Annotated in this window: 89 protein-coding genes, 3 tRNA genes and 1 pseudogene (2 of these 93 only partly in view); 33 read left to right on the top strand and 60 right to left on the bottom strand. The window is 65.3% G+C overall.

The annotated features are described in order from the left end of the window. From NFI08_RS00940 to dapA, 5 genes are all read right to left on the bottom strand, one after another. On the bottom strand, positions 1 to 2,387 hold the 5' portion of the coding sequence (locus NFI08_RS00940) for a beta strand repeat-containing protein (RefSeq protein ID WP_349586529.1). Its footprint begins 1,642 nt before the window's first position; 2,387 of the gene's 4,029 nt are visible here — the first part of the coding sequence; it begins with the start codon at positions 2,385 to 2,387; its stop codon lies off the left edge, out of view. A 758-nt stretch (positions 2,388 to 3,145) separates the two neighbouring features. Beyond that, on the bottom strand, positions 3,146 to 3,859 hold the full coding sequence (purC, locus tag NFI08_RS00945; RefSeq protein ID WP_045992003.1) for a phosphoribosylaminoimidazolesuccinocarboxamide synthase: 714 nt from the start codon (positions 3,857 to 3,859) through the stop codon (positions 3,146 to 3,148). A 56-nt stretch (positions 3,860 to 3,915) separates the two neighbouring features. Beyond that, the gene (locus NFI08_RS00950) at positions 3,916 to 4,713 is read right to left on the bottom strand and encodes an MBL fold metallo-hydrolase (protein ID WP_349586532.1); all 798 of its coding nucleotides are present in this window, start codon (positions 4,711 to 4,713) and stop codon (positions 3,916 to 3,918) included. Continuing rightward, positions 4,713 to 5,678 (bottom strand): lipoprotein-34, encoded by a 966-nt coding sequence (locus NFI08_RS00955; RefSeq protein WP_349586535.1) that lies wholly within the window; start codon positions 5,676 to 5,678, stop codon positions 4,713 to 4,715. The genes NFI08_RS00950 and NFI08_RS00955 overlap by 1 nt, the downstream gene beginning before the upstream one ends. A 60-nt stretch (positions 5,679 to 5,738) precedes the next feature. Then, positions 5,739 to 6,623, bottom strand: a complete 885-nt coding sequence (gene dapA, locus NFI08_RS00960; protein WP_045992000.1) for a 4-hydroxy-tetrahydrodipicolinate synthase — start codon at positions 6,621 to 6,623, stop codon at positions 5,739 to 5,741. A 213-nt stretch (positions 6,624 to 6,836) separates the two neighbouring features. Between dapA and NFI08_RS00965 the strand changes: the two genes are divergently transcribed. Beyond that, positions 6,837 to 7,313: a peroxiredoxin gene (locus tag NFI08_RS00965; protein WP_108449973.1), complete on the top strand. Its 477-nt coding sequence runs from the start codon at positions 6,837 to 6,839 to the stop codon at positions 7,311 to 7,313. A 94-nt stretch (positions 7,314 to 7,407) separates the two neighbouring features. Here NFI08_RS00965 and NFI08_RS00970 read toward each other — a convergent pair whose 3' ends face one another. Then, the gene (locus NFI08_RS00970; protein WP_349586540.1) at positions 7,408 to 8,529 is read right to left on the bottom strand and encodes an AI-2E family transporter; all 1,122 of its coding nucleotides are present in this window, start codon (positions 8,527 to 8,529) and stop codon (positions 7,408 to 7,410) included. Further along, positions 8,526 to 8,768 carry a sulfurtransferase TusA family protein gene (locus tag NFI08_RS00975; protein WP_045991997.1) on the bottom strand — a complete coding sequence of 81 codons (243 nt, stop codon included), beginning with the start codon at positions 8,766 to 8,768 and terminating at the stop codon, positions 8,526 to 8,528. Before NFI08_RS00975 ends, NFI08_RS00970 begins: the two co-directional genes overlap by 4 nt. Positions 8,769 to 8,915: 147 nt before the next feature. On the opposite strand from NFI08_RS00975, the gene NFI08_RS00980 reads away from it, so the two are divergent. After that, positions 8,916 to 10,478 (top strand): M48 family metalloprotease, encoded by a 1,563-nt coding sequence (locus NFI08_RS00980; RefSeq protein ID WP_349586544.1) that lies wholly within the window; start codon positions 8,916 to 8,918, stop codon positions 10,476 to 10,478. A 189-nt stretch (positions 10,479 to 10,667) separates the two neighbouring features. Here NFI08_RS00980 and nadA read toward each other — a convergent pair whose 3' ends face one another. From nadA to radD, 7 genes and pseudogenes are all read right to left on the bottom strand, one after another. Then, entirely contained in the window at positions 10,668 to 11,696 is a 1,029-nt protein-coding gene (nadA, locus tag NFI08_RS00985; RefSeq protein WP_349586547.1) for a quinolinate synthase NadA, read from the bottom strand. 473 nt (positions 11,697 to 12,169) lie between these two features. Continuing rightward, positions 12,170 to 12,245 (bottom strand) — tRNA-Lys (locus NFI08_RS00990). A 41-nt stretch (positions 12,246 to 12,286) separates the two neighbouring features. After that, a tRNA-Lys gene (locus NFI08_RS00995) sits at positions 12,287 to 12,362 on the bottom strand. A gap of 69 nt (positions 12,363 to 12,431) precedes the next feature. Beyond that, entirely contained in the window at positions 12,432 to 13,301 is an 870-nt protein-coding gene (gene rluB / locus NFI08_RS01000) for a 23S rRNA pseudouridine(2605) synthase RluB (protein ID WP_045991996.1), read from the bottom strand. Further along, the gene (gene scpB, locus NFI08_RS01005; protein ID WP_349586552.1) at positions 13,298 to 14,260 is read right to left on the bottom strand and encodes an SMC-Scp complex subunit ScpB; all 963 of its coding nucleotides are present in this window, start codon (positions 14,258 to 14,260) and stop codon (positions 13,298 to 13,300) included. Before scpB ends, rluB begins: the two co-directional genes overlap by 4 nt. A gap of 170 nt (positions 14,261 to 14,430) precedes the next feature. Continuing rightward, positions 14,431 to 15,351 (bottom strand): annotated as a pseudogene (locus NFI08_RS01010) (segregation and condensation protein A); the annotation flags it as partial. Between the two features lie 259 nt (positions 15,352 to 15,610). Then, positions 15,611 to 17,452 (bottom strand): DNA repair helicase RadD, encoded by a 1,842-nt coding sequence (radD, locus tag NFI08_RS01015; protein ID WP_349586554.1) that lies wholly within the window; start codon positions 17,450 to 17,452, stop codon positions 15,611 to 15,613. A 228-nt stretch (positions 17,453 to 17,680) separates the two neighbouring features. Between radD and NFI08_RS01020 the strand changes: the two genes are divergently transcribed. Both NFI08_RS01020 and NFI08_RS01025 read left to right on the top strand, forming a co-directional pair. After that, positions 17,681 to 18,802 carry an efflux RND transporter periplasmic adaptor subunit gene (locus tag NFI08_RS01020; protein WP_045991992.1) on the top strand — a complete coding sequence of 374 codons (1,122 nt, stop codon included), beginning with the start codon at positions 17,681 to 17,683 and terminating at the stop codon, positions 18,800 to 18,802. A 3-nt stretch (positions 18,803 to 18,805) separates the two neighbouring features. Continuing rightward, positions 18,806 to 21,877: an efflux RND transporter permease subunit gene (locus NFI08_RS01025; protein WP_349586558.1), complete on the top strand. Its 3,072-nt coding sequence runs from the start codon at positions 18,806 to 18,808 to the stop codon at positions 21,875 to 21,877. Positions 21,878 to 21,967: 90 nt separating this feature from the next. Here NFI08_RS01025 and NFI08_RS01030 read toward each other — a convergent pair whose 3' ends face one another. Together NFI08_RS01030 and purL are read right to left on the bottom strand one after the other, a co-directional pair. Then, positions 21,968 to 22,771 carry a crotonase/enoyl-CoA hydratase family protein gene (locus NFI08_RS01030; protein WP_349586561.1) on the bottom strand — a complete coding sequence of 268 codons (804 nt, stop codon included), beginning with the start codon at positions 22,769 to 22,771 and terminating at the stop codon, positions 21,968 to 21,970. A gap of 172 nt (positions 22,772 to 22,943) precedes the next feature. Continuing rightward, on the bottom strand, positions 22,944 to 26,861 hold the full coding sequence (purL, locus tag NFI08_RS01035; RefSeq protein WP_349586564.1) for a phosphoribosylformylglycinamidine synthase: 3,918 nt from the start codon (positions 26,859 to 26,861) through the stop codon (positions 22,944 to 22,946). Positions 26,862 to 27,001: 140 nt separating this feature from the next. Here purL and mltF point away from each other — a divergent pair, with 140 nt between their 5' ends. The 4 genes from mltF to NFI08_RS01055 all read left to right on the top strand — a co-directional run bounded on the left by mltF (position 27,002) and on the right by NFI08_RS01055 (position 34,897). Then, positions 27,002 to 28,477, top strand: coding sequence for a membrane-bound lytic murein transglycosylase MltF (mltF, locus tag NFI08_RS01040; protein WP_349586567.1), 1,476 nt, complete (start codon positions 27,002 to 27,004; stop codon positions 28,475 to 28,477). Positions 28,478 to 28,491: 14 nt separating this feature from the next. Further along, a complete protein-coding gene (locus NFI08_RS01045; RefSeq protein ID WP_349586569.1) occupies positions 28,492 to 30,462 on the top strand; it encodes a GGDEF domain-containing protein in 1,971 nt (656 codons plus the stop codon). Between the two features lie 235 nt (positions 30,463 to 30,697). Beyond that, entirely contained in the window at positions 30,698 to 32,722 is a 2,025-nt protein-coding gene (locus NFI08_RS01050) for a GGDEF domain-containing protein (RefSeq protein ID WP_349586572.1), read from the top strand. A 120-nt stretch (positions 32,723 to 32,842) separates the two neighbouring features. Continuing rightward, positions 32,843 to 34,897, top strand: a complete 2,055-nt coding sequence (locus NFI08_RS01055; RefSeq protein ID WP_349586575.1) for a sensor domain-containing diguanylate cyclase — start codon at positions 32,843 to 32,845, stop codon at positions 34,895 to 34,897. Between the two features lie 86 nt (positions 34,898 to 34,983). Here NFI08_RS01055 and tadA read toward each other — a convergent pair whose 3' ends face one another. Further along, positions 34,984 to 35,436, bottom strand: coding sequence for a tRNA adenosine(34) deaminase TadA (gene tadA / locus NFI08_RS01060; RefSeq protein ID WP_045991988.1), 453 nt, complete (start codon positions 35,434 to 35,436; stop codon positions 34,984 to 34,986). Positions 35,437 to 35,558: 122 nt separating this feature from the next. On the opposite strand from tadA, the gene NFI08_RS01065 reads away from it, so the two are divergent. Next, positions 35,559 to 36,374: an acyl-CoA thioesterase gene (locus NFI08_RS01065; RefSeq protein ID WP_349586579.1), complete on the top strand. Its 816-nt coding sequence runs from the start codon at positions 35,559 to 35,561 to the stop codon at positions 36,372 to 36,374. An 84-nt stretch (positions 36,375 to 36,458) separates the two neighbouring features. Beyond that, a tRNA-Thr gene (locus NFI08_RS01070) sits at positions 36,459 to 36,534 on the top strand. A 41-nt stretch (positions 36,535 to 36,575) separates the two neighbouring features. Here the strand turns inward: NFI08_RS01070 and NFI08_RS01075 are convergent. The 3 genes from NFI08_RS01075 to thpD all read right to left on the bottom strand — a co-directional run bounded on the left by NFI08_RS01075 (position 36,576) and on the right by thpD (position 38,306). Beyond that, a complete protein-coding gene (locus NFI08_RS01075) occupies positions 36,576 to 36,929 on the bottom strand; it encodes a DUF488 domain-containing protein (RefSeq protein ID WP_349586582.1) in 354 nt (117 codons plus the stop codon). A 154-nt stretch (positions 36,930 to 37,083) separates the two neighbouring features. Next, positions 37,084 to 37,293 carry a hypothetical protein gene (locus tag NFI08_RS01080; protein WP_108132360.1) on the bottom strand — a complete coding sequence of 70 codons (210 nt, stop codon included), beginning with the start codon at positions 37,291 to 37,293 and terminating at the stop codon, positions 37,084 to 37,086. An 89-nt stretch (positions 37,294 to 37,382) separates the two neighbouring features. Next, the gene (gene thpD / locus NFI08_RS01085; protein WP_349586586.1) at positions 37,383 to 38,306 is read right to left on the bottom strand and encodes an ectoine hydroxylase; all 924 of its coding nucleotides are present in this window, start codon (positions 38,304 to 38,306) and stop codon (positions 37,383 to 37,385) included. 178 nt (positions 38,307 to 38,484) lie between these two features. Between thpD and NFI08_RS01090 the strand changes: the two genes are divergently transcribed. The 8 genes from NFI08_RS01090 (at position 38,485) to NFI08_RS01125 (ending at position 46,699) form a co-directional block, all read left to right on the top strand. Next, entirely contained in the window at positions 38,485 to 39,231 is a 747-nt protein-coding gene (locus NFI08_RS01090; protein ID WP_045991981.1) for a Crp/Fnr family transcriptional regulator, read from the top strand. 262 nt (positions 39,232 to 39,493) lie between these two features. Beyond that, a complete protein-coding gene (locus NFI08_RS01095) occupies positions 39,494 to 40,195 on the top strand; it encodes a GntR family transcriptional regulator (RefSeq protein WP_349586589.1) in 702 nt (233 codons plus the stop codon). A 74-nt stretch (positions 40,196 to 40,269) separates the two neighbouring features. Beyond that, positions 40,270 to 41,478, top strand: a complete 1,209-nt coding sequence (locus tag NFI08_RS01100) for a CaiB/BaiF CoA transferase family protein (protein WP_349586592.1) — start codon at positions 40,270 to 40,272, stop codon at positions 41,476 to 41,478. 52 nt (positions 41,479 to 41,530) lie between these two features. After that, positions 41,531 to 42,823 (top strand): TRAP transporter large permease, encoded by a 1,293-nt coding sequence (locus NFI08_RS01105; RefSeq protein ID WP_045991076.1) that lies wholly within the window; start codon positions 41,531 to 41,533, stop codon positions 42,821 to 42,823. Between the two features lie 68 nt (positions 42,824 to 42,891). Continuing rightward, positions 42,892 to 43,938 carry a TRAP transporter substrate-binding protein gene (locus NFI08_RS01110; RefSeq protein ID WP_045991077.1) on the top strand — a complete coding sequence of 349 codons (1,047 nt, stop codon included), beginning with the start codon at positions 42,892 to 42,894 and terminating at the stop codon, positions 43,936 to 43,938. A gap of 7 nt (positions 43,939 to 43,945) precedes the next feature. Beyond that, the gene (locus NFI08_RS01115; RefSeq protein WP_349586597.1) at positions 43,946 to 44,494 is read left to right on the top strand and encodes a TRAP transporter small permease; all 549 of its coding nucleotides are present in this window, start codon (positions 43,946 to 43,948) and stop codon (positions 44,492 to 44,494) included. Positions 44,495 to 44,513: 19 nt separating this feature from the next. Further along, positions 44,514 to 45,461 (top strand): hydroxymethylglutaryl-CoA lyase, encoded by a 948-nt coding sequence (locus NFI08_RS01120; RefSeq protein ID WP_349586600.1) that lies wholly within the window; start codon positions 44,514 to 44,516, stop codon positions 45,459 to 45,461. Next, the gene (locus tag NFI08_RS01125) at positions 45,458 to 46,699 is read left to right on the top strand and encodes an MFS transporter (protein WP_349586603.1); all 1,242 of its coding nucleotides are present in this window, start codon (positions 45,458 to 45,460) and stop codon (positions 46,697 to 46,699) included. Before NFI08_RS01120 ends, NFI08_RS01125 begins: the two co-directional genes overlap by 4 nt. Before the next feature lie 99 nt (positions 46,700 to 46,798). On the opposite strand, the gene NFI08_RS01130 is transcribed toward NFI08_RS01125, so the two are convergent. From NFI08_RS01130 to NFI08_RS01145, 4 genes are all read right to left on the bottom strand, one after another. After that, positions 46,799 to 47,737 (bottom strand): CorA family divalent cation transporter, encoded by a 939-nt coding sequence (locus NFI08_RS01130; RefSeq protein WP_348827030.1) that lies wholly within the window; start codon positions 47,735 to 47,737, stop codon positions 46,799 to 46,801. 43 nt (positions 47,738 to 47,780) lie between these two features. Then, entirely contained in the window at positions 47,781 to 50,810 is a 3,030-nt protein-coding gene (locus NFI08_RS01135) for a bifunctional diguanylate cyclase/phosphodiesterase (protein WP_349586606.1), read from the bottom strand. A 181-nt stretch (positions 50,811 to 50,991) separates the two neighbouring features. After that, entirely contained in the window at positions 50,992 to 52,830 is a 1,839-nt protein-coding gene (locus tag NFI08_RS01140; RefSeq protein ID WP_349586609.1) for an ABC transporter ATP-binding protein, read from the bottom strand. A gap of 69 nt (positions 52,831 to 52,899) precedes the next feature. Next, entirely contained in the window at positions 52,900 to 54,087 is a 1,188-nt protein-coding gene (locus NFI08_RS01145) for a M24 family metallopeptidase (protein ID WP_108449952.1), read from the bottom strand. Between the two features lie 156 nt (positions 54,088 to 54,243). Here NFI08_RS01145 and NFI08_RS01150 point away from each other — a divergent pair, with 156 nt between their 5' ends. Further along, positions 54,244 to 54,963, top strand: a complete 720-nt coding sequence (locus NFI08_RS01150; protein ID WP_108132350.1) for a YebC/PmpR family DNA-binding transcriptional regulator — start codon at positions 54,244 to 54,246, stop codon at positions 54,961 to 54,963. A gap of 191 nt (positions 54,964 to 55,154) precedes the next feature. Then, entirely contained in the window at positions 55,155 to 56,255 is a 1,101-nt protein-coding gene (locus NFI08_RS01155; protein ID WP_253028769.1) for a GGDEF domain-containing protein, read from the top strand. A 93-nt stretch (positions 56,256 to 56,348) separates the two neighbouring features. On the opposite strand, the gene NFI08_RS01160 is transcribed toward NFI08_RS01155, so the two are convergent. After that, positions 56,349 to 57,140, bottom strand: a complete 792-nt coding sequence (locus tag NFI08_RS01160) for an META domain-containing protein (protein ID WP_349586612.1) — start codon at positions 57,138 to 57,140, stop codon at positions 56,349 to 56,351. A gap of 148 nt (positions 57,141 to 57,288) precedes the next feature. After that, complete coding sequence (locus NFI08_RS01165) at positions 57,289 to 59,010, bottom strand: diguanylate cyclase (protein WP_349586614.1); 1,722 nt, start codon at positions 59,008 to 59,010, stop codon at positions 57,289 to 57,291. Positions 59,011 to 59,278: 268 nt separating this feature from the next. On the opposite strand from NFI08_RS01165, the gene NFI08_RS01170 reads away from it, so the two are divergent. Further along, the gene (locus NFI08_RS01170) at positions 59,279 to 59,581 is read left to right on the top strand and encodes a hypothetical protein (RefSeq protein WP_045991267.1); all 303 of its coding nucleotides are present in this window, start codon (positions 59,279 to 59,281) and stop codon (positions 59,579 to 59,581) included. 153 nt (positions 59,582 to 59,734) lie between these two features. Next, complete coding sequence (locus tag NFI08_RS22845) at positions 59,735 to 59,902, top strand: hypothetical protein (protein WP_502881049.1); 168 nt, start codon at positions 59,735 to 59,737, stop codon at positions 59,900 to 59,902. A 113-nt stretch (positions 59,903 to 60,015) separates the two neighbouring features. On the opposite strand, the gene NFI08_RS01180 is transcribed toward NFI08_RS22845, so the two are convergent. From NFI08_RS01180 to NFI08_RS01205, 6 genes are all read right to left on the bottom strand, one after another. Then, positions 60,016 to 60,540 (bottom strand): helix-turn-helix transcriptional regulator, encoded by a 525-nt coding sequence (locus NFI08_RS01180; protein WP_349586617.1) that lies wholly within the window; start codon positions 60,538 to 60,540, stop codon positions 60,016 to 60,018. A gap of 532 nt (positions 60,541 to 61,072) precedes the next feature. Further along, positions 61,073 to 62,650, bottom strand: coding sequence for a glutamine-hydrolyzing GMP synthase (gene guaA / locus NFI08_RS01185; protein ID WP_045991086.1), 1,578 nt, complete (start codon positions 62,648 to 62,650; stop codon positions 61,073 to 61,075). A gap of 167 nt (positions 62,651 to 62,817) precedes the next feature. Continuing rightward, a complete protein-coding gene (gene guaB, locus NFI08_RS01190) occupies positions 62,818 to 64,287 on the bottom strand; it encodes an IMP dehydrogenase (protein ID WP_349586621.1) in 1,470 nt (489 codons plus the stop codon). Positions 64,288 to 64,413: 126 nt separating this feature from the next. Further along, complete coding sequence (locus NFI08_RS01195) at positions 64,414 to 65,631, bottom strand: ABC transporter substrate-binding protein (protein ID WP_349586624.1); 1,218 nt, start codon at positions 65,629 to 65,631, stop codon at positions 64,414 to 64,416. Continuing rightward, complete coding sequence (locus NFI08_RS01200) at positions 65,631 to 67,076, bottom strand: sensor histidine kinase (RefSeq protein WP_348827046.1); 1,446 nt, start codon at positions 67,074 to 67,076, stop codon at positions 65,631 to 65,633. The genes NFI08_RS01195 and NFI08_RS01200 overlap by 1 nt, the downstream gene beginning before the upstream one ends. Continuing rightward, a complete protein-coding gene (locus tag NFI08_RS01205; RefSeq protein ID WP_045991089.1) occupies positions 67,073 to 67,741 on the bottom strand; it encodes a response regulator in 669 nt (222 codons plus the stop codon). The genes NFI08_RS01200 and NFI08_RS01205 overlap by 4 nt, the downstream gene beginning before the upstream one ends. 124 nt (positions 67,742 to 67,865) lie before the next feature. Between NFI08_RS01205 and NFI08_RS01210 the strand changes: the two genes are divergently transcribed. From NFI08_RS01210 to NFI08_RS01225, 4 genes are all read left to right on the top strand, one after another. Further along, on the top strand, positions 67,866 to 68,840 hold the full coding sequence (locus tag NFI08_RS01210) for a Bug family tripartite tricarboxylate transporter substrate binding protein (protein ID WP_108449946.1): 975 nt from the start codon (positions 67,866 to 67,868) through the stop codon (positions 68,838 to 68,840). Next, positions 68,837 to 69,271 (top strand): tripartite tricarboxylate transporter TctB family protein, encoded by a 435-nt coding sequence (locus NFI08_RS01215; RefSeq protein ID WP_222516032.1) that lies wholly within the window; start codon positions 68,837 to 68,839, stop codon positions 69,269 to 69,271. Before NFI08_RS01210 ends, NFI08_RS01215 begins: the two co-directional genes overlap by 4 nt. A 95-nt stretch (positions 69,272 to 69,366) precedes the next feature. Then, entirely contained in the window at positions 69,367 to 70,872 is a 1,506-nt protein-coding gene (locus NFI08_RS01220) for a tripartite tricarboxylate transporter permease (protein ID WP_045991091.1), read from the top strand. Between the two features lie 215 nt (positions 70,873 to 71,087). Next, positions 71,088 to 72,158, top strand: a complete 1,071-nt coding sequence (locus NFI08_RS01225) for an AbrB family transcriptional regulator (protein ID WP_349586631.1) — start codon at positions 71,088 to 71,090, stop codon at positions 72,156 to 72,158. 31 nt (positions 72,159 to 72,189) lie between these two features. Here the strand turns inward: NFI08_RS01225 and NFI08_RS01230 are convergent, their stop codons facing one another. From NFI08_RS01230 to NFI08_RS01245, 4 genes are all read right to left on the bottom strand, one after another. Further along, positions 72,190 to 73,284, bottom strand: a complete 1,095-nt coding sequence (locus NFI08_RS01230) for an alpha/beta hydrolase family protein (RefSeq protein ID WP_045991093.1) — start codon at positions 73,282 to 73,284, stop codon at positions 72,190 to 72,192. A 35-nt stretch (positions 73,285 to 73,319) separates the two neighbouring features. Next, a complete protein-coding gene (locus NFI08_RS01235) occupies positions 73,320 to 74,891 on the bottom strand; it encodes a GMC oxidoreductase (RefSeq protein WP_349586635.1) in 1,572 nt (523 codons plus the stop codon). Further along, positions 74,888 to 75,508, bottom strand: coding sequence for a hypothetical protein (locus NFI08_RS01240; RefSeq protein ID WP_146164648.1), 621 nt, complete (start codon positions 75,506 to 75,508; stop codon positions 74,888 to 74,890). Before NFI08_RS01240 ends, NFI08_RS01235 begins: the two co-directional genes overlap by 4 nt. 170 nt (positions 75,509 to 75,678) lie before the next feature. Further along, the gene (locus tag NFI08_RS01245; RefSeq protein WP_349586638.1) at positions 75,679 to 77,412 is read right to left on the bottom strand and encodes an alkaline phosphatase D family protein; all 1,734 of its coding nucleotides are present in this window, start codon (positions 77,410 to 77,412) and stop codon (positions 75,679 to 75,681) included. A gap of 180 nt (positions 77,413 to 77,592) precedes the next feature. Between NFI08_RS01245 and xseA the strand changes: the two genes are divergently transcribed. Continuing rightward, entirely contained in the window at positions 77,593 to 78,987 is a 1,395-nt protein-coding gene (xseA, locus tag NFI08_RS01250; protein ID WP_349586641.1) for an exodeoxyribonuclease VII large subunit, read from the top strand. A 120-nt stretch (positions 78,988 to 79,107) separates the two neighbouring features. Here the strand turns inward: xseA and glrR are convergent, their stop codons facing one another. The 6 genes from glrR to NFI08_RS01280 form a co-directional block, all read right to left on the bottom strand. Further along, on the bottom strand, positions 79,108 to 80,493 hold the full coding sequence (gene glrR / locus NFI08_RS01255; RefSeq protein ID WP_045991097.1) for a two-component system response regulator GlrR: 1,386 nt from the start codon (positions 80,491 to 80,493) through the stop codon (positions 79,108 to 79,110). A 54-nt stretch (positions 80,494 to 80,547) separates the two neighbouring features. After that, entirely contained in the window at positions 80,548 to 81,135 is a 588-nt protein-coding gene (locus tag NFI08_RS01260; RefSeq protein WP_231498601.1) for a hypothetical protein, read from the bottom strand. Continuing rightward, positions 81,132 to 82,640, bottom strand: coding sequence for a sensor histidine kinase (locus tag NFI08_RS01265; protein WP_124803404.1), 1,509 nt, complete (start codon positions 82,638 to 82,640; stop codon positions 81,132 to 81,134). The genes NFI08_RS01260 and NFI08_RS01265 overlap by 4 nt, the downstream gene beginning before the upstream one ends. 810 nt (positions 82,641 to 83,450) lie before the next feature. Then, positions 83,451 to 84,761: an amino-acid N-acetyltransferase gene (gene argA / locus NFI08_RS01270; protein ID WP_045991098.1), complete on the bottom strand. Its 1,311-nt coding sequence runs from the start codon at positions 84,759 to 84,761 to the stop codon at positions 83,451 to 83,453. Between the two features lie 237 nt (positions 84,762 to 84,998). Beyond that, positions 84,999 to 86,264 carry an inorganic phosphate transporter gene (locus tag NFI08_RS01275; protein ID WP_045991099.1) on the bottom strand — a complete coding sequence of 422 codons (1,266 nt, stop codon included), beginning with the start codon at positions 86,262 to 86,264 and terminating at the stop codon, positions 84,999 to 85,001. Positions 86,265 to 86,347: 83 nt separating this feature from the next. Then, positions 86,348 to 87,028 carry a TIGR00153 family protein gene (locus tag NFI08_RS01280; RefSeq protein WP_045991100.1) on the bottom strand — a complete coding sequence of 227 codons (681 nt, stop codon included), beginning with the start codon at positions 87,026 to 87,028 and terminating at the stop codon, positions 86,348 to 86,350. A gap of 135 nt (positions 87,029 to 87,163) precedes the next feature. On the opposite strand from NFI08_RS01280, the gene NFI08_RS01285 reads away from it, so the two are divergent. Further along, a complete protein-coding gene (locus tag NFI08_RS01285) occupies positions 87,164 to 88,045 on the top strand; it encodes a CYTH domain-containing protein (RefSeq protein ID WP_349586649.1) in 882 nt (293 codons plus the stop codon). A 98-nt stretch (positions 88,046 to 88,143) separates the two neighbouring features. Continuing rightward, on the top strand, positions 88,144 to 89,121 hold the full coding sequence (locus NFI08_RS01290; RefSeq protein ID WP_253028785.1) for an ion transporter: 978 nt from the start codon (positions 88,144 to 88,146) through the stop codon (positions 89,119 to 89,121). Between the two features lie 174 nt (positions 89,122 to 89,295). Here NFI08_RS01290 and NFI08_RS01295 read toward each other — a convergent pair whose 3' ends face one another. Beyond that, complete coding sequence (locus NFI08_RS01295) at positions 89,296 to 89,919, bottom strand: L-threonylcarbamoyladenylate synthase (RefSeq protein ID WP_045991103.1); 624 nt, start codon at positions 89,917 to 89,919, stop codon at positions 89,296 to 89,298. A 79-nt stretch (positions 89,920 to 89,998) separates the two neighbouring features. Beyond that, the gene (locus tag NFI08_RS01300) at positions 89,999 to 91,051 is read right to left on the bottom strand and encodes a PHP domain-containing protein (protein WP_349586652.1); all 1,053 of its coding nucleotides are present in this window, start codon (positions 91,049 to 91,051) and stop codon (positions 89,999 to 90,001) included. Between the two features lie 220 nt (positions 91,052 to 91,271). Here NFI08_RS01300 and NFI08_RS01305 point away from each other — a divergent pair, with 220 nt between their 5' ends. Further along, positions 91,272 to 91,571: a YciI family protein gene (locus tag NFI08_RS01305; RefSeq protein WP_045991104.1), complete on the top strand. Its 300-nt coding sequence runs from the start codon at positions 91,272 to 91,274 to the stop codon at positions 91,569 to 91,571. A gap of 275 nt (positions 91,572 to 91,846) precedes the next feature. Then, entirely contained in the window at positions 91,847 to 93,892 is a 2,046-nt protein-coding gene (mnmC, locus tag NFI08_RS01310) for a bifunctional tRNA (5-methylaminomethyl-2-thiouridine)(34)-methyltransferase MnmC2/FAD-dependent 5-carboxymethylaminomethyl-2-thiouridine(34) oxidoreductase MnmC1 (protein ID WP_349586656.1), read from the top strand. Positions 93,893 to 94,031: 139 nt separating this feature from the next. Here mnmC and NFI08_RS01315 read toward each other — a convergent pair whose 3' ends face one another. From NFI08_RS01315 to ccmA, 13 genes are all read right to left on the bottom strand, one after another. After that, positions 94,032 to 94,304 (bottom strand): YheU family protein, encoded by a 273-nt coding sequence (locus NFI08_RS01315; RefSeq protein ID WP_349586659.1) that lies wholly within the window; start codon positions 94,302 to 94,304, stop codon positions 94,032 to 94,034. After that, complete coding sequence (ligA, locus tag NFI08_RS01320; protein WP_349586662.1) at positions 94,301 to 96,343, bottom strand: NAD-dependent DNA ligase LigA; 2,043 nt, start codon at positions 96,341 to 96,343, stop codon at positions 94,301 to 94,303. The genes NFI08_RS01315 and ligA overlap by 4 nt, the downstream gene beginning before the upstream one ends. A gap of 192 nt (positions 96,344 to 96,535) precedes the next feature. Continuing rightward, positions 96,536 to 98,533 (bottom strand): cell division protein ZipA, encoded by a 1,998-nt coding sequence (gene zipA, locus NFI08_RS01325; protein WP_349586665.1) that lies wholly within the window; start codon positions 98,531 to 98,533, stop codon positions 96,536 to 96,538. A gap of 225 nt (positions 98,534 to 98,758) precedes the next feature. Then, positions 98,759 to 102,256, bottom strand: a complete 3,498-nt coding sequence (smc, locus tag NFI08_RS01330) for a chromosome segregation protein SMC (protein ID WP_108449934.1) — start codon at positions 102,254 to 102,256, stop codon at positions 98,759 to 98,761. A 3-nt stretch (positions 102,257 to 102,259) separates the two neighbouring features. Beyond that, complete coding sequence (gene ccmI / locus NFI08_RS01335) at positions 102,260 to 103,480, bottom strand: c-type cytochrome biogenesis protein CcmI (protein ID WP_045991110.1); 1,221 nt, start codon at positions 103,478 to 103,480, stop codon at positions 102,260 to 102,262. Further along, positions 103,477 to 104,106, bottom strand: a complete 630-nt coding sequence (locus NFI08_RS01340; RefSeq protein WP_345840326.1) for a cytochrome c-type biogenesis protein — start codon at positions 104,104 to 104,106, stop codon at positions 103,477 to 103,479. Before NFI08_RS01340 ends, ccmI begins: the two co-directional genes overlap by 4 nt. Next, a complete protein-coding gene (locus NFI08_RS01345) occupies positions 104,097 to 104,645 on the bottom strand; it encodes a DsbE family thiol:disulfide interchange protein (RefSeq protein WP_045991111.1) in 549 nt (182 codons plus the stop codon). Before NFI08_RS01345 ends, NFI08_RS01340 begins: the two co-directional genes overlap by 10 nt. Positions 104,646 to 104,706: 61 nt before the next feature. Beyond that, entirely contained in the window at positions 104,707 to 106,707 is a 2,001-nt protein-coding gene (locus tag NFI08_RS01350; protein WP_108449933.1) for a heme lyase CcmF/NrfE family subunit, read from the bottom strand. A gap of 222 nt (positions 106,708 to 106,929) precedes the next feature. After that, entirely contained in the window at positions 106,930 to 107,400 is a 471-nt protein-coding gene (gene ccmE / locus NFI08_RS01355; RefSeq protein WP_045991113.1) for a cytochrome c maturation protein CcmE, read from the bottom strand. Between the two features lies 1 nt (position 107,401). Continuing rightward, positions 107,402 to 107,602, bottom strand: coding sequence for a heme exporter protein CcmD (gene ccmD, locus NFI08_RS01360; RefSeq protein WP_240184305.1), 201 nt, complete (start codon positions 107,600 to 107,602; stop codon positions 107,402 to 107,404). Then, positions 107,599 to 108,339 (bottom strand): heme ABC transporter permease, encoded by a 741-nt coding sequence (locus NFI08_RS01365; protein WP_045991114.1) that lies wholly within the window; start codon positions 108,337 to 108,339, stop codon positions 107,599 to 107,601. The genes ccmD and NFI08_RS01365 overlap by 4 nt, the downstream gene beginning before the upstream one ends. A gap of 51 nt (positions 108,340 to 108,390) precedes the next feature. Next, positions 108,391 to 109,125, bottom strand: a complete 735-nt coding sequence (ccmB, locus tag NFI08_RS01370) for a heme exporter protein CcmB (RefSeq protein WP_108449932.1) — start codon at positions 109,123 to 109,125, stop codon at positions 108,391 to 108,393. After that, entirely contained in the window at positions 109,122 to 109,763 is a 642-nt protein-coding gene (ccmA, locus tag NFI08_RS01375) for a cytochrome c biogenesis heme-transporting ATPase CcmA (protein WP_108449931.1), read from the bottom strand. Before ccmA ends, ccmB begins: the two co-directional genes overlap by 4 nt. A gap of 276 nt (positions 109,764 to 110,039) precedes the next feature. On the opposite strand from ccmA, the gene lexA reads away from it, so the two are divergent. Together lexA and NFI08_RS01385 are read left to right on the top strand one after the other, a co-directional pair. Further along, positions 110,040 to 110,516 carry a transcriptional repressor LexA gene (lexA, locus tag NFI08_RS01380; protein WP_045991117.1) on the top strand — a complete coding sequence of 159 codons (477 nt, stop codon included), beginning with the start codon at positions 110,040 to 110,042 and terminating at the stop codon, positions 110,514 to 110,516. Then, positions 110,516 to 111,142, top strand: coding sequence for an IMPACT family protein (locus NFI08_RS01385; RefSeq protein WP_108132325.1), 627 nt, complete (start codon positions 110,516 to 110,518; stop codon positions 111,140 to 111,142). The genes lexA and NFI08_RS01385 overlap by 1 nt, the downstream gene beginning before the upstream one ends. A gap of 77 nt (positions 111,143 to 111,219) precedes the next feature. Here NFI08_RS01385 and olsF read toward each other — a convergent pair whose 3' ends face one another. The 3 genes from olsF to oadA form a co-directional block, all read right to left on the bottom strand. Then, positions 111,220 to 112,998: a bifunctional ornithine lipid synthase OlsF gene (olsF, locus tag NFI08_RS01390; protein WP_108449930.1), complete on the bottom strand. Its 1,779-nt coding sequence runs from the start codon at positions 112,996 to 112,998 to the stop codon at positions 111,220 to 111,222. Positions 112,999 to 113,229: 231 nt separating this feature from the next. Then, positions 113,230 to 114,552: a sodium ion-translocating decarboxylase subunit beta gene (locus NFI08_RS01395; protein ID WP_108449929.1), complete on the bottom strand. Its 1,323-nt coding sequence runs from the start codon at positions 114,550 to 114,552 to the stop codon at positions 113,230 to 113,232. A gap of 9 nt (positions 114,553 to 114,561) precedes the next feature. Continuing rightward, on the bottom strand, positions 114,562 to 115,343 hold the 3' portion of the coding sequence (gene oadA, locus NFI08_RS01400) for a sodium-extruding oxaloacetate decarboxylase subunit alpha (protein WP_108449928.1). It continues 1,030 nt past the right edge of the window; only the last 782 of its 1,812 coding nucleotides appear in the window; its start codon lies off the right edge, out of view; the stop codon is at positions 114,562 to 114,564.

Below are 115,343 nucleotides of genomic sequence, written 5' to 3' on the forward strand. Positions count from 1 at the left end.
TTAGTGATCTGGCGGTAGGCGCCATCGTTGCCCACCGACACCGCCCCCAGCAGCGTCTTGTCGCTGGTGTTGTAGCTGATGGTGGTACTACCGGCGGCGATGGAGCCGCTGTCCGCCACCACCGTGCGCGAGACCTCCGACCCTGCCCCCAGCGCCACGCCACCGGCTACACTACTGTTGGCAGCGTTGCCGATGGCCACGCTGTTGGCCGCCGAGGCCGTACTCTGTGGCCCCATGGACAGGCTTTCCGCGCCGCTGGCCGTGGCCCCTGCCGCACTGGAGTTCGCCTGGTAGTAGGTGGAATCCTCGGCGAGCGCATCGAGACGAGTGGTATTGCTGCCGACCGAGGTGGTCAGGTTGGTGATGGCGGTACCGTTGTCCGTCACGCCTTGTGACAGATTGGTGATGGCGGTGGTGTTGTCGGCCACGTCACCTGACAGATTGGTCAGGGTGCTGGTGGTGTCCGCCATCACCGTGGTCAGGTCGCTGATGGCGGTGGTGTTACCGGTGACTTTCTGGTTGGTGGCGAACAGCTGGCCGCCATTGACCGCTTCCTGGCTGTCCTCGGCCAGGCTGCCGTCGGCCAGGTTGGCGATGGTGGTGCCCTCCTCGTCCAGCACGATCGTGCCGCTGTCGAAGGTGCCATCGCCGTTGTCCTTGAAGGTCACCGCCCCTTGCTGCAGGGAGCTGACGCCACCTTGCAGGCCGGCGATATCACTGGTGTTGGTGGCGATGGCGCTGGTATTGGTGCTGATGGCGGTGGTGTTGCCCGCGATGCTGGTGGTATTGGTGGTGACGTTGTCGCTGTTGCTGGTGACCCGGGTGTCCAATGCACCGATATCGGTCCTGGCCAGGTCCACCGCCTGGTTGGTGGCGTGCAACTGACTGCCGTTGACCGCATCGGTGCTGGTGGCGGAAAGCCGTCCCGCCGCCACATGGGTGATCGTGCGCTCGACGCTGGCCACGGCGTTGCCTTCGCTGTCCGTGGTGGCCGCCGCGCCGAGGCTCAGGGTACCGCTAGGGGTCGCGCCGGCGAAGCTGTAGTCCTTGCCTGCGATGCTAGCCTGGGTGGTGGCCACCACGGTCTCGGTGGCGGCATGGCTGCCCAGCGCCACGCTGTCGGCCACGCTGGCACTGGCGCCGCTACCGATGGCGATACCCTGGGCCGCGCTGACCGCGGCGTCATTGCCAAGCGCCAGGCCGCCGGCCGCGGTCACGCTGCTGGAGTTGCCCAGCACATAGCTGCCGTCGGCGCCGCTGTCGATACGGCTGCCGCTACCGAAGACGCCGCTGAGCTCCGCCTTGATGGTGTTGTCGTTGCCGACCGAGTAGGACTGATCGCCGGACACCTCGGAAGGATCGCCAAAGGCGCCACTGAAGTCCCCGCTGACGGTATTGCCGTAGCCCAGGCTGATGGACTGCGTGCCGCTGGCCTTGGCCGCCGAGCCGATGGCGATACTGTCGATCCCTTTACTCTGGCTTTCATGCCCCAGCGCCAGGGCACCATCCTGGGTGGCGGCGCTGCCTTCCCCCAAGGCCAGGGTATCCTTGGCGCTGGCGCTGGCAAGCGACCCCAGCGCTACGCTGTTCTCCCCGGAGGCGACAGTGTCCACGCCCAGGGCGGTGCCCAGCTTGCCACTGGCGTTGCTGCCTTCGCCCAGGGCGATGGCCTGCTCGCCGCTGGCACTGGATTCGCCCCCCAGAGCGATGGTGCCGATCCCGGTGGCCTGGGCACCCTTGACGGTATTGCTGCCGATAGCGATGGAGCCGGCACCGGAAGCGGTGGTGGAATTGGCCACGCTCAAGGTGCCGCCGGCAGCGCTGCCGGCGCCATCGGTGGTGCCGTCGCTGGCGCCGCCGATGGCCACCGCGTTGACCCCCTTGGCGTTGGAGCCAAAACCTAGGGCGGTGGCGCCCATGGCATCGGCCACGGTGTCGAGGCCCACCGCACTGGCATAGCGGGCGGTCGCCGAGGCCTTGAAGCCCAAGGCGAGGGCGCCATCACCGTTGACCTTGGAAAAGGCACCAAAGGCGGTCACCGCATAGTTCGCCGCTCCCCCCTGATTGGCATTGCAGCCCGACGCCAGGGTATAGTTACCGGTACCATCCGTTGCTTGCTGGGTAACGCGGTTGGTCGGCCCGCGCCCCACATAGGCGTCATTGGCCTGGCTCGCACCGACACACGACTCGTTGGTACTGATCGTACTGGCCTGCGCCGTGGTCGCGGCGCCCAGCCAGGCGATCAGCCCCAGGCTCGATACCAGAGCGCCGCCGGTCAGCATCCGGCCGGCCCCACCGACCGCCTGCGCCAGTGGGTGACGCCTCGCCATTGGCAGCACGCTGCGGCCCTCCCCGGTACTACGTTGGTTCCTGATATTCCCTGCCATGTCCCGCCTCCTTGGCTGAAACTATCGCCATTCGCGCCAACAGATGGCCGCCTCGGTGGCTATCAGGACCTTGCCGACAGTGAAGAGACAGCCGTGCGACGCGATGCGATCTATCGATTGGCTCCCTCAGAGCCAGCTATCGCTATCCACCGAGACAGTACTCCTGTGTAACTATTGGTAACAAGCAGGAGTGACAGATATAAAAGCACAGTTTGTATTTCAACTATTCTTTGCTGTTACGACGTTTTTAATCGATATAAGGCAACATGTAGATGCCAGTCACTATTAAATATTCCGGTTCCCCCGCTACAACACGGGAAACATATAAGGATTATAAACACCCAATACATATTCATCATGAGGACGGAGGTTATTCTCTATCCGGCATTGAAGGAGATATCTGGCCTATATACAGGACAGAAGGACAGGAGGGACGTAAAGTGAAGCGGGTTACGGCATAAAAAAATCAGAGCAACGACCAGATATGAACGTTATGTCACTTACCCTATTACCACGACATTCTGAAAAAATTCGCTTCCCTAAACGCCAGGTCGCGAAGAAAGAAAGGACGTTTTTCGTTACTCGGAATTCGATGACCTGCACCGAATTCGACACCTTTTCTCACCCCCCTTACGCAGATCGCCCGGGCCAGGCCCGGGCGATCCTCTACATGCTTTCGGTGTTATCACCACTTGCACCACCGTCGTTGCATCATGCCCTTGCGGCAGTCAGCGCAGACCAGTGACGGCAAGCGGCTGTCAGCTGAAATCGATGCCGATACGACGGCCGACTTCCTCATAGGACTCGATGACGCTGCCCAGCCCCTGGCGGAAGCGATCCTTGTCGAGCTTTTCGCGGGTCTTGGCGTCCCACAGACGGCAGCCGTCCGGTGAGAATTCGTCACCCAGCACGATCTTGCCGTGGAATACGCCGAACTCGAGCTTGTAGTCCACCAGCAGCATGCCGCCGTCGGCAAACAGCTGCTTGAGCACCTCGTTGACCTTGAAGGTCAGCGCCTTCATCTCGGCCAACTGCTCGGCGCTGGCCCAACCGAAGCTTTCGGCCAGGGACTCGTTGACCATGGGATCGTGGAGCTCGTCGTTTTTCAGAAACAGCTCAAAGGTCGGCGGTGTCAGCGGCTCGCCTTCCTTGACGCCGAGACGCTTGACCAGACTTCCGGCGGCGATGTTGCGCACCACGCACTCCACCGGGATCATGTCGAGCTTCTTGACCACACACTCGGTGGGCGACAGCAGCTCTTCCACGTGGGTGGGGATGCCGGCCTCTTCCAGCTTGGCCATGATGAAGGCATTGAAGCGGTTGTTGACCATGCCCTTGCGCTCGAGCGACTCCATGCGGCGTCCGTCGAAGGCGCTGGTGTCGTCACGGAAGTGCAGGATCAGACGATCCGGGTCATCGGTGGCATAGACCGACTTGGCCTTGCCGGCATAGAGTTCTTCGCGCTTTTCCATGGGTGCCTCCACAGGCAAATCAAAAAAAGGGGTTCAAGCAGGACCAGGGTCCTGAATCAGTGAATCGCTTGCCAATCCAGGCCGTCATCCTGGGCAGCCACGGTCAGGCGGGGCTCGTCGCCATCCAGCAGAGGCGTCAATGCCTCCAGAGCGAGTTCGGGGCGGTTATTATGCTCCGACAGGTGGGAGCAGACGATACGCTGCAGCCGATCCAGCCCCAGTTCGGTCAACAGCGCCGCAGCCTGGCCATTGGCCAGGTGCCCCCAACGTCCGCCGACACGGCGCTTGAGACTGGGCGGATAGGGGCCTTCAGCCAGCATGCGCACGTCATGATTGCACTCGAGCACGAGGGCATCGCAGCCACGGAAGGCCTGGCGCACGTGTTCACTGGGGTGGCCCAGGTCGGTCAGCAGCCCCAGCTTCCTGTCACCTGCGGCGATACGAAACTGCACCGGCTCTCGGGCGTCATGGGGCACCGTGATGGCGTCGACGTCGAGTCCCTTGATGGCAAAACGCGACTGAGGGGTGATCCAGTGGGTCCGGGGCAGCCGGCCGAGCTTGCCGGACAGCCAGGTGCCCGGGGTCAGATGTACCGGCAGGTCATAGCGACGGGCCAGGGGTCCGATGCCACGCACATGGTCGCCATGCTCGTGGGTGACCAGCAAGGCATCGAGCTGACGCGGATGGACACCCAGCCGCGCCAGCCGGCGTTCTGCTTCCTTGAGACCGAAACCGCAGTCCACCAGCAACATCGACTCGCCGTCGCTGACCAGGGTGGCGTTGCCCTTGCTTCCGCTACCCAGGGAGGCGAAACGCAAGCCTCCCCGGGAACCTTTGGCATGCCCGACGCTCATCAGCGCAGCAAGCCCTCCATGCGCTGCAGCAGCTCACGCTGATCATCGCCGGAAAGCGGCTCGTCGTCGGCGCTACGTGCCTCCATCAGGGTTTCCTGGCCCTGGGGCGACAACCTGAGTTCAATGCGCTGCATCGACTCAAGCAGGTCCATCGAGGTCAAGGAGTCGATAAAGCCGCGGGTACGCTCGCTCTCGGTGATGTAGTCGATCACGAAGCGCTTGCCGCTTTCATCCACGGAGACCAGCTCGCGGCGATCTTCCATCTCGAAGTTGTTCTCGAGCTGGAAGGCGAGCTCGGCGTAGGCCCGCTCGATGTCGAAGGGCATCACCATCACCCAGTCATCGCCGCGAGGCTCGAAGCGAACGCTGTCGGCTTCGGCCGTCTGCTGGGCCGACGCCGAGGCGATGCTGGCCGAGGCGCTACGCGCTTCAAAGTGACGCTGCAGGGAGTTCAGGCACAGCCGGTTGAGCTGGCCCGCGGTATCACAGCGCACCTCACTGGTGCCCGACCGTAGGCCCTGGCGCAGTACCAGGCTGGCGTCGGAGGTCTCGATGACACCGCTGGCGCTGTCGCTGCGGGTGATCTCCAGCCCGCGCTGTTCGACGAAGCGCTCGAGCTCCGGCCACACCACCGCGGGCGCGGCCCCTACCACCAGCCAGCGATCGGCGTCGGTCTCGCGCACCGCCACGTCACCGGCGGCCACCGCGGTGCTGGCAGACAGCGTCTGTGGCAAAGGCGCGGCGAAGTCCCCCTCGCGGGCGTAGAAGTCGCCGCGAGCCTGAGGCACCGGCATGATATCGCGATAGCGGCTCTGGTCGCGGCTGCCGGGGAGGGTCAGCGGAGCCGCCTGACGGGCGCCCGCGTAATCCTCGTTGCGATCGTGATAGTGACCGTCCTTGGCACAGCCGGCCAGGGTCAGGGCCGCGATCATCGCCAGCGGCAGTCCTTTAAGCGCAGAATTCATGCATCCACCTTGATTGAAAATTGGGTCCACGACATCACGACCGGAGGCACGGTTCAGGCGTCAGTCCTCGATCAGTCCTGCCAGCTGCAGGGCTTCGCTGATGGTGGAGTGATACTTCTCGCTCAGCCAGGTCAACGGCAGGCGGATGCCGGGCTCGATGATACCCATGCGGTTGAGCGCCCACTTGACGGGGATAGGATTGGCCTCGATGCCCAGGTTGGTATGCAGGGGCAGAAGCCGGGTGTTGATCTGGTGAGCCTTGTCGCTTTCGCCGGCCACGGCGGCGGCGCACAACTCGTGCATGGCCTTCGGCGCCACATTGGCGGTCACCGAGATATCGCCATGCCCCCCCATCAGCATGAAGTCGCAGGCGGTGGCGTCATCGCCGGAGTAGAGCATGAAGTCGCTGCCCTTGAGGCGTTCGATCAGGTCCTCGGCGCGCTCCAGGTTGCCGGTGGCATCCTTGAGGCCGATGATGTTGTCGACCTCGGCCAGACGCAGCACGGTCTCGTTGTAGATGTCCGAACAGGTGCGTCCCGGCACGTTGTACAGGATCACCGGCAGATCACTGGTCTCGGCGATCACCTTGAAATGCTGATACAAACCTTCCTGGGTCGGCTTGTTGTAGTAAGGCGCCACGGTCAGGCAGTAGTCGGCCCCCACTTCCTTGGCGTAGCGGGTCAGCTCCACCGCCTCGGTGGTGTTGTTGGAGCCGGTGCCGGCGATGACGGGAATGCGGCCATTGACCTCTTCGACCACGCTGCGAATCACGTCGAAGTGCTCGGCGAAGGTCATGGTGGTGGGCTCACCGGTGGTACCCGCCGCCACGATGGCGTCTGTGCCATTGTCGAGGTGGAAATTCACCAGTTTGCGCAACACTTCCCAGTCGATATCGCCGTTGGCCTTCATCGGTGTCGCCAAGGCGACAATACTGCCCGTGATCATCCTCGTTGTTCCTCTGTTGTCTGCCCTCCCGCGACCCTGACGATGGCGGTCGGGGTGAACGAATGTGGCCAAGGGGGTCGCGACCCGGGGAAGCGAGGTCGTGACCAGAGCACAAATGGTACTCAGGCGGCCATATCCTGTACAGCCGCGTCTTTACATGAAGAGCGTCATTGCGTGTAATCGGACGCCTATTTTTGCGATTCTGGAGCCACCATGACAGTGTCCATCGGCGAGCCGGTACCCGACTTCAGCGCCAGCGCCACCGGCGACAACACCATCACCCTGTCGCAACTGCGCGGTCGCCAGGTGGTGATCTACTTCTACCCCAAGGCCAGCACCCCCGGTTGTACCACCGAGGGCGGCGACTTTCGTGACCACAAGGCAGACTTCGACGATGCCAACACTGTGGTCATCGGCGTCTCCCGTGACGGCATCCGTGCCCAGGAAAACTTCAAGGCCAAGCAGGGCTTCAATTTCGAGCTGATATCAGACAAGGACGAAGCCGTGTGTGGCCTGTTCGACGTCATCAAGCTCAAGAAGCTCTACGGCAAGGAGCACCTGGGTATCGAGCGCAGCACCTTCCTGATCGACAGCGAAGGTCGCCTGGCCAGGGAATGGCGCAAGGTCAAGGTCAAGGGCCACGTGGAAGAAGTGCTGGAAGCCGCCCGCGAACTGCACGCCCAGTCCTGACACGCCGGCCTACGGATGCAAGCCTCGTCCTCCCCGGCAAAGGACGAATGCCCGGCCATTGGCCGGGCATTGTGTTTCGCCTCGAGAGCAGGGCTCAACCGTCGGTACCGGTCCCCGTACCTGCATCAGAGTGGGGCGGCAACCTTGCCATGCTGCGCTCCTTGATCCCGCGAGGCCAGGCATAGACCAGCGCCTTCAACAGGGTCGCCAGCGGGATCGCGAAGAACACCCCCCAGAAACCCCAGACGCCGCCGAAGAACAGCACCGCCAGGATGATCGACACCGGGTGCAGATTGACCGCCTCGGAGAACAGCACCGGCACCAGCACGTTGCCGTCCAGCGCCTGGATCACGCCGTAGGCGACGATCACATAGAGAAACTGGTCCCCCAGTCCAAAGTGAAAGCCCGCTACCGCCGCCACCGGCAGTGTCGCCACCGCGGCGCCGATGTAGGGCACCAGCACCGAAAAACCCACCAGTACCGCCAACAGCGCCGAATAGGGAAGGCCAAAGAAGGCGAAGATGAAGAAGGTCACGCTACCGACGATAACGATCTCGGTGGCCTTGCCGCGCACATAGTTGGCGATCTGGCAGTCCATCTCCTTCCACACCCGGGTCATCAGGTCGCGCTTGGCCGGCAGCAGGGACACGGTAAAGCCCACCAGACGGTCACGGTCCTTGAGCATGAACAGCACCAGGATCGGCACCAGCACCAGGTAGATGAGCAGTCCCAGCACATTGCCGAGCGACGCCAGCGACAGCGTCAGCGCACGCTGGCTCAATTGGGTCGCCTCGCGGCTGAGCACAGCGATCCAGTCCTGGACCAGGTCAGGAGTGATCAGCTGGGGGTAGCTCATCTGCAGGTCGTCCAGCATCTGCTGGCCGGCAGCAAACATCCGCGGCGCTTCCTGGATCAGGCTGGCGAGCTGGTTCCAGATCAACGGCAGCAGGATCAGCGCCAACGCCAGCAGCACCCCGACAAAGGCCAGAAAGACCGTCATGACCGCCACCAGGTGTGGCACCTTGCGTCGCGTCAGGGCGTTGACCGCGCCCTGCAGCAGAAAGGCCACCACCAGCGCGGTGAGAAAGGGCGCCAGCATCTGGCCGAGCCAGATCACCACCGCCAGCCCCACCACCAGCAACACCAGCAGCAGCACCGCCTCTTCATCGGAGAAGTAGTGATCGACCCAGCCGCGAAATACGCTACGCAGACTCATGCATCACCCGCCTTGCGCAACCAGTAGACATAGACCTTGTCGCGTTCTTCGCGCCCTTCCAGCACGTGGGCGCTGTGCTCGGCAAAGCTTTCAAAGTCTCGCCAGGAACCGGCGTCGGTGGCCCTGACCTCCAGCACCTGCCCAGGCGACAGGCGCGACAGCGCCTGCTTGGCCTTGAGCAGCGGCAGCGGACACGGAAGTCCGCACGCATCTAGCACATCGTCAGGTTGCACTGCCATGATCTCTCCCGAGAGAATGCGATATCGGATCGCTGCACATCGCAGCGCCGTTGCCCCGAGGGGCGAGCCCTTGCGATTTAAAGGCACTTTTCCGGCTGAATCAATGTCCCAAGGCAACCCCCTCCAACGCTATCGACGAGGATTTCGATGCCCAAGCGCACGCTGTTTGCCGTCACCGCTCGCCCCGCGCGGGCACGCCGTCAGGCATTGCCTTGGCATCGCGGCCGCTGGCGCCCGATGCCGGCCCTGGCCCTGGCGTCGACGCTTGCGTTGAGCCTGAACGCCACCACGGCACAGGCCCAGTATCTGGACCAGGGCACCCTGCTCGATCAGCCGAGGGAGCTGAACCTGCCATCGCTGATGTCCACCGGCAGCAACGCCATCAGCGGCGAGGAAACCCGCCTTGGACGTGCCTGGCTACGCCAGTTTCGCGCCCACGTGCCGGAATGGCGCGACCCCCTGGCCCAGCACTATGTGGAGACACTGGTCGGCCGTCTGGTGCCCTACAGCGACCTGGGAGGCATCAACACCACCATCACCCTGGTCGACAACAAGACCTTGAACGCCTTCGCCGTCCCCGGCGGCGTGGTCGGCGTCAACACCGGGCTGTTCGCCTTTGCCGACCAGGAAGCCGAGGTGGCCTCGGTGCTGGCCCACGAGCTCGGCCACCTGTCACAACGCCACTATGCCCGTAGCAAGGCCCGCGCCGAGCAGACTCAGGTGCCGGCCATGGCCACCATGCTGGCGGGCCTGATCCTGGCCGCCAGTGGCGCCGGTGACGCCGGCATCGCGGCCCTGGCCGGCAGCCAGGCGGCGATGATCCAGGACCAGCTGCGCTACTCGCGTCGCTACGAGGAAGAGGCCGACCGCATCGGCCTGCAGGCCATGGCCAGCGCCGGCTACGAACCCCAGGCGATGGTCGACATGTTTCGCTCCATGCAACGCCTGATGAGCCTCCAGGGCGGCACTCCGCCGGAATTCCTGCTGACCCACCCGATCACCGAATCACGCATCAGCGACACCCAGGCCAGGGTCAACCAGACCCGGGTGACGGGCTCGGCACCGGATGAACTGCAGTACCAGTTCATCCGTGCCCGGGCACTGCTGGCGATCCACGAGCGTGCGCCCAGCCAGGCGATGACGGTGATGCGCCAGGACCAGGCGCCGGCGGACGCCCAGCGCTATCTGCAGGCGCTGATCGACGCCCGGGCCGGCCAGACCGGCTCGGCACTGAATACGCTCGACGGCCTGGCACGGGCACACCCGGATACCGCCCTGCTGCCCGCCAGCGCCGTCCAGGTGGCACTGGAGGGCGGGCGCGTCGACGAGGCCATCGAGCGTGCCCGGCGTCAGTTGCGCCTGATGCCAGGCTACCCACCGACCAGCCAGCTGCTGGGCGAGGCGCTCTTGCAGCGCGACCCCGACGCGGCCTACCGGGAACTCCACGCACTGGCCCAGCGCCGTCCCGAGGACCCCACCGTGTTCGGGCTACTGGCGGAAGCCGCCGGGCGCAGTGGCCGCGAAGCCTGGGGCCATCTGGCCAGAGCCGAGCAGCTGCAGTTGACCGGTGAGATCGATCGCGCCATTCGCCAGCTGGAAGTCGCCGAGGCGATGGCCGAGCGCGAAGGCGACCTCAACGCCAGGTCAAGCATTCAGCGTCGTCGAGACGCCTTCCTCGACTACCGCCGGACCATGGAGAAATTCCGCTGAGCAGGAAGCTCCGCTGAACCCGACAGCGACGGACGCGGCGACGACACCGTGCTCAGGCGACGCAGCGCTCAGGCCCGCCAGCCCACAGACGACTCGGCCCATGAACAAAAGCGCCCACGAGACTCTCTCGTGGGCGTGGGCTCGTGGGCGTGGGCGCGGGGTGTCACCAGAAAAAAGTAACGGCTGGCCTCAGGCCTGAAACTCCAGCATACGCGTCAGCGGCTTCAGCGCCTGGGTCCGCAGGGCGTCGCTGACCTGGATTTCACCGCTGCCCTCTCGCAGCGCGGCGGCCAGATTGTCCAGGGCATTCATCGCCATCCACGGGCAGTGGGCGCAGCTTCGACAGGTCGCGCCATTGCCCGCCGTCGGGGCCTCGAACAGGGTCTTGTCGGGCACCGCCTGCTGCATCTTGAAGAAGATGCCGCGATCGGTGGCGACGATCAGCTGCTCGTTGGGCAGCTCCTTGGCCGCCTTGATCAACTGGGAGGTGGAACCCGCGACGTCGGCCAGACTGACCACCGCTTCGGGCGACTCCGGGTGCACCAGTACGGCAGCGTCCGGATAGACCGACTTGAGGTCCTCGACCCCCTTGGCCTTGAACTCCTCGTGGACGATGCAAGCGCCGTCCCACAGCAGCATGTCGGCGCCGGTCTGCTTCTGGATGTAGCCGCCCAGGTGCTTGTCCGGGGCCCACAGGATCTTCTCGCCCCTGGCCTTGAGGTGCTCGATGACGTCCACCGCGATGGAGGAGGTAACGACCCAGTCGGCACGCGCCTTGACCGCCGCCGAGGTGTTGGCATAGACCACCACGGTGCGATCCGGATGGGCGTCGCAGAAGGCCGCGAACTCGTCCTCCGGGCAACCCACGTCCAGCGAGCAGGTGGCCTCCAGAGTCGGCATCAGCACGCGCTTTTCCGGTGACAGGATCTTGGCGGTCTCGCCCATGAAGCGCACGCCGGCGACCACCAGCGTATCGGCCTCGTGGCGTGCACCGAAGCGCGCCATCTCCAGCGAATCGGCGACACAGCCGCCGGTCTCTTCGGCCAGCTGCTGGATAGCGTCATCGGTGTAGTAGTGCGCCACCAGTACGGCATTGTGAGCCTTGAGCAGGCGCTTGATCTCATCGACGCGCGCAGCGTCTTCCGAGGGAATACGGGTAGGGCAGTACGGGCGCGCGAGATGCTCTCTGATCTCGGCGCGAGAAGTCATGATCGTCATCGTGTCTACCACTGTGATCGACAGGGGATCCCCCTGTTGATGGGACAGTGCCGCGAACGCTCCGTTCGGCGACACGCCAGGAGAACCCTCGAGCGTGGAGCCCGGCGCCGGAAGCGCCAGCTGCGACTCCTGATGCGGCGCTGGAAAGGCGTCACTGCCGCTCCAGACCCGCTGCCGGTGGTTCTCTCCCTCGCCCATGCGTCTATCGCAGCGGCGAGTCACTTGACAGTTTAACGCAGGCGGACGGTTATGCCGAGTCTCCACGCATGGCATCGGCGCAAGATTGCGCCTGCGGCATACCTGTTCTCGATTCCCTGTCGACACGATGGCATCGGCTCGGCGCGGCGTACTCGCGTCGCTTGAGGAACGGCCTGTTCAGGCTGACAGCGCCGTCGTGGCTGCGGCGGCGACTCCAGCCACAGACTGCGCAAACGAAAAACGGCCCCCGCTGCAAGCAGCGAGGGCCGTGAATCTGGTGGGTCGTGTAGGATTCGAACCTACGACCAATTGGTTAAAAGCCAACTGCTCTACCAACTGAGCTAACGACCCGATCATGACAGGACATCGTCCTGACCATGCACAGGTTCGGATGGTGGGTCGTGTAGGATTCGAACCTACGACCAATTGGTTAAAAGCCAACTGCTCTACCAACTGAGCTAACGACCCTTCCGAACGGGTGCAGATATTACGGACATGCCCCTTTCGACGCAAGTGTTTTTTTCGATTACCGTATCTTTAGCGCTTCTTGTCGCCGCGATCCGGCTTGCCGCCACGCTTCATCGTGTGCACCGGGCGACGCTTGTTCTTGTCGCGGCTCCAGCGATTCTTCTCGTCCGGCGTCAACTCAGGCACCTTGCGCGATTCGAGTCCCGCCAGTCCGGCCAGGTCGTCGACCTCGTCCTGGGAAAGCTCGGTCCACTCGCCGGCCTTGGCCCGCTTGTCGAGGAAGATGTTGCCGTAGCGGACCCGCTTGAGGCGACTGACGGTCAGCCCCTGGGACTCCCACAGACGCCTGACCTCGCGGTTACGGCCTTCCATGATGACCACGTGGAACCAGGTGTTGATGCCCTCGCCACCGAACTCCTGGACGTCGCTGAAGCGTGCCGGGCCATCCTCGAGCATCACGCCTTCGACCATGGCCACCACGTGCTCGCGCTTGACCTCCCCCATCACTCGCACCGCGTATTCGCGCTCGATCTCGGTGGAAGGATGCATCAGCCGATTGGCCAGCTCGCCGTCGGTGGTGAACAGCAACAGCCCGCTGGTGTTGATGTCCAGGCGGCCAATCGCGATCCAGCGCTCGCCCTTGAGGCGCGGCAGGCGGTCGAATACCGTACGCCGCCCCTCTGGATCCTTGCGCGTGCACAGCTCGCCCTCGGGCTTGTTGTACATGATCACCCGCCTTGGCACCTCGTCGGCGGCGCGCAGGGTGATCGGTCGGTCATCGAAACTGACCCGGTCACGGGCCTCCACTCGGTCGCCCAGGGTCGCCACGCTGCCGTTGACCTTGACCCGGCCATCGGCGATGGCGGCCTCCATCTCCCGGCGGGATCCCAGGCCGGCACGCGCCAGCACCTTCTGCAGTTTTTCGCTGGTGGTCGTCATTCGTCGTTCTCACTCTCTGTGGGTTCCACCCCCGAGGCAGCGTCATCGTCGACGCGGCCCCGGGCGCGTTCGGACAGCCTGGCTTCCAGATCGGCAAAGCTCAGGCGAGCCCGTTCGGACGCCGTCCCGGCGTGCTCGTCGTCGGCCGTCCCGGCCGTCGGTTCATTGACGTCGGGCGCTTGGCCCGCCGTCGTCTCGGCTTCCTCGCGGGAAGCCGTCATTTCATCCTGATCGGGCGATGATGCCTCGCCTTCCTCGGTCTCGCCTCTTTCGGTTGCAGCTTCAGCGCTTCCATCTTCAGCGGGTTCACCCTCGGCAGTTTCACCCTCGGCGGTCTCATCATCATCGTCCAGCGGCTCGTCGGCCTGGGCCAGCAGCGCCGAGGGCGGAGGCGGTGGCTCGTCCTCGGTGTCGAACTGCTCGAACTGCTTGAGCTCGTGCATCGGTGGAAGTTCGTCGAGGGTCTTGAGCCCGAAATCGTCGAGAAAGCCACGGGTGGTGGCGAACACCGCCGGTCGTCCAGGCACGTCTCGGTGCCCGACCACGCGAATCCAGCCACGATCGAGCAGGGTGCGCATGATCGAGCCGCTCACCGTGACCCCGCGGACCTCCTCGATATCGCCTCGGGTCACCGGCTGACGATAGGCGATCAGCGCCAGCGTCTCCAGCAGCGCCCGGGAATAGCGCTGGGGGCGTTCATCCCACAACCGGGCGACCCAGTTGGCCAGCCGCGGGCGAATGCGCAGCTGGTACCCGGAGGCGGTCTCGATCAGCTCCATGGCGCCTCTGAGGTGACGCTCGGATAATCGCTCCAGCGCTTCCTTGAGCGCCCGTCGCGGCGGGCGCTCGTGTTCATCGAACAGCTGTTCGAGGCGGTCCAGCGCCAGCGGTTGGCCGGCGGCCAGCAGCGCCGCCTCGACGATGTCGTCCAACGCATCGGGCGTCTCCATCACGCTCATGCGGGCTCATCTCCCTGTGTCTTGTCAACCGACTGACCGATACGCCTATCCTGTTCACCGGCATCATCGAAGGCGCTGTCGTCGCCCGCCTCGTCGTCAACAGCGCTGTCCTCGGCGGCACTATCATCCAAGGCATCATCAAAGGCATCACCGAAGGTATCGCCGAAGGTTTCGTCGTCGAAGGTTTCGTCGTCGAAGGTTTCGTCGTCGAAGGCGCTCTCGCCCTCGTCCTCGAGCCCTTCGTACGGATCTTCGTCGCCGTCCTCGGCCAACCGCGCCCTGACGTGGATCGGTGACATCGGCGCATTCTGGACGATCTCGATCATCGCCTCCTTGGCCAGTTCCAGGATCGCCATGAAGGTCACCACCACCCCGGCCCTGCCCTCTTCAAGCGAGAACAGCGCCTCGAAGGGGGTGTAGTGCTCATGGGTCAGGCGCTTCATGATCGCCAGCATGCGCTCCCGGGTCGACAGTACTTCACTTTCGATCTGGTGGGCCTGGTTGAGTTCGGCCCGGCGCAGAATGCCGGCCAGTGCGCCAAGCAATTCATCGAGCTCGACGTCCGGGTGGATGACCCGGGCCTCCACCGGGGGCAGCGCCGCCCGGGCAGGAAACCAGTCACGTCCAACCCGGGGCAACTCCGCCAGGGCCTCGGCGGCGAGCTTGAGCCGCTCGTACTCCTGCAGGCGGCGAATCAGCTCGGCGCGGGGGTCTTCGTCCTCGTCACCGTCCTCGCTCCTGGGCGGGCGCGGCAGCAGGGTGCGCGACTTGATCTCGGCCAGCATCGCCGCCATCAGCAGGTACTCGCCGGCCAGTTCGATTTCCATGGCCTTCATCAGTTCCACGTACTCGATGTACTGGTGGGTGATGGCGGCCACATTGATCGACAGGATATCCAGATTCTGCCGGCGAATCAGATAGAGCAGCAGGTCAAGCGGTCCCTCGAAGGTCTCGAGAAAGACCCTGAGCGCCTCCGGGGGAATGTACAGATCCTCGGGCAGCTCGGTGATCGGCTCATCGAACAGGCGTCCCAGCACCTGGGCGTGGGCTTCGACCTCGGCGTGAGGGGCCGCACCGGCCTGGGCCTGCAAATCGCCCTCGGTGTCAGGCCGAGTCGCTGCACCTTCCTCGTCAGTCCCACCCTGGGGTTGTTGTGTCGTCGGCGAGTCGCTCACGCGTGGGGGACCTGGGTTGCCATGGTAGTGGTTACGATGAACAAGGGAGGATGCGGCCGCTTGGACCGAGGCGCCACCAATCCCCCAGTCTATCAAGCTCCGCGCGATCTGGCTAAATCAGCGAGGCCCGGTCGGTGCTTCAGTCGGCACTTCAGGCGGCACTTCAGGCGGCGCTTCAGTCGGCGCTGTCGGCGGTGCGATAGCGGCCGCGATAGTCGAACAGCTTTTCACGCACCTGCCAGTGACGCCCCACCTTGCGCCCGACCACGAAATCCGGGGCCCTGAGTCTTTGCTGCTCGCGACATACCTGATCGGGTGACGTCGGCGACCAGGGCACACCGGGCGCCCGGGCGTGATCACGCAGAAACACTGCCTCGAAGGCCCGCCGCTGGGCGGGCGTCTCCAGTGCGAACCACTCGGCCAGGGTGGCGCCGTCCTCATCATGGTAGGTGACCTTGAGCCGCGGCAGCCCCCGCCCATTGACGGTGGACTCGAGCAGCATGCCGCTGACCCGCAGCACCCTGGCGTCCTTGAGCTTCAAGGCCTCGCGCAGCTTGTCATCGGCGTCCACCAGCAGCGTCTGGCAACCCTGGCAGCGTCGGGCGGCGATATCGTTCTCGGCGCCACAGTCGCCGCAGGTCTTGAAGCGAAAACGAAAGTCGCACTGGCGCGCCCCTGGCTCGGCGGCGGCCAGCGCCCTGCCTTCGGCGTCGACCAGGCCCTGGCAGCGACGGCCGAAGTGTTCGATCACCAGCTCGCCGTCGCGCTTGCCCCAGAACAGGTTGGCGTGGCCACACAGCGGACAGGGCACCTGCACCGGCTCGCTGTCGCTGTCCGGCCGCGGACTGCCCACCTCCGGCGCATACAGGTCCCAGGGATTGCCGGCGTAGTCGAGGATCAGACAGTCGCGCTTGCCGGGCGAGAGCCTGAGCCCCCGCCCGACGATCTGCTGGTACAGGCCGACGGACTCGGTGGGCCTGAGGATCGCGATCAGGTCCACATGGGGCGCATCGAAACCGGTGGTCAGCACCGAGACGTTGACCAGGTACTTTAGCCGTTTCGCCTTGAAGTCCTCGATCAGCCGGGTGCGCTCGTCGCTGTCGGTATCGCCGGTGATCAGTGCCGAGGCCTGTGCCGGCAGATAGCCGAGGATCTCCTCGGCGTGGGCCACGCTTGCCGCAAACAGCATGACCCCCTCGCGCTGCCGCGCCCGCTCGATCACCTCGGCGATGATGCCCGGCGTGGCCCGGTGCCCGGCCACCACGCGATTGAGCTCTTCCTCGCGATATAGCCCGCCGGTTCCCGGCGCCAGTTGCGAGAAGTCGTAGCGGGCCACCGCCGCATCCACCTTGAGCGGGCTTGCCAGGTAGCCCTGGCGCACCATCAGCCGCAGCGGCTGCTCGAACACGCAGTCGCCAAAGAAGCTGTCCGCGTCACCGCGCACCATGCCGTGGTGGTGGCGGTGGTAGATGAAGCCCTGGCCCAGTCGATAGGGCGTCGCGGTCAATCCCAGCACCTTGAGTGAGGGATTGCGAGAACGCAGATGGTCGATGACCCGCCGATAGGAGGAGTCCGCGTCGAGCGATACCCGGTGGCACTCATCGATCACCAGCAGGGTGAAGGGGCCATGGGCGTTCTGCTCGTCACTTACCGCGTCCAGGTGGCGAACCACCGACTGCACCGAGCCGAACACCACCTGGCGGGCGCTCTCCTTGCGCCCGAGTCCGGCGCTGAAGATGTCCGCCTCGAGGCCATAGGCCAGGTACTTGGCATGATTCTGCTCGACCAGCTCACGCACGTGGGCCAGCACCAGCACCCGCCCCCGGGCCAGGCGGGCCAGTTCGGCGATGACCAGGGACTTGCCGCTGCCGGTGGGCAACACCACCACCGCGGGCTCATCGGACTGACGAAAGTGACCAATGACGCGTTTCACCGCCTCACGCTGATAGGGCCGCAGTTCTGGCCTGACGGAGGCGGGAGGCGACGATGGCGGGAGCCGGGACTCGGTCTGGGGCATGACGACGCCTTTACTCTGCAGGGTTCGGCAAATATTGATCCAGGGCACATCAGCGTGCACTCGGCGCCAGTAGCATAGGCGCCTGCGCGTCGAACCGACGCACTCTACGCCAAGCGCTCGATGCTCCACAACAGGGCCGGACCCTCCCCACCCTCCGGGTAGCCCTGGGGCACCGGCCTCGGCGAGTCACGCCGCACGTCAAGCGGCTCCGTCTTCAAGGACTCAGCCATGTCGCTTCGCCAACTCTGTCAGATGGCCTCCCTGCTCGTCTTTGCCGGTCTGCCCCTGCTGCAGGGCTGCTCCGAGGGAGATCCGCCCTTGGCCAAGCAGGTCACCCGCCCGGTCAAGCTGCTCACCCTGGACGAGATGGGCAATCGCTCCCTGACTCGCTACCCCGGCGTGGTCGAGGCCTCCGAACGCACCGACCTGGCCTTTCGCATCGGCGGGGAACTCAAGGAGCTGAACATCCAGGCCGGCCAGGCGGTCACCAGTGGCGAGCGTATCGCCCTGCTCGACGACCGCGACGCCCGCAACGCCTTGTCCAACGCCCAGTCAAGCTACGACCTGGCGCTGGCGACCTACCGCCGCATGCAGATATCGCTGGAAAAAGGTGCCATCAGCCGCGCCGCCTTCGATGAAGCCCGGGCGGCCTTCCTGTCGGCCCAGGCCCAGTTCGACCTGGCCAAGGACCAGCTCGGCTACACCGAGCTGAAGGCGCCCTTCGACGGCGTCATCGCCAGCGTGCCGGTGGACAATTTCCAGGTGGTGGCCCCCCAGCAGACCATCGCAGTGCTGCAGCAGCCCGGCAATATCGACGTGACCTTCGACCTGCCCGAACAGCAGATCCGCCAGCTCGATCTGGAACGCGTGCGTGCCGCCCTCGAGAAGGCCGACAGCGTCGCCTGGGTGCGCTTCGGCGATGACGAGCGTCGTTTCCCCGCGCGCTACAAGGAGCACGATACCCGCGCCTCCAGCGGCACCCTCAGCTACACCGTCACCCTGACCCTGCCGACGCCGGACGACGTCTACGTGCTGGCCGGCATGAGCGCCGTGGTATCGATGGACCTCAACGCCCTGACCGGCGAAAGCGACGGCCTGTGGCGGGTGCCGCTGGGCACCGTGGTCACGCTAGAGGACGACCCCGAGGCCACGGTGGTGTGGCGCTATATCGCCGACGACGAAGCCTCGGGCAAGGTGGAAGCGGTACCGGTACAGGTCCGCACCGCCAGCGACGACGGCATCTTCATCGCCGGCGATCTGGCGGCCGGCGACCGACTGGTCGGCGCCGGCGCCCATCTGATGCGCCAAGGTCTTCGCGTCACCGCCTGGACCCAGGAAGAGGGGCTCTAGGTCATGGTCGGCTATTTTCTGCGCAACAAGACCATCAGCTGGATGGTCACGATCCTGTTGTCGGTGGGCGGTATCGTCTCCTTTCTCGGCCTGGGGCAGCTGGAGTTTCCCGACTTCACCATCCGCATGGCGCTGGTCAGCACCGCCTACCCCGGCGCCAACCCGCAGCAGGTCGAGGAAGAGGTGACACTGCGCCTGGAAAAGGCGATCCAGGAGATTCCCAACCTCAAGCGGGTCAGCTCGGTGAACAGCGCCGGGCTCTCCCAGATCACCGTGGAGCTCGACACCGACGTCCAGGGCACTGCCCTGCCCCAGTACTGGGACCTGCTTCGGCGCAAGATCGGCGACGCCCAGGCGGGGCTGCCCCCCGGCACCTCGGAGTCGCTGGTGGTGGACGACTTCAGCGACGTCTACGGTCTGCTGTTCAATCTATCCGGCGATGACTACAGCCTCTACGACTTGAAGAATCAGGCCGACTTCCTGCAGCGCGAACTGCGCCTGATCGAGGGCGTCAAGAAGGTGGTGATCGCCGGTGATCGCCCGGAGCAGGTGACCATCTCGCTCAACCGCGAGCGCATGCAGGCTCTGAACATTCCCCCGGATGCACTGATCGGCCTGCTCAACGCCCAGAACGCGGTAGCCGACGCCGGCAGCGTGCGTCGACACGGCAAGATCATCTCGCTGCAGCCCAGCGGTGAATTCAGAAGCGTCGAGGCGCTGGAGGACCTGATCGTCGGTCGCCCCGGCGCCAACCCGGTGCACCTGGGCGACATCGCCACGGTGACGCGCGCGCTCACCGACCGTCCCGGCCAGCTCTACCATGCCGACGGCAAGCCGGCGATCTCGCTTGGCCTGTCGTTCGTGTCCGGGGTCAACGTGGTCAAGGTCGGCGAGGCGGTGGACGCCCGCCTGGCCGAACTGGAATCCCGCCTGCCGCTGGGCATGCAGCTGACCCCGGTCTACCACCAGCCCCAGGTGGTCAAGGAGGCGGTGTCCGGCTTCGTCATCAACCTGATGGAGTCGGTGGGCATCGTCATCGTGGTGCTGCTGGTGTTCATGGGCCTGCGCTCCGGCCTTCTGATGGGGCTGATCCTGTCGATCACCATCCTCGGCACCCTGATGCTGATGGCCGCCCACGGCCTGCAGTTGCAGAAGGTCTCGTTGGGGGCCCTGATCATTGCCCTGGGCATGCTGGTGGACAACGCCATCGTGGTCACCGAGGGCATGCTGATCGGCCTTGGCAAGGGCAAGAGCAAGCTCGAGGCGGCCAAGGAGGTGGCCGGCCAGAACTGGCTGCCGCTGCTCGGCGCCACCGCCATCGCCATCACCGCCTTCGCCCCCATCGGCCTGTCACCGGACGCCACCGGCGAACTGGTGGGCTCACTGTTCTGGGTGCTGTTCTATTCGCTGCTGCTGAGCTGGATCACCGCCCTGACGCTGACCCCCTTCTTCTTCGACATCTTCTTCAAGGATCGTGAGATCGGCGACGGCGACAGTCACGAGGATCCCTACAAGGGAGTGATCTTCCAGCTGTTCGGCTGGCTGGTCGACAAGGGCATTCGCTTTCGCTGGCTGACCATCGCGGTCTGCGTGGGCCTGCTGGTCGGCGCCTTCGCGCTGTCCTCCAACATCAAGAACGCCTTCTTCCCGGATTCCACCACACCGCTGTTCTTCGTCGACGTGTGGATGCCTGAGGGCACCGACATTCTCGAGAGCGAGCGGGTGGCCTCGCGCCTGGAGGCCCAGGTGGCGACGATGGACCAGGTCACCCACGTGACCAGCGTGATCGGCGGCGGCGCCCAGCGCTTCACCCTGACCTACTCGCCCGAGGACCGCTATCCGAGCTATAGCCAGTTGATCGTGGAGACCGAGGATCTCGATAGCAGGGCCAGGCGCATGGCCGAGATCATCACCCTGCTGCGCGATGACTACCCCGAGGCGCAGTACAAGGTCCAGGCGCTGCAGGTCGGCCCTTCGGCCAAGGCCAGCCTGGAAGCACGCCTCTACGGCCCGGACCCGGATACCCTGCGCAACCTCGCCACCGAGGTCAGCGAGGTGTTCCGCGCCGATCCCTTCGTCGACAGTATCCGCCTGTCCTGGGGCAATCGGGTCGAGGAACTGACGCCTGAGTTTCTCGAGCAGCAGGCGCGGCGCGTCGGCGTCACCCGCCAGGCGCTGCACCAGGCATTGCTGATCCACAACGACGGCCAGATGGCCGGCGTCTACCGCGAGGGCTCCGACCTGATCCCCATCGTGCTGCGCGATGAACGGCAAGAGCGCTACGGCCTCAACGACATCGCCAGCCTCAACGTCTGGAGCGCCGAGCAGCAGACCTACATCAGCGCCGGCAGTGTGCTGGGGCCGCTCGAGACCCAGCTGCATGATCCGCTGATCAAGCGTCGCGACCGTCAGCGCATGCTGGCGGTCTACGCCGAGCCGCTACCGCTGTCCGGCGAGACGGCGGCCAACATCCTTGCGCGGCTCAAGCCCCAGATCGAGGCCATCGATCTCCCCGAGGGCTACCACCTGGGCTGGGGCGGCGAGGACGAGACCTCGCGTGACGCCAAGAAGGCGCTGTTCAAGCTGTTGCCGCTGGGCATCCTCGGCATGTTCATCCTGACCATGCTGCTGTTCGGCAACCTGCGCCAGTCGCTGGCGATCTGGGCCATCGTGCCCTTGACCGTGATCGGTATCGTCGGCGGTCTTCTGACCTTCAACGCCCCCTTCACCTTCATGGCGCTGCTCGGCACCCTGAGCCTGGTCGGCATGGTGCTCAAGAACGCCATCGTGCTGGTCGAAGAGATCAAGATCCAGATGCCGCTGTACGAGGCGCCCTTCGATGCGGTGATGGCCGCCGCCATCAGCCGGGTACGGCCGGTATCCATGGCGGCGATCACCACCATGCTGGGCATGATCCCGCTGTTCGGCGACGCCTTCTTCGCCTCCATGGCGGTGGTCATCGTGTTCGGTCTGGGTGCGGCCACCTTGCTGACCCTGGTGATCCTGCCGGTGATCTACGCCACCCTGTTCCGCATCCATCCTCCGTCGCCAGTCGAGGGGCCTACCGGAACCTGACCCCTATCGGAAGGTGACTGCAAGACAAGGCCCTCGCGGGCGATACCCGCGAGGGCCTTGTCGTTGGCTTGCGGCATAGGCCGCCGGCGCTCAATCGAAGCGTGGTGGGCGCCCGTCCAGGCGTGCCCGGGTCGCTTCTCGCTGCTCGCGCCCGGCCAGCAGATTGCGCTGCAGCTCGGCCTCCATGGCCAAGCGTCCGCGCTCATCCAGACGTGGCGCCTCTCGCCACAGCCGACGCGCCGCGGCCACCGCCTTGGGCGAGCGCCGGGCCATGGACACGGCGAGCTCCAGCGCCGCCTCGCGCGGGTCCTCGTCCAGCCGCGAGGCGAGCCCCAGCACCATGGCCTCGTCGCCGGCCAGATGACGGCCGGTCAGCATCAGATCCTGAATCACGTCCTGGCGCAGCGCTGCAGCGGTGACGCTGACCGCCATGTCCGACATCAGCCCCCACTCGATCTCCGGCAGCGCCAGCGTCGCTTCCGGGTGGACGATACGCAGATCGGCACCCAGCGCCATCTGCAGGCCGGCGCCAAAGACGTGACCATGCAGCGCCGCGACCACCGGCGCCCCCAGGTCACGCCAGCCAAGCGCCAGGCGCTGGGCCGGATTGACCCCACTGGCGTCCGGCGTCAGCAGCCAGGCCACGCGCTCGGGGCTTGCCACCACCGAGGCCACGTCCAGTCCCGAGCAGAAGCTCTCGCCCTCGCCGGTAAGCACCACCGCGCGCAGGCCCACCCGTTCGCCCAGCCAGCGCTGGACCTCGAGCAGGGCGTCGATCATCGGCGGATCCATGGCGTTGTGGCGATCTGGCCGCTCGAGATGTACCCGTGCCACATGTTCGATCAGGGAGACGCTCAAGCGGTCATGAAAACTGCGCTGGGTGGATGAGGACATGGAAGCTCCGTCGATAAAGTGGCCGGTCAGGTGATCGATAAAGGGGCGAAACTGTGCAAGCGGGAACTTCAACTTGGCACCTGACGCCGCTCGATACAACACCTGACTTTGTCCCGGATACGACAACGCCGCCCGCGGGCGGCGTTGTCGCAGGTCTGGAGGGGCTGAAGGATCAGCCCAGCCACACCCGGGCATTGCGGAACAGCCTGAGCCAGGCGCCGTCCTGGCTCCACTCGGCCGGCCGCCAGGAGTTGGTGACGGCACGCACCACCCGCTCCGGGTGGGGCATCATGATCGTCACCCGGCCATCCGGCGTGGTCAGGCCGGTGATACCGGAGGGCGAGCCGTTGGGGTTGGCCGGGTAGCGGGTGGTGCACTGGCCGTGGTTGTCGATATAGCGCAGGGCCACCTGGCCCAAGCCCTGCATGCTGCGCAGGTGGGCGCTATCGCGAAACTCGGCGCGGCCCTCGCCATGGGCCACGGCGATGGGCAGGCGCGAGCCTTCCATGCCGGCGAGCAGGATCGACGGGGTCTTCTCCACCTGCACCATGGCCACCCGGGCCTCGAACTGCTCGGACTCGTTACGCACGAAGCGCGGCCAGTTCTCGGCGCCGGGGATCAGCTCCTTGAGCTGGGACAGCATCTGGCAGCCGTTGCACACGCCGAGGGCGAAGCTATCGTCGCGCGCGAAGAAGTCGGCGAACTGCTCGCGGGCGCGGGGGTTGAACAGTACCGACTTGGCCCAGCCACCACCGGCGCCGAGCACGTCGCCGTAGGAGAAGCCACCACAGGCGGCCAGCCCCTTGAACTCGTCGAGAGCGACACGTCCCTCGAGCAGGTCGCTCATGTGCACGTCGACCGCCTCGAAGCCGGCCTTGTCGAAGGCCCAGGCCATCTCCAGGTGACCATTGACGCCCTGCTCGCGCAGGATGGCGGCACGCGGACGTGCGCTGTTGACGAAGGGTGCGCTGATGTCTTCGTCGACGTCGAAGGTCGGGCTGGCACTCAGGCCCGGGTCACGGGTGTCGAGCAGGTTGTCGAACTCGTTCTTGGCGCACTCGGGGTTGTCGCGCAGGGCCTGCAGGCGGTAGCTGGTCTCGCTCCAGGTGCGCTGGGTCAGCTGCCGGGTGGTCTCCAGCAACGGCTCCTCGAACAGGGTCACGCGGATCTGGTCGTCGTAGCGCGGACGGGCGATGACGCCACAGGTCTCGATACCGGCGGCGGCGAACTGGGCCAGCACCTCTTCGGTGTGCTCACGGCTGACCTGGATGACCGCCCCCAACTCCTCGCTGAACAGCGCGTCCACTGCCTCGGCAGCCTCGTCGATCAACCAGTCGAGCTTGATCTCGAGCCCGGCGCGCCCGGCGAAGGCCATCTCCAGCAGGGTGACGATCAGGCCACCGTCGCTGCGGTCGTGGTAGGCCAGCAGTCGACCGTCGGCGTTGAGCCCCTGGATGACGCTGAAGAACGCCTTGAGGTCCTCGGCGTCGTCCAGGTCCGGGCAGTCGTTGCCGACCTGACCGTAGACCTGGGCCAGGGCGGAGCCGCCCAGACGATTCTTGCCGGCGCCCAGGTCGATCAGCAGCAGGTCGCTCTCGTCCTGGTCGAGGCGAATCTGCGGGGTCAGCGTCTTCATGGCGTCGGTCACCGGAGCGAAGCCGGTGATCGCCAGGGTCAGCGGCGAGGTCACCGCCTTCTGCTCACCGTCCTGCTCCCAGGCGGTGCGCATGGACATGGAGTCCTTGCCCACCGGCACCGCGATGCCCAGCGCCGGGCACAGCTCCATGCCGACGGCGTGCACGGCGTCATACAGCGCCTGGTTCTCGCCTTCATGGTCCGCCGCGCTCATCCAGTTGGCCGACATCTTGATGTCGCCAAGCTGGGCGATCGGGGCAGCGGCCAGGTTGGTGATCGACTCGGCCACCGCCAGGCGCGCGCTGGCGGCGGGGTCGATCAGCGCCACCGGCGAACGCTCGCCCATGGCCATGGCCTCACCGGCGTGGGTATCGAAGCTTGCCGTGGTCACCGCCACGTCGGCCACCGGCACCTGCCAGGGACCGACCATCTGGTCACGCGCGACCTGGCCGGTGATCGAGCGGTCGCCGATGGTGATCAGGAAGCTCTTGGAGGCCACGGTGGGCAGACGCAGCACGCGATCCAGCGCCTCGCGCAGGTCCAGGTTGTCGAGCATCACACCGGGCAGTTCCAGCGGCGCACGCTCAAACTCACGCTGCATCTTGGGCGGCTTGCCGAACAGCACGCTCATCGGCAGGTCCACCGGACGGGTGTCGAAGTGGCCGTCCACCACCGCCAGGTGGTGCTCTGCGGTGGCCTCGCCGACCACCGCGTAGGGGCAGCGTTCGCGCCGGCACAGGGCGTCGAAGGTCTCGAGATCCGCAGGTGCCACCGCCAGCACGTAGCGCTCCTGGGCCTCGTTGCACCAGATCTCCAGCGGGCTCATGCCGGGCTCGGCGTTGGGCACCTCACGCAGGCTGAACAGACCACCACGATCGCCGTCCTTGACCAGTTCCGGCAAGGCGTTGGACAGACCACCGGCGCCTACGTCGTGGATAAAGCAGATGGGGTTGTCGTCACCCAGCGACCAACAGCGGTCGATGACCTCCTGGGCACGCCGCTCGATCTCGGGGTTGTCGCGCTGAACAGAAGCGAAGTCGAGATCGAAGCTCGACGAGCCGGAGGCCATCGACGACGCCGCACCGCCGCCGAGCCCGATCAGCATCGCCGGGCCACCCATCACGATCAGCTTGCCGCCCACCGGGATCTCGCCCTTTGCCACGTGCTGTTCGCGGATGTTGCCGTAGCCGCCGGCGATCATGATCGGCTTGTGGTAGCCGCGACGCTCGATGCCGCTGGCACCCAGAGCGTCCTGCTCGTAGGTGCGGAAGTAGCCGGTGAGGTTGGGACGGCCAAATTCGTTGTTGAAGGCGGCGCCGCCGATGGGGCCCTCGAGCATGATCTCCAGGGCGTTGACGATGCGCTCGGGCTTGCCGTAGTCGAACGCCTCCCAGGGCTGCACGAACTCGGGGATACGCAGGTTGGACACGGTAAAGCCGGTCAGCCCCGCCTTGGGCTTGCCGCCGATGCCGGTGGCGCCTTCGTCGCGGATCTCGCCGCCGGCACCGGTCGCCGCGCCGGGATGCGGTGCGATGGCGGTCGGGTGGTTGTGGGTCTCGACCTTGGTCAGGATGTGGATCGGTTCCACCTCACCGCCGTAGCTGGCGCGCTCACCGTCACGACCGGTCAGCGGGGTGGCGAAGAAGCGACGCGCCTCGCTGCCCTTGATCACCGCAGCGTTGTCGCTGTAGGCCGACAGGATGCCGTCCGGTGAGGCCTCAAAGGTGTTCTTGATCATCTTGAACAGCGAGTGGCTCTGGGCCTCGCCGTCGATGACCCAGTCGGCGTTGAAGATCTTGTGGCGGCAGTGCTCGGAGTTGGCCTGGGCGAACATCATCAGCTCGACGTCGCTGGGGTTGCGGCCCAGCTCGACAAACGCCTCGACCAGGTAGTCGATCTCGTCCTCGGCCAGGGCGAGCCCCAGCTCGCGATTGGCGACCTCAAGCGCAGTACGGCCACCCTCGAGCACGTCCACCTGGCCCAGCGGCGCCGGCTCATGGTGGGCGAACAGGGTGGCGGCGTCGGAGCTGTCTCGCAGCACCGTCTCGGTCATGCGGTCGTGCAGGCCGGCGACGATGGCGTCGAAGTGGGCTTCCTTCAGCGTACCGCGCACCTTGATGCGATAGAGGATGCCGCGCTCCAGGCGGTTGATCTGGGTCAAACCGCAGTTATGGGCAATGTCGGTAGCCTTGGATGACCAGGGAGACTGGGTGCCGATACGTGGCACCACCAGCAACGCAAGCCCCTCCACATCGCTATCCTGCTGTGCCGGCCCGTAGTCGAGCAGGCGCTCGAGCAGGCTCAGTTCGGTGGCATCGAGCTCCCGCTCCAGATCGGCAAAGTGCACATACTCGGCGTGCAGCGCCTCGATCTCGGGGACGGACACACGCAGTTGAGCCAGCAGCTTGGCGTGACGGAAGGTGGACAGGGCGGGCGCTCCGCGCAGTTCGAGCATATCCAGGAGCCTCTGAAGATCAGCGATAAAAGAAGGGGGCCGCGGCGGGCGAGACGGCATATGATACTGGAAACCGACGGGTGCGAGAAATCGATGCGGATGACAGCGCCCCGTGGGCTGGGTAAGGTGGGCGCTCCACCATGAGCGATTTTGCCCCGATGAAGGACGGTTTCCGTCATGCGCGGCGCCTGCGCATCCTTGCCACCAGTGGCCTGGGCCTGCTGTGGGCGCTCTGGCCGACGCCGCCCGGCCCCTCCTCAAGCGCTGCCCTGGAGCGAGTACTGGCACGTGATTTCATCACCGTGCACACCCGCAATACCCCCTTTACCTACTACGAGGGGCGCCAGGGACCTACCGGCTTCGAGTACGAACTGATGCGTCGCTTCGCCGACCGCCTCGGGGTCAGCCTGAACCTGAGCGATGACCACCATGTGCAGAGCGTGCTCGACGCGGTGCGCCACCAGGGCGACCTCGGCGCGGCCGCCCTGCCGCTGGACCCGCTGGCAGAAGGCCTGGTGTTTTCGCGCCCGATCCTGTCGATGCAGCCAATGGTGGTGTATCGCCGAGGACTGCAGCCGCCCAAGGCGCTCGATGACCTCAAGGACTGGAACATCGGCATCGCCAAGGGCACCGGCATCAGCCGCGTCATGCACGAATTGCAGCGCGAGCACCCTCGCCTCAGCTGGAAGGAAGCGGAAGACCTGGAGATCGCCTCGCTGCTCAGGCGCATCGAGGATGGCGAGCTGGACGCCGCGGTGGTGTACGCCCACCAGTTCCGCCTCAATCGTCTGTTCTTCCCCGAAGTGGAAGACGGCTTCGACGTCGGCGAGCCGGTGACCATGGCCTGGGCCTTCTCCGGGAAAGACGGTCTGGCGCTGATCGAACGCGCCAATACGTTCTTCGACGAGCTTCGCGCAGACGGTGAACTCGACCGCCTCACCGCCCGCTACTTCGGTCATGACGACTATCTCGAGTACGTTGGCGCCCGGGTCTTCATCAACCACGTCAACAAGCGCCTGCCCCGCTTTGATGCCCTGTTTCGAGAGGCCGCCCGCGCGCAGCACTTCGACTGGAAGCTGCTGGCAGCGGTGGGTTATCAAGAGTCCCACTGGGACCCGGAGGCGACGTCGCCCACCGGGGTGCGTGGGCTGATGATGCTGACCAACGCCACCGCCGAGGAAGTCGGAGTATCGAACCGGCTGGACCCGGCCCAGAGCATCGAGGGCGGCGCACGCTATCTGCGCAGCGTCGAACAGCGATTGCCCGAGTCGATCACCGGTGAGGACCGCCTCTACATGGCGCTCGCGGCCTACAACGTGGGCCTCGGCCATCTGTATGACGCCCGTGACATCGCCCGGATGCGGGGTGGCAACCCGGATCTGTGGCGTGATGTGCGTGAGGCGCTGCCCCTGTTGCAGGAAAGCCAGTGGCACAGCAAGACACGCCACGGCTACGCAAGGGGTGGCGAACCGGTCATCTATGTGCAGAATATTCGCCGCTATCTCGAGATCCTCGACTACGTCGATCGCAGCCAGCAGCAGTTCCACCAGCTGAATGCCCGCCTGCCCGATCAAGCCGACGCCGAGATCTTCGAACTCGTGCCCCCCATGCCCTAGGACACCTTGCCTTCATGTCTCGAATTGCCCTGTCCATGACGCTGCTGGTCATCCTGCTGGCCACGGCAGGACTGATCGTCGATCCCTCGATGATCCAGGATCAGAGCCACAGCGCCAGCTGGACCCTGCTGCTGCTGACCGGCATCGGCCAGGCGATGTGGTACTGGCGTGGGGTGAGGATGTCGGTCGTGTGTCTGTTGCCGGTGCTGGCGATCCTGCTGCTGGGCCTGGCCAGCTACCTGCTGCCCGAAGCCCTGATCTCTTACGTCACGCTCGACCAATGGGCATCGCGGCTACCCGGGGTCCAGGGCCTCGACGATCTTCGACCGCCCTTGATGGAGCTGCTCATCCTGCTGGCGCTGACTGGCGGGCTGCTGGGACGCACCCGGGCGAGCCTGGCCGCCCCGCTGCTGCAGGCGCTGGCGGCGCTGTTACTGGTCACCGAAGCGCTGCTGGTGATCACCGACGAGATCCGCTCGCCGCAGAACCTGGCAGGCACCCCCGCCAGCATGCTGTTGCTGGCGCTGTTGCTGGTCGCCCAGTTCGTCGGCGTGGTCTCGGGGTGGCGCCACACCCGGATCAGCATCCTGCGCAGCCTGATTCCCTCGCTCGCCCTGGTGCTGGTCAGTCTGTTCGTCTGGAACCAGCAACGTGTGTACGTGGACCAGCAGCTTCAAGACGAGCTGCAGGGCGAATCGGATCGTCTGGCGACTCAGCTTGGCGCCGAGATAACGGCCCACCTGGAGGCAGTGAGACGTTTCGCCAGCTTCTGGAGCCTGCTGGAAGAGGCCCCCAGCGCCGAAGAGTGGGAGCGCCAGGCCGCCTTTTACCACCAGGACTTCAGCTACTTTCTCAACATCGCCTATATCGAAGCCGACGGTACCATCCGCCTTGTCCACCCACGCGATGACAGCAACCGGGCGATCATCGGCATCAATGCACTAGACGTGGACCGCCCCTACGTCGACGCACTGGCGAAGGCACTTTCCGACAACCAGGAGGGCCACACCGGCGTCGTGCCACTGCTGCAGGGGATGCCCGGCATGATCTACTACCTGCCGATCACCTCCCCCGACCAGCAGCGCGTCACCGGCGCTGCGGCCATGGTGCTCAGCCTCCCGGTGCTGGCCGACAAGCTCTACGCCGAGACCCTGCTGGACCGTGAGCATATCCGCATGCGCTTCGCCGTGGACGGTGACACCATTCGCGACTGGCCGACCAGCGAGTCGCCAGGCCCATGGACCATGCTGAGCCTGCTTGCCCTCGACGAACAAGAGCTGACCGTCGCCTTGAACGCCTCCATCGGCTACCTGCTAGGTCTGCGTTCGCGCCAGCCGGTGGCCAGTCTCAGCATCGGGCTGCTGCTGGCTTACCTGCTGTACATGGTGGTATTCGGCCACCACCGCATGTCGGTACAACACTCGTCGATGTACCGCTCCAACGAGGAGCTGCGCCGAGAGGTCCGCCATCGTACCGAACTGCAGCGTGAGGTGGAGTGGCTTGCCGGCCACGACGAGCTGACGCTGCTGCCCAACCGCCGCCTGTTCATGTCGACGTTGCGAGAACAGCAGGAGTGCCGCCCGCTGAGCGTTCTTCTGTGTGACATCGATCACTTCAAGAGCATCAATGACCAGCTCGGCCACCAGGCGGGGGACGAGGCGCTTCGTCGCTTCGCCCGAGTGGGACGCCTGGCGATGCCCGAAGGGGTGGTGCTGGCCCGTTACGGCGGCGAGGAATTCGTGGCCCTGCTGACCGGGGTGGCCGCGGACGAGGCCGTCGAGATCGCCGAATCCCTGCGCCAGAGCGTGATGAACTGCGGCGTTGAGCATGCCGATGGGCGCCCCATGACGGTGAGCATCGGCATCGCCAGCCACGGCGCCGGCGACCTGATCGCCGAAGACCTGCTCCATCGCGCGGACCTGGCACTTTATCGAGCCAAGCGACAGGGGCGTAATCGCATCGAGGCGTGCACGTCACCCGCCTGAGCTCGGCCTCGCGCGAATCTGGCGCGCGGCCTCAACACCCGGCGCCAACCAGACACCCACCTGCCCCTTCGATGTCCTTGATCTACATCAGGAAAGGCTCGGTTCCGCGCCCACTTGGCCGCATTTTCCAGCACAATCCCCCGAACGTCTATTCTTCTCGCTGATCGGTTCGGCGAAATATTTCGCTGACCACAACGCCCAACAACCGCCAGCTCCTCGCCTGAAAAGTGGGTACATGCTACGTCTCAGAATCCCGCTGACACTGTTGTCCCTGGCACTGTACATTGCGGGGCTCTGCGCCAGCCTCGCCGGGACTACCGCCTCGACCACCTTGCCCACCCTGGTCCTGGGCGGCTTGATCGGTCTTGCTCAACTGGCCTGGTATCGCCAGCGGCTGGGCTTGAGTCTGACGCTGGTGGTGGCGGTGTTGGCCGCTCTGCTGATCGGCGTGGCCGGCGAAACCCTGCCCCAGGGCTGGCTGTCTCTGGCGACTTTCGATCCACCGGCGCCGCTCGATACTGGCCACCCACGCCTTTCCTGGCAGTGGCCGGGGTTGGCCGACAGCCTGCTGCTGGCGTGCCTGGCCTTGAGTCTTGCCCTGCGCACCCGTGCCAGCCTGGGCACCCCCTTGCTGCACGCCATCGCCGTCCTGCTGTGGGGGACCCTGGCCTACCAGGTGACATCACCCGAGGCCTTGCCACCACTGACCCCACCCGCGGGGCCCTGGGCGCTGGCGGGCAGCGGGCTGCTGTTGCTGACCCAGTTCCTGGCGGTGGTGACCGGCTGGCGCCATAACCAGGCGAGCCTGTTGCGCGCCCTGGGCCCCGGTCTTCTTATTGCCACGGCAACGGTTCTGCTGTGGTGCCAGCAGGATAGCGAGGCCAATCGGCAGCTATTCGAACGTGCTCAGCGGGAGACCGATCGCCTGTCGGCAACGATGACAGACCGCATCGACGATACCCTTCGAGCCATGCATCGCTTCCATCTGATCTGGGAGATCGATCAACGCCTGCCCTCGGCATCGATGTGGCACCACGAAGCCCAGAGCTTTATGCACGACTTCCCGGAGCTGCCCCTGCTGGCCCTGATCGATCCCTCCGGGTGGGTCCAGCACCTCTATCCCGACGACAACTGGCACCAGGCCTACCCGGGCATGCGCTTGCTGGATGGAGCCCTCGACCAGCCACTGATGGATGTGCTGCAGCAGAGCTTTCACCAGCGCAACGCGGTGTCATCGGATATCCTGCCACTGCCCGATGGAGGCTGGGGCATCATCCACTTTCTGCCGATCCACACGGTGGATGGTGATCGGCTGCTGGGTTCGGTCGCCATGGTCTTCAGCCTCGACGCCTTAGCTTCCAACCTCCTGCCCGCGCTCGCCGATATACCGGACGCCATGACGCTGACATTGAAAGACGGCGACAGCACCCTATGGCGGGTACCGACGTCAGCGGCTAATTCGCCCTGGAGGCTCGTCAGCGACGTTCGTCTGCTGTCCCATACCCTGAGCCTGGAGCTCAGCCCCAACCGCCGTTTGCTGGAGCACCTGAAGCTGCACTATCCGAGTTCAACGCTGTGCACCGGCCTGATCATGGCTCTGCTGCTCTACCTGCTGTTGTTCAGCCGCCATCGGCAGCGCCAGCAGCACCGCCAGATTGCCGATACCAATCTCGAACTACGCCGAGAGATGCGGCGTCGTTCACGCCTGCAGAAAAACATCGAATGGCTGGCAGGACACGACGACCTCACGGGCCTGGCCAATCGACGCACCTTTCTCGCCAGCCTGCCGACGGATGCCGGACAGAACCCTCTCAGTCTGCTGTTATGTGACCTCGACCATTTCAAGCGCATCAACGACCAACAAGGCCATCAAGCCGGGGACCAGGCGCTCAAGCGCTTCGCCGCCTGCGCGCAGAAACTGCTTCCACAGGGTGGCGTGCTGGCTCGCTACGGCGGCGAGGAATTCGTGGTCTATCTGCCACAGGGCGATATCGCCTGGGTACATGACTGGGCAGAACACCTGAGGCGGGAGGTTCAGGCCTGTGGCGTACAACACGAAGACGGCACTCCCATGACGGTATGTATCGGTCTGATCACCCAGACCGACGGCCCCGTGGTGCCAAGGGACTTGCTGCATCGAGCGGATTTGGCGCTGTATCGCGCCAAGCGGCTGGGCCGCAATCGGGTGGAGATCGCCGAGGCAAAGCCCGCTGCTGAGCCCAGCGAGGCCACAGAGCCCAACGGTCTGCTGCACTCCTGACTCAGGTCAACCCCACTGGCGCGAGGCGGCGCACTTCTTCCTGAGCCTCGATCAGCGCCTGGGTAAGCTGGTCGTAGCGCGGCCAGTCAGGCCGCGAGCCGCCAGGGTTGGAACGCCTGAATGTGGTACACCTCGACCCCCGTTGTTCGTCACTACCGGTTATTGAGCCAAGGGCTGACCCTGCTCGCTCTGGTACTGGCAGTCGCCTCCCTTACCGTGCTCGATACTCGGGTAGCCTCCCTGCCGGCGAATCAGACGACCCTGGCGCTGGCCCTTATCGTCGCCATCGGTCAATGGCGATGGACACGCAAGGGGGTCTTCACCAGTGCCCTGGTGCTATGGCCATTGCTCCTATGCCTTCTAGGTTTGGTGTTCAGCGCCTGCGCACCGGAAGACTGGCTATCCGTGGAGCGCTTGTCCGAACCCTTCCATTGGCTGACAGCGCCTTCGACTCTGCTGGACTGGCGCCCGCCGCTGGTCGAACTGGTCATGCTGACGCTGCTGACCCTGGGGATACTGGCGCGCACGCGCTCGAGTCTGGGGGTCCCCTTGCTCCATATGTCCTGTTTGCTGATGTTGCTGCTGGACCAGACGCCACTGCATCGCTGGCTACCTTCAGCGGCACTGCTGCACGCCCACTCGCTCACCGTCACCGCCGTCCTCGGCCTGTTGCTGGCCGGCCAGTGGGTGGGCGTGGTGAGCGGCTGGCGTCCGACCCGCGACAGCCTCAGACGGGGTCTTTGGCCCTCGACACTTCTGGTCGTGATGACCCTGGCGCTTTGGCAGTACCTGGAGCTTCAGGCCGATGACGAACTCCAACACCTGGGACAGCGCGAAGGCCGTGCCATGGAGGAACGCCTGGCCAGCGAATTCAATGACTTTCGACACTCACTGCAACATTTGCAGGTTTTCCTCGAACAATCGCCGCTCCCGCCCCCTACCGAACGCTGGCAGCACCTGACGCGACCTCTTCGCGACCACTTTCCCTACCTTGCGACGCTGCGCTACGTCGCAGTGACCGGTGGCAATGTGCGAAGCCCCGCGCCCACAGTCGTCCCCAGGTCAACTGATATGCCTCAACCTGCCGCGGTGCTCCCCCCGGAGGCCCAGATCACTACCCTCGCCATCGACGCTCCTGCACCGACGATGAAGATCACGCTCTCGCTACCGATTCGCCGTCCCGGTGGAAAGCTGCTCGGGCACTTGGCAGCGACCTTGTCACTGTCAGCCATGGCCGAGAATATGTATACGCATCCCCCCTCGGGGGCGGGGAGCCTGCAGGTCCGACTTACCTACCACAACCGTCTGATCAAGGAATGGCCCATGGAGGGGCATCCGGCCTCGTGGACAGTATCCGTTCCCCTCGACGCCATTCCCCTGCATCGACCCGGCAATAAAGCGGTGACAGTCGACACAGCCTATCTACCGCTCGAGCTGTCCTTGCGTCCCGACACGCGACTGCTGGAGCGTCTGCGCAGCCGTCTTCCGGCCGTGACCCTGGTGCTGGGTCTGCTGTTTAGCCAGTTCCTCTATCTGACATTGTTCAGTCAGCATCAGATGGCCTCCCAGCATCGTGCGATTGCTCGCTCCAACGGAGACCTTCGCCGCGAGGTCCGTACTCGCCATCGCCTGCAGCAGCAACTCAGCTGGCTCGCCGATCACGACGAACTCACCGGTCTGCCGAACCGACGTCACCTTCAGGCCACCGCCCAGACCTGGCGGGCGCGCTTGCCCCTGAGCGTCATTCTTGTCGACATCGACCACTTCAAGCGCATCAACGACTGCCTCGGCCACGCCGAAGGCGACAGAGTGCTCAAGGCGGTAGGTCGACTTGCACAGGAGACCCTGGGGGATGACGGCCTGCTGGGGCGCTACGGCGGGGAAGAGTTTCTGGTGATCATTCCCGAAGGACGGCTAGCCGAAGCCAGCGCTGTGGCCGAGCGTCTGCGGCGTGCCGTCCGACAGGCGCCGCTGGCTCATCACGACGGCACGCCACTGACCATCAGCCTGGGGGTGGCATGCCAGGATCATTCACCGCTTGATCTGGCACGCCTGATACAGCAGGCGGACCAGGCGCTCTATCTAGCGAAGCACCAGGGACGCGACCGGGTCGAGCTTTTCGTGGATACCGTCGACGGCGCATCGGACCTGGACACACCGCCCTTCACCGCCTGAGCGAGGCTCGGGGCCTGTAACGAAAGTCTTGAACACCCTGTCGGCACCGCCGACGCTACCTCAGTGCTCTGCGCTGCGGCAAAGGCTCATCGGCGCTCGGCAAAAAACGTCTTGAGCAGGCGAGAGGCTCGGCTCGCCAGCACCCCACCTTCGACCTCCACCTGGTGGAAGTGCCAGGGCTGGGCGAACAAGTTGGCCCGGGACTCGACCATGCCGGAACGAGGCTCCGCGGCACCGTAGACGAGACGCCGGATCCTGGCGTGGATGATGGCCCCGGAGCACATCATGCAGGGTTCCAGCGTCACGTAAAGCGTGCAGCCCTCGAGCCGATAGTTCGACAGACTCACCCCGGCGTCCCTGAGCGCCTGAACCTCGGCATGGGCGCTGGGATCATGGCTCGCCACGGGGCCGTTGGCGCCGCGACCGATGATCTCTCCGGCCGCGTCCACCACCACCGCACCGACCGGCACCTCTCCTGCCTGGGCCGCCCGCTCGGCCAGTTCCAGCGCTCGATGCATGTAAAATTCGTCACTGCGCAAGGTGTTGCACTCCCGTACACTGAGCCCAGGCAAATGCTGAACCATTGTCGCGGGCACGGCAATCGCCACCGTGTCACCGCCATCGACTAGCCGGGCTACCCCGGCGCAAGGAGGATACGCGAATGTCGGACGCCTTGAAGGGTCTGGTAGACCTGCTGGGCCTGGAAATGCTGGAAGAGAACCTGTTTCGTGGACGCAGCCAGGACCTGGGGCTTCCCCAGTTGTTCGGCGGCCAGGTACTGGGCCAGGCGCTGTCGGCGGCCACCCAGACCGTCGCGGCGGAGCGTCAGGTGCACTCGCTGCACGGCTACTTCCTGCGTCCCGGCGACGCCGCCATGCCGGTGGTCTATCAGGTCGACCGCGTTCGTGACGGAGGCAGTTTCACCACCCGCCGCATCACCGCGATCCAGAAGGGCCGTCCGATCTTCTTCTGCAGCGCTTCCTTCCATGGCCAGGAACACAGCCTGAGCCACCAGGCCAGCATGCCCGCCCTCGAGGCAACAGAGCCCGGCGACAGCGACGAGATCCTGCGCTTCCCCGGCCACCCGATCGAATTTCGCCATGTGGAAGACACCGCCGAGGAGGGCGCGCCCGCACGCAAGCGGTTGTGGTTCCGGCTCAATGGCGAACTGCCCGATGACCCCGCTCTGCATCGCTACCTGCTCGCCTACAGCTCGGATTTCAACCTGCTGACCACCGCCCTGGTGCCACATGGCATCCGTTTCGGCGACCCCAAGCTGCAGATCGCCAGCCTCGACCACTCGCTCTGGTTTCACCAGGACGTGGCCGTCAACGACTGGCTGCTGTACGACATGGACAGCCCCTGGGCCGGCGGCGCCAGAGGCCTGGCTCGTGGCAGCATCTACAATCGAAAAGGCGAACTGGTGGCCTCCAGCGCCCAGGAAGGCCTGACGCGCCTGAGGGAGCCCCGGGACTAGCGCACGGGAGGCCATCAGGGACGCCTGGAAACCCCGCTAGCCGGGCTGGCGGTAGGCCCGGTGTGATCGAGAAGGTGGTGTCAAGCCGGTGTAGCTCAGCAGGTAGAGCAACGCATTCGTAATGCGTGGGTCGGAGGTTCGAGTCCTCTCACCGGCACCACGACGGACATAGACCGTGATGCCCGCTGATCCGCCCGAATGTCACCCGGTCAGCATGGCCAGGTAGTCCTTGAGCACCACGGCGTTGTTGTGGGTCTCATCCTTCGAGGAAAACACCAGGGTAACCTTGTGCTGCTGGCTGCGCTCGGCCAGGGGTCTGAGCGTTTCCCGCTGCGCCTTCAGCTCAGCCAGATAGCGCTGACGAAATTCGCCCCAGCCCAGTGCATCGCTGTGAAGGGCCTTGCGCAGGTCATCACTGGGGGCGGCCTCCTTGATCCATTCATCGATACGCGCCTCGTCCTTGGCGATCCCCCGCGGCCAGAGCCTGTCCACCAGCACCCGATAGCCGTCGTTGTCGGCGGGCGCATCGTAGGCCCGCTTGAGCTGAATCGTCATCGTGCCTCCACGACCGAGAATGTGCTCCATCCTTAACAGACGCGTGGCCGGGCCGTCACCCCGTGTGGCTTTGGAAGTCGCAGCCGATACAGATGCCGATGTCGATGTCGATGTCGATGCCAATGAGACAATCAGACCAGGCGCCAGCGCCCGACTATTCGAGGCGTTCGAGAATGGTGCAGGAGCAATCCCGCTCCCCCACCTCGTCGATCAGTACCCGATAGCGCGGCAGACGTATGTCGTCACCGTCACCTTCGACCAGCGCCGAAGTATCGATGATCTCGGCGGTGTTACCCGAGGACAACTGGTCCTCGGCTACCATGACCAGATCACGGGCAATCAGCAGGGTGTCGCCAATGTGCATGGGGGCTTCCTCTTGATGGCTCTTTTCTCTTGATGGGTAGCGGCCACGCCCAAGGGCGAAGCCATCTACCGACATTGGCAGGCGCCGGATCATCCCAGTGCCGGCGTGCGCTCGCGCGCCGCCAGGTGCTCGGGCCGTGGGGACTTGGCGCCGAAGGGGGTGACCAGGCGGTTGTCGACGCTGTTATAGACGAAGAACAGGTTGGAGCGCGGCCACGGTGACAGGTTGCTGTTGGACGCATGCAGCGCGTTGCAGTCGAACAGCAGAATCGACCCGGCCGGCCCCTTGGGCGCCTCGATGCCCTGCTGTTCGATGATCGGTCCCAGCTGCTCTCGGGTGGGTACGCCGATGTGCTGCGCCTTGAGCGAGGTCTCCCAGTTCTGGTCCGGGGTGCGTCCCACGGTGGGAACAAACTGGCGATGGGACCCCGGCACCAGCATCAGCGGTCCGTTGAACTCGCCGTTGTCGGTGAGCATCAGCGAGACACTCAGCGCGCGCATGCCGGGCATGCCGTCTTCTGCGTGCCAGGTCTCGAAGTCCGAGTGCCAATCGAAGCCACTGCCCTGGAAGCCGGCCTTGTCGTTGATCCGCGACTGGTGCACGTAGACACCGCCCCCGAGCAGTTGCTCGACGATCTTCAGAAGCCGCGGCGAGCGAGTCAGGCGATCGAAGCGCTCGGACAATTCGTGCATGCCGAAAACCGAACGAATGGCGCCTGAGACAGGGTCGGTGATGACCTTGTCGCTGCCGGTCAGCTCGGGATCACGCTCCATGGCGCTTAGTTCATCGAAGAAGGGCTCGATGTCGTCGGCCTCGAAGAAGCTGTCGAACCAGAGAAAGCCACGTTCTTCGAATGCGGCCAGCTCCTGCTCGTCGAGCGGCCCGGCCTGGCGCTGCTCGGGCGTCGCATGGACGACCGGGCAATGGCGGGCGATATTGCCCATTGGCTCGTCGAGCCGCGTGGGATAGCCATCATCCGAACGGATCGACAGTTGGTTGGGTGCGTAAGTCATGACTCCGCCTCCGTAACGATTCCAGAATGGATCGCCGTGACCGGAGACGCTGTGCCTTGACCGACCTCGGCGATGGACCCCCATCCTGGGCGTGTATCTACCGCGCCGACATAACCTGAGTTAACGTAAACCCCTAATACGCATTCTCCATCGAGCCTGTCGTGCAAGGAGCCTTGCCGTGTCGAACCGGGACAGCTGCATCGTCAAGCATTTTCGCCACTATCACCCGCTCAGCGATGGCGATCGCCAGCTGCTGGGCGCGCTCGAGAAGTCACCGCTGGAGGTCAAGGCCGGCGATAGCCTTTGGGAAGAACGCGATCCTGCCCAGGACTTCTTCACCCTGAGCCAGGGCTGGGCCTTCTCCTACCGGCAGCTGGAAGACGGTGCGCGCCAGATCCTTGAGGTCTATCTCCCCGGCGACGTGATCGGGCTACGCGAATACGCCTTTCATCAGCGTCTTACCGGCGTCCAGATGATCGAGGACGGCACCATCTGCCGCTTCCCCCACGCCCGTCTGACCGACATCTTTCAACAGTCGACCACCCTGACCTCGATCCTCTTCGCCATGGCCAGCCGCCAGCAGGTGCTGCTGACCGAGCGCCTGGTCAACCTGTCGCGACGCAGCGCCAGGCAGAAGCTGGCCCACTTCATCATGGAAATGTACGAGCGCCTGGCCAAGACCGCTGGCCGGCAGGAAGACCACAGCATCCGTCTGCCACTGTCCCAGGAAATGCTGGCCGACGTGCTGGGGCTGAGTCCTGTGCACGTCAGTCGCACCTTCAGCGCACTCGACGAGGAGGGCCTGCTGCACCGGAACCGTCATCGTCTGCTGCTGCCTGATCCGGCCGCCCTGGCCGATGCCGGCCAGTTCGACGAACGTTACCTGGCCGACAGCGTATTCGCGGCCAACGACGCGGTGGGCTAGGGCTTGTCTGAAAAGTGCCTGCGCTCGGTAATACGGCGTTAAAAATCGGATCAAAATGCTCATTTACACCCCGTAAACTGCGCTTTCTCACCGATTTTTGCCTTGTCTAACCTTCGCTCGTCGACTTTTCGGACAGCGCCTAGGACTGGTCCACCACCGGGGAATCACCAGACGCTGCATGCAATTTCGACCAAAAGTCTAACTTCGCCCAGCCATAAAGCCCTCTACTCTTACGATTGTATGCAATGTAAGAGATTTCCTCGTGACTCCGACCACCCCGCTCGAAGCCAGCGGTGCCCGCACGGCCACCGCCCAGGTCCATGAAGCCATCAAGCAACGCATCCTCGACGGCGTCTATCGACCGCTCGAATTCGTGCGTGAGGCGGCGGTTGCCAGGGAACTCGAGGTCAGCCGTACCCCGGTCCGCGAGGCGCTGCGGGAGCTGGTCTCCGAGGGCTGGCTCGAGGCCATTCCCCATCAGGGCGCCAGGGTGGCCGAGTGGACCGAAAAGGACGCTCGTGAAGTGTTCGAACTGCGCCTGGTACTCGAACCCATGGCGGTCGGACTCGCCTGCCGACACATCGACGCTGACACCCTCGCCCATCTGGACGACCTGGCCTCGCGCATGGAGACCCTGACCGAGAGCCCCCTCGATGGTGCGGGCCACAGCGAACTGGCCTCGCTCAACCACGAGTTTCACCGCCTGTTGATCCAGGCCAGCGACAACCAGCGTCTGGCCCAGATCCTCGAGAGCGTGGTGCGTACCTCGATCATCCGACGCAATTTCGCCAGCTACGACCGTTCGGCGCTCAAACGCAGCATGCAGCACCACCGCGAGATGCTGATCGCCATCGGCGCCGGCAACGCCGCCTGGGCGGAGAACGTGATGCGCGCCCACCTGCTGGCCGCACGGGTACTGCACGTGACCGTCGACACCTCGACCGCGAGCGCATCGCCCCCGTGATCCTCCCGACGCGGCCCTTTTTTGCGTTTCACCCTTCATCTTCCACCCTCGACCTCTGACCACGGACCTCCAACATGAACGAGCTTATCGCCTCACTCCCGCTGGACGACCTCAAGGTGCTCGAACTCGGCCAGCTGATCGCCGGGCCCACCTGCGGCCAGGTACTGGCCGACTTCGGCGCCCAGGTGGTCAAGATCGAGCCACCGGGCAAGGGCGACGCCATGCGCCAATGGGGCCAGACCGACGAGAGCGGCGAACCGTTGTGGTGGAACGTGATCGCCCGCAACAAGCAATCGCTGACCCTCGATCTGCGCAAGCCAGAGGGCCAGGACCTGCTGCGGCGACTGGCGGCCAAGGCCGACGTGCTGATCGAAAACTTCCGCCCCGGCACCATGGAGCGCTGGGGCCTGGACTACCAGAGCCTGTCGGCCGACAACCCGGGGCTGATCATGGTGCGGGTCACCGGCTTCGGCCAGGACGGCCCCTACGCGTCGCGTGCCGGCTTCGCGGCGGTGTGCGAAGCCATGGGCGGGCTGCGCTACATCAGCGGCTACCCGGACCGCCCCCCGGTCAGGGTGGGGATTTCGCTGGGCGACACCCTGGCCGGGGTCCAGGGCGCCATGGGCGCGTTGCTGGCGCTGCACCAGCGCGAGAAGACCGGACGTGGCCAGGTGGTGGACAGCGCCATCTTCGAGGCGGTGATGGCGATGATGGAGAGCCTGATCCCCGACTACGCCCGGGCCGGCAAGATCCGTGAGCGCGCAGGCAGCTTTCTGCCCAAGATCGCCCCGTCCAACGCCTATCCCGCCAGGGACGGCCGGGATGTCATCATCGGCGCCAATCAGGACACCGTCTTCCGCCGGCTGTGCGAGGCCATGGGCCAGCCCACCCTGGCCGATCATCCGGACTATGCCGACCATCGCGCGCGCGGCGAGAACCAGCAGGCCATCGACGAGCTGATCGCCGCCTGGACCGCCCACCACGATGCCCAGCATATCGTCGACCTGCTGGCCGACGCCGGTGTCCCGGCGGGCCTGGTGTACACCGCCAAGGACATGCTCGAGGACCAGCACATCAAGGAGCGCGGCTCCATCGTCGAGGTGCCAGACCGCCACGGCAAGCCGCTGCCGATGCAGAACGTCTTTCCGCGGCTGTCGCAGACGCCTGGCAAGGTACGCCAGGTCGGTCCGGGCCTGGGCGAGCACACCGAGGCGGTGCTCGGCGACTGGCTGGAACTCGACCAGAACAGCATCGATGCCCTGCGCAAGGACAGCGTGATCTAGCACCGCCAACCAGCGACCACTCTGCCGACAACAACAACCTAGAGGCTCTTGCATGGAACCCCTACTCGTCCTGGCGCTGCTGATCGTATTGATCGCCGTCGGCCTGCCGATCTTTCTGTCCCTGGGGCTGGCCGGGCTCGCCGGCCTGTACATGGCCCGGGGCTCCATGGCGTTCTTCTTCGCGCCGTCGTCGCTGTTTGGCCAGCTCAATGCCTTCGAATTGATCGCCCTGCCACTGTTCATATTGATGGGCAACCTGCTCGGCGCTACGCCGGTGGGCAGCAACCTGTTCCAGGCGGCGGTGAGGTGGCTGCACTGGCTCAGGGGTAGCCTGGCGATCTCCTCGGTGGGTGCCTCGGCGGTGTTCGGCGCGGTGTCCGGGGTGAGCCTGGCCGGCGTCGCCGCGGTCGGTTCGATCGCCGTACCGCAGATGCTCGAGCGCGGCTACAGCCGCTCGCTGGCCGCCGGTGCGGTGGTCAGCGCCGGCGCCCTGGCGATGCTGATCCCGCCCAGTGTGCCCTTCATCATCTATGGCGCCGTGGCCAGCGTATCGGTGGCCGACCTGTTCATCGGCGGTATCGTCCCCGGGGTGGTACTGGCCCTGGCGCTGTCGCTCTACATCTTTATCCGGGTGAGTCTGAAGCCCGAGGAAGCGCCCAGCGTCGAGCAACGCTTCAGCTGGCGCGAGCGCTTCGCCAGCCTTGCCCACATCTGGCACGCCGCCCTGCTGGTGCTGGTGGTGCTTGGCTCTATCTATTCTGGACTGGCCACCCCCAGCGAGGCCGCCGGCATCGGCGCCTTCGGCGCCTTCGTGATCGCCGCGTTGATCTTCCGCTGCCTGACGCTTGCCTCCTTCGGCCGCATCCTGGCCAGCACCGCACGAGTCAGCGGCGCCATCCTGCTGATCATCGGCTGCGCCAAGATCTTCGGCGACTACCTCAACATGGTGCGGGTACCGCAGCTGCTGACCGAATCGCTGACCGCCTCGGGCCTGCCGGACTGGGCGATCCTGCTGGCGGTCATGCTGCTGCTGATCCTGCTCGGCATGATCGTCGATGCGGTCTCGCTGATCGTGGTCACCACGCCGGTGCTGCTGCCGCTGATCCAGGCCATGGGCTATGACCCCCTGTGGTTCGGCATCGTCATGGTGCTGAACCTGGAGATCGCGGTGATCACCCCGCCGGTGGGACTCAACCTCTACGCGCTCAGGGGCGTCTGCCCGGAGCTGTCGGTGGAGGAGATCATCAAGAGCGCGCTGCCCTTCGTGGCGGTGCAGTTCCTGGTGCTGATGCTGTTCGTGTTCTTCCCCAGCATCAGCCTGTGGCTACCGAGCCTGATGCACTGAAGGGGCCCCGATTCACTCGCCCCGCTGGCCAGGGGCAACAACGACAATGACAAGACGGAGACATTCCCATGAACCTGACCCGCCGCCAACTGCTCAAGACCACCGCCTTCGCCACCGCGGGGGCCTCGCTGCTGGGCCCCCAGGCGCTGATGCCACGCCATGCCCGCGCCGCCACCACCTTCACCGGCGTGACCTACCTGCCACCGTCCTACAAGGCGCTGACCTACGGCTCCGCCGGCTTCGTCAACTACCTGCGCGACAACGGCGGCGACGTGCTCGAGGTCGATTTCTACGACTCGGGCCAGCTGCTCAAGGCCGACGAACAGCTTCCCGCGCTGCGCTCGCGCAATATCGACTTCATGTTCCACACCACCTCCTACATCACCCGCTCGCTGCCGATCCTCGGCATCACCGGGCTGCCCGGTGTCGTCGGCGAGCTGTACCGCCACCCCGAGCGGCTGCGTCAGGGCAGCCCGCTGTTCGACCTGATCAATGAGGAGCTGGCCAAGGAAAACCTCTACATGCTGACCTCCGGCGGCGGCATCCTCGAGCCCGAGTACATCTGGAGCACCCAGGACAACGCGGTGCGCAGCCTCGAGGACATTCGCGGCAAGAAGGTCAGGGTGGTCAGCTTCGAGGCCACCTCGGCGCTGGAGGCCTACGACATCGGTGCGGTGCGCATTCCTTCGTCCGAGACCTACATGGCGCTGCAGCGCGGTACCGTGGACGCCGGCGTGTTCAATATCTCCACCATCATCGGGCGCAGCCTGCAGGAGCAGGTGGACGTGTGCTACCAGCTGCCGATCACCGGCTTCTCGGTGGCGCCCTTCATGCTGCGAGACCGCTGGGACAGCCTCGACGACGACAGCCGTGCGATCCTCGAAGATGCCGCCCGCTGGTACGACGAGAACTTCATCAGCCACTGCAACGACGATATCTATCCCAACGAGTACTGGCCCCAGGTACGCGAGGAGAACGTCGAGATCATCGCCCCCAGCGACGAGGATCTGGCCGCCTTCAACGAGGCCACCCACAAGGTATGGGACCACTGGAAAGGCGAGGTCGGTGAGGAACTCGGCGAACGCGCCATCAAGCTCGCGCTGGGACAGGCCTGAGATCGCCATGAAAGCGCACGCACAGAGGATCCCCCTCAAGGGCTGGGATGGCGTACTCGCCATCCTGCGCCTGGCCTCGATGGCGGTGCTGGTGTTCATGACGGTGTCGATCTGCTACGACACCGTCATGCGCTACGCCTTCTCCGCCCCCACCCACTGGAGCCTGGAGATCAACTCCTTCCTGCTGGTCTATCTGGCGGTGATGGGCGCCGCCGAGGCCCAGCGCTTCGACGCCCATATCCGTATCACCTTCTTCAAGGACAAGCTTCCCGCCAAGGCGCGTCGGATGCTGGAAGTGTTCACTGGTCTTGCCGGGATGACGTTCTGCGCGATCCTCGCCTGGCGCGGTTATCTGATGGCGGCCCAGGCCTTCGAGTACGGCGAACGGGTGTCCAGCGCCCTCGGCACCCCCATGGGCATCCCCTACGCACTGCTGCCGATCGGCTTCACCGCACTCGGCCTTCAGTTTCTGATCGACACCCTGGCGAGCCTTTCCCGCGGCGCCCCACTGCCGCCGCCGGACGGCTCCGATCACATCGATGCCACCCACCCTTGAACCCGACGGAGACTCCCGCATGACCACCTCGTCACCCGCCCCGATCGAACTGGTCGAGGTCGCCCCGCGCGACGGCTTCCAGTCGATCGCCGATCCGCTGCCGACAGAGCGCAAGATCGAGGTCATCCAGGCGCTGCTCGACGCCGGCATCCGACGCATGGAGATCGGCTCCTTCGTCAGCCCCCGGGCGATTCCGCAGATGGCGGACACCGGCGAGCTGATCCGCGCCTTCGCCCATCGCCGCGATGTGCGCTTCTCCGCGCTTGTTCCCAACCTCAAGGGAGCCGAGCTTGCGCTTGAACACGATGTCAGCGAGCTGGTCTACGTGGTCTCGGTGTCCGAGGCGCACAACCGCAACAATGTGCGCCAGTCGGTGGATGAATCGTTGGCGGCCTTCGCCCGTGTGGTCGAGGCGGTGCGCGCCAAGGGCAACACCGCCCTGCGCCTGGACCTCGGCACCAGCTTCGACTGCCCCTTCGACGGCAGGGTCGACTGGCGCCGGGTCGATGAGGTGCTCACCCAGGCGCTCGCCATCACCGGCGAGTTGCCGGTGGAAGTCGCCCTGTGCGACACCACCGGTCGCGCCACACCCTTCCAGGTGGCGGACCACTTCACCGAGCTGACCGAGCGCCACCGATCCCCCGCCCTGTCCTGGGCGTTCCACGGCCACGACACCTTCGGCATGGGCGTGGCCAACGCCCTGTTCGCGGCCCGCCACGGTGCCACCGCACTCGACGCCGCCTGCGCAGGACTCGGCGGTTGTCCCTTCGCTCCGGGGGCCACCGGCAACACCGCCAGTGAAGACCTGGTCTACGCCCTGCAGGGGGGCGGGTTGGCAGGTGACATCGATCTTGGCGCGCTGCTGCACGCGGCCGACTTGATCGCGGCACTGCCCGGAGGCAAGACCGAAAGCCACCTGCGGCGGGTTCCACGTGAGGGCCTGGCCGGGGCAGACGCGGGGGCATGAACCAGCAGACGGCGCCCTCTCCAGCTCCCTCTTCACCACCCTCTCCGCCTCCCCAGGTCGGTATCGCCCTGCTGGCAACGACCCTGGTGCTGGCCTTCTCGTCGCTGGTGGCGCTGTTTCCCTCGGCGATCGCGCCGACCCTGGCGGACTCGCTGGGGGTTTCCACCGCCACCGTGGGTATCCAGGTCAGCCTGATCTTCGGTGGCGCCATGCTGACCTCGCTGGTCGGCGGGCCGCTGACCCGACGCTATGGCCCCTGTCGGGTCAGCCAGCTGGCGCTGGGGCTGCTTGGCGGCGGCGCGGCGCTGCTAACCCTGCCGTCGCTGACCACCTTCGCCCTGGCCTCGCTGATCGCCGGGCTCGGCTATGGCCTGACCAACCCCTCCGCGTCGCTTTTGCTGTTTCGGGTGACTCCGCGTCACCGCCAGGGCCTGGTGTTCTCGCTCAAGCAGACCGGGGTGCCCTTCGGTGGCGTGCTGGCGGGCCTTGTCGCCCCCGCCCTGGCGCTGGCCATCGGCTGGCAGGCGGCTCTGGGCTGTCTGTTCCTGGTCGCCGTCATCGGTATTCTGCTATTGCAGGTTCAGCGCCATCACTGGGACCGCGAGCGCGACCCTCGCACTCCTTGGCTGACCACGCCCCTGGCCGGTCTCCAGGTGGTCTGGCAGCGCCCGGCGCTGCGCTATCTGGCCCTCTTGAGTCTCTGCTTTTCAGCCATCCAGCTATCGGTCTCGGCCTTCACCGTGGCGCTGCTGGTCGAGGATCTGGGCGTCGGCCTGGTCGTCGCCGGCGCCACCATGTCCGCGGTCCAGGTCTTCGGCATCATCGGCCGAGTGCTGTGGGGCCTTGTCGGCGATATCCTCGACGATCGCCTGATCACCCTGATGGGGCTGGCCTGCCTGAGCGCCGGTAGCGGCCTGGCCATCGCCACCATGGACGCCGACTGGCCGCGCTGGGCGATGGTCGCGGTGCTGTGCGTCATGAGTCTGTCGGCACTTGGCTGGAACGGCGTGTTCATGGCCGAGATCACCCGTCTGGCCCCCGCCGAACGGGTGGCCGACGCCGCCGGCGGTTGCCTGGTGCTGACCTACAGCGGGGTGCTTGTCGGGCTCCCCCTGCTGGGTGCGCTACATGGGCTGTTCGGCAGCTATACCGCCCTGTTCGGGCTGTTGGCAGGACTTTCCCTGGTGGGCCTTGGCTTTCTGCTGAAGGCGCGACGGGCCATCGCCGCTCCCGGCTAACCGTCGACGCGGTGTGACCAGCGTTCGGCTGCCAAGGGTCGTTGAAGCGGCTGGTTCAAGCGTCTGGCTCAAGAGGCTGGCTCAAGTGGCTGACGGGGCCTAGATAAAACGCCAGCGCTTGAGCACCACCAGCTCCACCGCCACCAGCACCACCATGAAGGTGCAGAACAGGGCGAAGGACATGGGATTGTCGACGCCAGGCATGCCGCCGATATTCACGCCCAGCAGGCCAGTCAGAAAGCTGATCGGCAGGAAGATGCCGGAGATGATCGACAGCAGGTAGGTGTTGCGGTTGACCTTTTCGGTGTGCTGATGGGTCTGGTACTGCTGAACCATGCCTACGTGCTCAAGATAGAAGTCCACCGACTCGTTGATTCGCTGGATGGTGTCGCGGGCATTGGCCAGATCGAATCGATCATCGGCAAGCAGCGGTGGCAGGCTGTCGATCATCGCTTCAATGGCGTAGCGCTGGGGCTTGAGGAAGCGACGCAGCTTGATCAACCGCTTGTTCAGCGACATCAGGACGGCGTTGTCGGCCTCAGGCTCTTCTTCCTGGGCGGCGATGGTGGCGTCGAAGGGCTCGACGAAATCCTCGATGCGCTCGTGGAGCTTTTCGATGATATCCACCACCACTGCTCCCAGATCGTCAGGCCCCTTGCCCTGCTCGAGCTCACGGCGTATGTCGGCGATGGCCCGGGAAGGCAGCTTGCGGGTGGAAATCAGCACCCCATCGTAATAGAGGATGCGGATACTGAGCATGTCGTCGGGCTGCTCGCCCTGGTTGAGGTTGACCCCACGCAGAATCAACAGGAAGTTGCCGTCGCCGAGGGTCTCGAAGCGCGGCCGGGTGTCCTCGGCCAGCACGCCGTCGATGGCGGATTCCGGGATTCCTGCCAGCTCGAGGCGCTCGCAGGTAGCATCGGCATCCCGCTGAAAGTGGTACCAGGCGCCTGCCTGAAGCGGACCTGGCGCTGGCTCGGGCAACTGTCGGACTTCCTGGCCAAACGACCAGGCGTCGATGAAAAAAGGCGCGGTCATGCAGGCTCCATCAGGTCTTCGTCAGGCGGGCCGCGCCCGCCGCTTACAAGGTCGAGAAATCAAGCTCGGACAGCGGCGCCGGCTGTCCGTACAAAAAGCCCTGGTAGCGGTGGCAACCGTGTCGATGAAGCCAGTCCCGCTGCTCCGCTGACTCCACTCCCTCGGCAATCACATCAAGCCCCAGGCTGCGCGCCAGAGCAATGGTGCTTGCCACGATGGCGGAGCTGGTGGCGTTGTCGAGCACGTCGCGAACGAAGGACTGGTCGATCTTCAGCTCGTCCAGCGGCAGACGCTTCAGATAGGCCAGCGACGAGTAGCCGGTGCCGAAGTCGTCCAGCGCGAAGGTCACGCCCAGTGCCTTGAGCCGCGTCATGGTGCGCTCGACCCCGTCGCGATCCGCCACGAACAGCGACTCGGTCACCTCAAGCTTGAGACGTCGGGCCGGCGCCCCGGTGCGCGCGAGGATATCACTGACCCGGGCAACGAAGCCGGGATCCTGAAACTGCCTGGGACTGACGTTGACCGACACGGTCCTGGTGGTGTCATCACCCTGCTGCACCCAATCCACCAGCGTCAGGCAGGCCTGCTCGATGACCCAGAGACCGAGTTCATGGATCAGTGGGCGCTCCTCGGCCAGCGGAATGAACTCGGACGGCGGAACGAGGCCCCTGTCGGGGTGTCGCCAGCGGATCAGCGCCTCGACCCCGGTGACACAATCAAGCTGATCGACCTGTTTCTGGTAGACCAGATACAGCTCAGAGCGCGCCAGCGCGCCAAGCAGGTCTTCGTATAGCTGAGCACGCTGCTGCATCCGTCGCTGCATCCCCGGGTCGAAGAAGCAGACGTCGCTGGCGGTCTGACTCTTGGCCTGGAACAAGGCCATGTCGGCCTGCTGCAACAACCGTTCGCGAGAGACCTCGTCGCGAAACGGACTGATACCGACGCGCGCATTCGGCGACACCGGACGTCCTTCGATCCAGACCGGCATATCCAGCGTGTTCAGCAGCTTGCGAGCAACGGTATCGGCCACGCGCACCGCGGTCTCGAGTTCCACGCCCACGCCTTCGAGGACCACCACGAACTCATCGGCGCTGAGACGTGCCAGAGTATCCTCCTCGCGCAATACCGACTCGAAGCGACGGGCGGCTTCTCTGAGCAGCTCGTCACCGCCGTGGTGGCCGAGGGTATCGTTGACCTGCTTGAAGTTATCGAAATCAATGAGCAACAGTGCGCCGTAGCAGCCATCCCGCTGACAACGTTCCAGTTTTTCGCCGAGTCGATCGAGCAGCAGGCGTCGATTGGCCAGCCCCGTCAGCGGGTCGAAGAAGGCAAGCTGATGAATTTCTTCCTCCGCCGCCTTGCGCTCGGTGATGTCGCTGAGCGTCGCCACGTAGTTGCGCAGCTGGCCCCGCTCGTCACGCACCGCGCTGATGGTCAGCCATTGAGGATAGATGTCTCCGCTCTTGCGACGATTCCAGATCTCGCCCTGCCAGGCACCGGTATCGCCGATCCGCTGCCACAGCTGTCGATAGAAGTGTTCGTCATGTCGCCCCGAGCGCAGGATGTCAGGGCGACTCCCCTGGACCTCGTCTTCGCGATAGCCGGTGATGTCGGTAAAGGTCCGATTGACCTTGAGAATGCGGCCATCGACATCGGTGATCATCATGCCCAGGTGGGTCTCGAAGGCTACCGCGGCGATGCTCATGTTGGCCTGATGCAACCGCTCCAGGGTGACGTCACGCACTACCAGCAGGACACCGTCATGCTCCCCGTCACCGCTGAGCAGCGGACTGATCAATGCACTGAAGTCACGGGGGCCACCACCTACGCTCAGAGAATAGTCCAGCCGACGTACTTCACCGCTGGCCGCCACCTCGGCCAGCGCCTCGTCCAGACGTCTGGCGATGTCCGGCGGCAGAAAGGCGCGGTAGTGGCTGCCGACCAGGACCTCCGGTGGTGCCAGCAGCAAGGCCTCGTCTCCGGCATGGACGAAGGAGAAGTGGCCACCGCGATCCAGCACCAGTACCAGGTCCTGCATGGAACCGATCAACGCCTTCAAGCGAGCTTCACGGCGGTGGGCGGCCTGTTCGGCGCGCTGCCGTTCGACCACCTCCCCCTGCAACGCCAGCTGGGCACGTCCCTGCGCCAGCACGTGACGCAGCAACCATAATCCGAGCAGGGCCAGCAACGCCCCCAGCACTACCAGTGGCCACAGGCGCTGGCTCCAGCCGGACAGCAACGCCTCGTGACTGTAGCCCAGCACCAGCCACAGAGGCAGTTCGGCCACTCGCCTCGCCACGAACAACCGCTCCTGACCATCCAGCGGGGATTGCTGACGAAAGTGAAGCGTATCAGGCGAGTCCGCGGTCAGTGATCGACTTCCCGCCTGCGACACCAATTCTCCCGGCGCCAGCCCAGCCGCAGGCACGCGGACTACCAGTCGTGCCTCGCTGTCGACCAGGGCGATGCTTTCTCCCTGCATCAGGCCGAACCCCTTGATCGCTTCCGCCAGGGGCCCGGGGTCGATCGATGCCATGGCAACATGCATCTGAGTGGTCTCTGCCGTGCTCCGTTGCACCAGAGTCATGCGATATTCGCCGGCAGACGGCGAATAGTGCAGAGACGAAACCAGGGTCTCTCCCCTCCTCAATCCGGCCAACTGTCGAAGAAACGCATCCTGGGGTAACCAACCCTCGAAAAAGCGAGCTTCTGCGCTTGTCGGGTCCGAGAGGATCGCCAGGTCTTCTACCAGGGGAAGGGACCTGGTTCGCTCCCTGAGCAAGGGTGCCATCGGCGGTCCATTGCCGGCAGGATTGATCATTTCATCGAGAGCCAGTAGCCCGGCAAGCGCGTGAGTCGCGACGTCAAAAGGCTCGGCCACCAGCGCCTCGACCACCTCCGCTCGCGCGTCGAGACGTTGCTCCACACGCTCCACCTCGGCCAGATACTGGCCCCTGAGGGTCCACACGATGCCGGCGACCAGCAGCATCAAGGCGGTCACATAGAGCGCAATGGCACGACGACGCCCCGAGTCGGACGCATTCGTCACAAAGGGGGATGGATCAACTGACACGGACACGTCGTCGTTTCGCCTCTAGAGCATTCATGTGGAAGGTGCGCATCCAGATTCCGTCGACTGTCTTGGGCATGGACGAGTGATCATAGCCAACCCTGCACTACTTGCGCAGTACTTGCGCACCACTCGCGCATTAAACCGCCTAGTTTCTTGATCACACCAAGCTGGCCATGGTCCGTCATTCCCCCAGAAAACCTCCGACCTGACGGCGCCACAGGGAAGCATAGAGGCCATCCCGGGCCAGCAAAGATTCGTGCTCACCCATCTCGACGATGCGCCCCTTGTCGATAATCACCAGTCGATCGAGCATGGCGATGGTCGACAGACGATGGGCAATGGCGATAACGGTCTTGCCCTCCATCAGGGTATAGAGATGCTGCTGAATTGCCGCTTCCACCTCGGAGTCCAGCGCCGAGGTGGCCTCGTCGAGCACCAGGATCGGCGCATCCTTGAGCAACACCCGAGCGATGGCGATCCGCTGGCGCTGCCCCCCGGACAGGGTCACGCCGCGCTCTCCCACCTGGGCATCCAGGCCCCGACGCCCATGAGGATCGACCAAGTCTTCGATAAACTCGTGAACATGCGCCTGCCGCACCGCCTGCCATAACCTTTCTTCGCTGCAGTCTCGACAACCGTAGGTCAGATTCTCGCGCAGCGATCGATGCAGCAGGGACGTATCCTGGGTCACCATACCGATCTGTCGACGCAGCGATGCCTGGGTGACCTCGGCGATATTCTGACCATCGATCGTTATCTGCCCGGCCTGCAGATCATGAAAGCGCATCAGCAGCGACGCCAGGGTCGACTTGCCGGCGCCGGAGCGGCCGATGATGCCCACCTTTTCGCCCGGGGAAATGTTCAGATCGAAACCGTCGAACACCCTGGGGCCCACCTGGCTTCCCCGGGCGTAGCCAAAGACCACGTCCTCGAAGCGAATCTCGCCGTGCTGGACGCGCAGCGCAGGGGCCGCTGGTCGATCCTGCACTTCGGGGATACGCGACAGGGTGTTGATACCGTCCTGAACGGTGCCGACATTCTCGAACAGGCCAGCGACTTCCCACAGGATCCAGTCGGACATGGAGCGCACCCGCATGACCAGACCGATCGCCACCGCCGTTTCTCCGAGGGACACCCAGCGGTGATACCAGGCCAGCACGACCAGTCCCGCCATACCCACCAGCAGCAGGGTATTGAGGGTCGCCAACGACACCGATAGCCAGGTGGCCAGGCGCATCTGCCGATGTACCGTTCCCATGAAGCCATCCATGGCTTCCCGGGCGTAGGCCCGTTCCGCCCCGGCATCGGCAAACAGCTTGATCGTCTGGATATTGCTGTAGCTGTCCACGACCCGCCCGGTCATCACCGCCCGCGCGTTCGCCTGGGCCATGGACACCCGGCGCAGCCGGGGGATAAAAACCCTCATCAATGCCAGGTAGCCCGCAAGCCATAGCACCAGAGGAGCCATCAACCAGGGCTCGGCGGCCCCCAGCACCACCAGCGCGCCGGTGAAATACACCAGCACATAGACCAGCATGTCGAGCACCTTGGTGACGGTCTCGCGCATGGCCAGCGCGGTCTGCATCACCTTCTGCGAGACGCGCCCGGCAAACTCGTCATGAAAGAACGACAGGCTCTGCTCGAGCATCAGCCGATGGGAGAGCCAGCGCCCGAGCATGGGGTAGTTGCCGAAGATTCCCTGGTGGGTGATCAACGACAGCAAAAGCACCAGAAGTGGCAGTCCTGCCAGCACCGCCGCTCCCAGGCTGATCAAGCTGGTCAGGTGGGTATCGACGAAGCCCTCACGGTCGGCTTCCGCCAGCCAGTCCACCAGTTCGCCCATGGCGGTGAAGAACACCACCTCGGCGATGGAGACCAGCGCCGTGACCACCGCCATGGCCGCCAACAGCCCGGCGAAGGGACGCGAATAGTGCAGCACGAAGGGCCACAACCGGTCCGCGGGTACCGACTCGGGCTGGTCGGGATAGGGATCCACCAGCCTCTCGAAAAAACGCAGCATGTTCCGCTCTCGTATCGCATGACGCCAGCCGCTCATCATACCCTTGTGCCGTTCATGCGGCGTGTGCTGTCAAGGTCGGTGCACCAGTGCCATGTCGTGGTCGGTCAGGCGCATCGCGCCTCGATCGGTGACCCTCACCGTATTGCTTAGACCGATGCCGAAACCTCCCGGCAAGCGCAGACACAGCGGCAGGTGGAAGACCATGTTGCGGGCAAGCGGCTTGGTCTGCCCGGCGGCGAGAAAACCCGTGCCTTCCACCCAGCTCGGCGGAAACTGGGCACCGACCGCGTAGCCGTAAACCCCCGAATGGAAGAAGCGTTCGCGGTGTGGCGCCAGGATAGCATCGGCGAGCCGGGCGACGTCTTCGAAAGGTGTGCCCGGCGTCATGGCCTCGCACATGCGGGCCTCCATCTCGACACACAGGTCGGCGGCGAGGCGCATCTCGTCGCTGATCGGCCCGACCACCACCGTGCGCATGGTCGGCGCGGTGTAGCGCTGCCAGACGGCACCAAACTCGAGAAACACCGCGTCGCCCGAAGCGATGCCCCGGCGCTTGTGGTTGACGTGGATGATGCCACTGCGCGACCCGCTGGTGACGATCGGGGCCAGGCTGAAAAATTCGCTGCCGGCCTCGAGCATCACCTGGGCACCGACGGCGGCCACCTGGTTGTCGGTGACACCGGGCTCGACCACCTCGATGGCACGCGCAAGCCCAAGCGATGTCATCTTGGCGCTGCGCGTCAGGCAATCGAGTTCGGCGTCGCTCTTGACCAGTCTCAGGCTCGCCATCAGGCCACCGGCACTATCATGGAAGCGATCGCCACCGAGTCGCCCCTGCAGATGACGCATCAGGCCAAACCGTAGACCGCTACTGCTGCCATCGATGCCGATGTCGTGACTGTCCGCCAAGGCGTCAGCCAACGGATCGATCACCTCATCGAGGGCTTCCCAGCGATAGCCGACCACTTCATCGACCCTCGCCGTCACCACGGCGGGCCCGGTCTCGATGGACGCCACCTGCAGCAGCGTGCGCGAAGGGGTGACCACCAGGGCCGCGTGCACGGAGACTTCGAAGGTGTGATAGCCACATAGATAGAAGATGTCCGCCGCCTGGCACAGCAGCAGGGCGTCCAGCCCCTGTCGCTGCATGGCACTGCGAGCGCGCGCCAGCCGGCGATCGAACTCCTCGGCGGCAAACGGCAGTTCGCTTCCGGCGTGCTCTACCGCCAGGGCCTGGCGGTACTGATGGTGATCCATGGGCCGTCTCCTTGATCGATTCACCACAGTGTAGACAGTCAAGCCGGTTCGTCTTCCAGGCGATCCCGGGCAAGCCGAGGGGAAATAAGACTTCTCGCCGAGGGGCGGACTCTCGTAGAATTCCAGACTCGTGTAGACACGCCACAGGAATACGCAATGGGCAGGGCCTTCCAGAACCGCAAGGAATCCATGGCCAAGACGGCCGCCGCCAAGACCAAGGTCTACAGCAAGTACGGACGCGAGATCTACGTCTGCGCCAAGTCCGGAGGCGTCGATCCGAACGCCAATCTGTCGCTGCGCAGCCTTCTCGACCGCGCCAAGAAGGACCAGGTACCGGGTCATGTCATCGATCGGGCGCTGGAGAAGGCGTCGGGCGTCGGCGGAGAGGACTACTCGCTGGCACGCTATGAGGGCTTCGGTCCCGGCAACGCCATGGTGATCGTCGAATGTCTGACCGACAATCCCAACCGGACCTTCGGCGACGTTCGTGCCTGCTTCACCAAGACCAAGAGCAAGATCGGCACACCGGGCAGCGTTAGCCACATGTTCGACCATCTGGCGATCCTCGCCTACACCGGCGAGGATGAAGAAGCCGCGCTGGAAGCCTTGATGGAAGCCGACGTGGATGTCACCGACATCGAGAACGAGAACGGCCTGATCACCGTGTTTGCTCCGCCGACCGACTACGCCAAGGCGCGTCAGGCGCTGCGCGAATCCCTCGGCGCCGAGGAGTTCGAGATCGACGAGATCCAATTCCTGCCCCAGGCCACCACGCCGGTGGAGGGGGATGACTTGGCCATGTTCGAAAAGCTGCTCGACATGCTCAACGACCTCGATGACGTCCAGAACGTTTACCACAGCGCTGAATTACCCTAGCGCATCGACGCCTTTCGACTGACGAAACTGCTACAGTTAAGTAGCATCGCAGTGCCCGGCAGGGGCTCGTACCCAGGCATGAGCCCTGCCCTGACACTGCTTCCGGGCATGGGATTCGATAGAACTGCGAGGACTCTACCGTTCGTTGGAACGCTTCGACGACTACTTCCACCGAGAGCGAGTTTCCGTGCATGGCCCCATTTTCAACCCTGACCCAGGCTGCCGCACAACGCCCGGACAACATTAGACACCGCAATCTTCGCAAGCACCTGCTCACCCGCTGGGCCAGTCTGATGGGTGCGGCGGTGCACTTCCTCTTCATTCCACTGTTCTGGGTGCTCGATCACTCGCTGCTGGCGCTGGTCAACGTGATCAGCGTGGCCATGTGGCTTGGCGCCTATCTCGCCAATCAACATGGCGAGCAGGACCGCGCGGTCTACCTGATCACCACCGAGGCTTACTGCCACGCCATCATCGCCACCGTGATCCTGGGTACCTCCGCCGGCTTCCACTTCTACCTGCTGACACTGTCCTGCTGGGCGGCCGTCACCCACTCGGTCAAGTGGGTCGCGCTGGTGCTCGGTCTGATGGGGATGCTGATCTTCCTGTTCCTGGAGTTCCCGCTATCCCAGATGTTTCCGCTGGAAAGCGGCCCCGGCTTCCCGCTGATGCTGGCGACCCTGAACCTCTCCTGTGCGCTGTTTACCATGGTCGGCTTCGCCATGCTGGCGCGCCACGTCTACGAGACCCAGGAAGAAACGCTGACCAGCATGGCGACCCGTGATGCCCTCACCGGCCTGCACAACCGTCGTTTTGCCGGCGAATACCTGCGCCAGTTGTCAGGCGACAGACAGGATGGCACCAACACGCCCTACAGCCTCGCGCTGATCGATATCGATCATTTCAAGCTGATCAACGACAAGCATGGGCACAAGGTCGGCGACCAGTGCCTGATCCAGATTTCCGATTTGCTGGTGCGCCACTTTCGCCGCTCGGATGTACTCTGCCGCTGGGGCGGCGAAGAATTCCTGCTGATCTTCCCCGGCGCCGACTTGAACGAGATCCTGCCGGTGCTCGAAGGTTTCCAGGAGCGCCTTCACAGCCTTCCCATCATGCACAACGGCGACGTCATTTCCTTGACCGTCAGCGTCGGCGTGACCAGCCATACGCCCGGCATGCACTATGATCTGCTGATCAATCGCGCCGATCACCTGCTTTACCGAGCCAAGGCCGAAGGTCGGGACAGAATCATCAGCGATCAGACCGGGGAGCAGGTCCCACCGCCGCTCTAGCCGGCAAGCGCCAAGCGACCACTCGGACAGCGCTCGGTCATCGCTCCCACGCCAATCTAATGCCGCCCGTCAAAGCCTGCCTTGAGGTAGGACTCAGGTCAGGTGCACCACCTCGAATCGCGCCAGCACCTTGTCGTTTTCATCGAGCAGTTCAAGCTCATCGGCCAGTAGACGAAACACTCTGGTGGCCCCCAGTGCCTCGACCAGCGCGCGCTCCTGGGCCATGACAGGCCCCTGGCAGGCCTTCCTGGTAGTCGCCAGCGGGGCCAGCGACAGCGCATCCCCCTCCCGCTGGTAACTTCCCATCAAGCGGTTGCACCCTCCGGATCCGGCCAGACGACCCTCCTGGGTGTGCAGCACGATATGCGCAGAACCGTCGACAGCGACTTCTCCGTCGACTTGCACCAGCTTCCAGTAGCGCTCTTCCAGTGGTTCGCGCAGCGGTTCGGGCAGACGCGCCAGGCGGGCAGCCTCGCCATCCGGCGTACGCGACGCCTGCGACACAAGATCGCCACCCTGCACGACTTGCCACCGCTGCGCCGCTTCCGGGGCGGGCTCGCCCAGCGACAGTTCGCCATCCGTCAACTGCCACTGACCACGGTGGCGGCGGCGAGGTTGCTCGCCGGGTCCCAGGTGGGTCTCCTTGAGCAGATATCGCCCCCCGTCATCGAGCGCCAGATCGAGACGTACCGCCTTGCAGTCATCACAGGACAGTTCACCACGAAAGCTCGCAGGAAGTGGCGCCAGGCTGGATGCCTCTGCCGGGAACGACTCGCTCGACCCGGTGCCACTCGACGACGCCCCGGTACAACCGGCCATCAGCAGCAACAGCCAGGCCGTGCCCCACAGACGCGACTGGCGTAGAGTTCCTGGAGTCAGTTTCATGGTGCCCCCTTGGTGTTGAAGAAACGATGCTGGCACACGGCTGTGGCAACATATAACGCATCTTGGACCGCCATCCTGCCAAGGGTTCCCCGCCTGCGCATGTCGAAGATCAGGGAACCGGCCAGACGCCAGACTTCAGAAGGTACCTTCATGAGGTTGTCGAGGCGACGCCACCGGAGGCATTCAGCACCACCCGATCGCGGCCGGCATACTTGCCTCGATACAGCGCCTGGTCGGCCCGCCGCAACAGTGCTGAGGCGCTCTCGCCCTCCAGTCGTTTGGCCACCCCCAGAGTACAGGTCAACAACACCTGCTCTCCGGTGAGCAACGTCAAGGGCGTCGTCGCCAGACCCTTGCGAATGCGTTCGGCGATATCCAGCGCCTGATGCTCGTCGCGCTCCTTGAGCAGAATCACGAACTCTTCTCCCCCGTAACGACACACCGGATCGATGTCGCGCACGACCTCCTCGATCACCTTGCCCAGATGCTGCAGCGCGCGATCACCTTCGGCATGCCCCCAGCCATCGTTGAATCGCTTGAAGTTATCGATATCCAGCATGATCAACGACAGTGGTCGCCCGCTTACCTCGGCCTGGGCCACCGCAGCGGGCAAGGCTTCATCGAGATAGCGGCGATTGTGCACACCAGTAAGACCATCGAGATAGCTCATGCCGTGCAACCGCGCCTTCTCCTCCAGCAGCGTCTCTCGCTCGCGCTGCAACAGACTGATGCGATCGGCCAGGGCCAGCGACAAGAGGATGGCCTCCAGCGCGGAACCGATCTGGAAACCGTGCAGCGTCCAGAAGTTGTGGGGGGACAACCCATAGGTCACCAGCAGCAACAGAACCACCCCGACCACCAGCACCGACCACGCCATCAACAGCCACTGCGCGGCGCGGAAGCCGCGCCACAAGCCGCGCACCGACGACAGCAGAAAAGCCGTTAGCGTCAGCACCCCCAGCAGCGAATAGAACACCACGGTCAAGAAGCTCGGCAGCAGCCAGGCGATGGCGGCGGCCAGCGCCAGGAGCCAGCACAGCCACCGCATCAACGAGTCCACTCTCGGGTCCTGGCGCGCCGTCATCAGAAAACGCCGGCAGAACTGCAACCCGCAGATGCTGATCACCGACAGGGCCGTCAGCAGCAAGGCCTCGTTCAGGCGTGCCCCCATCTGCGGGAAGTAAAGCAATAGCAAGCCGTTCTGACACAAGAAGTAAGCGCCCGCTCCACTCAAGAACCCCAGATACCAGAGGTAGTTGGTATCGCGAAGACTGAACAGTAGAAGGCTGTTGTAGATCACCAGGCCCGCAATCAAGCCGAAATAGAGCCCCTGCCCCAGCAACAAGTCACGCCAGTAACGGTGTAGATCGACGTCATCCAGTACCTGCACATTGAAGCGTATCGCCTGATCGGTCTCGACGCGCAACAGCAGGTCATTCGTTGCCACAGGCAAGCGGAACTGGGGCAAGGCAGCAGCGAGCCCCGGATCATCGGCAAAATGCGTCTCCCTCTCGACGGGGCGACACCCCGAGTCGTCACAGACCAGCAGCTCGACTCCCTGAACCAGCGGATTGGACAGCACCAGGCGCTGCCCGGGCAGAGCACCCACCACCCTCAGTCGCAGCCATACCGGATGCGCCTTGAGTCCCAGGCTGACCTGCTCATCGAGAGACTCTGCGGTAACCGTAGTAAGCGCCCCTTTCTCCGGTGGCTGCTGCCCCTGGTGGTCGAGTACCCACAGCGACACATTGGGCTGTGGGCGAGAGGCCTCCCCCGCCAGCTCCCACGCCAGCAGCACCACCATCGCGGTCAACAAAAGCCAAAGCCGCCCCATGCCTCTGCCCGACTCACCTCCCCCGCCCCACTGCATCGCAGCACTCCTTGTCGCCCAGACTCAGTGTAGCCGCTTCCTTCCGGCATACCTTTCCTGCCGCACTGTGCCGCCAGCGAAGTTTCAACCCAGAGGAAGGATAGTGCCCGCATCCCCCAGCAAGGACTCACTTACAAGAGACGACCCAACAGGGTTGAGGTAGCGCCCCCGAGGGAGGGAGTGGCAAGGACGTCATATGCGAGTATGCTGGGACCTGAACGTGATGAAAGAACAGGAGATCGCTCACTTCACCAGCAAGGAGGTTCACATGAAGGTCTACAAACCTCAGTGGCAATGTACCCTCAACGTGACCGAGGGCGCAGAGCAGACCGCAAGCTGGAAGAATCGCCTGGCCTGGCAGCTCAGGCAGATGGCAGACCGTCTCGAAGGAGGCCGCCGCACCCTGATTCTGGATGTGGATGTCCAGCCCTCCATCGCCAAGGACGATGTGGATCGTTGCCTGGGCAAGGGCTTTGCCCTTTCCCAGACCCTGATGACCGAGCTGGCCCAGCAGGCCGCCTGCGAGGACATCATGCGTGACGCCAAGGCAGAACTGTACGAGAGCGATTGAACGACAGAGTCCCCGACCGGCGCGGCTTGATGGTGCCGCCTGACCCGGGCCAATCGTCTGCACCTGAACGCACAACACCCGCCAAGTGGCGGGTGTTGTGGTTTGTGGAAGCTCGATTTCAGAAACGCCAGCGTTCTCAAAGATGGTCGGGCGGTGTTCAATATCGCTGGAAACAAGTATCGACTCGTCGTCTGGATAAACTACGCCTACAGAAATGATATGGAAGCTTCACCAGGGGCTGGGTATTCCAGCCGAAGCACTCATCAAACCACCCAAGGAACACGCATAGACTCGTCGCCGCCGATCATCCTCCCCGCATGACGTATCCTTGCTGGCCACAGAGCCAGTCAAGGTCGTAACGATACTCCGACCGTATATGCGACGGGCAATGTTATGGGCCATAAGTCGGGCTATAAGACGGGCTACAAGAAGGACTAGGCGGTCAGAAGCTCCATATCCCCACAGCAATGCACGGGGTGGCGTTGGGTCTCCTTGGCAATATTCACCGTCAAAGCCACCTTCGCCACTTCCAGCACACCGGCATCTATCGTGTAGCCTCCTCTGCCCTTGAGCCACTCAAGCACCTCGGCGAGATGCCAGATCGAGGCGCTACCTTCGTGAACCGGAACGGGAAACGTCGCTCGGTGGGAAAGCATCAACTTGCGCATTGCCTGTCGGGAAACACCCACAACATCCGACACATCGGTCAAACCCACCAGGTCCGGCGAAGCCTCGACAAGACGTGCCGACGACACGGCGCTCTTGACGTCGGACAAGGCAGAGCGCATCGCCTCTTCGGCACTGTCTGCTTCCCGGGAAAATTCCAGCGCCAGGCGCCCCGGTTGACCGACACCCACCAAAGCATCATCACAACCCGCAGCGCCAAGGCGCTCCACCAGGGCATCCGGGTCGCAGTCGTGGTCAGCCAGTTGGTATTTCAGTGTAAAAATATACTCCAAGGCTCAATCCTCCGATTCCGACTCACCCCGGCGCCCCCACTTCAACTCGCCAGCCCTCCCCTTCCGCGTGCCTGATCGCGGCTTCAATCTCCTTTTTCGGGTGCGATGGACGAGTCATTCCTTGCCTCCAGTATGGGAACGGCCACTCATAGTTGTCAACTGACAACCCTCACCCGCCCCTTGTGCCAGAAAAACTCCTTCGCGATGGCTTCACCCCAGTCACCAAGGGTGTACGACGGCTTCAATCAAGCCGGCGCCAATACGGACATGGTGAGGGGGGATGGGGACCAGCAGTAGCGTTGCTTCCCACAGGGGATCAATAACCATCAAACTCACCTGTTTCAGCGTATTCATCGACACCCACGCCATGACAGATCGAGAGCCGGTACCGGGCACCACCGCGTTGGAGCAAGTCAGATGGCCCGCCTGGCCCGGGCCAATCATCTGCACCTGAACGCACAACACCCGCCTAGTGGCGGGTGTTGTGGTTTTCGAACATTGCACCGACGCCGTCAGGTCGTCGGATCAGGGATCATTCCCACTCGATCGTCGCCGGCGGCTTGGACGAGACGTCGTAGGTGACGCGGGAGACTCCGGACAGTTCGTTGATGATGCGGTTGGAGACCTTCTCCAGCAGTTCGTAGGGCAGGTGGGCCCAGCGGGCGGTCATGAAGTCGATGGTCTCGACGGCACGCAGGGCGATGACCCATTCGTAGCGGCGGCCATCACCGACCACGCCGACGGACTTGACCGGCAGGAACACCGCGAAGGCCTGGCTGGTCTTGTGGTACCAGCCGGAGTTGTGCAGCTCTTCGATGAAGATGGCGTCGGCCTCGCGCAGGATGTCGGCGTACTCCTTCTTGACCTCGCCGAGGATACGCACGCCCAGGCCCGGCCCCGGGAAGGGGTGACGATAGACCATGTCGTAGGGCAGGCCGAGTTCCAGGCCGAGCTTGCGCACCTCGTCCTTGAACAGCTCACGCAGCGGCTCGACCAGCTTGAGCTTCATCGTCTCCGGCAGGCCACCGACGTTGTGGTGGGACTTGATCACGTGGGCCTTGCCGGTCTTGGCGGCGGCCGACTCGATCACGTCCGGGTAGATGGTGCCCTGGGCCAGGAAGTCCACTCCCTCGATCTTGGCCGCTTCGCTGTCGAAGACGTCGATGAAGGTGTTGCCGATGATCTTGCGCTTGGCTTCGGGGTCGGCCTCGCCTTCGAGCTTGCCGAGGAACAGCTCTTCGGCGTCGACGCGGATCACCCGCACGCCCATGTGCTGGGCGAAGGTCTCCATCACCTGATCGCCTTCGTTCTTGCGCAGCAGGCCGTTGTCGACGAACACGCAAGTCAGCTGATCGCCGATGGCCTTGTGCAACAGGGCCGCGACCACCGAGGAGTCGACCCCGCCTGACAGTCCCAGCAGCACGTGGCGGTCACCGACCTGGTCACGCACCCGGGCGATCTGGTCCTCGATGATCTTGGCCGGCGTCCAGTTGCGCTCGGCGCCACAGATCTCCAGCACGAAGTGCTCGAGGATGCGCTGACCCTGCAGGGTGTGGGTGACCTCGGGGTGGAACTGTACGCCGTAGAAGCGCTTTTCCTCCCAGGCCATGGCGGCGATCGGGCAGCTCGGGGTGGAGGCGGTGACGGTGAAGGTCTCCGGCACCTGGGCGACCTTGTCACCGTGGCTCATCCACACGTCCAAAAGGCCGCGCCCGCTGTCCGGATCGACGTGATCCTTGATGTCCTTGAACAGCGCCGTCTCGGCGTCCAGGCGAATCTGGGCGTAGCCGAACTCGCGCTTGTTGGAGCCCTCGACCTTGCCACCCAGCTGCTCGGCCATGGTCTGCATGCCGTAGCAGATACCGAACACCGGCAGCCCCATCTCGAACACGCAGGCCGGCGCCCGCGGCGAGTCCAGCTCGGTCACCGACTCCGGGCCACCGGCCAGGATGATGCCGTTGGGGCGATACTCGCGGATCTCCTCCTCGGTGATGTCGAAGGCGCGAATCTCGGAGTAGACGCCGATCTCGCGCACCCGGCGAGCGATCAGCTGGGTGTACTGGGAGCCGAAGTCGAGGATCAGGATCTTGTGGGCGTGGATATCGGTCATGGGGACTTACCTTGCAGGCAGTGGGGCCGGTGGGCCGAGCAATCGAAAAGCGAAAAGCTGGAAGCGGCGGACCGCTTCCAGCTCAGGGTGACGAGGGGCGAGTCGCCCCGCGCGCCCTCTGGTGCAACGCGTCTGGTGCGAAAACGCCTGGCGCGTCACGTCAGCGCCTACCCTGCTCGATAGTTGGGCGCTTCCTTGGTGATCTGGACGTCGTGAACGTGGGACTCGTTGAAGCCGGCGCCGGTGATCTTGACGAACTCGGGCTTGGTGCGCATCTCGTCGATGCTGGAACAGCCGGTGTAGCCCATGGAGGCACGCAGGCCACCCATCAGCTGGTGCACGATGGCACCCATCACGCCCTTGTAGGGCACCCGGCCTTCGATGCCTTCCGGCACCAGCTTCTCGACGCCGTCGTCCTTGTCCTGGAAGTAGCGGTCGCTGGAGCCCTGGGTCTGGGACATGGCGCCCATGGAACCCATGCCACGGTAGGCCTTGTAGGTACGCCCCTGGAACAGCTCGACCTCGCCCGGCGCCTCCTCGGTGCCGGCCAGCAGGCCACCGACCATGATGCAGCTGGCACCGGCGGCCACCGCCTTGGCGATGTCGCCGGAGAAGCGCACGCCACCGTCGGCGATCAGCGGGATGTCGAACTCCTTGAGCGCCTCGGCCACGTTGGACACCGCGGTGATCTGCGGCACGCCGACACCGGCGACGATGCGGGTGGTGCAGATGGAGCCGGGACCGATGCCCACCTTGACCGCGTCGGCACCGGCCTCGGCCAGCGCCCGGGCGGCGTCGGCGGTGGCGATGTTGCCGCCGATGACCTGGATCTGCGGGAAGTGCTCCTTGACCCAGCGCACCCGCTCGATCACGCCACGGGAATGACCGTGGGCGGTATCGACGACGAGGGCGTCGACGCCGGCCTCGGCCAGCGCCTTGACCCGGTCAGGGGTTTCCGGACCTGTGCCCACGGCGGCGCCGACCAGCAGGCGGCCATCGGCGTCCTTGGCGGCGCTGGGGAAGGTGCGCGCCTTCTCGATGTCCTGGAAGGTCACCAGGCCACGCAGGCGGAAGTCGCCGTCCACCACCAGCATCTTCTCGACCCGGTGCTCCTGCATCTTGCCCTTGATGACGTCCAGCGGGGTGCCTTCCGGCACGGTCACCAGGCGATCGCTCGGGGTCATGATGTCGGCGACGCTGTCGCCATGGTTGGGCTGGAAGCGCATGTCACGCTCGGTCACCAGGCCGACCAGGGTCTCACCCTCGACCACCGGGAAGCCGGAGAAGCCGTGTTCCTTGGCCATCGCCAGCAGGTCCTGCAGCTTGGCCTTGGGTCCGACGGTGACGGGATCCTTGACGATGACGCTCTCGTGCTTCTTGACCTTGCGCACTTCCAGCGCCTGCTGAGCGATGCCCATGCTCTTGTGGATGATGCCAATGCCACCTTCCTGGGCCATGGCGATGGCCAGGCGGGCTTCGGTGACGGTATCCATGGCGGCGGAGGCGAGGGGAATATTGAGGAAGAGGTCGCGAGTCAGGCGGGTCCGGAGACTGACGTCCTTGGGGAGAACGTCGGAATAGCCGGGAACGAGCAATACGTCGTCAAACGTAAGTGCTTCTTGGGCCATACGTAGCATAATCGGCAACACCCACTGAGGCTTTAGAGGGAGGGAAGAAGTTAATCGCCCATTATAACGTTCCGCCCCGGCCTCCGGCAATGTGCCAGCTTGACACATCGATGCTCCTCGGTTGCCATCCGCCGTCTACTCCGGCGCCAGCGCCCCGCTACCCCGTTCGACCGCTTCATCCAACGCCTGCTCGCCCTGAAAACGCGCTCGCCAGTGGTCGGTGAAGGCCTCCCGGCGGGCAGGATCGACGAAGGCCAGCAAGGTGGCGTTGGGCAGTATCGGGTAGAGCCGCTCCCCCACCTGGGTGCGCAGCCTGGCGGCGGTGTAGGGGCCGGTCACCCCCGGCAGCACGCTGAACAGTGGCGTCTGCCCCGCCAGTACCCGCTGGCCACGCTGACTCAGCAAAAACTTGACGAAGGTCTCGGCGGCCTCAACGTGGGGGGCATCGCGATGCACGAAGGCCATGCGCATCAGCACCAGCGAATAGTCCCTGGGCACCTGCACGATCACCTCGGGATGTTCCTGGGCGTAGACCATGGCGTAGGAACCCAGCAGGTTGTAGCCGAGCCAGTAGCGTCCCTGGCTGAGCCCTTCGAGCATGGCCCGGGTGGTCGTCTCCAGGCGGGTATCGACACGCCCCATGGCGCCGACCAGCTCCCAGAAGCGCGAGGAGTAGCGAGCATCCTGCTGGGCCAGGGTGTAGCCCACCCCGCTGGAAAGCGGCGAGTAGGTGGTCACCTTGCCCGTCAGCCAGCGGGCCTGGGTCGCCAGCAGCGCGTGCAGGTCGCCATGGGTCTGGGGCGGCAGCATATGCCGCGACAGATCCAGCCGATAGGCCATCACCACCGGCTCGAAGGTGAAGGCGAAGACCTCGTCGCGCCAGCGCGCCCACTCGGGCCAGCGCTCGATCTCCGGGCCACTCAGGCGCCGCGCCAATCCTTCATTGACCCGGGCCATCTGCCACGGCATCGCCGAGCTGATCACCACGTCAGGCGCTCTGCTCGCCCCTTCGCCCGTCGCCTGGCCTCCCTGAAGATGTCCCACCACGCTGTCGTCCACCTCCCGGGTGGTGCGATCCTCAAAGCGCAGGGGAATCTGGGGATAGGCCTGGCGAAAGGCGTCCAGCAGCGGCGCCACCACGTCGAGATCCAGCGCCGCCGAGATCACCAGCGGATCGTCATCTGAGGGGGTGCGGCTGTCGCCGCTGTGACAGCCACCCAGCAGCAGAAGCATGAGCAGTAAAAGCGGCAGCCACTGCGACACCACCAGGGGCTGCCGCCGTGTGACCTGCGTCGCACAGCGGGCCGGGAGACGTTCACAGGATCGAAGGCGTTGTCCGGGCTGCAGGGACATCAAGTACTCTCTCCTGGATTCACGCCGGCAGCAAAGGCACCGGTGACATCCTGTTCGTCCTTCGCCAGCGGCAGCCACAGCACCACCTCGAGTCCCTGCGGCGAGCGGTTGGCGAATTGCACGCGGGCGCCCATGCGCCGGGCGGTGGTATCGACGATGGCAAGACCAAGCCCGGAGCCCTCGGTGTCCTGGCGCCCACCCCGCTGAAACGGCTGCCCCAGCGTCGCCAGCGCCGCGTCGGCGACACCAGGGCCGTCGTCGACGATCGACAACCGCGCCCAGTCGCCCTCGCGCGCCAGATGCAGGGTGATCTCGCAACCTGTCGGCGTGTAGCGCAGGGCGTTGTCGATCAGGTTGCCCAGGGCTTCGCGCAGTGCCCAGTCCTCGACACAGACCTTCAGCGGCTCGGCTGGCAGGCTGCCAAGCCCGAGGTCATGCTCCGCCGCCCGCTCCCGCGCCGCCCAGTCCAGGGCGACGTCGCGTACCAGCTCACCCAGGTCGAGCGCAGGCAGCGCCGTCTCCCGGTCGAGGTGGCGCAGTCGTGCCAGCGACAGCAATTGGCCGGCCAGTCGACTGGTGTCCTCGGCCCGGGCGTGAACGCGCATGAGCGCCTGGCGCCATTCATCCGGATCACTGCTGCGAAGGCCCAGCTCGCTGACGGTCTTGAGTCCCGCCAGCGGCGTCTTGAGCTGGTGGCTGGCGTCGGCGGTGAAGCGCAGAAGATCCTCGCGTCCCTGGCGCTGACGGGCGAACAGGTGGTCCAAGGCCTGGGCGAGCTCATGAAGCTCCTTGGGCACCCTGGTCGCCAGCGGACTGAAGTCATCGGCGCCGCGCCCACGAATCTGGCGGCGCAGGCGGCGCAGGGGAGACAGCGCCGCGCGCATGGTCAAGCCCATCAGCACCCCGGTCAGCAGCACCATGGCAATAAAGCGCGACAGCGAACGCTCGAACAGTGAGCGGGCCAGGGCTCGGCGCCCCTCGAGGGTATGCCCGACCCACACCTGCACCGGCAGCTGGGTGACCCAACCCGCCGAGGCCACCCGCTGGGCATGCAGACGCAGCTCTCCCAGCGTCGTGGTCAGGTCCCGCGACATACCGCCTTCATCCAGCGCCTGCTGCCAGGCGGTGGGGATGTCCACCGGCCAGTTACGCGACAGCGTCCTGCCTTCATCGTCCAGCACCGCGTAGAACACCCGCGCCTGGCTGTCGGTGGCGAGGATCTGCAGCGCCGCCGCCGGCACCACCACCTGGGGGATGCCGTCCTGCCAGCGCACCGCCTCGGCGATGGTCAGCGCCGCCGCCTGCAACTGGGCGTCGAAGGCCCGCGCCGCCGCCCGCTGACTGCTGACCCAGGCCTCCACCATCAGCGCCAGCCCCAGCACTCCGACGGTGACCACCAGCCAGCCACCGAGCCGACGCTTGAGTGATCCATCGACCTCGATCACCCGTCGTCCTCTTCCAGACGGTAGCCAAGTCCGCGAAAGGTGCGGATACGCAGACCTGCGCCCTTGAGCCGCTTGCGCAGCCGGCTGACGTAGACCTCCAGGGCGTTGGAGCCCACCTCGCCGAAGCCGAAAAGTCGCCCTTCCAGGGTCTCGCGAGGCGCGATGGCTCCAGCGTGCAGCAACAGGCTTTCGACCAGCAGCAATTCGCGATGGGGCAGCGCCATGGGCTCGCCGAACAGACTGGCGGCGCCGCTGGCCGGATCGAAGGACAAGGGACCCAGGCCAAGACGGTTGTCGGCACGCTGCTGGCTGCGCCTGAGCAGCGCGCGTACCCGCGCCTCAAGTTCGGCCAGTTCAAAGGGCTTGGCCAGGTAGTCATCGGCCCCCAGGTCGAGTCCCCTGACCCGGTCATCCAGGGCGTCCCGGGCGGTCAGGATGATCACCGGGGTGCGATCGCCCGCGTCACGCAACTCGGCCAGCAGTGACAGGCCGTCACCGTCGGGCAGCCCGATGTCCAGAAGCATCAGGTCGACCCCACCCTGGCGCAGCGCTGCCCTGGCATCACTACAGCAGGCAAACACCTCTACGGTATTGCCAAGGGGGGTCAGGGCCTCGACCAGCGAGCGGCTGATGAGGGCATCATCTTCGACGACGAGAAGGCGCATGCGACTAATGTCTTATCCAGGCAGGGAGGGCATGACAGGTTGATGAAAGCTAGTCGGCCTAGCATCTCTCACGTTAAAGCACCCCGGTTTCATCAATCCATAATAATAGTTGTCAGGAGTCCGCATGAAGAATATCACAGCTCTGCCCGCCGCCCTGCTGCTCGGCGCCAGCCTCAGCGTCGGCACCGCCCAGGCCGCCGACGAGGCCGAATGCATCGCCCCGGCCAAGCCCGGCGGTGGCTACGACCTGACCTGCCGGCTGGCCGCCAATGGCCTGCTCGAGACCGGCCTGATCGAGGACCCAATGCTGGTCACCTACATGCCCGGCGGCATCGGTGCGGTGGCCTACAACCACGTCAATGGCGTGCGCACCGACGACCCCAACCTGATCGTCGCCGCCAGCACCGGCGCTGCGGTCAACCTGGCGCTGGGCAAGTTCGGCCAGTACGACGCCAGCGAAGTGCGCTGGGTCGGTGCCCTGGGGGTCGACTACGGCGCCATCGTGGTCAAGGCCGACGCGCCCTGGCAGACCCTGGATGAGCTGATGACGGCGCTGCAGGAAGACCCCACCCAGGTCGCCTTCGGCGCCGGTGGCAGCGTGGGCAGCCAGGACTGGATGAAGGCCGCGCTGACCGCCAAGGCCGCCGACGTCGATCCGCGCAGCCTGCGCTACGTGGCCTTCGAGGGTGGCGGTGAAGCCCTGGCCGCACTGCTTGGCAACCATATCCAGGTGTTCTCCGGTGACCTGTCGGAGCTCAAGTCCCAGCTCGAGAGCGGCGACATCCGCGTGCTGGCGGCGCTGTCCGAGGAGCGCATGGGCGGCCCCTACGCCGAGATTCCCACCGCCGCCGAACAGGGTTACGACGTCCAGTGGCCGATCTGGCGCGGCTACTACATGGGCCCCGAGGTCAGCGACGAGGCCTACCAGGCCTGGGTCGAGCGCCTCGAGAACCTGGCCGGCAACGAGACCTTCGCCGAGCTGCGCGAAGCCCGCGGACTGTTCCCCATGGCCCGCTTCGGTGACGACTTCGACGGCTACGTCAAGGATCAGGTCGCCGGCTTCAAGGAGCTGGCCACGGAAGTGGGTCTGACCCAATGAGTATCGCCGCCGACCGCTGTCTGGGTATCGCCCTGATGGGGTTGGCGGCGTTTACCGCCGTCAACGCCCTGTCCCTCGAGGTGCCTTTCAGCTACGACCCCGTCGGCCCCAAGGCCTTTCCGCTGGGGCTCTCCATCCTGCTGGGGCTGCTGTCGCTGGTGCTGGTGATTCGCCCGGGTGAAAACGGCCACTGGCCCGACAAGCGCCTGGGATTGCGCCTGGTCGGCGTGCTGGTGCTGCTGCTGGTCTACGCCGTGCTGTTCCCGCGCCTGGGCTTTTTGTTGAGCTCGATGCTGGTGATCGCCGCCCTGGCCTGGCTGTTCGAGGCCAGTCCGCTCAAGGCCGTGGCCACCGGTGTGTTGATGGCGCTGGGCGGCCAGTGGCTGTTCACCCATGGCCTTGGCATCGGCCTGCCCGGCCTGCCGTGGTAGCGCGAACCGCCGCCCTGAAGCCAGCTCCTGTAACAGCTCAGCTGCCAGCGCTGCCCCAGCCCTGACCGCCACCGATCCCTGATCAAGGTGTTCCCATGTTCGACTTTCTTATTGAAGGCTTCGGCGTCGCCCTGACGCCGCTCAATCTTGGCCTGGCCTTCCTCGGCGCGCTGCTGGGCACCCTGTTCGGCGCCCTGCCGGGCATCGGGCCAATCAACGGCATCGCCATCCTGATGCCGCTGGCCTACACCCTGGGCCTGCCCGCCGAATCCGCGCTGATCCTGCTGGCCGGCATCTACACCGGTGCCGAGTACGGCGGGCGCATGTCCAGCATCCTGCTCAATGTGCCCGGCGACGCCGGCGCGGTGATGACCACCCTCGATGGCCATCCGCTGGCCAAGCGTGGCCTGGCCGGTCCGGCGCTGGGCCTGTCGGCGGTGGCGTCGTTTGTCGGCGCCACCATCGCCATCATCGGCCTGACCCTGTTCGCCCCGCTGCTGGCCCGGGTGGCGGTGATGTTCGGCCCCGCCGAATTCTTCGCGCTGATGGTGTTCGCCTTCTCGTCGATGTCGGTGATGATGGGCAAGGACCCGATCAAGACCGCCATCGGCGCCGTGCTCGGCGTGCTGATCGGCACCGTCGGCGTCGACTCCGGCACCGGCGTGATGCGCTACACCTTCGGCATGCCGGAGCTCTATGACGGTATCGACTTCGTGGTGATGATCATCGGCCTGTTCGCCATCAGCGAGATCCTGCTGATGCTCGAGCACGCCCATCGCGACGACGTCGATGACACCCTGCCGCCGCTGGGCCGGGTGTTCGTCAGCCTCAAGGAAGTGATGGCCTGCAAGGGCACCATGCTGCGCTCCGGCGTGCTCGGCTTCATTATCGGCGTACTGCCCGGAACCGGCGCCTCGGTGGCCGGGGCGGTGTCCTACACCACCGAAAAGCGGCTGGTGGACAAGGACAACACCTTCGGCACCGGCGACATGCGTGGCCTGGCGGCGCCCGAAGCGGCCAACAACGCCTCCGCCGCAGGCTCCTTCGTACCGATGCTGACCCTGGGCATCCCCGGATCCGGCACCACCGCGGTGCTGCTCGGCGCGCTGATGCTCTACAACATCACCCCGGGTCCGATGATGTTCACCGACAACCCGGAGGTCGCCGGTGGCCTGATCGCCTCGTTGTACATCGGCAACCTGGTGTTGCTGGCGCTCAACCTGCCGCTGGCCGGGGTCTTCGCCAAGGTGCTGACCATCCCGCGCTGGGTGCTGGTGCCGGCCATCGCCGTGCTATCCTTCGTCGGGGTCTATCAGCTGCATTCCGACCTGACCGCCATCTATCTGATGCTCGTCATCGGTGTCTTCGGCTACCTGCTGCGCAAGCTCGGCTTCTCGCTGGCGCCGGTCATCCTCGGCTACGTGCTGGGCGGCCTGATGGAAGAGAACCTGCGTCGGGCGTTGGCGATCAGCGGTGGCGACACCGCCATCCTGTGGCAGTCCGGCATCTCGCTGTCGCTGTGGATCGCCGCCTCGGCGCTGCTGGTACTGCCCTGGCTGGTACCCAAGCTGCTCAAGCAACGGCCCTCGAGCCAGGCTTGATGCAACGGGCTTCAGGGCCATGCTCGAGTCGCCCCGGCAAAGGCCCTGGCATCGCTCTTATATGGCCCGCACGAAGCCCCTGCGTAGCCCTTGTGTAGCCCTTAATGTAGCCCTCGTGTAGTCCCTGCGCGGCGCCATCTGGCGCCGCGCGCCGTCGTCAGGCTCGATCACCACCACCTGTGCACAGAGTACAGGCAACGCACACAGGAGACGCCATGCCCGCCGCCCCCACACTCCTTCCCCCCGGCGCCTGGCGCTTCCTGCCCACCCTCGCCCTGGGCGGCCTGGGCGGGGTCATCGCCTACCTGATCGACCTGCCGCTTCCGTGGCTGCTCGGCGCCCTGATCACCACCACCCTGGCCAGCCTCGCCGGGGTGCGCCTGGGCTCGCCGGGACGGTTGCGCAAGGGGGTTCTGGTGGTCATCGGGGTGATGCTGGGCTCGGCCTTCACCCCGGAGCTGTCCGGCGATATCACCGCCTGGGCCGCCAGCGCCGCAATCATGCTCGCCGCCACCGCGGTAATGATGGTGGTGGCGGTGGCCTTCAGCTACCGCGTGGCCGGTCACTCGCTGGACACCGCGCTCTACGCCGGCGCCCCGGGCGGACTGTCGGCGCTGTTGATGATGGCCCACGAGTCTGGCGCTGACCTGCGTGCCGTCGGTATCACCCACGCGGTGCGTATCCTGGTGCTGCTGCTGGCGATTCCACCGATCCTCGGCCTGTTCGGCCACGTGGATCTGGCCGGCGCCAGCAACGGGCCGGCCCAGTGGAGCCAGCTACCCTCGCTCGCCGGCACCGCCTGGCTGGTGGTAGCGGCGGCGCTCGGCGCCGTGGTCGGCCGGGTGCTGCGCCTGCCCAACGCGCTGCTGTTCGGCCCGGCGCTGGCGTCGTCGCTGCTGCACTTTTCCGGGCTGACCCACGCGGTGCTGCCACCGGCGCTGATCGCCCTGGCTCAGGTAGTCATCGGCACCTCGGTGGGCGTGCGCTTCGTCGGCGTGGCGCTATCCGACATGGCGCGGCAACTGGGTCTGGCGGTGGTCCAGGCGCTGATCCTGGTGGTGCTGGCGGTAGCGGCAGCCTGGGTCGGCCAGGCGCTGACCGGCATCTCGGTGGCTGCGGCACTGCTGGCCTACATGCCGGGCGGGGCGCCGGAGCTGAGCCTGGTGGCGCTGTCACTGAATATCGAACCGGCCTTCGTCACCTCCCACCATCTGCTGCGCATCACCGTTCTGCTGGTGGCGTTGCCGCCGCTGGTGGGCTGGGCCCATCGCCGCCTCAGGGCCTGACGGCATCTGGATTCAGGTGTGGCGCCTGGGCTCAGGCGTGGGCGTTCAGAAACGTCATCAACCGGGGAAAGACCTCACGGTCGACCCGGGCGCCCATGAACACGTCCTGATGGCCGTAGCCGTCGATGATCGCGAGCTCATGGCGGCCCGGGGCGACCTCCTCCAGGGCCCGGTGACAGTGCACGTTGCTGTCGGTGAAGACGCGATTGTCGCGTCCCGTCAGCAACAGGCAGGGGGTATCGACGCGGCGCGCCTCGAGCAGGTAGTCGTCGGGTAGCGCGGCGTATTCGGGCGCCTCGCGCATCTTCACCGTGCGATGGCCCCGGCCCAGCATCTTCAAGACATGCCGGTGGTAGTTGAGCCCTACCGGGCCGTAGAGGTCACCACCCCGTCGGTGGGTGCGCTCGTCCAGGTTCTCGTGGTTGTACAGTGCCGGCCAGCCGGTGCCCCACATCAGCGACAGCATATGGCAGGCCGGCACGTCGCATTCGCGGTGGAACAGCGATACGCCTTTCGACAACAGCTTGCCCAGCGTGAATCTTGGATCCTCGCTCCAGCGCGGGCTGACGTAGGGCTGCTGGAAGATGCGCTCGATCACGAAGGGAAAGATGTGGCCCTTGATCCTCGACCAGCGCGGTACATGGGGCGTCAGCGCAACGCTGTTGAGGATGCAGGAGCGAATGCCGCTGACGGTGCCGCCGAACAGTGCCATGGCGAAGCCCATCGAGCCGAGACAGTGGGCGATCACGTGCAGCTCGACGTCGTCACCGGCGACCTGCCGGATCTTTGCCACCGCCGCGGGAAAGTCAAACAGCGCACAGTCATCCATGGAGTAGCGGTTGGGCTGCAGGTTGTAGGGGTGGCGGTTGCTCATGCGGAAGTCCAGCGTCCACACCTCGTCGACCCCTTCGTCCAGCAGGAAGCTGACCAGATTGCGATGCTCGGGCTGGATGAACATGTCGCTGGAGGTGGTCAGGCCGTGAACGATCATTACCGCCATGCGCCCCTGGCCACGACGAAAGCGCAGCAGTGACAGCCCCAGGCCGTCCTCGGTACAGAAGCCGTGCTGGGTGACCCCGGCGTCGACAACGCCGTCGAGGGTATAGAGGGGGATCTCGCGGGCCATGATGTTACCTCCCGGTGGGTCGCCGCTTCCGTCTGCTAGGCCAGCATCCGCGCCATGGCGCGCTCGGCCAGGGCGGCGATGGTGCGCGAGGGATTGAGCCCCAGCGCGCGCGGCACGATGGCACCGTCGAGCACGTACAGTCGCGGATAGCCGAACACCTCCCCGGCATGGTCGACCACCCCGTCCCAGCGATTCTCTCCCATGGGACAACCGCCCAGTGGGTGCGGGGTGATCAAATAGTCCAGCAGGCGCCAGCTCGGTGGCTCGATGGCGACGCCTCCGGTGGCCGCGCTCAGGCGCTTGTGGCGTTCGCACAGCGCCTGCACCGTGGCTCGCGACGCGGCCACCCGATAGTCCAGGCTCAACGACGGCTCTCGCTCCAGCCAACGCCGCGTCAGCCTCAGCACCCCGTCGGCGGTGTCCATGCCCTGGCCGAACCAGGGCATCAGGCAACGATCGGGGTCATTCTCCTTGAGCGCCTCGGCCAGCACCGCGCGCCAGCCACCCCGCAACATGCTCGCGGTGGCGGAGCGCGACAGCAATTGCGTCAAGGCGTGGGCGATCAAGTCAGGGTAGCCGCCGTCCTCGACGAAGTAGCGCTCACCGCCGTCGCTGCCGTCGAGATAGTCGATGGCGGCGCTGATGGTCGGCCCGCGACAGGCATCGATGCGTCTGTTCGGGTAGATCGCGGGGGTCAGGAAATCGCCATTGGCGCACCAGTGATGGCCGAGCAGCGGCGACAGTTCCGGCAGGGTGCGGTACTGGTCCCTGGCCCGCAGCAACAGCTCGGTGGACCCCAGCGAGCCAGCGGCAAGGATCACTCGCTCGGCGCGCTCGTGACGGATCGTCGGCGCGCCTTCCAGATGCTGAAAGGTCACCCGGTAGCCCCCGGATTCCGGCACCAGCGATCGCACCATGCTCAATGGACGGACCTGTGCCCCCAGCTGCTCCGCCCGGGCCAGGTAATTCAGGTCAAGGGTATTGCGGGCCCCCACCGGGCAGCCGATATCGCAATAGCCGCAGTGGATGCAGGTCCCCTGTTCCTTGCCGTGGACATTGAGGGCCTGCCGACTGTGTCGACGGTGGTGAGGCTCACTTAGCTGATAGTTCCAGTCGGGGTCGAAGCGCACCGCCAGCGGCAAGGGGCGAAAGCGATCGCCGTCACCGCTGCGCACGGCGGCCTCCTGGACCAGTCGATAGCGCTCGCTGACCTGGCCCGCGGGGACCTCGGCCACCTCCAGCATCTGGCCTACCCGGTCCTGGTAGGGGACGAGTTCATCGAAGTCGATCGCCTCCGGCCAGCCACTGTCGAAGGCGAAGCGCTCAGCCGGCACCGAGACATTGGCGTAGACCAGCGAACCACCACCCACGCCAGCGCCCTGTGCCACCGCCATGCGTGAAAAGAAGCGCAGGTCGAGCCAGCCATGGCGCTGCCGCGGCGCGTCCACATCGAAGCACCAGTCATCATCCGGCCCCCGGGGGAAGTCCTCGCGCTCCCAGCGTCTTCCGCGCTCGAGTACCAGCACCTTGAGCCCAGCCTCGGCGAGCCGGCAGGCCGCCACGGCCCCACCAAACCCTGACCCCACCACGATGGCGTCGTAGTTCATGCCTCGGGCTCCCGGCGAATGACCCAGGGCGCATAGAGGTGCCACAGTTCACCAAAGAAGAAGCGACCGAAATCCGCCACCGTGCGCAGATCCCCTTGGCCCGTCGGCGTCATGGTCTTGAGCATGGCCATCAACTCGGCCACGCCCAGGTGCAGGATGCCCGCCCCGAGAATGTCGGCCGTGGCGCTCTCGCCCTCGTGCAGGGTGGTATAGAGGGTGGTGGTATCGCGCCAGAGATCAGGCCCCGGATCGTCGTTGACCCGCTTCACCCCGTGCAGGAACAATCGCCGCTCATCCAGTTCCAGAACCGCGTCGTAGACCATCTGACGCCCCGCCCCGGGGCCCTGGGAAAACAACTGAAAGTCGCCCTCGAGAATCACCAGCCCAAGGCCCAGCGGGGCAAAATCGACGACACCACCCAGCCTGCCGTGGTGGCGGTCGTCGGCCAGGAAGGCGCCCATGTCATCGATCTGGACCTTGGCGTGGAGGGCCAGTTCGGTGCCTTCTGCATGCCCCAGCCGTTCACCACGCTCGGGCGCCTGGCTTCCGAGCGAAAAATGGCCTCGCATGGTTTCCTCGAACAGCAATCCCGCCAGCATGGGGTTAGTCGTATTCACCGCCATTTCTCCAGGAAAGGACCTGCTCCTGCGCCTGTCGTCCGGGCCGCCCGCCCTTTGGCGACCGGCCCGTCAGCACTCTTCCAACGAGCACTCTTCCGACGAGCGCTCTCCAGCCCAGCGCCCTTCAGCCCCGCTTTCGACATTGCCGCTACCGGCCATATCGCTCGCTACCAGGGCACCAGCGCCAGATCGTTATAGGGCACCACGGAGCCATCGGGGTCCGTCACCCTGACTTCATCGCCGTAGCGATCGATCACCTTGACCCGCAGACGGTGGTGAGCGCGGTCCAGCTCCAGGCGACAGAAGTTTTCCTGCTGATAGAAGCCAAAGGCCCGGTAGTGCAGCGTCACGTCACCATCAAACAGCGGAAAGCCATCCACCTGACCGGGCAGACGGGAGTCGTGAACAAAACCGTTGGGGTCCCCGTCGGCCCAGAAGAACGGCCAGTACAGCGCCGAGGAGGTGACGTCATACAGCCGTCGCGGCTCGCCACCGCCCCCTTCCACCACCATCTCGGCGATATTGGCGCAGTGCACGTCGCCGCTGAGGAAGATCACATTGTCGATGCCGGCCTCGACGATATGTTCGACCAGCGCCTTGCGGGTGGCCGGAAACCCCGACCAGCTATCGCTCTCGGCACGCCGGGAGAGGTTGGTCCGCACCAGATCCGTCGGCGCCTGGGCGTCATGGCCATCCAGGGCCGGATCGAGCCTTTCATCCAGCGGACTGGGCGCGAACACCGTCGAGGTAACGACAAACTTGGGCATCGCACCGCAGCGGGCCTGCTGGTCGCTCAGCCACCGGAGCAGCACATCCAGCTGGGAAGGATGCTGAGGGTCGATGCTGGGCCGTCCCAGCAGATGGTTGTCCATCACCCGGTTCTCGCGACCGTAGGTACGATGGGTACGGGTGTCACAGACGAAGAAGGGATAGCCGCCGCAGTCGAAGTGATAGTGCAGATGACGCCCGAAGCTGCGCGGGCAGTGTGACCACTGGTAGCTCATGTAGGCGCCAATGGCGACATTGAACAGCTCGCGCTTGGCGGCGAGGCGGTCACGATGCCAGTTGTCCTCGATCTCGTGGTCATCGAGGATCATGTACACCGGTGCCTGGCGCAGGAAGTGGCGCATCTGCGGGGAACCAAAGGCCTGGCGATAGCGGTCCTGAAACTCGGCGAAGGTCTCGGCGCGACCGATCGGCACGAAGCGACTGTACTGATCGGCGTAGATCTGATCGCCCACCAGCAGGCTGAAGCGCGCCGCCGGCCGACTGCCTCGACGCCTCAAGTGACTGGCCATGGGGCCGAAGATGCGATCGGCTTCCTTGGTCTTCCACAGGGTACCGGGATAGCGACAGGACCCCAGCAGAAAGGCCAGTCGTGGCTCCACTGCGGCGGCGAAGGTGGTGAATTCGGCCTCGTAGTGCTCGCCATCGAGGTCGGCGAGCAGCGACGCCATGCCGTTGACGTCGGGCAGCCTGGCGGCGATCTGGGCGTCACTCAGGCTTTCCACGTCGGGCGTCGTGTCATCCAGGGTGAGGGTCGCGACACGCACCTTGTAGCGGGTATCGGGCGTCAACGGCACCACCCCATCGGGTTGGCCCAGCGGCGCCACGCCATCGATCGCTCCCAGACCTTCCTCGGCCCCCAGCTCGAAGGTCCCGGTACGATCAAACTCCCGGTGCAGACGAAAATAGAAGGCGTGGGGACGTGACGGATCACCGTCGATCAGGCGGGGCAAGCCATTGTCCTCGACCACCGCCAGCAGGCCCACGGTGCGCAAGGACGCGGTCAGGTCGACGCCATCATCATTGGGAGCGATACCGCGAACCCACAGCCGACAGCTGTGAGCCGTGGTGTGCCCCACGATAGGCCCGATATCGGGCGCGCGAAGTCCCGACATGTGCCCTCCTCCGTCGCAGCGGCGCGTGCGAGGCAGACCGGTTGCCCGCCTGTCCCGTTAAGCGTAGTTCGACTTTGCTGAAGCGGCGACCTGGGCTCTGGTAACCTGTCACTTGCCAGCGTGGTCCTGCCAGTCGCTGATGCTCGCCGATTCTCTTCAATGCCAGCCCAGGAAGCCTCCATGACAGCGACGTCGGATAGCGCCCAGGACGTACTCTCGGTCAGCGACCTCAATCGACGCGCGCGCGCTACGCTGGAAGCCGATCTCGGCGAACAGTGGATCGAAGGCGAGCTGTCGGGGGTCTCGCGCCCGGCCTCGGGGCACGTCTACTTCACCCTCAAGGATGAACGCGCCCAGGTGAAGGCGGTGCTGTTTCGCACGCGTGGACGCTTTGTGTCGACGCCCATGCGTGACGGTGATCTGGTGCGGGTGCGCGCCCGAGTCTCGCTGTTCGAGCCCAGGGGCGACTACCAGTTGATCGTCGAGGCGGTGCAGGCCGCCGGAGCCGGCGCCCTGCTCGCCGCCCTGGCGGCGCTCAAGCAACGCCTGGGCGACCAGGGGGTCTTCACCAACGCTCGCTCGCTGGCCTTTCCCCCGCGACATCTGCTGGTGCTGACCTCCGCCAGCGGCGCCGCCCTGCGCGACGTGCTGGCGGTACTCCAGGCACGCTGGCCGCTGGTCACGGTGACCCTGATACCGGTACCGGTCCAGGGGGCCGAGGCGGCGCCCGCGATCATCGCCGCCCTGGGCCTGCTCAATCGCCAGGCGACGCTGGACCCGGACAGGGACGTGGTGCTGATCACCCGTGGCGGCGGCAGTCTCGAGGATCTGTGGGCCTTCAACGATGAACACCTGGCCCGAGCGATCCACCACTCGCGCCTGCCGGTGATGTCTGCGGTGGGCCACGAGACCGACCAGAGCCTGTCGGATCTGGCCGCCGACGCCAGCGCACCGACGCCCTCCGCCGCCGCCGAACGTCTGGTGCCCTCGCGCCAGGAACTGACGGCCCGGCTAACCCAGGCAGACAATCGTCTGAAGGGTGCACAAGCACGCCTGTTGCAGCGGGAAGGCCAGCGGCTGGATCACCTGCGCTCGCGCCTGCGTCACCCCGGCGAGGCGATCGCACGTCAGCGCGATAGTCTTGGCCAGCTGAAGGAACGCCTCGGACGCGCCATCAGCGGTCGAGTGGTCGCCGAGCGGCGCCGCCAGACAGACCTGGCTCACCGTCTGTCGCTGCGCTCGCCCGGACTCACCCTGGACGAGAATCGGCGCCAACTGAGCCGCTTGAGACGCCGTCTCGACGGCGCCCAGCGGCTATCGCTGGTCCATCGGCGCGAGCGCCTGGCGGCCGCTGCTCGGGAGTTGCAGGCGGTCAGTCCGCTGGCCGTACTGGGTCGTGGCTACGCCATCCTCACCGCAAGCGACGGCCAGGCGGTGCGCCGCGCCGATCAGGCCGCGCCCGGCGAGCGACTGCACGCTCGTCTCGCCGAAGGCGAGCTGGACGTCGAGGTGATCGAGACATGGCCGGCAGGCAAGCAGGCCACCGGCGACCGGTCGGACGACGACGGGGCCTAGGTTGTCGGCATCTTGCGGGCGGCACCTTGCCGACGAACCGCCGCCGGCTGAAGCAGCCGGACGGGGCCGGAGCGGGGATCTTCGGGGGCTCGGCCCATCGGACCAAGCCTGCCCATCGGGCTAGCGAGAAGGGCTTGCCACCCCCGGCTTGAACGAGGCGGGTTCCAGCTCATGGCGGGACAACAGCTTGTAGAAGTCGGTGCGGTTACGTCCGGCGATGCGCGCCGCCTGGGTCACGTTGCCCTCGGTGATCTTCAGCACCTTGACCAGGTAGCTACGCTCGAATCCTGCGCGAGCGTCGTTGAAGGTCGGCATGGCGTTGTCTTCCGCCGCCAGCGCCTGGGCCACCAGGGCTTCCGGGATCATCGGCGCACTGGACAGTGCCACGCACTGCTCGACCACGTTGACCAGTTGACGCACATTGCCGGGCCAGGCACAGGTTGCCAGCAGATTGAGCGCCTCCGGCGAGAATCCCTTGACGAAGGGCTTGTGGCGCGACGCCGCCTGGGCCACCAGATGCTTGACCAGAAGCGGCACATCCTCGGCGCGATCCTTGAGCGCCGGCAGCTTCAGGTTGACCACGTTGAGGCGATAGTAGAGATCCTCACGGAACTCACCTTCATGCATGGCCTGATCCAGATCGCGATGGGTCGCCGACAGCACCCGCACGTCCACCGGCACCGACGTGGTGGAGCCCACCGGGCGCACCTGACGCTCCTGCAGTACCCGCAGCAGCTTGACCTGGATCGCCAGTGGCATGTCGCCGATCTCGTCCAGGAACAGGGTGCCACCGTCGGCCGCCTGGAACAGCCCGCCGTGTTCGCTGATGGCCCCGGTAAAGGCGCCCTTGGCGTGGCCAAACAGCTCGCTTTCCAGCAACTGCTCCGGCAGCGCGCCGCAGTTGATCGCGATAAAGGGCTTGTCGGCGCGGGCACTGGCCTTGTGGATGGCATTGGCCAGCAGCTCCTTGCCGGAGCCCGATGGTCCAGTGACCAGCACGCTGACATCGGACCCCGCCACCATCCGCGCCTGCTCGAGAATACGCTCCATTTCAGGGCTGCGGGTGATGATCTCGTCGCGCCAGCTGTCATCACCTTCGCCGCTGCTGGCGGTATTGGACAGAGCATCGTCGATGGCCCCGAACAGCTCTTCGCGGTCCACCGGTTTGGTCAGAAAGCTGAACACGCCCTGGCGAGTGGCGCTGACCGCATCCGGAATCGAGCCATGGGCGGTCAGGATGATCACCGGCAGGCCGGGCATGCGCCGCTGAATATCCTGGAACAGCGCCATGCCATCCATTTCATCCATGCGCAGGTCAGACAGCACCAGATCCGGCCGCCCTTCTTCCAGCCGTTTGAGCGCCTCGCGACCGCTCTCGGCGGTGGTCACCCGATAGCCGCGGCTTTCCAGGCGCATGCCCAGAAGCTTCAGCAGGCTGACATCATCGTCTACCAGCAGTACATGGGCCGATGTCCTGGCGTTCGCGGTCGCTGCGACTTGCTTCATATCACCGTCTCCACAATTTCACTCCATCCGCTGTCGCTGGTTGGTGCTCTGCTCTCATTCCGCCTGCTGTCGCAGATTGATGTTCTGCTCGATGGCGGTCATCGCATCGAGCTTGTCTGCCAGTTCCTTGTTTTCCTGGCGTAGCCGAGCCACCTCGCCATGATGGCGACCGGCGCGGTCATCCAGGGCGCGCCGCCCTTCGAGTTCGTTGAGCCAATAGCGCAGCAGGGGCTGGAGTTCAACGGGCGCCAGGCTCAGGTCCGCCTTGTAAAGCTCCGACGCCTGGTCCCACTGGGCTTCGCTGCCCCAGCTCAAGGCCACGGCACGCCCCAGGCGTTGCTCGGGCGCATGACCTTCCAGCCGCGCCAGCATGGCGTCACGCCACTGGCGATCGCCACGCTGGGAGGCCAGACCGAAGGCGATCCAGTCGGTCAACATGCAAGAAGACTCGGCAAAGGTCGGCACCTCTGCATGGCAGGTGGTCAGATCGAGCGCTTCGACCGCCGGTGTTTCGTCACCGACTGACTCGATAGGCAGCATTTCGCAACCGCTGATCACCAGCATCAGACTGACAACAGCGGCAGGGCCGACGACTCGGGTAAGCGAGCGTCGAGGTGTCAGGGTCACACCCCTTGAGTTCATAGCGTCAGGTTCCTTGCGTCCTGGCCCGTCAATGCGGGCCTTGTATCGTTATGTAGGCCGTAATGTCGGCCATCTTCCGGTGGTGCTGCCGGCAGCGTCAGTCGAAAGCACACCGGCCACTCGGGATCATCGATCAGCTCGAGCCGGCCGTGCTGCAGACGAGCGCAGTCGGCCGCCACGGAGAGTCCGATGCCGGAGCCCTTGAGCGCACCCTTGCGTCGTGCTCGTCCCTGGTAGAAGGCCTCGAAAAGGTGGTCACGGTCCTGCTCGGCGATCGGCTCGCCGGTGTTGGCCACCTCGAGCTCGAGCCTGTCGTGGCGTGCACGGGCGCGAATCAGCAGCTTGCCACCATCCTCACCGTAAGCCACGGCGTTGGACACCAGATTATCGAGCAATCGGGCGGTGGCCTGATGATCGGCACGCCACTGCAGCGGGCCCGAGAACACTTCGACCGCCATCTCCTTGGACTGCAGGCTCAATCGATGCTTGGCCAGCACCTCGCGTGCCACCGTGGCCATGTCGAGGCGCTCGATGGCCGCACTGCGGTGGTGCTGCAACAGATTATAGTCGAGCAGTTGCTCGATCAGGCGCTGCAGTTCGGCGCCGCTGGCGTCGATCAGGTCCAGCACTTCACGCTGACGCGGGCTCAACTCACCGGCCACGCCATCGGACAACAGCGCCGATCCCTCACGAACGCTGGCCAGCGGTGTCTTCAGTTCATGGGACATATGGCGCAGGAACTGCTGTTTCTGGGCTTCGAGCTCTTCCAGGCGATGGGTCAACCAGTCGAGCCTCTCGCCCAGCGCCACCAGCTCTGCAGGACCCTGAACGTGGCGCTGCTGGCTGTCCTGATAGCCACTGCCGATGCCGAGGATGCGCCGCTCGAGCTGACGCACCGGGCGTATGATCAAGCGGGTGAACAACAGCATCAGCATCAGACTCGCCGAGACCAGCGCCCCGGTCTGCCACCACAGGCGTTGCTGCACTTGTCGAGCCCGTTCACGGATGGCGTCCAGGCGCAGATCGATGCGCCTGTTGGTGGCCTGGCGCATACCCTCGACGTGTCGGGAAAAAGCTACAAAGTCGTCGAGCGAAGCCGCGTAGGCCTCCGGCGGCTGTTGCGGCAGGGTCGCGAGTTCGTCGAGCAGGCGTTCCAGCGCCTGGATGTCGGGGTCATCGGGCAGCAGCAGGCGCTGGCGCGCCAGCAACTCACGGAACTCGGCCAGACGATCGGCATAGATGTCGAGCAGGCTTTCTTCCTGGATCACCGCGTACTGGCGCGCACCACGCTCCATTTCCACCGCCAGCGACCCCAGGGTGCGTGCCCGACGTGTCTCGGACACCGCCTGACGAGCGCTGACCTCGGCCAGCCGCGACAGCTCCGACAGCGCCTGGCCAGCCTGGTACATCAGCACACCAAGCGGCAGCATGACCACCACGAAGGCCAGCAGCACCAGTTGCAACAGCGAGCGAGGGCGCCAACGGCGCGTGGCAGCAGAGGTCATGACCAGAGTTCTGTGAAGGAAGGTGAATGAAGCGTCCATCAATCCATCCAGAAGAATACCAGAATTGGCCCGTTACCCCCGCGTCAAACGCTCAGCCGACTTCGCAAAAAACCGTATGAAAAAAAAGGGGCCGGCTAGGCCGGCCCGAATACGCAGGGAACTGAAGGGTCGAAAACAGATCAATCGATGGCCTGGTCCGCCCATTGAACGGTTTTCGGGTGGCCCGAAGGGCCCGAAGCCAAGGTGCGATCGTCGTTACCAGGAACCTGATCTCACCTCTCGGATGGTCTCCCATCCTGCCTCGTTCTGGCTCCGTCGCCTGGGCGGCGGAGCGAAAGACTCCCCCGAAGGGGTCGGCTTCCTTGCCAGAGCATCCTTGCTCTTCACGACACCTCTCCATGCCTGATCGGCCGGTGCCGTCTCATCGCAACCTTGTGTCGCACATCACGCGGAGCAGGCGCTGGGGTCGTCGGAGTCGCACAGGGCAGTGATTTCTCCGCCGATCCCGGAAGGACAACGACACTTGATCGCCACCTTCCCTGCTCGCCAAGACTATTGCGATCACCGTGCCAAAAACAAAGTAACCTATTTATTATCAATAACTTAAAATTATCAAAAATTGCCAACCACAGCCATCTTGAGCGTCATGGCCGACTTTCGAGGTCTGAACCTTGAACAAACGTCGCCAAATCCAGACGCAAAACGAGCCAAAATCAAAATACCCTTACTTAACAAACAATTACAGCGTCTCCAAATGGAGACGCCGTAATGGTTGGCCGAAACGTCGACGAGCACCTTCCCTGCTACGCCCTACAAGGCCTTGCTCATTACCTTCGACTTCCGCGCATGATTGTAGGCGTCGCGTCGCAGCGGTGGCAGTTCATCGAGCGCCGAGGGGACAAAGCCGTGCTCAAGAAACCAGTGGGCAGTGTGAGTGGTCAGGGCAAACAGACGATCGATGCCCTGGCGCCGGGCCTGACGCTCGATCTCTGCCAGCAGGCGTTCACCACGGGCCCCGCTACGATAGTCCGGGTGCACCGCCACGCAGGCCAGCTCACCGACGTTGGCGTCGTCGAAACGGTGCAGGGCGGCGCAACCGATGACCATGCCATCACGCTCGATCACCAGGTAGTCGTCGATCTCGTGCTCGAGCCGTTCGCGGGATCTCGGGACCAGCATGCCGCGCTTCTCCAGCGGATCCAGCAGTTCCAGTAGCCCGCCGATATCCTCCACGCCCGCCGCTCGAAGCTGTTCGTAGCGATGCTGGGTGATCATGGTGCCGACGCCGTCACGGGTGAAGAGTTCGCCCAGCAGAGCGTCGGCGTCTCGCCAGGACAACAGGTGGGTGCGTGCGACGCCATGGGACGCCGCCTCGCAGGCGGCTCCCAGGTGGCGTGCGCGCTCCTCACCGATAGAGGCGTCGTCCAGCAGCGGCCGCGCCTCCGCTGGAGACAGCTGTCGCAACAACCGCCCGCTGTCATCGCGCAGACCGTCGGATTCCCCCAGCAGGATCAACTTGTCGGCCTTCAGCGCCACTGCCACTTGCTGGGCGACCTCTGCGGCGTCCAGATCGAAGACCTCGCCAGTGCTGGAAAACCCGAGCGGCGGCAGCAGCACCAGCGAGTGCTGCTCGAGCAGGGCTCTGACCGCCCCCGAGCGGACCCGGCGTACCTCGCCGGAACGCTGGAAGTCGACGCCGTCACGCACCCCGAGGGGCTTGGCCATGACCAGATTGCCGGACACCGTGGTCAACTCGATACCGTGCAGCGGCGTGTTGGGCAGCCCCAGAGACAGCCGCGCCTCGAGCCACAGGCGTTGCTCGGCGGCGACCCGCTCGACCCTGGCCATGATGGTTTCGTCGGCGACCCAGCGCCCCTGATGGCGCACCGGCGAGATACCCTCGGCCTCGAGCACGCTGTGTACCTGATGGCGAATGCCGAAGGCCACCACCAGCTTGACCCCCAGGGTGTGCAAGAGCGCCAGGTCCTGGATCAGCGACTCCCCTCGCCCCGCCGCCATCGCCTCTCCTTCGACCAGCACGACGAAGGTGCGGCCACGGTGGGCATTGATATAGGGCGAGGAATGGCGAAACCAGTCGACGAAGGAAAAGGACGTGTTCAAGGACCGGACCTGCTGCGGCGGACAAGGAGAAAGGAGTTCTCACTATATCAGAGCCTGCTATCGACCCACACCCGCCCCGCCCGTTACGCCCTGCTGCCACCTGCGCACCTGTGAATGCCAGACACGACAACGGCGCCCGAAGGCGCCGTAGCGGGTGTGTGTGGTGGGGGGGGAGGAGTGAGCAACACGATCGCAAGGCGATCTCGCCTGTCAGCCCTATCGCCCCTTTCCAACCCGTTAGTTGAAGATCCCCTTGAACATAAAGAAGAACATGATCGCAAGGCCCGCCCCTGCCGGCAGGGTGATCAGCCAGGACATCACGATGGTACCGATGACCCTCAGGTTGAGGGCGGCAAGACCGCGGGCCAAACCCACGCCCAGCACCGCACCCACCAGGGTGTGGGTGGTCGAGATCGGCAGGCCGGTTCCCGAGGCCAGCACCACGGTGGTGGCGGCGGCCAGGGTGGCGGCGAAGCCACGGCTCGGGGTCAGCTCGGTGATGCCGGTGCCGACGGTGGCGATGACCTTGTGACCATAGGTCACCAGGCCGACCACGATGCCACCACCGCCCAGCACCAGCACCCACCAGGGCACCGCCGAGGCGCCTTCGATGCTGCCATGCTCATGCACCACGCTGATGACCGCGGCCAGAGGGCCGACGGCATTGGCCACGTCGTTGGAGCCGTGGGCGAAGGCCATGGCACAGGCGGTGAAGATCATCAGCACGCCGAACACCCGCTCGACACCCTCGAAACCGAAGGAGTCGGTCTTGCGCTGGCTACGGCCGATGCTGCGCTCGCGCCAGATACCCAGGCCCATCAGCGCCAGGCCAAAGAGCACCGCGATCAGCAGACTCTCGAACGGAGCAAGGTGCAGGCCCACGTGCTTGAGGCCCTTGGTCAGGGTCACCATGGCGACGATGAAACCCACCAGGAACACGTACATCGGCACATAGCGCTTGGCGGCGGCGAACGGATCGTCGGCTTCGAACACCAGACGCTGCACCGACTTGAACAGCATGAAACCGATGGAGCCCGCCAGCAGCGGCGAGACGATCCAGCTGGCGGCGATCTGGCCGACCTTGCCCCAGCCCACCGCCTCGATACCGAGCCCGGCCAGGGCAAAACCGACGATGGCACCGACGATGGAATGGGTGGTGGACACCGGCCAGCCCTTCATCGAAGCGATCAGCAGCCAGGTGCCGGCGGCCAGCAGCGAGGCCAGCATGCCGTAGACCAGGAACTGGGGGTCGTTTTCCAGAAGGGCCGGATTGATGATGCCCTTGCGGATGGTTTCGGTGACCTGGCCACCGGCCAGCCAGGCACCGAGAAATTCAAAGATGACGGCGATGATGATCGCCTGCTTGATGGTGACCGCCCGTGAACCTACGGAGGTACCCATGGCGTTGGCCACGTCATTGGCACCGACGCCCCAGGCCATGAAGAAACCGAACGCGCAGGCCAGTAGGATGAAGATGTCACCGTGCTGGGCAATGATCGACATGGGAGAAGATCCCTTGATTGCTGACTGAGGAAAGTCTGAATGACGTCAGACCGCCCGCGGGCGGTCGGATGGAAAGACGGTCTTCAGTTCGCCGTCATGATCTGGAGTCGGCTGCCGACCCGCTCGGCGCGGTCCGACACTTCTCCGATCCATTCGATGATCTGATAGAGGAACATCACGTCTACCGGCGGCAGGTCCTTCTCGAGGGCGAACAGCTGGCGACGAATGGCGATCTGCTGCTCGTCGGCACGCTGCTCGAGATCATGCAGCCCACGGATCAATTTCTGCATCAGCTCGGTGACATTGCGTCCGAAGCCGGATTCGAGCAGGTCCTTGAGTTCCTCGAGGGCCTGACGCGCCTGGGCGACACAGTCGACGGCGGTGGCGATGTACTCGCGCATCGGGGTCGCCAGGGCGTCGGGTACCTGCATCTGGCGGCCGAGCATGATGCCGGTGATGTCGCGGGTCTTGTTGGCGATCTTGTCCTGAACGCTGACCAGGTCCAGCAGGTCCGAACGGGAAACCGGCAGGAACAGGGTGTTGGGCAGGTTCAGCCTCAGCTCGGTCTTCAGCGAGTCCGCCTCGTGTTCGAGCCGGGTAATCACTTCACGATGCGAGGCCGCCGCATCCCAGTCGCCCCTAAGGGTCGCCTCGAAGAAGGGCAGCAGCTCGGCAGAGCAGTCGTGCGCCTTTTCGATATGGGCCAGCAGCGGTTGAAAGGGGGAGCGGCCAAACATCGCCGAAAACGGATTTGATGTCACCATAGGGAGTCACGGACACTGGAGAAATGGCGGCGACAGTATAGTGACCCCAAACTGTCACGTCATGGAAAAAATACTGCCTCACTAACGTCACATTGATGTGATTCACCCTCCATTATCCCTGCCAGGACGCTCCGCATGAGCCATGAAGTCGAACTCAAACTCGCCCTGGGGCCGGATGGCCCGGATGCGCTACGACGCCACCCCCGCCTCGCCGGAGAGGCTTCCCGCCGTCAGACGCTGGTCAATACCTACTACGACACCCCTGAGGGAGATCTCAAAGAGGCCCGCGTCGCCCTGCGTCTGCGGCGTATCGGCGACGAGTGGCGCCAGACCCTGAAGACCAGCGGCCAGGGCGGTGGTGGCCTGTCCACCCGGGGAGAATGGGAATGGAAGGTGGCCGGCGACACCCTCGACCTGGAAGGTCTCAAGGGGCTCGAGACGATCCAGGCATTGGACGAGACCCTGCTGACCCGCCTCGCCCCCTGCTTTACCACCGACTTTCAGCGGGAGGTGTGGCTTTTGCAAAGCGATGGTGGCGAGGTCGAAATCGCCCTCGACGAGGGCGAGATTCGCGTGGGGGAGCTAAGCGTTACCATCCGCGAGGTCGAGCTCGAGCTCAAGCGGGGAGACGCCAGACAGCTACTGGAGCTGGCCGATGGCTTCGCCGAGAGCGTCCCGCTGCGCCCATCGGACACCAGCAAGGCGGCTCGCGGGACGGCACTGGCGGAGGGCTGGCGGCTGCCGTCCGGCGACAGCCCCTCGACCCTGCTGCATCGCCTGGTGGTCGCCCTCGACGCCTACGCCGACACCCAGGACAGCGGCTGGATGGTCACCGCCCGGGAGACGCTAGAGCGGCTTGCACAGTGCTCGTCGGCGCCCGGTGTCGGTGAGGAAGTCAAGCACCTGCAAGGCTGTCTCGATGACGCCGAGCACCGTCCCGACTGGCTCAGTGCCGAGGTCGGCGCCGGCCTGTTGAGACTCGGTCGCCGGCTACCCGACAACGTCGAGATGGAGTAACGTCAATAGCGAGCAACGCCGACGATGGCCCCATTTCCTGTAGGCGATAACCCAATCCCTGCAGGAGAATGCCCCGAGACCACAAGGACACGCCCGTGATCAACGGCTACAAGCCGGCCGCCGAAGGCCTCAAGACGCGCATCTTTCAGATCATCTTCGAGTCGGATACCCGGCTGGCCAAGGGCTTCGACATCGCCTTGATCACCGCCATCCTGGCCAGCGTGCTGGTGGTGGTGCTGGAGAGCGTCGATAGCCTGCGCATGCAGCATGGCGAGCTGTTCAGGGCCATCGAATGGACCTTCACCATCCTCTTTACCATCGAGCTGGTCCTCAGGCTCTACTGCCTCGAGCGGCCGCTCAATTATCTGAAGAGCTTCTACGGCACCGTCGACCTGATCGCCATCCTGCCGAGCTGGCTGGCGCTGCTGATCCCCGGGGCCCAGTCGCTGATCGTCATCCGCCTGCTGCGCAGCCTGCGCATCTTCCGGATACTGAGACTGATGGAATTTGTCGGCGAGGGACGCCTGTTGATCGACGCGCTGAAGCGCAGCGGCCACCAGATCTTCCTGTTCCTGTTCACGGTGTTCATGCTGGTGACCATCTTCGCCTCGATGATGTATCTGATCGAGCCGAGGGAGGCCGGCTTCACCAGCATTCCCGTAGCCATCTACTGGGCGGTGGTGACCCTGACCACGGTGGGCTACGGCGATATCTCGCCGGTGACGCCGCTTGGCCAGGCCATCAGCGTGGTGGTCATGTTGATCGGCTACTCGATCATCGCGGTCCCCACCGGGGTCTTCTCCGCCGAGGTAATCCGCTCGATTCGTGCCGATCGCTACTCCGACGAAGCCTGCCCAGGCTGCGGCCACGACCGCCACGAGCAGCGTGCCAAGTACTGCCTGATCTGTGGCACCTGGCTCGACGAGGACACCCCCGACCCCAACGCACCGAAGGAAGAACCTGAAGAGGAACCGGAGGACGACGGCGGCGGGGAAGAAAAGGCCAAGCGCGAAGATGACGACGATGATGGCGACGATGGCGTCAGCAATCCCGACCGCAGCGGCCCCTCTGTCTAAGGCCCTGGCCGCAACGGGCCCTCTGTCCAAGGCCCTGGCCGCAGCGGGCCCCTGTCCAGGGCGGGGGGTTCAGGAGAGCGAGCCAGGGACGGGACCGGTCGAAACATCGTGGCGGCATGCGCCAGTCGGCTTGCTGACAATGCGCCGCATGCTTTCGCTGATTTGCGTCGAGTGCTACTCCTGGAAGGGCGAGATATCGCCGCGCCCTTCGCGCACGATGACCGGCGGCATGTCGCGCAGATCGATCACGCTGGTCGGCTCCAGCTGACAGGCGCCACCGTCGATCACCAGATCCAGGTGCGCACCGAAGCGATCGCGAATCTCTTCGGGGTCGGTCATCGGCAACGCCTCCCCCACCGGAATCAGGGTCACGCTCATCAGCGGCTCGCCCAGGCGTTCAAGCAGGGCACGCGAGATCTCGTGGTCCGGCACCCGAACGCCGATGGAGCGGCGCTTGGGATGCAGCAGCAGCCGGGGCACCTCGGTGGTGGCGTGCAGGATAAAGGTGTAGGCGCCTGGGGTGTGGGCCTTGAGCAGGCGGAAGACGGCGTTGTCCACCTTGGCGTAGGTGCCGATCTCCGACAGGTCCGAGCACACCAGGGTGAAGTTGTGCTTGTCGTCCAGCGACCTGAGCCACTTGATCTTCTCGATGGCCTTCTTGTCCCCCAGGTGGCAGCCCAGGGCGTAGCCCGAGTCGGTCGGATAGGCCACCACTCCGCCCTTGTGGATGATCTCGACCGCGCGGTCGATCAGGCGCTTCTGGGGGTTGTCGGGGTGAATCTGAAAGTACTGGGTCATGTTGCCTCCCTGGCGAACAAACGGGCAAAAGAAGTTGGCGAAGAAAGCACGAGGCGCAGCGCGGGCCTTCCCTCTCAGACTAGACCGAATGGGCGGCGTTCTTGTCTTCCGGGCTCTTGTCTTCCGGGCTCTTGTCTTCCGGGCTCTCGCCTTCCGGGCTCTGGTCTTCAGGGCCTAGGGCGCGCGGGGTGTCATCGTCCACGCTCTCATTTATCGCGCCAGGGCCCGCCACGTCCGTACTCGCCGCGCTGGCGAACCAGGCGGCAAGGCGCGGATGGGCCCACACCGGCGCCACCGCGGTGCGCGGAATCGGACTCATGCTGCCCGGTGCCAGGTGTCCTCCCGGAAAGTGAAAGTCGCTGCCCAGCGATCCGTACAGGTCGCGCTCCATCAACTGTCGCGCCAGGTCCCGGGTGACATCCGGGTTCTGGAAGCCGCTGACCAGCTCCGCCGCCTGGCCCCCCGCCCGACAGAACTCATCGAGCAGCAGGCCGCGCTTGCGCCGGGTCAGCTTGTAGCGAAGGGGATGAGCCAGCACCGCCACGCCGCCGCTGTCGAGGATCCACTCCACCACCTCGGACAGGTAGGGCCAATGCGACTTCACGTCACCGATCTTGCCGTTGCCAAGATACTTGCTGAAGGCCCCGGACAGATCCGCCACCAGCCCTTCTGCCACCATCACGTGGGCGAAGTCGGGGCGATTGAGCGGCCGGTCGCTGCCGGCCCAGGCACGCGCCTTGGCCAGCCCGTCGCTCAGGCCGATGCGCTCGAGTCGCCGGGCAATGGTCTCGGCACGCTTCTCGCGGGCGATGGCCTGCTCGGCAAGGCCGGCCTCCAGCATGGCCCCCGGCCCCGACGGCAACAGCCCGACCACATGGATATTGAGTCCCCGCCACTGACAGGACAGTTCGCTGGCGGGCAGCACCGACAGCCCAAGCTCGCGGGCGCGAAGGTCGGCCTCGGCGACTCCCTCGAGGCTGTCATGGTCGGTCAGGGCGATATGCGAAAGCCCCTTGGCGTGGCACAGCGTCACCAGTTCCGACGGCGCAAGAGCGCCGTCGGAAGCGGTCGAGTGCATATGCAGATCGATGGCGAGGGCCGTGCCCTCGAAGGACTCAGGAAGGGCTGGCATGGGACAGGAAACTGGCTCCTCGACATGACGCCGGGCGGCGACTTTGACAGAATATGGCCTCCATGGTGCGCGTGGCGCCTGCCGCGGTCAATGCTGGTTGCGTCGCGCATGCGCCTCCCCGAGCCGGGTGATCGTCATCCAGGATGCCGTAGAGCGGCATCCGACCGCCCGGCGAGTCTGCCCGGGCCAACGTCAACCGGGCCCTATCGAGGAACTATCGATGCTCTACGCGATCATCAGCGAAGATGTGGACAACAGCCTGGAACGTCGACTGGCCGCCCGGCCCGACCACCTGGCTCGACTCGAGGCCCTGCGCGATGAGGGACGCCTGGTGCTGGCCGGACCGCACCCGGCGGTGGACAGCGAAAATCCCGGAGACGCCGGCTTCAGCGGAAGCCTGGTGGTCGCCGAGTTCGACGACCTGGCCAGCGCCCAGGCCTGGGCCGATGCCGACCCCTACATGATCGCCGGCGTCTACGCGTCGGTCACCGTCAAGCCGTTCAAGAAGGTCCTGCCCTGAGGCGAGCCGAGTGCCTGCCCCGCGCACCTGGCGGGATCGCGGGCACCCAGCTTCTGGCACCTGTTCGTGGACAGGCGATGTCCTGGCTGCCGTTCACGAACAGCCTGTTTGCACAGGTCTTGTTCACAGCCTGCTTGTTCACAGCCTGCTTGTTCACAGAGTCTGTGGAAAAGTCTGTTGAAACGCCGCGGACGCATTGCTGTAACCCTGTTGCCACGCCCTCGACAACAGAGTGATCAATTCTTGACCAGCCCCGCCAGCCGGAAATCTTCGACGTGACATCATCTCCAGATGGCCTCCCCGCCCTGACCGCCGCCACTACCGCCGAACTGGACTGGCGCGAGGACGACAGCGGGATAAGCCCTCACTCCCGTGCCTTCGACGATGTGTACTTCTCGCGCCACGACGGTCGCGCCGAGACCGAGCACGTGTTTATCGCCGCCAACCGGCTGCCCCAGCGCTTTGCCGCCTGGCACGAGCAGCGCCCCTTCGTGATCGGTGAAACGGGCTTCGGCACCGGGCTCAACGTGCTGTGCGCCTGGCACAGCTTCGAGGCGCTGGCGCCCCCCGGGGCGCGGCTGCACATCGTCTCCACCGAGCGCTATCCCATGAGCGCCGAGGATCTGACTCGGGCCCTGGCAGGCCAGCCGGATCTGGCCGACAAGGCAGCGGCGTTGATTCGCCAATGGCCGGCGGCGGTCACCGGGGTGCATCGACTGGTGCTGTCGCCACGGGTCATTCTCGATCTGCACCTGGGTGACAGCAGCGAACGCCTTGCGCTGCTCGACGGCCTGGTGGACGCCTGGTTCCTCGACGGCTTCGCCCCCTCGAAGAATCCCGAGATGTGGCAGCCTGCACTGTTCGCCGCGATGGCGGCGCACTCCCGCCCTGGCGCCACCTTCGCCACCTTCACCTGCGCCGGTATCGTCAAGCGCGGGCTCAAGGCCGCCGGCTTCACCTGGCGCAAGGTACCGGGCCATGGACGCAAGCGCGAGATGCTCGCCGGTGAGATCGACTCGCCTCCCGACGATACCGGCAGACGTCACACCCCCTGGTTTCGCCCCCCTGAGGCGCGACCCTGTCGGCGCGTGGCCATCGTCGGCGCGGGCATCGCCGGCTGCAGCGCCGCCGAGGCGCTGGCCCGACGCGGTGTCGAGGTCACCCTGATCGACGCTTCGCGACCCGGCAGCGGAGGCTCCGGCAATGTCCAGGGCGCGCTCTACGTGAAGCTCGCCGCCGACACCAACCACCAGAGCCGGGTCTATCTGAGTGGGCTGCTCTACAGCCAGCGCTGGCTCGCCCGGCTCGACCCCGAGCAGCGCCTGTGGTCGCCCTGTGGCGTGCTGCAACTCGGTGCCAACGAGCGCGAGGCCCGTCGTCAGCGACGCTTTCTCGATCACCACGGCCTTCCCCACACGGTGGTGCGTGGCATCGACGCCGACGAGGCCTCCAGCCTCGCCGGGCTCTCGCTGCCCCACGGCGGCCTTTACTATCCGCTGGCAGGCTGGGCCAGGCCGCGCGAGCTGTGCGAGCAGCTCGCCCGCACGCCAGGGGTGACCTTCGTCCAGGCCAGCATCGACAGCATCGAGCCTCTGGAGGACGGCGGCTGGCGTCTTGTCGGCAGCCACGCCCTGAAGGGCGATCACACCAGCGTCGCCATCGAGGTGGATCAGGTCATCGTCGCCGCCGCCTATCGCTCGGCTGACTTCAGCCAGGTCACTGGCCTGCTGCTGCAGGCGGTACGCGGCCAGGTCAGCCGCGCGCCCCTGGCGCTCGAGGCCCCCGCGCCGAAGCGAGTGGTCTGCGCCGGTGGCTACGTGGCACCGCCGCTGGATGGCGTGCTGACCTTCGGCGCGACCTTTGCCCCGGGGCGTAGCGACAACGACACCCTCGACGAAGACCACCAGGCCAACCTGGAGGAACTCGACAGAACCCTGCCGGGCTACCTCGACCAGCTGCGCCAAGCCGGCCACCCGCTGGCGCTCGAGACTCTCGACGGTCGTGGCGGTGTGCGCTGCGCAAGCCCCGACAAGACGCCCTACGCTGGCCCGCTACCCGATCAGCCGGCATGGCTTCGCGACTACGCGGTGCTGGCCAAGGACGCCACCCGGGTGCCGGACGTCGCGGGCAGCCACCATCCCGGCCTGTGGATCAGCGCCGCCCACGGCTCACGGGGGCTGGCCAGCGCGCCGCTGTGCGCCGAACTGCTGGCCTCGCGGATCTGCGATGAACCGCTGCCGCTGGAAGCCCCCCTGGCCGACCACCTGCACCCGGGGCGGCGGCTGATCCGCGATATCGTCCAGGGCAAGCGCCAGGGCTGACTCCAGGATGAGCACCAGGGCTTGCTCCAGGGCTGGACGCAAGCAGCAACGCCCAGACGCCGACGGCCCGCCTTGAAGGCGGCCCGTCGTCTTTTTCACCCGCCGCAGCAAGCGTCTGGTGGCCGGGGGCATCGGCAGATCAGATGTCTCCTTCTTCCTCGTCATCTGCGATGTCTCTGCCAAAGGATCGCCACTGGGCCAGGGTCAGCACCTCGGTGCTCTCGGTCTCCAGATCGTGGGCGATGATCAGCTCCGAGCGCTCGAGCTGGCCCTTGAGCTCCTTGACCCAGCCATTCATGCCCTCTCCGGTGTCGGTGGTGTCGTAGCCCTGACGGGTGACGAAGCTTTCCAGCAGGGCGTCCAGCGTCTCCCCGGGCAATATGCGATAGGGTACTTCGACGAAACGGCTCATGCTTGCTCCTCCGAACTCTCGGATTCCCACTCGTTAAGGCGCGCGAGGAAGGTCGCCTCGTCGATCACCTCGACCCCCGCCTGCTCGGCCTTGGCCAGTTTACTGCCAGCACCGGGGCCGGCCACCAGGCAATGGGTCTTCTTCGACACGCTGCCGGCCACCTTGGCGCCCAGCGCCTGCAGGCGCGCCTTGCCCTCGTCCCTTGTCATGGTCTCCAGAGTACCGGTGAGCACCCAGGTCTGGCCTTCCAATGGCGTGGGGCGCTCGCCGACGTCGACCTCGTCCCAGTGCACCCCGGCGGCGATCAACGCCTCCAGCGTTTCGAGGTTGTGCGCCTGGTGGAAGAAGGTGGCGATATGGGCGGCCACCACCGGACCCACGTCGTCCACCACCTCCAGCGTCTCACGGTCGGCCTGCTTGAGGGCATCGAGGTTGCCGAAGTGGCTCGCCAGGTTGGCCGCGGTGGCCTCGCCGACCTCGCGGATACCCAGGGCGTAGATAAAGCGTGCCAGGGTGGTGGCCTTGGCCCTTTCCAGCGCCTCGACCAGATTGCTGGCCGACTTCTCGGCCATGCGCGGCAATTCTGCCAGCCGCTCGGCGGACAGGCTGAACAGGTCCGCCGGGGTCTTGACCCAGTCACGCTCGACCAGGGCATCGATCAGCTTGACGCCGAGGCCGTCGATGTCCATCGCCCGGCGCGAGGCGAAGTGCTTGAGCGCCTCCTTGCGCTGGGCGGCGCATACCAGCCCGCCGGAGCAGCGTGCCACCACCTCGCCCTCGATCCGCTCTATCTCGGACTCGCACACCGGGCAGCGCTCGGGGAAGACGATATCCTGACCTTCGCCTGCCGCCTCGACCACCCTGACCACCTGGGGGATCACGTCGCCGGCGCGGCGAATGGCGACCCGGTCGCCGATGCGCACGCCAAGCCTCGCGATCTCGTCGGCGTTGTGCAGGGTGGCGTTGGACACCGTCACCCCGGCCACGCTGACCGGATCGAGCCGTGCCACCGGGGTGATCGCCCCAGTGCGCCCCACCTGAAATTCCACGTCGGTGAGGGTCGTGGTCTGCTCTTGGGCCGGGAACTTGAAGGCGATGGCCCAGCGCGGCGCGCGCGAAACGAAGCCCAGCTCGCGCTGCAGGCGTAGCTCGTCGACCTTGATCACCACCCCGTCGATATCGACGTCCAGGCGCTCACGACGCTCCCCCAGGCGGCGGCAGTAGTCGATCACACCGTCCGCCCCCTTGACCACTTCGAGCTCGCGACTGACCGGCAGGCCGACCTCGGCCACCCGCTGCATCAGTTCGCTATGGGTGCTCGCGCCTCCATCGGGCTCAAGGCGCGCTACCTGGTAGCCACGGAATTCGAGTGGCCGCGTGGCGGTCACCCTGGGGTCGAGCTGGCGCAGGCTGCCGGCGGCGGCATTGCGAGGATTGGCGAAGACCTTGCTGCCCTGCTCACGGGCACGCTCGTTCATCGCCTCGAACTCCTGGTGACGCATGATGACCTCGCCGCGCACCTCCATCAGCGTCGGCGGCGTCTCACCCCGAAGGCGCAGCGGAATGGACTTCAGCGTCTTCAGATTGGACAGGATGCCCTCGCCGGTACGGCCGTCGCCACGTGTGGCACCGCTGACCAGCACACCGTCTTGGTAGACCAGCGAGACCGCGGCGCCGTCGAACTTGGGCTCACAGCTGAACGACAGTGCGTCGGTGTCCAGTTCCATACGCTCGGCCACCCGCTTGACGAAGGCTCGTATCTCATCGTCATCGAAGGCGTTGTCCAGCGACAGCATGGGCAGCGCGTGGGTCACCTCGGGGAAGCCGTCGGCGGGCTTGGCACCGACCCGCTGGGTCGGCGAGTCGGGGCTCGCAAGCTCGGGATGGGCCTGTTCGAGCTCCGTCAGCCGACGCAGCAGCCGGTCGTACTCGGCGTCGGGCAGGCGCGGGTCGTCGAGCACGTGATAGCGGTAGTTGGCGTCATCGAGTTCGGTGCGAAGCCGCGCGACCTCGTCACGGGTCGAAGCATCGGTGGTCATGTAAACCCTTGTCCTGGCGAAGTGCGAAGTGCTGATGATCAGCCATTCTACCCCATGCCCGCCGGGAGAAAACCGCCAGACCTCACCGCCCCCGACAGGCAAGCCCGGTCCGCCCCATCAAGACACAGAAGGCAAACGCAGACGGCCCCGTGTCTCCACGGGGCCGTCGCGTACCAGGCAGCGCCTGCGCGGTCAGTTCACCTGATAACGATGCAGGCGGTGGCGGCGCTCGAACTCCTGCACCCGCTGGCGGGCAAACTCCACGGTCTGGGCGGTCATCACGCTGTGATTCTCGTCCTTCAGCTCACCCCCCATATGGCGCACGATCACCATCGCGGTCTCGACCATGGCCTCGAAGGCCGCCGAGCTGTCCTTGGCGCTGGGCAGCGGCATCAGCAGGGTGATGCCAGGTGTGGTGAAGTCGTCCATGGCTTCGATCGGGAAGGTCCCGGGCTTGAGCACGTTGACCATGGAGAACTGCAGGGCGCTGCCCTCATCCTCGGTCTCGAAGCGATGGAAGATGCCCATGTCTCGGCTGTAGCGCAAACCGCAGGCCATCATCAGCTCCAGCAGGGTCGTGCCAGGGAAGCCGTCCTCGTCACGGGACATCACGCTGATGACGATGATTTCCTCGGCATTGCTCAGGCTGTCACGGGCATGCTCGGCGTTGACGTCGTGGCGCAGGGCCTTCTCGAGCACCGGATGGGTGCGCACCCTGGAGTCTTCGACATTGGCGTCCGCTGCTTCGTTAAATGCGGCTTCGTCATACGCGGCTTCGTCGTACGTGGCATCGTCGAACGAGGCTCCGTCTTCCATCGACGAGGCGCCACGCTGATCGGCAGCGGCCTGCCTGGCAAGCAAGGCTTCCTGACGGCGGCGCTCGGCCTCCTGAGCGGCCTGCTCCTGACGCAGCCCTTCTTCCTGCTGCCGCTGACGCTGCTGTTCGGCCTGATGCTGTGCCTGTTCGGCCTGCCGGCGAGCTTCTTCCTCGGCCTTGAGCTTGGCTTGTTCGGCCTTCTGCTCGGCCTTGAGTCGTGCCTTCTCGGCTCTTTCCTTCTCACGCTTCTCGCGTTCGATACGCTTCTGTTCCCGGCGTTCTCCCAGCGACTTCTGCAGCGAAGCGCCAAAACGATGCACGGAGGAACCCATGCGACGAGAGCGATCCTTCAACGAATCTCCCATCCCCTCGAAGTCCACCAGACGATACTGATCCTCGTCGAATTCCTCGTGGTCCTGTGGGTCCGCCGCCAGAGACGGCATGGCAGCGTCGCCGGGCTCGCTGGCGACGTCATCGTCGCGACGCGCGCTCAAGCTGGGCTCGCGGCGCCCATCACCCGCGTCGGCGACATCGTCACGCACCGCGTGTTCGTCCTGGGCAGTCTTGCCGGTGGAGGCGTCAGCGTCCACCGGAGCGTCCATCGTCGTCTCGCTGGTGGCCCGTGGCTCCTCGCGGCTGTCGGCCGCCATGGGCTCGTCGGTCAGGGAGGACTGCTCGGCCACTTCTTCAGCGTTTTCAGCGTTCGGGGCCTGCGCGGGCGCTTGATCGACCCGCACCGACGGCTCTGCCTGTGCTGGAGTCGGTTCTGCCTCGGCGGGCGCTTGTTCTGCACCCTCTTCTACACCCTCTGCCTGGGTGGGCTGCTCGGCCCGGGCTGCAGGTGCCGGCTGACTGGCTCGCGGGGCAACGGTGTCCGCCGGCCGGTCATTGGTCGACGATCCATCGGCGCGCTGGCTGTCCCCAGCCTCCTGAGCGCGACTGGCCTGACTGGAGCGGAATTCGGACAACACCCGGGATGGCCCGGGGTGCTCCTGGCGCTGCAGCTTGGGCTTGGGCTGAACATTGGAGAAGTCCGCAGGCCTGACGACCCTGGCCCCTCCATTGGGCAGCTCCCAGTTGATTTCTTCCTGGCGCGCACGCTCCTCGGGGTCGTCCTCTACCGAGGCCACCTCCCGACGCTCTGGCGCGCTGGGTCCGGGGCTCGCCGCCATGGAGGGTTCCTGATCATGGCGACTGCCATGACCACTGCCATAGCCGCTTTCGTAGCTACCGTAGCCACTATCGAGGACGTCTCCCTGCACCTCATCAAGGCGGGGAGTGCGACGTTGGCGCTGGAGGCGACGCGCCCCATCGATAACGATGAGGGTCACCAGTGCCAGCCCCAGAATGATCAGCCACTCTCTTAGTTCCATGGGTCGTCATGCCTTTGCTAAGGCGCCATGCCTGATGGTTGTCCGTCAACAGCATAGCGTGATTGCGAAAAAAAGGGCCACTTTTTTTATTTGTCAAGCGCCGGATTTTCTCCGGTCTTCTCGACAGTGCCCTTCGCATTCGCCCTTCCAACTCCCTTTGCTTACCTTGCCATGCAGTATCATGGTCTTACTTGGTAACCCTATTATAACCACCTTTCAAGTGCATCATGCTTCTGCCAGCGCGGCCGCCTCGTCCACGCCCACCGAGACCAGTCGCGAGACGCCAGGTTCCTGCATCGTCACACCCATCAGTCGTTCACCGGCCTCCATGGCGATCTTGTTATGGGTGATATAGATGAACTGAACGCTCTCGGACATTTCCTTCACCAGCTTGGCATAGCGCCCGACATTGGCATCGTCCAGGGGCGCATCCACCTCGTCGAGCATACAGAACGGCGCCGGGTTCAACTGAAAGATGGCGAATACCATGGACAACGCCGTCAGTGCTTTTTCTCCCCCGGACAGCAAATGAATCGTGCTGTTCTTCTTGCCCGGAGGTCGCGCCATGATGGCCACCCCGGTTTCCAGCAAATCATCGCCTGTCAGGGTCAACCATGCGGTTCCACCACCGAAGACTCGCGGGAAAAGCGACTGCAGGCCGGCATTGACCCGCTCAAAGGTATCGCGGAATCGCATCCGCGTCTCCTGATCAATACGTCGGATCGCCTTGTCCAGGGTTTCGAGGGCCTCGTTCAGCTCGGCCTGCTGCGCTTCGAGATAGTCACGCCGCTCGGCCTGCTGCTCGTACTCCTCGATGGCGGCCAGGTTGATCGCCCCCAGCCGGCGAATCTTCTCGCCCAGCTCCTCCAGCCGGGTCTGCCAGGCGGACTCGGTGGCATTGGGGTCCAGCCCTTGTGTCAGAGCCTCGGCATCGTGGCCAAGTTCCCTGAGCTGCTCATCCTGGGTCTCGGCCTTCAACGCCAATGCCTGAACCTGCATACGCGCCTCCTGCAGACGCTCGCGCACGCCATCGAGATTTCGCTCGTGGCTCTGCCGCGCCTGCTCGTCGTCGCGCAGGCGCTCGACCAGCGCCGCCGCCCGTGCCCGCGACTCATTGAGCTGGCGCTCCTCCTGCTCGCGCCGGTGCAACAGCTCATCGAGACGCTCGCGGCGTTCCTCATCCGGCTCATGCAGCCCCTCACGCGCTTCCTCGAGTTCGGCCACCCGCTCCTCCAGGCGTGAGCGGGTATCCCCCGCGCGCCCCTGCTGCTCGGCCAGGCCAGCACGCTCGGTGGTCAACCGCTGGTGCTCCAGGGTGAGCTGCTGGGAGCGCTCGCTCAGCGGACGCTGGCGGGTACGCAGCGAGGCCAGCCGTTCGCGCGCCTGGGTGCGCTCGCGCTCGAGACGCTCGCGTACCTCAGCGCCCTCTTCCAGCCGAGCCATGGCGCTCTGCCACTGCTCGCGCATTTCCTCGATGGCCAGCCGCGCTTCCTCGTCGGCTTCGGCCAGGCCCTCGAGCTCCTCGTGGATCTCGGCGCCGCGACTGGACAGATGCTCAAGCCGGCTGGCCAGACCATTGTCCTGGACCGCCAGTTGCTGACGCGCCTGATCCAGCTCACGCTCCGACAGCCGCAGTTGCTCGAGCCCCTGCTCGGCCTGATCGACCAGCGCCTGGGCACCTTCGCGGGCCTGCTCGACGGACACCAGCCGCTGTTCCTGCTCTGCCAGGGCGGCACTTGCCTCGTCCAGCCGGGCACGGCTCACCAGCAACGCATCCGGCCCATCTCCCTCGCCCCGCTGGCGCGCCCAACCAGGGCCTAGCCACAGGCCGTCGGCGGTCACCAGGCTGGCCCCCGCCTCGAGCCGATCCTGTGCCTGCCAGGCCTCGTCACGGGAGGCCGCACAGCGAATGCCGGCGAGCCACTGCGCGGCCGCACCGGCGCCCTTGACCCTCGCCGCCAGGCTGTCGCCGGCAGCGTCGACGCTGGCCTCTGAATCGAGCAGTGCCAGTTCGGCGGCAAGCGGCGAGGCCATCACCTCACGACAGTGACTCGACGACGCCATGCGGGCCCTGAGCCAGGGACCCAGCACCCAGGACACCGTCTCCTCCCAGCCGGGCTCGACATTCAGGCATTCGCCCAGGCGTGGCGCCTCGGCAAGGCCATGCTCGGCCAGGTGCCGGTCCAGGCTTTCGTCGTGGTCGGCCAGGGCCGCCTCGATCAGCGCCTCCAGCGAGGCGATCTCGCCACCCAGGGCGCTGTGACGGGAGAGCGCCTGCTCGCGCGCGCGGTCATGTTCGACAACCTCGCGACGGTTGGCATCTCGCTGCTCGATCAGCCGTTCACGACGCTCCTCGAGCTCCTCGGCGCGGGCCTCGTGCTCGGCCAGCTGACTCTTCACTTCTTCGCGCTGGGCGCTGAGGCCGGCCAGGTCCGGCAATTCATCGAGCTGCTGACGGCGCTTGGCACGGTCGGCGGCGATGCGCTCGAGCCGAGCTTCCAGCTCACGCAGGCGGTCCTGGGTGCGTTCGGCCTCGTGGCTGTCGCTGCGCCAGCGTTCGTTGAAGGCCTCCCATTCGGCGTCGGCCTCCTCCACCGCGGGCTCGGCCTCCTCCAGCGCCGCTTCCAGCTCGGCCAGTTGCTCTGCCAGTTCTTCCTGCTCGGGGCCCAGGGTCTCCAGGCGATCCTCGAGGGCCAGCAGGCGCTGACTGTCGTCCTCGCCGAGACGATCGAGCTCCTCGAGCTCGCGGCGGGCACTCTCGAGATCCCGCGCCAGCTGCTGATCGCGGGAGCGGGTGTGTTCGAGCTCCTGCTCGAGGCGGGCGATGGCAGTGGTGGTCTCGTAAAAGCGTGCCTGGCGCTGGTCGAGCTCAGAGGCCAGGCCATCGTGCTCGGCGCGGGCCTCTTCCAGCCGGGTCTCGCACTGGCGCATGCCGAGCACCTCGCGCTCCACCGCGGTCTCTAGCTCGCGCACCCGGGTGTCCTGCTCGGTCTGGGCGGCACGCAAGGCGCGTCCGCGCAACAACGCAAGCTCCCCCTTGACCCGGTGCTCTTCTTCTTTCAACGACTGGTAGCGTCTGGCCGCCTCGGCCTGACGCTTGAGCCGCTCGAGCTGCTTGTCCAGCTCCTCACGGATATCGTCGAGCCGGTCCAGGTTCTCCTGGGTGCGACGCATGCGATTTTCGGTCTCGCGACGGCGCTCCTTGTACTTGGAGATACCGGCGGCCTCTTCCAGGGTGGCGCGCAGCTCTTCGGGACGCGCCTCGATCAGCCGCGAGATCATGCCCTGGCCGATGATGGCGTAGGAGCGCGGCCCCAGGCCGGTGCCCAGGAACAGGTCGGCGATGTCGCGTCGGCGACACTTCTGGCCGTTGAAGAAGTAGCTGGACTGGGCGTCCCGGGTGACCTGACGCTTGACCGAGATCTCGGCGTACTGGGCGTAGACCCCGCCCATGGTGCCGTCGCGGTTGTCGAAGGTCAGCTCGATGGAGGCCATGCCCACCGGCTTGCGCCCGGTGGAGCCGTTGAAGATGACGTCGGTCATCGACTCGCCACGCAGGGTCTTGGCCGAGGATTCGCCCATGACCCAGCGTACGGCGTCGATGATGTTCGACTTGCCGCAGCCGTTGGGACCGACGATGGCGGTCATGTTGCCGTCAAAGGGCACCGTGACCGGATCGACGAAGGACTTGAACCCGGCCAGCCGGATCGACGTCAGACGCATGGACTATTCAATCACTCGATCGATGATAAGCGCGACAGGATCCATGTCCGGGCCGCCTACTGCAACCCCTTGTCGTTCACCCATGAGATCGCCGGCCTGGGGCTGGGCCTGGCCGCTGGACGATACCCGCGCCAGCAGACGCACCTCATCGACCTGCGCGAGGCTTGCCATGGGCGACATGGCATCGCTGGCGTCAAGGGTCAGGCTGGCCGGCAGGTCGGCCAGGGTCAGGCGCTCGATGGCCAGCGGCGGCAGCTTGCCTTCGCTGTCCCGTGCCACCACGAACACCGTGGTCTCCGGCGCCAGACGCCCGACCAGTTCGTCGGCCAGCGACAGGCTGACCAGCACATTGCGCTCGCTCGCCGCAGGGGCCAGGCGTTGCTCGGCCTGGGCGACGCCCTGGCGCATGGCCTCGGACAACGGCGAGTCGTCTGCCGTCGACAGACCGCGCCGCCAGAAGCCCAGGGCGCCCTGGTAGTCGTCCTGCTGGAAGGCCTCGACCCCCAGAAACCACATGGCCGAGGGCAGATTCGGCGCCTCGCGACTGGCCTCCCGGGACAGCGCCAGAATGCGATCGTCGAGCCGCCCTTCGTTGATGAAGTACTGCATCTTGGCCAACTCGCCGATCCACCAGGGTGAACGCCCCTCCAGCGCAAGCACACGCTCGATGGCATCGCTGGCCTCGGCGTAGGCGCCGCTGTCGCGGTAAAGCGGATACAGCGTCTGCCACACGCGAGGGTTGTCGGGTTGGCTCTCGGCCTGCTGCTCGAGGCGCTGGATCATCAGCGCGAGGCTCGCCTCGGGGTCGTTGCGTACCTCTTCGATGGCCTGATACAGCACCAGGTCGCCCTCGGCGCCCTCCCAGCGGTACCACACCACGCTGACCACCACCACCGCCACCAGCACCAGCGGCACCGCCAGCTTGCCCGCAGCGGCAGACTTCAGCGGTGAGCGCTTGAGCCGCTCGGTGTCTTCGAGCAGGCTGCGCTGGAGTTCACTGAGATCCTCGTCGAAGCGTGCCGCGTCGATGTCTCCCCGAGACTTGGCCGCTTCCAGCGACGCCACCCGACGACGATAGACCGCCACGTTCTGGGCGGCGGCGTCATCGCTGTCCTCCAGCGCACGTTGCAGGCGTTCCACCTTCGCCGCACGGCGCAGGGGCAGGATCAGCAGCCAGGCCGCGAGCAGCAGCAGAACGGCAAAGGCCAGCCATAACAGGGTCATGCGGATCCCTCTCTATCGATCAGGTCGTCCAGGCGCGCCTGCTCCTCGGCGGATAGCCTGCGTACCTGGGTGCGTCGCCGTGAGCGGATGATCAGCCACAGCACCAGGGCGCCGATGACGACCAGCGCGCCGGGCAGCCCCCACAGCAGCAGGGTGCGCCCCTCGAGACGCGGATTGTAGAGGACATAGTCGCCGAAGCGCTGGACCATGAAGTCGATGATCTCCTTGTCCGAGCGGCCGTCCTGAAGCTGGGCGTAGACCCGCTCGCGCATGTCGGCGGCGATCGGCGAGTTGGAGTCGCCGATCGCCTGGTTCTCGCACTTGGGGCAGCGCAGGGTGGCGGTCAGCTCCTGATAGCGCTTTTCGGTCACCGGGTTGTCGAAGCCGCGTACCTCGATGGCTTCCGCCCGAGCGTCGAGCGCAGCGACAAGCATCAACAGCGCCAGCACCATGCCCGCCAGCCAGCCAAGGCCCGAGCCAGGCAGGTTACGTGCACGGGCGCTGCGGTCGTCGCCGCTAGCGCGGGTGCGGGCGCTAGAGCTGATAGCGCGGGTGCGGGCGCTGGAGCTGATAGCGCGGGTGCGGGCGCTGATAGCGCTCGAGCAGCACAGATCGATCAACGCCATTTTTCCACCTCCGGCAAGATGATCTTCTCCACATCGTCGGCGGTGATATAGCCGGTGTGGTGGTAGCGAATGATCCCCTCGGCGTCTACCAGGAAGGTCTCGGGAGCGCCGTAGACGCCGAGATCGAAGCCGAGGGTACCCTCGGGATCGAAGATATTGAACTCGAAGGGATTGCCGAACTGGGTCAGGAAGGCGCGTCCCCTGGCCCTGCGCTCACCGTCGCTGGCACCTTCTTCCTTGTAGTCGACCCCGACCAGGCGTACCCCGCGCTCGGCCAGATCCAGAAGCTGCGGCATCTCCTGACGACAGGTCGGACACCAGCTGCCCCAGACATTGACCAGGGAAAGCTCGCCGGACAGCGCGTCCTGGCTCACCTTGCGCTCGGGTTCCTCGAGGGTCGACAGCTCGAAGTCGGGGAACTCCCTGGCCATCAACGCGGATTCCCGTTCAAAGGGGTTGATCGACAGCCCCTGATAGAGAAAGATCCCGAGCGCCAGAAACAGCACCAGCGGCAACAGCAATAGAAGTCGACGTTTCATGCACGGGTCTCCCTGGCCGTGACGACAATGACAGGAGCGAAGGCCAGCGGCTGACGATCTTTCATGATGCACTGGCCTCCCTGGCCGTCACGACAGGTTCGGGCTCACGTACGCTCAAGCGGCGACGGTAGCGCCTGTCGGCGACGGCGATGATGCCACCGGCGGCCATCAGCAGTGCGCCCAGCCACAGCCAGCGCACGAAGGGCTTGATCTGCACCCTGAGCGCCCAGCTGCCGTCGTCGAGCTCCTCGCCCATGGCCACGTAGAGGTCGTGGAACAGGCCAGGCCGCAGCGCCACCTGGGTCATCGGCATGCCGCGCGCGATGTACAGGCGCTTCTCCGGGTGCATCTCGAAGCTTGCGCTGGCGCCCTCTCGGGTCACCTCGATGGTGGCCGCGTCGGAGACATAGTTCGGCCCACGACGCTCGTCCAGCGCCGTCATGTGAAAGCCGATTCCGTTGACCTCGACGCGGTCACCGACATTCATGCGCACGTTGCGCTCCACCGAATAGTTGGACACCAGGGCGACCCCGATGATGGTCACGGCAAGCCCCAGATGGCCGAGCACCATGCCCCAGTAGGCAGGCGTCAGGCGCTTGAGGGCGCCAAGGCGCGAGCCGGCTCGGGAGGTCTTGCCCCACAGGTCACGCACCAGCGACAGCACCAGCCACAGCGCCGCGACCAGGCCCAGCGACGCCTTCAGGTTCCACTGCCCGGTGTAGACCAGCGGCGCCGCCACGCCGATGACCAGAGCGCCGAGACCGGCGAACCACAGGCGGGTCAGCAGCTCGCGCCCGGCCATGCGCTTCCAGCGGGCGCTGGGGCCAAGCCCCATGAACACGCAAAGCAATACGGTCAGGGGCACGAACAGGGCGTTGAAGTAGGGAGGCCCCACGCTGATCTTGCCCAGGTTCAGCGCGTCGAGCAGCAGCGGATAGACGGTCCCGAGCAGCACCGTCACCGTCATCACCACCAGCAGGATGTTGTTGACCAGCAACAGGGCATCGCGGGATACCCAGTTGAAGCCTCCGGGCTGGCTGACCCGTGGCGCGCGCAGGGCGAAGATCAACAGTGACAGGCCCACGGTGATGCCCAGCAGCACCAGAATGAACAGGCCCCGCGAAGGATCATTGGCGAAGGCGTGCACCGAGGTCAGCACCCCTGAGCGCACCAGGAAGGTGCCCATCAGCGACAGCGAGAAGGTGGTGATCGCCAGCAGCACCGTCCAGCTCTTGAAGGTGCCGCGCTTTTCGGTCACCGCCAGGGAGTGGATCAGCGCGGTGCCGGCGAGCCAGGGCAGCAGCGAGGCGTTCTCCACCGGGTCCCAGAACCACCAGCCGCCCCAGCCCAGTTCGTAGTAGGCCCACCAGCTACCGAGCGCGATGCCGACGGTGAGAAAGGCCCAGGCGATATTGGTCCAGGGGCGCACCCAACGGGTCCAGGCGCTATCCAGGCGTCCGCCCAGCAGCGCAGCGATGGCAAAGGCGAAGACCACGCTGAAGCCCACGTAACCCATGTACAGCATCGGCGGATGGATGATCAGACCGACGTCCTGCAGCAGCGGATTGAGGTCGGCGCCGTCGGCGGGGATATTCGGCAGCGAACGCTCGAAGGGGTTGGAAGTGATCAGCACAAAGGCCAGAAAGCCCACGCTGACCAGCCCCATCACGCCGAGCACGCGCGCCACCATGTCCGGTGGCAGCCCCCGGGAGAAGCAGCCCACGGCGAAGGTCCAGACTCCGAGGATCAGGCTCCACAGCAGCACCGAGCCTTCGTGGTTGCCCCACACCGCGCTGAACTTGTAGTACCAGGGCAATAGCGAGTTGGCGTTGTTGGCGACGTTGACCACGCTGAAGTCGTCGAGCATGTAGCTCGCCGTCAGACAGCCGTAGGCGATCAACAGAAAGGCCAGCTGGCCCGCCGCCATCGGCCGCGCGTAGGCCATCCACAGCGGGCGCCGAGTGGCAGCCCCGGCCAGCGGCAGCACCGCCTGCACGCAGGCCATCAGCAGCGCCACGATCAGCGCGTAGTGTCCGATTTCCGGAATCATCTTGATCAGCATGGATTCACCTTGGCCCGCCTTCCGTCCGCGTCAGTCCACTGGCGCCTGGCTCTGCGACTGAATCGCGTGGGCCCATGGGCCCGGAACGCCTGCGTTATGGTCGATTGACCCTGTCCCCTTCTGGCTCGAAGAAACGCCTTCGGCCCTGCCCCCCTCGGGCAAACAAGGCCCCGCACCACGGAGCCCTGTTGTCGGGATACCTTTTTTGTCGATGCACGCAGCCTACTGCGACGTGCCTGGGCCCGCCTGCTTGTAGTCTGCCGGCGAATAGCCGGCGTCTTCCAATGCCTCGGCGACCTCGGGCGGCATATAGTTCTCGTCGTGCTTGGCCAGCACCTTGTCGGCCGCGATATAGCCGTCGCCGGTCAGTTCGCCGACCACCACCACGCCCTGCCCCTCGCGAAACAGGTCCGGCAGGATGCCGCTGTAGCGCACCTCGACATCGTCGACGTAGTCGGTGACCACGAAGCTGACGTCCAGGCTGTCACTGTCACGATGGACGCTGCCTTCCTTGACCATCCCGCCGGCACGTAGCTGCCGGTCCACGGGGGCTTCTCCGGCGGCAATCTGCACCGGGCTGAAGAACAGGTTGATGTTGGAGCGCAGGGCGTACAGCGTCAGTCCCACCGCCACCGCACACAGCGCCACCAGTCCAAGCACCAGCAGCATCTTATTTCGGCGTTTAGCCCTCATCTTAATCCTCCGAGGGGGAACTTGCGACCGCGGCGTCACGCCTCAGCCGGCGGCGCAAGGTGCGCCGAACACCGCGGCTTTCACCGCGAACCAGAATCACGCTCAACAGCAGAAAGCCCAGGGTCGCACCCCAGGCGGTCCACACATAGGGGCCGTGGCTGCCCATGCTGACCAGCTCGGCCAGCGATTCGAAAGCCATCATGGACGCTCCTCGAACAGCTCTTTCACCCAGCGCTTGTGGCCTTCACGGCGCAGGATCTCGGTACGGGTGCGGGTCAGGGTGAAGGCCGCGAAGAAGGCGTAGAATCCCAGCACCATGATCAACAGCGGCATCCACATCTCGACCGGCATCGCCGGGCGTTCGGTGATGGTGAAGCTGGCGGGCTGGTGCAAGGTGTTCCACCACTCCACCGAGTACTTGATGATGGGTATGTTGATCACCCCCACCATGGCCAGCACCGACGCCGCCTTGGCGCCGCTCTGGGGGCGGGCGAAGGCGCGCCGGATCAGCATCACGCCAAGATACAGAAACAGCAGGATCAGCATCGAGGTAAGGCGGGCGTCCCACTGCCACCAGGTGCCCCAGGTAGGCTTGCCCCAGACCGACCCCGACAGCAAGGCGATGGCGGTCATGGCGGCGCCCAGCGGCGCCATCATCGCTGCCGCCATGTCGGCGATCTTGATCTTCCAGACCATGAACACGAAGCCGGAGGCGGCCAGCGCCATGAAGATCGACTGGGCCAGGAAGGCCGCAGGCACGTGCACGTAGATGATGCGAAAGCTGTTGCCCTGCTGGTAGTCCGCCGGAGCGAAGGCCAGCCCCCAGACGCTGCCGACCAGGATCAGCGCCAGCGCCAGCGCCCAGCACCAGGGAGAGAGACGCGCGGCTATGCCGTAGAACCAGCGCGGCGATCCCAGCTTGTGAAAGAAGGCCCACATGAGCGTTGTACCTCGATCAACCTTGAATTCGTGATGGCCACGACGGCCCGATCAACCATGGATACTGATGCGCAGCGACGCGGCAATGGCCACAGGAGCCGCCATCAGCGCTACCGACAACAGCGCGCCGATCACCGCCAGGTGCCCAAGCCATTCCCCGCCGCCCAGCGCCGCGCCCATGGCGCCGGTGCCGAAGATCAGCACCGGCATGAAAAGTGGCAACACCAGAAGCGACAGCAGCATGCCACCACGCGCCAGCCCCACCGTCAGCCCTGCGCCGATGGCACCGATCAGGCTGATGCAGCCACTTCCCAGTGCCAGGGTCGCGCTCAGCGCCAGGTAGCTGCCCTGGGGCAATGCCAGCAGCACCCCCAGCAAGGGGGCCATCAACGCCAGCGGTAGCCCGGTGGTCAACCAGTGCACGGCGACCTTGGCCAGCACCAGCAACGACAGCGGGTGCGGTGCAAGCAACAGTTGCTCAAGGGTGCCGTCCTCGAAGTCGCCACGAAACAAGCCGTCCAGCGACAGCAGTGCCGACAGCAAGGCGGCCACCCACAACACGCCAGGGGCGATCAGCGCCAGGCGTTCGGGTTCCGGCGAGATCCCCAGTGGAAACAGGGTGATCACCATGGCGAAGAACACCAGCGGGGTCAGGGCGTCACCCGGTCGACGGGCGACCGCCGTCAAGTCACGGCGGAAGGTGGCAGCCATCGCGCGACCAAGGCCATCACCGGCCTCTCTGACCGGCTCGGCGGCTTCGATCGACCCAGACGTCGGCGTGTTCATGAAGCCACCTGTCGGTGTCCGTCCAGGGTCAGCCGGCGCACGCCAGGCACATTGGACAGCGGATGGTGGGTGGTGACCAGCACCGCGCCGCCGCTGGCGGCATGGTTGGCCAGGCGGCGCTCCAGGGCGGCCACGCCGGCCACATCGATCGCGGTAAAAGGTTCGTCCAGCACCCACAGGGCACGGCGACTCGACACCAGACGAGCCAGGGTCACCCGGCGCTTCTGGCCGGCCGATAGCTGGGCGGTGGGGACGTCCTCGAAGCCGGCCAGGCCGACTTCGGCCAGGGCCGCCTCGAGCTCGGCATCGGGGCGCCCCTCGCCCCCCAGCGCCTGATACCAACGCAGGTTTTCCAGGGCACTCAGGTTGGCCTTGATACCCGGGGCATGGCCCAGATACAGCAGGTTGGCCAGCAGGTCGGCGCGGGCGCGGGGCAGCGCCCGCCCCTGCCAGCGCACCTCTCCATCGACGTCGGCGATCTGGCCGCACAGGATCTTCAACAGCGTGGTCTTGCCACTGCCGTTGGGTCCCTCGACTCGGAGCACTTCCCCCGCCTTGAGGACAACATCCAATCCTCGAAACAACCAGCGGCCATCGCGCTCACAGGCCAGTTGTCGGGCTTCAAGACACAGACGCAAAGGGCACTCCACAACCAGGGACGGGGCAGCAAATCACGCACAGACTTTACACCGATTGCACTACCCGAACCAGACAGCCAGCGCAGCTGACAGCCGCAATCGCACAGGCAATGCACCTTTCGTTGATCCATGGCACTTGCACGAGCGGCGAGGCCTGCTATCTTTCACATACTGTATGAATCGACAGTATCAAGATCCCTCGACGTTGACACCAATCGCCACCCGCTACTCCATCCCGTGACAGCCCGACCCTCACAACAAGGGAGACCCCGCGCCATGGATATCGCGACCTGCCAGTTCCTCGAACGCCTGCCCAACCTGCCCATCGCCGACAGCTGGGCACCCGTCGACTCCACCTCGGATGCCCTGGTGGAGGTCCCCCTGCTGGGGCAGGTATCCGCCGGCATGCCGATCGAGGCCTGCCTGGACAACGCCACCCTGCAGGTGCCATCGCGCATGGTCAGGCGCAACACCTACGCCCTCAAGGTGTGCGGCAACTCGATGATCGATTGCAATATCTTCGACGGCGATGTGATCATCATCGAACGCCAGGAAAGCGCCGAGAACGGCGAAACGGCGGTGGTGATGATCAATGACCAGGAGGTCACCCTGAAAAAGCTCTATATCGAGAAGAATGGTGTTCGCCTGCAGCCGGCCAACGAGACCATGCCCCCGATCTACCTGAAGAACAGTGACATCCGTGTGCTGGGCCTTGTCATGGGTGTCGCCCGCCAGGAAGAAATGGCCGCCTGATGCGCTACCCGATACCCGAGCTTGCCCCCGGTGAGTGGCACGAAAGCGAGATCGAGGTGGAAAAGAGCCGCTTTATCGCCTGGGTGGCCCACGCCCCCAAGGTGGCGGACTTCGAAGCGCTGCTGGCCGAGGCTCGCAGGCAGCATCCCAATGCCAGCCATCATTGCAGCGCCTACATCGCAGGCCCGCCCGGGGAGCAGGTGCACATTGGCTTCTCCGATGACGGCGAGCCGGGCGGTACCGCCGGCCGACCGATGTTTCAGGCACTCGATGGCGATGGCATCGGCCAGGTGGGCGCGGTGGTGACCCGCTACTTCGGCGGCACCAAACTCGGTACCGGCGGACTCGCCCGCGCCTATACCCAGGCGCTGGTCACGGCGCTGGAAAGCCTGCCCAGGGGCGAATGCATCGAGCGCCGCCCACTCAAGATACGGGTCGACTTTGCCGGCGAGGCCGACGCACGGCAGTGGTGCCAGGGGCAGGATATCCCGGTGCAGGCGGTCGACTACGGGGCCGAAGGCGTCACCTTGACCCTGGGCTGGCCCAGTGAACGGTCCACCGACCTGAGCGAGCTCAGCACTCGCCTGAAGGGCCGCATCGAGTCCCTGGACCATCAGGCAGGCTAGGCCCGCTCGATGCTAACGTCGAGGGAGCCTCCAGCCCCGTCTGTTCCGCCTCCGGGACCGGTCCGACGCGACCCCTGCTAAAGCGGCCTCTCCAGGACGGCGTGTTCGTCCTTGGTGAGAGCGTCCTCTCCAGACGAGACAGCGTCTTCACCGATATAGCGTCTGCGCTTGTCGGCCTTGAGCCGTGCCACGTCGACCACCACCAGGCCATCGATACAGTAGCCGAAGGCGGTATCCACGCCGAAGGCCTTGAAGCTGACGCCGCCAGGTTCGGCCACCTCCACGTATTGCTTGTAGAGCGCCGGCACCCCCGCCCCCATGGCCTGCAGGGCGCCTTTCAAGCGCTGAAAGTCCTCGCCGGCATCGTTGCCGGCGAACAGCCGATCCGCCTCCTCGCGCCCGGCGCGCGACATCGTGCACACCGCCTTGGCCCGGATCGGGCTGTCACCGTCCCCGTGGTAGTGCCGGTAGTAGCTGACCAGCAGGTCCTTGGCCAGGGGCGGTAGATGATTGGGAATGGTCACCGGCCCGAACAGCCAGCGCACCTCGGGATGATGGCGCAGGTAGGCGCCAAGACCATGCCAGAGATAGTCGAGACTGCGACGTCCCCAGTAGCGTGGCTGGACAAAGCTGCGGCCCAGCTCCAGCCCGTGGCGCCAGCGATCCATCGGCGCCTGTTCGAGATGAAAGATGGTGGCGCTGTAGAGCCCTTCGATGCCTTTGCTATCGAGGATGCGCCCGACCTCACCGAGACGATAGGCCCCGGCGATTTCCAGGTCACGATCGTCCCACAGCACCAGATGACGATAGTGCTCGTCGTACTCGTCCAGATCCCGCTTCTTGCCGGTGCCCTCGCCGACCCGGCGAAAGGCAATTTCGCGCAGCCGCCCGATCTCACGCATCACCGCAGAGTCGGGACGATGGTCAAACAGCAGGATCTGCTTGCCGTCAGGCGTCCTGCCCAGCACCTCGGCGTCGACCAGCTCCTCTCGCAGGTGCTGGCGATTTTCCGGATGGGCAATACCGGCCTCGGAGACAAACACGCCCTTGCGTCCCCGCCCCAGACGGTAGACGTGCTTGCGCAACAGCTTGAGCTTGGCGACGGTGGCCAGGTCCTCGCGGTCGAAGCGTGACAGCGGGATCTCGCCCCCCACCTTGAGCGTGATGTGCCGCCCTTTCTGGCGAAACATCTCGTGGGGCAACAGCAGCGTGCCCAGCGGCGAGTACAGCGAGGCCAACGAATAGAACAGCGAGGAGTTGCGACCGCCCACGTGCACCGGCAGGATCGGCGCATTGGTGCGCCGGGCCGCGTGCAGGAAACCCGACAGCCAGTTGCCGTCCTTTACCCCCTTGGGCCCCGCCCGCGACACCTCGCCGGCGGGGAAGACGATCACCGCCTGTTCATCGTCGAGGGCATCAACGATGCCCTGCAGGCTCTTGCGAAAGCCCCTGCGCGACAGGTTGTCCACCGGCAGCAGCAACGGTGCCAACGGCGAAAGCTGCATCAACAGATCATTGGCGACGATCTTCACGTCAGGGCGTACATCCGCCACCATGCGTACCAGCGCCAGCCCATCCAGAGCACCGAGGGGATGATTGGCGACGATCACCACCCTGCCGGCGACCGGAATGTTGTCGCGATCACGCGACGACAGCGAATAGCCGAAGTTCAGCTGATCGAGCACCGCGTCGATGAACTCGAGCCCTCCGGCGCGGCGATGACGCTCGAGAAAGGCATTGATCTCGCGCTCGTGCACCAGCCCCTTGAGGCCGGCGCTCAACAGGCGGCGGCACCAGGCTGGCCAGCTCTGTGCCTTCGGCACCTTGGCCATCAAGGCCTTTTCGACATCGATCATGCCCGTCCTCCGTCGGTGGCAATAGCCGCCAGACTAGAAAGCGCGCATGACAGCACCGTGGCGATCGCGTGTAAGCGGGATGACGGGCTCGACCAGAGTCAGCTACAAAAGCAGCGCCCCCACCTGGCGGCGGGGGCGCTGCGTTCGGTCAAACCTGGGCTGCGGGCCCGGATGACTCTACTCCCGGGTCTTGATCACCATCCCGGGACCATCATGTCGGGGACCCGATCATCATCCCAGGTACTTGATCATCACCCCGGCGGCTACCGCCGAGCCGATGACACCAGCAACATTGGGCCCCATTGCGTGCATCAGCAGGAAGTTGTGGGGATTGGACTCGAGCCCCACCTTGTTGGACACCCGCGCCGCCATGGGCACCGCCGAGACACCGGCGGAGCCGATCAACGGGTTGATCGGATGCTTGCTGATGAGGTTGAGCAGCTTGGCCATCAGCACACCGCAGGCGGTGCCGATGGCAAAGGCCACCATGCCGAGCCCGAGGATGCCCAGGGTTTCCACCGCCAGGAAGCGGTCGGCCATCAGCTTGGAGCCCACCGACAGTCCGAGGAAGATGGTCACGATGTTGATCAGGGCGTTCTGCGCCGTGTCCGAGAGCCGTTCGACCACCCCGCACTCACGCATCAGGTTGCCGAAGCAGAACATCCCGAGCAGCGGCGCCGCATCCGGCAGGAACAATACCACCAGGATCAGCAGTGCCAGCGGAAACACGATCTTCTCGAGCTTCGACACCGGACGAAGCTGGGTCATGGCGATGCTGCGCTCCTTCTGGGTGGTCAACGCCTTCATGATCGGCGGCTGGATCAACGGCACCAGCGCCATGTAGGAGTAGGACGCCACCGCGATGGCACCCAGCAGCTCGGGGGCCAGGATGCTCGAGACATAGATCGAGGTCGGACCGTCGGCTCCACCGATGATGCCGATGGCCGCAGCCTGGTTGAGGCTGAAGTCCATCCAGCCCATGGCGGTCATGCCCACCGCCCCGATCAGAGTGGCGAAGATGCCGAACTGGGCGGCGGCGCCGAGGAACAGGGTGCGCGGGTTGGCCAGCAGCGGACCGAAGTCGGTCATCGCGCCGACCCCCATGAAGATCACCAGCGGCGCGATACCGGAGGCGATGGCCACGCTGTAGAACTGATACAGCATGCCATGGGAATAGCCCCCATCCATGGCCAGGTCGTTGGCGGTACGAAGCAGCGCCGGCGAGATATCACCGTGCAGCGTCTCGCTGATGGCGTAGCGCCAGGTATCCACGTCGGCGCCCGCCGGCAGGCTGGTGCCGAGCGCCTGGGCCATCTGCGCCAGCAGCTCGGGACGCCCCAGGTGGGCCGCCTGCTCTGCCGCCGACAACGCCAGCCCCGCCTCGGGAATATTAGCCAGGATGCCGCCGAAGCCGATCGGCACCAGCAACAGCGGTTCGAACTTCTTGGAGATGGCCAGCCACAAGAGCAGCAGGCCCACCACCAGCATCACCGCCTGGCCCAGGGTCAGGTTGTACAGCCCGGAGCCGTACCATAGGGTCAGAATCTTCTCCATGGGAGGTCCTTAAAGCACGATCAGGGTGTCGCCGACGGAGACGCTGTCGCCCTCGGCGACCTGGACGTCGGACACGGTGCCGGCAGCGGCAGCGCGGACCTCGGTCTCCATCTTCATCGCCTCGAGGATGACCACCACGTCACCCTCGGCCACGCTGTCGCCGGGCTTGACGTTGACCTTGAAGATGTTGCCGGCCAGCGGTGCATCGATGGTCTCGCCGGAGGAAGCTGCCGGCGCCGCCGGTGCAGCGTCAGAAGAGCCAGCGGCGGGCGCTTCCTTGACCTGGGAAATGTCGCCACCCTCGGCGACCTCGACCACGTAGGCGGTGCCGTTGACCTTGACGGTGTAGGTCTCGGGTCCGGCGGTACCAGCCTTGGCCGCCGGCGCCTTGGCGGGCGCAGCGGGCGTCGCCGCCTCGACGCTGGGCGCAGGTTCGAAGGCGTCGGGGTTGTCACGGTTCTTGAGGAACTTGAGCCCGATCTGCGGGAACAGTGCGTAGGTCAGAACGTCGTCTACCTGACGCTCGCCTTCGGCCAGGCGGATGCCGTCGTCCTTGGCCTTGGCGGCCAGCTCATCGGTCAACCGCGACATCTCGGGATCCAGTCGATCCGCGGGACGTTCGGTGATCGGCGAGGCACCGTCCAGCACCCGGCTCTGCAATTCGCTGTCGAAGTCCGCCGGCGCAGCGCCGTACTCGCCCTTGAGCAGCGCCTGCACCTCCTTGGAGATGGACTTGTAGCGCTCCCCCATCATCACGTTCATCACCGCCTGGGTGCCGACGATCTGGGAGG

It is taken from the genome of Halomonas sp. EF61, assembly GCF_040147045.1.
Taxonomy (GTDB): Bacteria; Pseudomonadota; Gammaproteobacteria; order Pseudomonadales; family Halomonadaceae; genus Halomonas; species Halomonas litopenaei.

What these genes read in the sequence shown, in the direction of transcription:
- NFI08_RS01225 (WP_349586631.1), top strand. Translation starts at nt 71,088, where the DNA reads ATGCCCGCCGCCCCCACACTCCTTCCCCCCGGCGCCTGGCGCTTCCTG.
- NFI08_RS01170 (WP_045991267.1), top strand. Translation starts at nt 59,279, where the DNA reads ATGAAGGTCTACAAACCTCAGTGGCAATGTACCCTCAACGTGACCGAG.
- guaB (WP_349586621.1), bottom strand. Translation starts at nt 64,287, where the DNA reads ATGCTACGTATGGCCCAAGAAGCACTTACGTTTGACGACGTATTGCTC.
- NFI08_RS01115 (WP_349586597.1), top strand. Translation starts at nt 43,946, where the DNA reads ATGAAAGCGCACGCACAGAGGATCCCCCTCAAGGGCTGGGATGGCGTA.
- NFI08_RS01045 (WP_349586569.1), top strand. Translation starts at nt 28,492, where the DNA reads ATGTCTCGAATTGCCCTGTCCATGACGCTGCTGGTCATCCTGCTGGCC.
- NFI08_RS00950 (WP_349586532.1), bottom strand. Translation starts at nt 4,713, where the DNA reads ATGAGCGTCGGGCATGCCAAAGGTTCCCGGGGAGGCTTGCGTTTCGCC.
- NFI08_RS01160 (WP_349586612.1), bottom strand. Translation starts at nt 57,140, where the DNA reads ATGAAACTGACTCCAGGAACTCTACGCCAGTCGCGTCTGTGGGGCACG.
- NFI08_RS01075 (WP_349586582.1), bottom strand. Translation starts at nt 36,929, where the DNA reads ATGACGATTCAGCTCAAGCGGGCCTACGATGCGCCCGCCGACAACGAC.
- NFI08_RS01025 (WP_349586558.1), top strand. Translation starts at nt 18,806, where the DNA reads ATGGTCGGCTATTTTCTGCGCAACAAGACCATCAGCTGGATGGTCACG.
- NFI08_RS01280 (WP_045991100.1), bottom strand. Translation starts at nt 87,028, where the DNA reads ATGGTGACATCAAATCCGTTTTCGGCGATGTTTGGCCGCTCCCCCTTT.
- purC (WP_045992003.1), bottom strand. Translation starts at nt 3,859, where the DNA reads ATGGAAAAGCGCGAAGAACTCTATGCCGGCAAGGCCAAGTCGGTCTAT.
- lexA (WP_045991117.1), top strand. Translation starts at nt 110,040, where the DNA reads ATGGATATCGCGACCTGCCAGTTCCTCGAACGCCTGCCCAACCTGCCC.
- NFI08_RS01100 (WP_349586592.1), top strand. Translation starts at nt 40,270, where the DNA reads ATGAACGAGCTTATCGCCTCACTCCCGCTGGACGACCTCAAGGTGCTC.
- NFI08_RS01155 (WP_253028769.1), top strand. Translation starts at nt 55,155, where the DNA reads ATGGCCCCATTTTCAACCCTGACCCAGGCTGCCGCACAACGCCCGGAC.
- NFI08_RS01365 (WP_045991114.1), bottom strand. Translation starts at nt 108,339, where the DNA reads ATGTGGGCCTTCTTTCACAAGCTGGGATCGCCGCGCTGGTTCTACGGC.
- NFI08_RS01195 (WP_349586624.1), bottom strand. Translation starts at nt 65,631, where the DNA reads ATGTCCCTGCAGCCCGGACAACGCCTTCGATCCTGTGAACGTCTCCCG.
- NFI08_RS00955 (WP_349586535.1), bottom strand. Translation starts at nt 5,678, where the DNA reads ATGAATTCTGCGCTTAAAGGACTGCCGCTGGCGATGATCGCGGCCCTG.
- ccmE (WP_045991113.1), bottom strand. Translation starts at nt 107,400, where the DNA reads ATGAGGGCTAAACGCCGAAATAAGATGCTGCTGGTGCTTGGACTGGTG.
- NFI08_RS01285 (WP_349586649.1), top strand. Translation starts at nt 87,164, where the DNA reads ATGAGCCATGAAGTCGAACTCAAACTCGCCCTGGGGCCGGATGGCCCG.
- NFI08_RS01020 (WP_045991992.1), top strand. Translation starts at nt 17,681, where the DNA reads ATGTCGCTTCGCCAACTCTGTCAGATGGCCTCCCTGCTCGTCTTTGCC.
- NFI08_RS01235 (WP_349586635.1), bottom strand. Translation starts at nt 74,891, where the DNA reads ATGAACTACGACGCCATCGTGGTGGGGTCAGGGTTTGGTGGGGCCGTG.
- NFI08_RS01110 (WP_045991077.1), top strand. Translation starts at nt 42,892, where the DNA reads ATGAACCTGACCCGCCGCCAACTGCTCAAGACCACCGCCTTCGCCACC.
- NFI08_RS01305 (WP_045991104.1), top strand. Translation starts at nt 91,272, where the DNA reads ATGCTCTACGCGATCATCAGCGAAGATGTGGACAACAGCCTGGAACGT.
- NFI08_RS01210 (WP_108449946.1), top strand. Translation starts at nt 67,866, where the DNA reads ATGAAGAATATCACAGCTCTGCCCGCCGCCCTGCTGCTCGGCGCCAGC.
- NFI08_RS01230 (WP_045991093.1), bottom strand. Translation starts at nt 73,284, where the DNA reads ATGGCCCGCGAGATCCCCCTCTATACCCTCGACGGCGTTGTCGACGCC.
- NFI08_RS01350 (WP_108449933.1), bottom strand. Translation starts at nt 106,707, where the DNA reads ATGCTGATCAAGATGATTCCGGAAATCGGACACTACGCGCTGATCGTG.
- NFI08_RS01140 (WP_349586609.1), bottom strand. Translation starts at nt 52,830, where the DNA reads ATGCTGCGTTTTTTCGAGAGGCTGGTGGATCCCTATCCCGACCAGCCC.
- NFI08_RS01080 (WP_108132360.1), bottom strand. Translation starts at nt 37,293, where the DNA reads ATGCACATTGGCGACACCCTGCTGATTGCCCGTGATCTGGTCATGGTA.
- ccmI (WP_045991110.1), bottom strand. Translation starts at nt 103,480, where the DNA reads ATGACCCTGTTATGGCTGGCCTTTGCCGTTCTGCTGCTGCTCGCGGCC.
- purL (WP_349586564.1), bottom strand. Translation starts at nt 26,861, where the DNA reads ATGCTCGAACTGCGCGGAGCGCCCGCCCTGTCCACCTTCCGTCACGCC.
- NFI08_RS01125 (WP_349586603.1), top strand. Translation starts at nt 45,458, where the DNA reads ATGAACCAGCAGACGGCGCCCTCTCCAGCTCCCTCTTCACCACCCTCT.
- NFI08_RS01245 (WP_349586638.1), bottom strand. Translation starts at nt 77,412, where the DNA reads ATGTCGGGACTTCGCGCGCCCGATATCGGGCCTATCGTGGGGCACACC.
- NFI08_RS01120 (WP_349586600.1), top strand. Translation starts at nt 44,514, where the DNA reads ATGACCACCTCGTCACCCGCCCCGATCGAACTGGTCGAGGTCGCCCCG.
- nadA (WP_349586547.1), bottom strand. Translation starts at nt 11,696, where the DNA reads ATGACGATCATGACTTCTCGCGCCGAGATCAGAGAGCATCTCGCGCGC.
- NFI08_RS01295 (WP_045991103.1), bottom strand. Translation starts at nt 89,919, where the DNA reads ATGACCCAGTACTTTCAGATTCACCCCGACAACCCCCAGAAGCGCCTG.
- NFI08_RS01260 (WP_231498601.1), bottom strand. Translation starts at nt 81,135, where the DNA reads ATGAACTCAAGGGGTGTGACCCTGACACCTCGACGCTCGCTTACCCGA.
- NFI08_RS01145 (WP_108449952.1), bottom strand. Translation starts at nt 54,087, where the DNA reads ATGGATCACCATCAGTACCGCCAGGCCCTGGCGGTAGAGCACGCCGGA.
- NFI08_RS01055 (WP_349586575.1), top strand. Translation starts at nt 32,843, where the DNA reads ATGTGGTACACCTCGACCCCCGTTGTTCGTCACTACCGGTTATTGAGC.
- scpB (WP_349586552.1), bottom strand. Translation starts at nt 14,260, where the DNA reads ATGAGCGTGATGGAGACGCCCGATGCGTTGGACGACATCGTCGAGGCG.
- NFI08_RS01150 (WP_108132350.1), top strand. Translation starts at nt 54,244, where the DNA reads ATGGGCAGGGCCTTCCAGAACCGCAAGGAATCCATGGCCAAGACGGCC.
- NFI08_RS00970 (WP_349586540.1), bottom strand. Translation starts at nt 8,529, where the DNA reads ATGAGTCTGCGTAGCGTATTTCGCGGCTGGGTCGATCACTACTTCTCC.
- rluB (WP_045991996.1), bottom strand. Translation starts at nt 13,301, where the DNA reads ATGACGACCACCAGCGAAAAACTGCAGAAGGTGCTGGCGCGTGCCGGC.
- NFI08_RS01385 (WP_108132325.1), top strand. Translation starts at nt 110,516, where the DNA reads ATGCGCTACCCGATACCCGAGCTTGCCCCCGGTGAGTGGCACGAAAGC.
- NFI08_RS01265 (WP_124803404.1), bottom strand. Translation starts at nt 82,640, where the DNA reads ATGACCTCTGCTGCCACGCGCCGTTGGCGCCCTCGCTCGCTGTTGCAA.
- NFI08_RS01030 (WP_349586561.1), bottom strand. Translation starts at nt 22,771, where the DNA reads ATGTCCTCATCCACCCAGCGCAGTTTTCATGACCGCTTGAGCGTCTCC.
- olsF (WP_108449930.1), bottom strand. Translation starts at nt 112,998, where the DNA reads ATGATCGATGTCGAAAAGGCCTTGATGGCCAAGGTGCCGAAGGCACAG.
- NFI08_RS01050 (WP_349586572.1), top strand. Translation starts at nt 30,698, where the DNA reads ATGCTACGTCTCAGAATCCCGCTGACACTGTTGTCCCTGGCACTGTAC.
- NFI08_RS01105 (WP_045991076.1), top strand. Translation starts at nt 41,531, where the DNA reads ATGGAACCCCTACTCGTCCTGGCGCTGCTGATCGTATTGATCGCCGTC.
- NFI08_RS01205 (WP_045991089.1), bottom strand. Translation starts at nt 67,741, where the DNA reads ATGCGCCTTCTCGTCGTCGAAGATGATGCCCTCATCAGCCGCTCGCTG.
- ccmD (WP_240184305.1), bottom strand. Translation starts at nt 107,602, where the DNA reads ATGATGGCTTTCGAATCGCTGGCCGAGCTGGTCAGCATGGGCAGCCAC.
- ccmB (WP_108449932.1), bottom strand. Translation starts at nt 109,125, where the DNA reads ATGAACACGCCGACGTCTGGGTCGATCGAAGCCGCCGAGCCGGTCAGA.
- thpD (WP_349586586.1), bottom strand. Translation starts at nt 38,306, where the DNA reads ATGACTTACGCACCCAACCAACTGTCGATCCGTTCGGATGATGGCTAT.
- NFI08_RS00965 (WP_108449973.1), top strand. Translation starts at nt 6,837, where the DNA reads ATGACAGTGTCCATCGGCGAGCCGGTACCCGACTTCAGCGCCAGCGCC.
- zipA (WP_349586665.1), bottom strand. Translation starts at nt 98,533, where the DNA reads ATGGAACTAAGAGAGTGGCTGATCATTCTGGGGCTGGCACTGGTGACC.
- NFI08_RS01130 (WP_348827030.1), bottom strand. Translation starts at nt 47,737, where the DNA reads ATGACCGCGCCTTTTTTCATCGACGCCTGGTCGTTTGGCCAGGAAGTC.
- ligA (WP_349586662.1), bottom strand. Translation starts at nt 96,343, where the DNA reads ATGACCACCGATGCTTCGACCCGTGACGAGGTCGCGCGGCTTCGCACC.
- guaA (WP_045991086.1), bottom strand. Translation starts at nt 62,650, where the DNA reads ATGACCGATATCCACGCCCACAAGATCCTGATCCTCGACTTCGGCTCC.
- smc (WP_108449934.1), bottom strand. Translation starts at nt 102,256, where the DNA reads ATGCGTCTGACGTCGATCCGGCTGGCCGGGTTCAAGTCCTTCGTCGAT.
- glrR (WP_045991097.1), bottom strand. Translation starts at nt 80,493, where the DNA reads ATGAAGCAAGTCGCAGCGACCGCGAACGCCAGGACATCGGCCCATGTA.
- NFI08_RS00980 (WP_349586544.1), top strand. Translation starts at nt 8,916, where the DNA reads ATGCCCAAGCGCACGCTGTTTGCCGTCACCGCTCGCCCCGCGCGGGCA.
- mltF (WP_349586567.1), top strand. Translation starts at nt 27,002, where the DNA reads ATGAGCGATTTTGCCCCGATGAAGGACGGTTTCCGTCATGCGCGGCGC.
- NFI08_RS01345 (WP_045991111.1), bottom strand. Translation starts at nt 104,645, where the DNA reads ATGAAACGTCGACTTCTATTGCTGTTGCCGCTGGTGCTGTTTCTGGCG.
- NFI08_RS01300 (WP_349586652.1), bottom strand. Translation starts at nt 91,051, where the DNA reads ATGCCAGCCCTTCCTGAGTCCTTCGAGGGCACGGCCCTCGCCATCGAT.
- dapA (WP_045992000.1), bottom strand. Translation starts at nt 6,623, where the DNA reads ATGATCACGGGCAGTATTGTCGCCTTGGCGACACCGATGAAGGCCAAC.
- NFI08_RS01275 (WP_045991099.1), bottom strand. Translation starts at nt 86,264, where the DNA reads ATGTCGATCATTGCCCAGCACGGTGACATCTTCATCCTACTGGCCTGC.
- NFI08_RS01065 (WP_349586579.1), top strand. Translation starts at nt 35,559, where the DNA reads ATGTCGGACGCCTTGAAGGGTCTGGTAGACCTGCTGGGCCTGGAAATG.
- NFI08_RS01220 (WP_045991091.1), top strand. Translation starts at nt 69,367, where the DNA reads ATGTTCGACTTTCTTATTGAAGGCTTCGGCGTCGCCCTGACGCCGCTC.
- NFI08_RS01395 (WP_108449929.1), bottom strand. Translation starts at nt 114,552, where the DNA reads ATGGAGAAGATTCTGACCCTATGGTACGGCTCCGGGCTGTACAACCTG.
- radD (WP_349586554.1), bottom strand. Translation starts at nt 17,452, where the DNA reads ATGCCCCAGACCGAGTCCCGGCTCCCGCCATCGTCGCCTCCCGCCTCC.
- NFI08_RS01165 (WP_349586614.1), bottom strand. Translation starts at nt 59,010, where the DNA reads ATGCAGTGGGGCGGGGGAGGTGAGTCGGGCAGAGGCATGGGGCGGCTT.
- NFI08_RS01315 (WP_349586659.1), bottom strand. Translation starts at nt 94,304, where the DNA reads ATGAGCCGTTTCGTCGAAGTACCCTATCGCATATTGCCCGGGGAGACG.
- NFI08_RS00975 (WP_045991997.1), bottom strand. Translation starts at nt 8,768, where the DNA reads ATGGCAGTGCAACCTGACGATGTGCTAGATGCGTGCGGACTTCCGTGT.
- NFI08_RS01215 (WP_222516032.1), top strand. Translation starts at nt 68,837, where the DNA reads ATGAGTATCGCCGCCGACCGCTGTCTGGGTATCGCCCTGATGGGGTTG.
- NFI08_RS01340 (WP_345840326.1), bottom strand. Translation starts at nt 104,106, where the DNA reads ATGGCGTTGATCGATCTGTGCTGCTCGAGCGCTATCAGCGCCCGCACC.
- xseA (WP_349586641.1), top strand. Translation starts at nt 77,593, where the DNA reads ATGACAGCGACGTCGGATAGCGCCCAGGACGTACTCTCGGTCAGCGAC.